The sequence below is a fragment of the Xanthomonas sp. DAR 34887 genome, assembly GCF_041245805.1.
Classification (GTDB): Bacteria; Pseudomonadota; Gammaproteobacteria; order Xanthomonadales; family Xanthomonadaceae; genus Xanthomonas_A; species Xanthomonas_A tesorieronis.
Window position 1 is genome coordinate 4710595 of record NZ_CP162490.1, and the last position, 113541, is coordinate 4824135.

A 113541-nucleotide genomic window follows, 5' to 3' on the forward strand; every position below is an offset into this window, starting at 1 on the left:
TCGGGCGGTGGGTTCGATGGGCTCATGCTGTTGCAGACGTGACAGCGCGGTCGATATTGTGCCGACGGCGGGATTTTTTGCGCTGCGCCGCTTCGCCGCCGCATGGCGGCTCCGTGAGGCCCGATCGGCATGGACCAGGCAAGCGCCTGCGACGGCGCTGTCTCCGCATCGCCGCGCCGATGGCGCTATCCTGGCCCGACTCCTGGGAGGGACGATGGACACCACCGCCTACGCGCGCCCGATCGACCGCTATTTCGCCAGCTATTCCGACGATCACCGCAATGCCGCCAACAAGCGCATCCATGTGCTGGCGGTACCGGCAATCCTGTGGTCGGTGGTGGCGCTGCTGTGGTGCATCCCGGTCGGCGGCAGCTGGTTCCAGAGTGGGCTGTGGGCGGCGCTGGGCATGTTCGCGGCGTGGATGTTCTACAACCGGCTGTCGCGCCCGCTGGGCTACGGCATGCTGGCCACGTTCTTCTTCTGCGGTTGCCTGTGCCGGCTGCTGGAAGCGCGGCTCGGCCTGCATGGCCTGCTGTGGCTGGCCATCGGCGTGTTCGTGGCGGCCTGGATCGCGCAGTTCGTCGGGCACAAGCTGGAAGGCCACAAGCCCAGCTTCCTCACCGATCTGGTGTACCTGCTGATCGGGCCGGCCTGGGTGATCGCCAAGCTCTACCGGCGCATGGGCTGGCGCTACTGAGCCCGGGCGCGGCGCCTCAGCGCGGCTCGCCCAGCATCGCCGCATCCGGCGCGAAGGCACGCGGCGCGTAGCCGAAATCGCGCTGCGCCGGCGCCAGGTCGAACACCAGGTCCTCGCCCATGCGCTGCAGCGCGGCGCGGTTCATGCCGCGCAGGCGGCCGCCGGCATGGGCGATGCGCAGGGCCAGCGCGAACACGGCGTGCGGTAACGACAGCAACCGCGCCGGCGGCTGCAATGCGGCCAGCACGCGCCGCACCATCTCGCGGTAGCTGAGCACCTCGCCGCCGCCCAGCGCATAGCTGCGGCCATGCGTGGCCGGATGCGCCAGCACCGCCAGCGCCGCGTCGGCCAGGTCCTGCACGTGCACCGGCTGGCGCAGGCCGCGCGCGCTGCGCGGCAGCACGAACCAGCCGCTGCGCCGCGCCAGTGTGGCGATCGCGCTCAACGTGCGGTCGCGGCCGGCGCCGTAAACGAGTGTCGGCCGCAGCACGGTGACCGCGGCGCCGCGGTCGGCCGCGGCGGCGAACAACGCGGCCTCGGCCTCGCGCAGGCGCCGCGCGACGTCGCGCTCGGCGGCGTCCAGCGAATCGCGCTTGACCTCCAGGCTGGTGGAACCGAACGCAACCACGCGCCGCGCCTGCAGCGGCGTGCGTCGGTACCAGTCGGCGAACGCATCCAGCGGGCCGCAGCTGAAGATCGCCTCGGCCTGCACCGGCGGCGCCTGCAGCTGGCTCAGTTCGCCCACATGCCAGTGCAGGCCGTCGCGCGCCGGCTGCGGCGTACGCGAGAACGCATGCACCTGCCAGCCAGCGGCCAGCAACCCATGCAGCAGGCGCTCGCCGATCTGGCCGCTGCCGCCGAACAGCAGTGCCACGCGCGCTTGCGCCGTGGGCGTCAACGTCGTGGAGGCAGCGGCGGTCGTAGCAGGCGCATCGGTCATCGCACAAGCATAGCGAGCGCACGCCGCCACGCCCAATCCCGCGGCCGCCGCGCGCTCGCAAGCGCATCACCTGGGCTGCGCTATCGTGCGCGAATGACCTCGCATGCGCCGACCACCATTGCAGGCCAGCGCCGCGGTGCGCCTGTTACACTCGGGCTCCTGCTCGCGAATCTCGTATTCCCTGCATGATCCCCGCTCTGGACATCCTGCTGGCCTTGCCGTTCCTGATGGCGGCGGCCGTCATCGCCCTGCGCCACCGTTCGCGTGCCACGCTGGCCTGGATGGCCGCCGCGGCGCCGTTGGCCGGGCTGATCCTGCTCGGCACGCTGACGCCGACCGTGCTCGACGGCGGCATCGTGCGCGCCGATCACGCCTGGCTGCCGCAGATCGGGCTGCAGTTCTCGCTGCGCCTGGATGGACTGGCCTGGATGTTCGCCGGCCTGGTGCTGGCGATCGGCGCGCTGGTGGTGATGTACGCGCATTACTACCTCAGCGCGCGCGAGAACGCGGCGCGCTTCTACGGCTATCTGCTGCTGTTCATGGGCGCGATGCTGGGCATGGTGATCGCCGGCAATCTGCTGCTGCTGATGGTGTTCTGGGAACTGACCAGCATCAGCTCGTTCCTGCTGATCGGGTTCTGGTCGCATCGCAAGGATGCGCGCGACGGCGCGCGCATGGCGCTGGTGATCACCGGCGGCGGCGGCCTGGCCCTGCTCGGCGGCGTGCTGCTGCTCGGGCGCATCGTCGGCAGCTACCAGCTCGATGCGGTGCTCGCCGCCGGCGACGCGATCCGCGCCAGCGCGCTGTATCCGTGGGCGCTGGGGCTGATCCTGCTCGGCATCTTCACCAAGAGCGCGCAGTTCCCGTTCCATTTCTGGCTGCCGCACGCGATGGCCGCGCCGACCCCGGTGTCGGCGTATCTGCACTCGGCGACGATGGTCAAGGCCGGCGTGTTCCTGCTGGCGCGGCTGCATCCGGCGCTGGCCGGCAGCGACCTGTTCTTCTATACGGTCAGCGGCGTCGGCGCGATCACGCTGCTGGTCGGCGCCTGGTTCGCGATCTTCCAGCACGACCTGAAGGGCCTGCTGGCGTATTCGACGATCTCGCACCTGGGCCTGATCACCATGCTGTTCGGGCTGTCCACGCCGATGGCGGTGGTGGCCGGCGTGTTCCACATCCTCAACCATGCGGTGTTCAAGGCCTCGCTGTTCATGGCCGCCGGCATCATCGACCACGAGACCCATACCCGCGACATGCGCCGGCTCGGCAACCTGCGCCGCTGGATGCCGTTCACCAGCGCGCTGGCGATCATCGCCTCGCTGTCGATGGCCGGCATTCCGCTGCTCAACGGCTTCTTGTCGAAGGAAATGTTCTTCGCGCAGGCATTGGAGGTGGGCGGGCCGGCAGCAATGCGCGTATTCACTGCCACTGCAGCGCTGCTGGCCGGCGTGTTCGGCGTCGCCTACAGCCTGCGCTTCGTCTACGAGACCTTCTTCGGCCGTGGCCCGCGGCACCTGGACGCGATGCCGCACGAGCCACCACGTTGGATGAAGATCCCAGTGGAAGTGCTGGTGCTGGTATGCGTCGCGGTGGGCGTCGCGCCTGCGCTGACCGTGGCGCCGGTGCTGCGCACCGCGGCCGGCGCGATCCTCGGCGACGCGCTGCCCGAGTACAGCCTGGCGGTCTGGCACGGCTGGAACGCGCCGCTGGCGATGAGCATCGCCGGCGTGGTCGGCGGCGTGGCGCTGTATTTCGGCCTGCGCCGGCTGACCGCGCTGTACACCGAAGTCCGCCGCTCGCTGGGCAAGCGGGTGTTCCACTGGCAAGTGGAAGCGCTGTTCGGCGCCGCCGCACGTTTCACCCGGGTACTGGCCAACGGCAGCCTGCAGCGCAGCCTGCGCTGGCTGCTGCTGAGCGCGGTGGTGGTCGCCGCGGCGCCGTTCGTGTCCGCCCCGCCGCTGTGGAATCAATGGCCGGCGCCGCAGCCGATGCCGCTGCTGGGCTGGGCGCTGTGGCTGCTGATCGTCAGCTGCGCGCTGGCCACCTTGTTCCTGTACCGGCAGCGGTTGCTGGCGGTGCTGGTGATCGGCGGCAGCGGCCTGGGCGTGAGCCTGGTGTTCGTGTTCCTGTCGGCGCCGGACCTGGCGCTGACCCAACTGCTGGTGGAGATGGTCACCCTGGTGCTGATGCTGCTGGCGATGAACTACCTGCCCAAGGCCTCGCCGCTGGAGCCGCAGCGCTGGCGCAAGCTGCGCGATGCGGCACTGGCGATCGCCGCCGGCATCGGCATGGCCTTGCTGGCGTATTCGGTGATGACCCGGCCGGCGGCGACGATGGCCGGCGAACTGCTGCAACGCGCGCTGCCGGAGGCCTACGGGCGCAACGTGGTCAACGTGATCCTGGTCGATTTCCGCGGCTTCGATACGTTCGGCGAGATCACCGTGTTCGGCATCGCCGCGCTGGTGGTGCATGCGCTGCTGCGGCGCGCGCGGATGGCGCCTGAGAAAGTGATGCCGGGGCCGCCGATCAAGCTGCCGGTCCCCGCCGACCTGGCGCAGCTGATGTTCCCGCTGACCCTCACCGTGTCGATCTTCCTGTTCCTGCGCGGCCACAACGCGCCCGGCGGCGGCTTCATCGCCGGCCTGGTGCTGGCGGTGCCGCTGCTGATCCAGTATGTGATCCAGGGCGCGGCCTCGGTGGAATCGCGCTTCGGCTTCGACTACATCCGCTGCATCGGCCTGGGCCTGTTGCTGGCCGCGCTCAGCGGCATGGCCTCGATGCTGTTCGGGGTGCCGTTCCTGACCAGCGGCCACTACGACCTGCAGCTCCCGCTGATCGGCGACATCCCGCTGGCCAGCGCGCTGGGCTTCGATACCGGGGTGTACCTGGTCGTGTTCGGCGGCACCATGCTGACCCTGTCGATGATGGGCACGATCAAGCCCTCGCGCACGCGCGAGTCCCAGCGCGGCCAGATCGACCCGGCGCAGCGCTCCGCACGCACCGGGGAGATGCGCTGATGGAACTGGCATTGGCGAGCGCGATCGGCGTGCTGACCGCGGTCGGCGTGTACCTGCTGCTGCGCGCGCGCAGCTTCGACGTGATCCTGGGCATGACCGTGCTGTCCTACGCCACCAATCTGCTGATCTTCGCTGGCGGGCGACTGGTGCAGGGCAAGGCGCCGGTGTTGCGCGACGGCGTTGCGCCGACCCTGGCCGACTACACCGACCCGCTGCCGCAGGCGCTGGTGCTGACCGCGATCGTGATCGCCTTCGCGATGACCGCGGTCAGCATCGTGCTGGCGATGCGCAGCCGCGGCGACAACCGCAGCGACCATGTCGATGCGCGCGTCGATCAAGACGGCGACAGCGCGCTATGAACCATCTGGTCATCCTGCCGATCCTGATTCCGCTGCTCGGCGCCGCGCTGTCGCTGTTCGTGGAGCACCGCCGCTACGGACGCCACGTGCGCCGCGCGGTGGCCTGGACCGCGATGGCGGCGCTGGCGGCGGCGGTGCTCGCGCTGTTCGTGCGCGCCGGCGACGGCCAGGTGCAGGTGTACCTGCTCGGCGACTGGCCGTCGCGGCTGGGCATCGCGTTGATGGCCGACCGCCTGTCGGCGTGGATGCTGCTGACCACCACCCTGCTCGCCGCGGCCTGCCTGCTGCACGCCTGCGCCGGCTGGGATCGGCGCGCGCCGCACTTCCATGCGCTGTTCCAGTTCCAGCTGGTCGGCCTCAACGGCGCGTTCCTGACCGGCGACGTGTTCAACCTGTTCGTGTTCTTCGAGGTGATGCTGATCGCGTCCTACGGCCTGCTGCTCAGCGGCGGACGCGGCCTGCGCCTGCGCGTGGGCTTCCACTACGTGGTGTTCAACGTCACCTCCTCCACGTTGTTCCTGATCGCGCTGGGCCTGCTGTACGCGCTGCTGGGCTCGTTGAACATGGCCGAGCTGTCGCAGCGCATCGCGCAGGCGCCGCCGGAGAACCTGCGCCTGATCAAGGCCACGTTCGGCCTGTTGCTGCTGGTGTTCTGCGCCAAGGCGGCGCTGCTGCCGCTGTACCTGTGGCTGCCGGAAACCTACGCGCGCGCGCCGGCGGCGGTGGCGGCGCTGTTCGTGGTGATGACCAAGGTCGGGCTGTATGCGGTGCTGCGGGTGAGCACGCTGATCCTGGGCAACCAGGCGCAGGCCCTGGACGGCTACGGCCGCGATTGGTTGCTGTGGCTGGGCATCGGCACGTTGCTGCTGGCCGCGCTCGGGGTGCTGGCCGCGGTGCGCCTGCGGGTGCTGGTCGGCTACCTGGTGATCGTGTCGGCGGCGACGCTGTTCATCGCCTTTGCGCTGGATGCGCCGGGCACGCTCGGCGCCGGCCTGTACTACCTGGCGCACAGCAGCTTCGTCGCCGCGGCGCTGTTCATGGTCGCCGACCTGATCCGGCGCCGCCGTGGCGACGCCAGCGACCGCAAGGAAGTGATCGCGCCACTGCCGGGCAAGACCGTGCCCGGCGTGCTGTTCCTGGTCGCGGCGGTGTCGGTGGCGGGCTTGCCGCCGCTGTCCGGGTTTCTGGCCAAGGTCGCGATCCTCGGCGCCACGCCGGCGGCCAACGTCGGCCCGGTGTGGGCCGCGATCCTGCTCAGCAGCCTGATGGTGATCATGGGCCTGACCCGCGCCGGCGTGCGCCTGTTCTGGCGCGTCCCCGGCGACCAGCGCATCGACGACGACAGCATCGAACAGCGGCCGCAACCGCAGCCGCGCAAGGCGCGCGCGCGGCCGCTGGAGACCGCGGCGACGCTGCTGCTGCTCGGCTACGGCGTGGCGATGACGGTCGCCGCCGGGCCGATGCTGCGCTATACCGAAGCCGCCGCCGCACAGCTGCTGCGCCCGGCCGACTACGCCACCGAGCTGCGCGCGACCGCGCCAGCGCTGCGGGAGCCCTGACATGCGCCGTCCCTGGTCGCGCCGCCTGTTTCCGTCCTGGCCGTTGAGCGTCACCGTCACCGTGTTCTGGCTGTTGATGAGCGACAGCTTCGGCTTGGGCCAGTTGCTGTTGGGCGCGCTGCTGGGCGTAGCGGTGCCGCTGTTCGCCGCGCGCCTGGACCGCGAGTTCGCGCGCATCGGCTCGCTGCGCTCGGTGCCGAAGATGCTGTGCGTGGTCGCCTGGGACATCGTGCGCTCCAACGTGGTGGTGGCGCTGCAGGTGCTGGGTCCGGAATCGCGGCTGCACCCCGGCTTCATCTGGGTGCCGCTGGACATCGCCAACATCCACGGCATCGCCGCGCTGACCAGCATGATCACGCTGACCCCGGGCACGGTGTCGGCGGCGCTGTCGGACGACCGCAAATACCTGTTGGTGCACGTGCTGCACCTGGACGACGCCGAGACCGTGATCCGGCAGATCAAGACGCGCTACGAAGCGCCCCTGATGGAGATCTTCCCATGACCGGCCACATGTTCATCGAGACCACGATCGTGGTGTGCATGCACGTGGTGGCGCTGGCGATGCTGCTGGCGCTGTGGCGGTTGCTGCGCGGCCCGACCGTGCCCGACCGCATCCTGGCGCTGGACACGCTGTCGGTGACCGCGATCGCCGAACTGATGCTGTTCGGCATGCACCTGGATTCGCCGGTGTACTTCGAGGCGGCATTGGTCATCGCCATGCTCGGCTTCGGCAGCACCGTGGTGCTGAGCAAGTACGTGCTGCGCCGGGACATCGTCGAATGATCGGGCTGCTGCAGGTCGTGCTGTCGCTGCTGCTGATCGTCGGCTGCAGCTTCATCCTGCTCGGCGCGCTGGGGCTGGTGAAGCTGTCGGACTTCTTCAAGCGCCTGCACGCGCCGACCAAGGCCAGCACGCTGGGCGTGGGCTGCGTGCTGCTGGCCTCGGTCGGCTACCACCTGTTCCTGGGCCAGGACCCGCAGCCGCGCGAACTGCTGATCACTGCATTCCTGTTCATCACCGCGCCGATCAGCGCGCACATGATGGCCAAGGCGGCGCTGTCGCTGATGATGGAACAGCGGCCGCAGGTGCCCGACAGCCGCGACCATGCCGACAAGGAAGGGCTGCCGCCGCCGGCGCAGCAGGACGACGCGCGCTAGCCGCGCGGGCGCAGTCCTGTAGGAGCGGCTTCAGCCGCGACATTCACCTTCCGGAGAGGATCTGTCGCGGCTGAAGCCGCTCCTACAGGGGGCATTGCCTGCATGCGCCTCACCCCACCAGCGCCACTTCCAACCCGACCCACGCCAGGAACGCGACCAGCAGCACCGCGCCTTCGCCGCGGCTGATGCGCATGTCGCCGCGCAGCATCGGATACAGCACCACGCTCAGCGCCAGTGCCGCCGGCAGCTCCAAGCGTACGAACGAGGCCGGCAACGGCAGCGGACGCAATGCCGCCATGCCGCCGATCACCACCAGCAGGTTGAACAGGCTGGAGCCGAGCACATGCCCGACCACCATGTCGCCCTGCCCGCGGCGCGCGGCGGCGATGGCCGCGGCGGCTTCCGGCAGCGCGGTGCCGATCGCCACCGGCAACAGGCCGACCAGCAGCGGCGACAGGCCCCAGGCGGCACCGAGCCGCGGCGCCGCATCGACCACGAGCTTGGCGCCGAAATACAGCAGCACGATCGCGATCAGCAGGCGCAGCAGGTTCAGGCCCAGCGCGGTGCGGGTCACCGCATAGCCGGACAGGCCGAGCTGACGCGCGGCATCCTCGCGGCGCGCGCGGCGCAGCAGGAACACCAGCACGCCGACGAAGGCCAGCAACAGCAGCCCGCCTTCCAGCCGCGAGATCGCCCCATCCAGGCCGAAGCCGATCAGCGCCAGCGTCGCCAACGCCAGCATCAACAGCAACGGCGCCAGCATCCGCGTGCGCACCAGCAGCGGCGCCGCCAGCGCGGCCAGCGCCAGGGTCAGGCCGAGGTTGGCGATGTTGCTGCCGACCGCGTTGCCCAGCGCCAGATCCTGTGCGCCGACAATGTAGGCGCGCATATTGACCGCCATTTCCGGCAGCGAGGTCCCGAACGCCACCAGCAGCAGGCCGGCGACGAACGGCGAAGCGCCGCAGCGCTGCGCCAGGCCCGAGGCCGCCTTGACGATCGAATCGCCGCCCAAGGCCAGCAACAGCAGTCCCACCAGCACCAAGCCGATCGCGCTCGCCATCGCCCATCCCCTCGCCATTACGATGCGCGATTCTATGCGCAGCGCGGATGATGCGGCTGTCATCGTGGCGGTGGCGGGCCAGAGGCATTGCCATGTGGCCTGAGGCATGGCCGAGTGGATTGTTCGAGCCGTGCAGCGACGACATCGCTCGCGGCCTTGGCGGAGGCTCGCCCGGAGTCGCTACTGAAAACTGCTGGCTGGTTGCGTGGTAGCACTCAGAGCGGTCTGGGCCATCGGCCCCGACGGCTATCCGGGTCCACCGATGTGTTTGTCGCGGCTGAAGCCGCTCCTACAGTGCACCCAGCCAACATACCGCAGCGCCTGTAGGAGCGGCTTCAGCCGCGACGCGCCAGGCCAACCGCGCCGGCTGGTTTATGGCATCGCCGTCGAAGACCATGGCGATTCCGTTAGCCGCAGCCTTCCACGTAATCCACCTGCGGCGGCAGGCCGACGCGCCACGCCGTCGCCTTGCCCGCGGCGTCGGTCTCGAACACCAGTACGCCGGGATGGTCTGCAGCGCTGCGGATGCGCAGCACCTTGCCGCCTTCGATGTACTTGTGCGGCTGCTCTTCCACGCGTCCGGCGTACAGCGTGCGCAATTGCGCCAGGTCCATGCCGACCTTGCCGCCGCCCGGCGCGGTTTCCTTGGCGGTGCGCACGTCGTAGCGCACCAGCTTGTCGGCTTCGAACATCAGGCCGAAGTCGTTGCCGCCCCTGGCCCAGCGCGGCCTGAGGACATGGCAGCCGCCCGCTTCGCCGGGCTGCCCATCGAGTTCGCCGCCCCAGGCCGCGCGTGCCTGCGCCGCGCTCATGCCCAGGCGCAGGTCGCCATAGCCGTCCTCGCGCGCCAGCTGGCGCTCGGCCGGGGCCATTTCCGGCGGCATCGCCGCCGCGGGGGCCTGCGCCGGCGGCACGTCGGCATCGGGCTGGTCCAGCGTCGGCGGCGGCAAGCCGCCATCGTCTGCCGTGCTGGCCGCGGGGGCCGAAGTCGGTTGCTGCGGCGGCGGTGCCTTGTCGCAAGCGCTCAGCGCGAGCAGCAGCACTGCAGCGGCAGGAAGGGTCGGCTTCATCGCAGTTCCTCGCAAGAGCAGCGCATAGGCTAGCGCGCGCGCCGTGCGCATGCACTGACTGGCGTTGCGGAACCGCGACGCGGACCGGTCATCCCATCGTGATCGCCATGGCTCGCGATGGCAGTGCGGCTGTGCCAGGGCCAGTTCTGAAGCGGGAAATGGACCTGAAACCAAAATCGGAGTTGGAGTTGGAGTTGAAACTGGCGCCGCAGCCGCAGCCGCAGCCGAAGCCGAAGCCGAAGCCGAAGCCGAAGCAAAAATAACGATCGGCGTCGGCAGACGATCCACATGCCCCATACGCGTCGCATGCGATCAATGCAGCGCATGCGGCTTCGCGGCAGTCAGCGCAGGAGGTCGGCAACGGCGCCGAGGTCTCGCGTCGGAACGCATCGCGTCGCACCACATCACGCGCTGCCGCCCGCACGCGCCTCCCACCAGCGCCGCCGTGCGGCGCCTGTCATCAGCGTTTCACCGCCGACCGCCAAGCTTTGCCCCTTCCGGCACCGCTGCCATGCATCCGCGCAAGACCGCCCTCGCCCTCGCGGCACTGCAATCCCACGCCGCGCCGCTGGACATGCGCCAGCGCCGAGTCCTGATCCTGGCCGATGGCCAGCGCAGCATCGACGAACTGGCCGCGCTGGGCGGCAGCAATGCCGCGGCGATCGTGCAAGCGCTGATGCAGCAGGGCTATCTGGACGACGGCCGCGCAACCGAGGCACCGCCCCCGGCCACACCGGCGCCGACGCCAGCGCCGGCCATTGCATCCACGGATCCGCGCCGTGCCTTGCTCAACGCGCGTTTGTATCTGCTGGACCTGCTGCAACTGCAGCGCCACCCGGCCTCGCGCCCGCTGCAGCAGCAGTTGCGCGACGCGCGCGAGGAGGCCGCCACGCTGCAGGCGATCGCCGACGCGCTGCGCGCGATGCCGCAAATGACCTCCGAGCGCTATGCGCAACGCATCCGCGAGCGCGTGCTGGAGGTGCTGCCGGCACCGCTGCACGCGTCGCTGAACGCCTCGCCGGAAGCGGCCTGAGGCAAGCGCGCTCAGGGCGCGCGGAAATTGCGCCGCAGGCCCTGCCAGCACTGCTGGTAGTCGCGCTGGCGATGCGCTGCCGCCAGCGCTTGCGCGGTCGGACGCAGCACCGCGCGGGTCTCGAACATGAAGGCCATGGTGTCGGCGATCACGTCCGGCCGCGACAGATCGGCCTGCGAGGCCTTGTCGAAGGTCGCCGCATCCGGGCCGTGCCCGCTCATGCAGTTGTGCAACGACGCCCCGCCGGGCGCGAAGCCTTCGGCCTTGGCGTCGTAGACGCCATGCACCAGTCCCATGAACTCGCTGGCCACGTTGCGGTGGAACCATGGCGGGCGGAACGTGTGCTGCGCCACCAGCCAGCGCGGCGGGAAGATCGCGAAGTCCAGGTTGGCGGTGCCCGGCGTGTCGCTGGGCGCGGTGAGCACGGTGAAGATGCTCGGATCGGGGTGATCGAAACTGATCGAGCCGATCGTGTTGAAGCGGCGCAGGTCGTACTTGTACGGCGCGTAGTTGCCGTGCCAGGCGACCACGTCCAGCGGCGAATGCGCGATCGGTGCCTGCCACAGATGGCCCTGGAACTTGGCGATCAGCGCGAAGTCGCCTTCGTCCTCTTCGTGGGCGGCCACCGGGGTCAGGAAATCGCGCGGATTGGCCAGCCCGTTGGCGCCGATCGGCCCCAGGTCCGGCAACCGCAGCAGCGCGCCGAAGTTCTCGCATACGTAGCCGCGCGCCTGGCCATCGGGCAGCGCGACGCGGAATCGCACGCCGCGCGGGATCACCGCGATTTCCTGCGGCTCCAGGTCGAGCGTGCCCAGTTCGGTGCACAGCTGCAGCCGGCCTAGCTGCGGCACGATCAGCAGTTCGGCGTCGGCGTTGTAGAAGAAACGTCCCTGCATCGAGGCATTCGCCGCATACAGATGCACCGCCACGCCGTGCTGCGCGGCGGCCGAGCCGTTGCCGGCCATCGTGTACAGGCCATCGACGAAATCCACCGGGGCCTGCGGCAGCGGCAACGGGCTCCAGCGCAGTTGGTCCGGCGACACCGGCCCGGCATCAAAGTCGTTGTGGAAGCCGCCGGCCTGCATGTACGCGGCGAACGTGCCATGCACCGCCGCCGGGCGGATCCGGTACAGCCAGCTGCGCCGGTTGACGCCGCGTGGGGCGGTGAACGCGGTGCCCGACAGCTGTTCGGCGTACAGGCCATGGGCCACGCGCTGCGGCGAGTTCTGCCCGACCGGCAGCGCGCCCGGCACCGCCTCCGTGGCGAATTCGTTGCCGAAGCCTGACATGTAGCGAGGATGGTCATGCATATGCTTGAGCCTTGGATATCAAGCCCCTCTCCCATCGGGAGAGGGGCTAACGCCACTGTCGGAAGTCTCCGCGATGCGCTGTCAGCGTCATCCGTCAGAGCACGCCGCGCTTCATCTGGTCGCGCTCGATGCTCTCGAACAGCGCCTGGAAGTTGCCTTCGCCGAAGCCTTCGTTGCCCTTGCGCTGGATGATCTCGAAGAAGATCGGGCCGATGCAGTTCTGGGTGAAGATCTGCAGCAGCTTGCGCTGCTTGGTCTCCGGATCGGCGTCGATCAGGATCTTGTTCCTGGCCAGCCGCGCCACGTCTTCGCCATGGTTGGGGATGCGCTGGTCGATCACCTCGAAGTAGGCGTCGGGGGTGTCCAGGAATTCCACGCCGGCCGCGCGCATCCGCTCCACGGTTTCGTAGATGTCGTCGGTGAAGCAGGCGATGTGCTGGATGCCTTCGCCATGGTAGGCGTCGAGGTATTCGTTGATCTGACTCTTCGGATCGGAGGACTCGTTGAGCGGGATGCGCACCACGCCGTCCGGTGCGGTCATCGCCTTGGAGATCAGGCCGGTCTTGGCGCCCTTGATGTCGAAGTAGCGGATCTCGCGGAAGTTGAACAGGCGCTCGTAGTAGTCCGACCAGCGCTGCATGTTGCCGAAATAGAGATTGTGGGTCAGGTGGTCGATGAAGGTCAGGCCGAAGCCGGCCGGCTGCTGGTCGGCACCGGGGACCGGTTCGAAATCCGCGTACACCGACCCCTTCTCGCCGTAGCGGTCCACCAGATACAACATGCAGTCGCCGATGCCCTTGACCACCGGCGCCGGCACCGCACGGGTATCGGCCTTGTCGGCGATGGCTTCGCCGCCGTTCTCCAAGACCTTGGCGAACACCTCGTCGGCCGGATGCCGGAAGCGGATCGCGAAGCCGCAGGCGCACGGACCGTGCGCGGCGGCGAAATCGGCGGCGAACGAATCCGGGTCCTCGTTGAGCAGGAAGTTGACCCCGCCCTGCCGGTACAGGGTGATCGCGCGGCTGCGGTGGCGCAGCACCGCGCTGAAGCCCATGCTGCGGAAATAGGCGTGCAGCTGTTCGCCCTGCCCGGCCGGCGCGGCGAACTCGACGAATTCGAAGCCGTCGATGCCCATCGGGTTCTCGAAGGTGGTGACCTGCATGCCCAGGTTGGCCGGCTGGGACGGATACTGCGGTTGTGCGCTCATGGCTCGTCTCCTGGAGGACGCGGGCAGCGACCGGCCGAAATTTCGGATGCGGACGGACGCCAGACTCGCGAGAATGGACAGTAGTCTCCTCCGTTATAGTTACAAATGAAACCACCAGCAAGGTGCAATGCAGCATGACGTCGATCCCCCCTCACACCCCGCCCGTTCCCGAACAGCCGTCGCTCGACCTCGAGCAGTTCCTGCCTTACCGCATCAGCGTGCTGTCCAACCGGATCAGCAGCAACATCGCCCGCGTCTACGGCGAGCGCTACGGCATGGCGGTGACCGAATGGCGGGTGATGGCGGTGCTGGCGCTGTATCCGGGGCTGTCGGCCGGCGAGGTGTCCGAGCGCACCGCGATGGACAAGGTGGCGGTGAGCCGCGCGGTGGCGCGCCTGCTGGAGCGCGGCTTCATCCAGCGCGAGACCCATGGCGACGACCGCCGCCGCTCGGTGCTGCACCTGTCGGACGCGGGGGTGGAGGTCTACCAGGTGGTCGCGCCGATGGTGCTGGAATGCGAGCGCCGCCTGCTGGCGCCGTTCAGCGAGGAGGAGCAGCGCGTGCTGAACCGGCTGATCGACCGGCTGGCGGCCGAGGGGTTGCCGAGCATGACCGGCAAGTGAGACGCGGCGCCTGGCTGACGCGGGCGTTGCCGCAAGTCCTGTGTAGGAGCGGCTTCAGCCGCGACAGGCGTTATCGGTAACGCCTGTCGCGGCTGAAGCCGCTCCTACAGGAAGCACGGCTTTTGAGCGATCCGGGAAAGCGCCCGGCCGCTGCCCTCAGGTCTTCGGCGGCGCCCACTGCTTGAGGAAGTCGAAGAACTTCTTGCGGTCGTAGCCCTTGCCCTTTTCCAGCTCGCCGGTGAACTGCGAATGCAGCAGCTTGCCGTCGGCATCGAGCACCAGCAGGTGCGGATAGGCCTCGATCTTCGGATACTGGGCCAGGAACGCTTCGTTCTTGTTCTCGTCGCTGTAGTTGACCTTGACCCACACGTAGTTGGCGTCGCGGAAGCTGCGCACCTCGGCGTCGCCCTCGATGAACTCGTCGAGGATGTGGCACCACGAGCACCACTCGCCGCCGATGTCGAGCAGGATGCGCTTGCCGCCGCGCTTGGCTTCCACTTCGGCCGTTTCCAGGTCGTTGGCCGGATCGCGGTTCGGATCGAACTGAGCGCCCAAGGCCGCCGCCGCGGCCACGTCGGCAGCGGCGGGCGTGTTGCCCGAGGCCACCGGCTGGTTGGGATCGGCCACCGGCGGCTTCTGCACCGAGGTGTCCAGCGGCTTGGCCGGCGCCTGTTCGGCCTCCGGCGCAGGCGCCTTGTCGCAGCCGCTCAGGGCCAGCATCAGCGCCGCCGCGCCGCCTATCGTCTTGATCGTCTTGTTCGACATTGCGATCTACCTCACGTCATTTGACACCGTGCATCAACTTGTTGATCAACGGTGCAATCAGGAACAACAACACACCCGAGCCGAGCAGGGCCCAGAAACCGAAAGTGTAGCCCTTCAGCGCCGAGTCCACGGTCATGCCGGTCTCGCCGCTGACGCCTGCGGCGAAGATGCCGGACAGGTTGTTGCCGATCGCGGTGGACAGGAACCAGCCGCCCATCGCGAAGCCCACGACCTTGGTCGGCGCCAGCTTGGTGGTCATCGACAGGCCGATCGGCGACAGGCACAGCTCGCCCACGGTCTGGATCACGTAGACCATGAACAGGGTCCAGAACGGGATCTTGCCGGAACCGTCGACCAGCGAGGACAAGGCGAACATCAGCAGCGCGAAGGCCAGGCCGTTGAAGATCAGGCCCAGGCCGAACTTGCGCGGGATCGACGGATTGGCCGAGCGCAGCGCCACCCACAGCCATACGAACACCGGGCCCAGCACCAGGATCGCCAGCGTGTTGACCGACTGGAACCAGCCGACCGGGAACATCCAGCCGCCCAGGTCGCGCTCGACGATGTTCTGCGCAAGGAAGTTGAACGAACTGCCGGCCTGCTCGAAGAACATGAAGAACATGACGTTGAACACGAACACGATCAGCATCGCGATCGAACGGTCGCGCGGCACGCGGCCTTCGCGGATGCCTTCGACCAGGATCATCGCGCACAGCGCCACGAACAGCGCGGTGAGGATCCAGCCGAGGATGCCGGCATCGATCAGCAGCAGGCCGTAGGCCACCGGGATCACCACCAGCGTCGCCAGCAGCACCCCGAACGTGCGCCCCATGCCCTCGCCGCCGGCCGGCGGCCGGCCGACCGGGCCGAGCTGGTGACGGCCGATCCAGAACCACACCAGGCTGATCAGCATGCCGATGCCGGAGGCGATGAACACGTACTTGTAGGCCGGCATCGCTTCGGTGCCGAACAGCTTGTCGGCCAGCAGGCCGGTCAGGATCGGCGCGACGAAGCCGCCGGCGTTGATGCCCATGTAGAAGATGGTGAAGCCCGAATCGCGGCGCGGATCGCTGAGCGGATACAGCTTGCCGACCATGGTCGACACGTTCGGCTTGAACAGGCCGTTGCCGGCGATGATCGTGGCCAGGCCGATCTTGAACACCTCTTCGTTCGGCACCGCGATCAGGAACAGGCCCACCGACATGACCACCGCGCCGATCAGCAGCGAGCGCTGGTAGCCGATCAGCCGGTCGGCGACGAAGCCGCCGAACAGCGCCGAGGCGTAGACCAGCGCCAGATAGGCGCCGTACAGCCGGTTGGCCGGGGCCTCGCCCGCGCCGGAGCCCTGGAAGAATTCGGCCACGATGTACAGGGTCAGCGCCCAGCGGATGCCGTAGAACGCGAAGCGCTCCCAGAATTCCGTCATGAACAGCAGCCACAATGGCCGTGGATGGCCCAGCAGGGTCTTGAATTCGGGCGGTTGCGCTGGCGGTTGCGGCGGTGAGGCTGGGTGGTTCGACGCGACGACGTCAACGCTCATGCGGTGTTCCCTTGCGTATTCAGTATGGGCTGGGGCGATTCCCGGCCAGGCCGGGCAACGCGCGAGCATCACCGACAGTTGGCGCTGGCGTCAAATGGCCGGGATTGGGGAGTGGGGATTTGGGAGTCTCGGCCTGCGGCCAGCCGTGGAGCCCGGGCACACCGGTGCACCTGCGCGGCGTGCGCGCTCAGGCCCCGGATTCCGCACCACCGGCGGCCGGCCCCGGCAGCGCGGCATCGCGCCCGTCCGGCAGCCCCACCGAGGTGCGCACCTCGAACAATTCCGGGAAGAAGGTCAGCGCCAGCGCCTGCTGCAGGAAGCCCACGCCGCTGGAGCCGCCGGTGCCGCGCTTGAAGCCGATCACCCGCATCACCGTGCGCATGTGGCGGAAGCGCCACAGCTGGAACTGGGTCTCCAGGTCCACCAGGTCCTCGCACAGCGCATATTCGCGCCAGTAGCGATCGGTGTTCTCGTAGATGCGCTCGAACACCGGCCGCAGCAGCGGATCGCTGACGTGCGGCTGGCGCCAGTCGCGCGCCCGGTACTGCTCGGGGATCGCATGCCCGAAGCGGGTCAGGTAGCGCAGGAATTCCTCGTACAGGCTGGGCGCTTCCAGCACCGCCTGCAGCGCCGCCTGGCCGTGCGGGTCGTGGCCGAACACGCGCAGCATCTGTTCGTTCTTGTTGCCGAGCAGGAACTCGATGGTGCGGTACTGCAGCGACTGGAAGCCCGACGCCGGGCCGAGCACGTCGCGGAACCCCATGTATTCGGACGGGGTCAGCGTCTCCAGCACCGACCACTGCTCGGTCAGCTGGCGCAGCACCTGCTTGCTGCGCGCCAGCACCTTGCGACACTGCCAGACCTCGTCGCGCTGCAGGTGGGTGATCGCCGCGCGCAGCTCGTGCGCCAGCAGCTTCAGCCACAGCTCGGAGGTCTGGTGCTGGATGATGAACAGCATCTCGTCGTGGTGCGGCGGGTCCGACAGCGGCTGCTGCGCGGACAGCAGCTGGTCCAGCCGCAGGTAGCCGCCGTAGGTGATGCGGCCTTCCAGGTCGGTGTGGATGCCGGCTTCGAGCGGGCGCTGGTTCTGTTCGACGGGCATGGGCGGGAACGGCGATCCGGGGCCGGCAAGGGTACCGCAGCGACGCCTGTCACATCCCGGTCAGCGGCGGACGGCAAACTCGGGCAGAATCGAGCCGGCGCTTTGGGGAGCGCCGTCCGTCATCGCCGTTACTTGCGTCTTCAAGGATTGGGGGAGAGTCTTCGTCATGCGAACCATGCTGCTTCGTGCTGCAGTGTTGTCGTGCGCGCTTGCCTGTGCCGGCACCGGCCAGGCCCAGGTCGTCATCAGCCAGGTCTATGGCGGTGGCGGCAACAGCGGCGCCACCTACAAGAGCGATTTCGTCGAACTGCACAACAACGGCGACCAGGCGGTGAGCCTGGCCGGCTGGTCGGTGCAGTACGCCTCGGCCGCCGGCAGCAGCTGGCAGGTCACCGCGCTGGCCGGCAGCATCCCGGCCGGTGGCTACTACCTGGTCAAGCAGGCCGACGGCAGCGGCGGCAGCACCGCGCTGCCGACCCCGGACGCCACCGGCACCACCGCGATGAGCGGCACCGCCGGCAAGATCGCGCTGAGCAACGCGGCGACCGCGCTGAGCGGCGCCTGCCCGGCCGGCAACGTCGATTTCGTCGGCTACGGCAGCAGCGCCAGCTGCGCCGAAGGCAGCGCCCCGACCGCCGCGCCGAGCAACACCCTGGCGGTGCTGCGCGGCAACGGCGGCTGCAGCGACAGCGACAACAACAACGCCGACTTCGCCACCGGCGCGCCGACCCCGCGCAACAGCGCCGCGGCCGCCAACCTGTGCGGCGGCGGCAACCAGCCGGTGGCCAGCGTGGCCAACGTCAGCCGCGGCGAAGGCGACAGCGGCAGCACCGCGTTCGTGTTCACCATCGCCCTGAGCCAACCGGCCGGCAGCGGCGGGGTCAGCTTCAGCGTCGCCACCCGCGACGGCAGCGCGACCGCCGGCAGCGACTACCAGGCCCTGGCCGCGACCAGCGTGACCATTCCCGCCGGCGAGAGCAGCGCGCAGGTCAGCGTGCTGGTCAACGGCGACACCGCCAACGAACCGGACGAGACCTTCTACCTCGACATCACCGGCATCAGCGGCGCCCTGCCGGCCACGCTGACCGCCAGCGGCGTGATCCTCAACGACGACTTCAACCTGGTGCCGATCCACAGCATCCAGGGCAGCGGCGCGCGTTCGCCGCTGGTCGGGCAGATCGTCGCCACCAGCGGCATCGTCACCGCGCGGCGCAGCGCCGGCTTCTTCCTGCAGGCGCCGGACGATCAGGCCGACGCCGATCCGCTGACCTCCGAAGGCATCTACGTCTACACCGGCAGCGCGCCGCCGGCCGAGGCCGCGGTGGGCAACGCGGTGCGGGTGCAGGCCACCGTACTCGAATACGTGCCCACCGCCGATCCGACCCAGCCGCCGCTGACCGAACTGGGCACGCCGACCATCCTGCTGCAGTCCACCGGCAATCCGCTGCCGGCCGCGGTGACGCTGACCACCAGCTTCCCCGACCCCAGCGGCGCCTACGACCAGCTCGAGCGCCTGGAAGGCATGCGCGTCACCGTGCCCAGCCTGACGGTCAACGCGCCCACCGGCGGCAGCGTCAACGAGACCAACGCCAGCGCCAGCAGCAACGGCGTGTTCCATGCCGTGGTCACCGGCCTGCCGCGTGCCTGGCGCAGCGCCGGCGTGCAGCAGCCCGACCCGCTGCCGGCCGGGTCCCCGGCCGACGTGCCGCGCTGGAACACCAGCCCGCAGGTGATCGCGGTGGGCAGCGCCGGCCTCGGCGGCGAGCGCATCGACGTGGCCAGCGGCTGCGTGGTGCTCGGCGTCAGCGGCCCGCTGGACTACAGCTTCCGCCGCTACACGATCTACCCGGAAACCGCGCCCGCGGTGCAGTGCAACGGTGCCGACCAGCCCAAGCCGGCCCCGGCGCCGCAGGCCGACGACGTCAACGTCGCCACCTACAACATGGAGCGCTTCTTCGACGACCAGAACGACCCGGCGATCGGCGAACCGGTGCTGACCGCGGCCGCCTACCAGGCCCGGCTCAACAAGGCCTCGCTGGCGATCCGCAACTACCTCAACACGCCCGACATCCTGGGCACGGTGGAAGTGGAAAGCCTGAGCGTGCTGCAGACCCTGGCCACCCGCATCAACAGCGATGCGGTCGCCGCCGGCCAGCCCGATCCGCAGTACGTGGCGTATCTGCAGGAAGGCAACGACGTCGGCGGCATCGACGTCGGCTTCCTGGTCAAGACGGCCGCGGTCGGTGCGGGTATCGCGCGTGTGGAAGTGCTCTCGGTCAGCCAGGAAGGCAAGGCCACCACCTGGACCGAGCCGGCCGGCGGCACCAGCCTGCTCAACGACCGCCCGCCGCTGCTGCTGAAGGCGATCGTGCATTTCGCCGACGGCCGCACGCTGCCGCTGACCGTGGTCGAGGTGCACCAGCGTTCGCTCAACGGCGCCGAGACCGACGACGCCAGCGGCCTGCGCATCCGCGCCAAGCGCCAGGCGCAGGCGGTGTTCCTGGCCAACCTGCTGCAGGCGCGGCAAGTGGCCGATCCGACCGAACAGCTGCTGGTGATGGGCGACTTCAACGCCTTCGAGTTCAACGACGGCTACGTCGATGCGATGGGCACGGTGACCGGCCTGCCGTCGGCCGACGCGCAGACGGTTGTCGACGGCGACGGCGCCGACCTGGTCACGCCGGACCTGTACAACCTGACCCTGCTGTCGACCCCGGACCAGAGCTATTCGTACGTCTACGACGGCAACGTGCAGTCGCTGGACCACATCCTGGCCAACCGCGCGCTGATGAACTCCGAACAGGTCGCGACGCTGAGCGAGGGCCATGCGCGGCTCAACGCCGACTTCCCGGCCACCGCGCGCAACGACGCCAACTCGCCGGCGCGGCTGTCCGACCACGACCCGGCGGTGGTGCTGCTCAAGCTCAAGCCGCTGCAGCGCGCCGACCTGAGCGTGACCGCGAACGCGGCCAATGCCGCGGTCTACGCCGGCGACACCATCCGCTACAGCGTCGAGGTCGGCAACGCCGGCCCGGATGCGGCCCGCTTCGCCGCGGTCGCCTTCGCCCTGGACGCGGCGGTGACGCCGACCGTGACCGCCGCGCCGGGCTGGGTCTGCGCCGCCCCGGACGTGGCCGCGCAGACCGTGGTGACCTGCACCACCACGCAGCTCGCCGCCGGTGTCGCGCCACGCTTCGAGGTGGCGGTGCCGGCCACGGCCGACCTGGTCGGCCGCGCGCTGACCCTGGCCGCCTCGGTCGCCTCGCAGACCGAGGACCCGAACGGCGGCAACAACGGCGCCAGCACCGCGGTGGCGGTGCAGGCCGCGCCTGCGGGCAACCTGGCGCTGCGCATCGACGGCCCGGCGACGCTGCCGTTGACCGCGTTCAGCGCCAACTACCGCATCGCCCTGAGCAACCATGGCAATGCGCCGGTCAAGCGCGCCAGCCTGACCGTCAGCGGCAACACGCTGTCGGTGCTCTCGCTGCTGGTGCCGCCGCGCGGTTGGCAGTGCGTGCGTCAGGCCCACGGCCTGCGCAGCGCGCAGTACCAGTGCGGCACCCGCGCCGACCTGGCCCCGGGCGCCAGCACCGCGTTCACCCTGACCACGGCGACGCGGCCGCTGCCGGCCGACCGCACCCTGGTGATCGAAGCCAGCGCCACCTCGGCTTCCACCGACGCCGACCCGTCCGACAACGCCGCACGCTTCAGCACCCGCATCGGCCGCTGAGCGCAGCCGCCTTCGGGCAGAACAAGGGCGCGGCCGCAAGCCGCGCCCTTTTCTTTTGCCGTCGCTCCAGAAGCAGCAGTAGCCCTCGAACCTCCGCTGTCGAAGCCCCTCTCCCCTCGGGAGAGGGGTTGGGGTGAGGGTACGGCGCGAAGCGTCTCGCGGAGTTTGGTGCACAAGGCTGCGCACGTACCCTCATCCGCCCCTGCGGGGCACCTTCCCCCGAAAAGGGGGCCATGGTCCCGATGGGAGAAGGAAAGCGCTAGCCCCTCTCCCGTCGGGAGAGGGGTTGGGGTGAGGGTACGGCGCGAAGCGTCTCGCGGAGTTTGGATGAACGAGGCTTCGCCGTACCCTCATCCGCCCCTGCGGGGCACCCTCCCCCCGAAAAGGGGCCATGGTCCCGATGGGAGAAGGAAACAGCCGCTAGCCCCGCTCAATGGGGAAGAGGGCTGGGGCTGTCGCTCTTGAGCCTTTGCTGTTGCTGTTGCTTTTAAAACGTCCCGCCTTAAAGCGAGCCGAGCACCGCAGTGGGGAGCGGCCGAAGAGGCGCCCCTGTTTGAGCGAAGCGAGTTTGGGCGCCGTCCCGGAAAGGGGATAAACGCCGCTCGCCGCGAGGAGCGCAGGGCACCGGTGCGGTTGTATCGCACCGGCTCGCGTCTGGCGGGAGCGGTTTTGGTTACTTTTGCCAAGACAAAAGCGACTCGCGCCGACCGGCGCGAAAGCTCTTGATCTTGATCTTGCTCTTGCTCAAGCCGTCGCCATTGCTTTTGCGCAGTTGCCCGAACACGACGGCAACCCGACACCACGCCAAACCCGAAACGTCCACCGATAGACATCCATTCCCACCGCGCACTCGCCCACCGCATCGCAGCAATCCCCCAAGTGAACGCCAGCAGTGCGTACAACCCACACAGCGCGCGTTTTTGCTGCAATCCAGCAACATACCGTGCTGCGGTGCAGGACGGCTTTTGTACGCGTCTTCCTTAACATGCCGAGTCATATCATTTGAAACTTGTTGTCGAGAGTGCCGCTGTCATGACCATCGCCGCCCAGTTCGAAATCGAATACCTGCAGTACCTCGACGCGGACGGCCAACCGGCCCGCGACGCTCTCCCGGCCGATTCGGCCAACCCGCAGACCCTGCTGGCGCTGTTCAAGCAGATGCTCTACGTGCGCACCTTCGACAGCAAGGCCGTGGCCCTGCAGCGCACCGGCAAGCTCGGCACCTACGCCTCGTGCCTGGGCCACGAGGCCACCCACGTCGGCATCGGCGCGGCGATGCGCAGCGGCGACGTGCTGGCGCCCAGCTACCGCGAATACGGCGCCATGTTCATGCGCGGCGTGCGCCCGCGCGAAGTGCTGCTGTACTGGGGCGGCGACGAACGCGGCAGCGATTTCCTGCGCGATTCCGACGCCGCCAAGGACTTCCCGATCTGCGTGCCGATCTCCACCCAGTGCCTGCATGCCGCCGGCGCGGCGCTGGCGTTCAAGCTGCGCGGCGAGAGCCATATCGCGGTCGCCACCTGCGGCGATGGCGGTTCGTCGAAGACCGATTTCTATGCCGCACTCAATTCCGCCGGCGCCTACCAGCTGCCGCTGATCCTGTGCGTGATCAACAACGGCTGGGCGATCTCGGTGCCGCGCGCGGCGCAGACCGGCGCGCAGACCCTGGCGCAGAAGGGGCTGGCCGGCGGCCTGCACTGCCTGCAGGTGGACGGCAACGACCTGATCGCGGTGCTGGAAGCGATGCGCCAGGCGCGCGAGCGCGCGCTGAGCGGCCAGGGCGGCACGGTCATCGAATTCATGACCTACCGCCTGTCCGACCACACCACTGCCGACGACGCGCGCCGCTACCGCGGCGAGGCCGAGGTCAAGCAGGCCTGGGAACGCGAACCGCTGACCCGGCTGCGCACCTGGCTGACCGCGCAGGGCCTGTGGAGCGAGGCCGAGGAAGCGGCGTGGAAGCAGGAATGCGCGCGTCTGGTCGACATCGAGGTCGATGCCTACCTGGCCACCCCGGTGCAGCCGGTGGAAGCGATGTTCGATTACCTGTATGCCGATCCGCCGCCGGAGCTGCTCGCGCAGCGCGCCGACGCCATCGCCCTGGAGCAGCGCCATGGATGAGCTCAGCCCTCGCCTTGCCGACACGGCCGCCGCGCATGCGGCCGGCACCGCCCACAGCGCGGCCACAGCGCGCGGAGACCAGTCCATGACCAGCAGCCCCATCACCCTGATCGAAGCCGTCACCCAGGCGCTGGCCTGGGAGCTGCAGCACGACCCGTCGGTGCTGGTGCTGGGCGAGGACGTGGGCGTCAACGGCGGCGTGTTCCGCGCCACCGCCGGCCTGCAGCAGCGCTTCGGCGCGCAGCGCGTGCTGGACACGCCGCTGGACGAAACCACCATCGCCGGCCTCAGCGTCGGCCTGGCCGCGCAGGGCATGAAGCCGGTGGCCGAGGCGCAGTTCGACGGCTTCGTCTATCCGATGGTCGATCACTTGATCTGCCACGCCGCGCGCCTGCGCAACCGCACCCGCGGCCGCCTGCACTGCCCGATGGTGCTGCGCGTGCCATGGGGCGGCGGCATCCGCGCGCCGGAGCACCACAGCGAAGCCAACGAGGCCATCTTCACCAACGTGCCGGGCCTGCGCGTGGTGCTGCCGTCCTCGCCGCAGCGCGCCTACGGCCTGCTGCTGGCGGCGATCCGCGAGCCGGATCCGGTGATCTACATGGAGCCCAAGCGCCTGTACCGCCAGTACAAGGAGGTGGTCGCCGACGACGGCGAGGCGCTGCCGCTGGACGTGTGCTTCGTGCTGCGCGAGGGCAGCGACGTGACCCTGGTCGCCTGGGGCGCGCAGGTCAAGGAAGCGCTGGAAGCGGCCGACAAGTTGGCTGCCGACGGCATCAGCGCCGAGGTCATCGACGTGGCCACGCTGCGCCCGCTGGATTTCGACACCATCGCCGAATCGGTGGCGCGCACCGGCCGCTGCGTGATCGTGCAGGAGGCCCCGCGCAGCGCCGGCTTCGGCGCCGAGATCGCCGCGCGCCTGGCGGAGCAGTCGATGTACGACCTGGTCGCGCCGGTGCAGCGGGTGACCGGCTACGACACGCACATTCCCTTGTTCCGGCTGGAGATGAAATACCTGCCGAGCGTGGACAAGATCGTCGCGGCGGCCAAGCGTGCCGTCGCTGCAGGCTGACATGCAGGCGCGCCTGCTCAGCGACTATCGCGCCGCCTACCCGCATCCGATCCGCTTCGCCAAGGGCGAGCGGGTGCTGCTGGGCGTGCGCGACGAGGAATGGCCCGCGTTCGTGTGGACCACGACCGCGGCCGGCAACGCCGGCTGGGCACCGCTGGCCTGGCTGCGCGCCACCGGCGACGGCCACGCCGAAGCGCTGCGCGACTACGACGCGCGCGAACTGGATGCCGCGCAGGGCGACACCGTGACCCTGCATCACGAATACGGCGACTGGTGGTGGGCCGAGCGCGCCGATGGCGCGCAGGGCTGGCTGCCGGCACGCGACCTGGAATTGCTGGAAGAGACCACATGAGCCAAACCAAGAACTTCAATCTGCCCGACCTGGGCGAAGGCCTGCCCGACGCCACCATCGTCGAATGGTTCGTCAAGGAAGGCGACACCATCCAGCTCGACGAGCCGCTGGTGTCGATGGAAACCGCCAAGGCGGTGGTCGAAGTGCCTTCGCCGGTGTCCGGCAAGGTGCTGAAACTGGCCGGCGCGCCGGGCGACATCGTCGTCACCGGCAGCATGCTGGCGCAGTTCGCACCCGATGCCAGCATGCCGCAGCGCGCCGAAGGCCAGGACACCGGCCACCATCATGGCGGCGCCGCGCCGGCCAGTCCCGGCAAGGGCGCCGGCGCCGACGCGCCGGGCGACAACGACCGCGTCATCGCCTCCGATACCGGCGGCGAACTGCGCGATGCCGATGCGGCGCCAGACGACGGCGGACGCGACGACGCCGGCACCGTGGTCGGCGCGATGCAAAGCTCCAACGCCGTGCACAGCGAGCGCACGGTCTCGGTAGGCGGGGTCCGTGCGATGCCGGCGGTGCGCGCGCTGGCCAAGAAGCTGGGCGTGGACCTGGCGCGGGTACGCGCCAGCGGCGGCGACGGCGCAGTGACCCTGGCCGACGTGAAGCAGGCCGCAGCCGACGGCTCGGCCGTTGTAGGAGCGGCTCAGGGTGGCCTCGGGCCATCAGCCGCGACCACGCGCCCACCGCAAGCCACGCCTGCAGCCGCCTCCACAACGGCGCCAGCGCCTGCAGCACCCTCGCGCACCCCGCTGTCCGCCACCGGCAAACCGATGCGCACGCAGCCGCCCGGCACCGCCGCGCACGGCCAGCCCGAGCCGCTCAAGGGCGTGCGCCGCAACATGGCGCGGGTGATGGCGCAGGCGCATCGCGAGGTGGTGCTGACCACGCTCAACGACGACGCCGACGTCCACGCCTGGGCACCCGGCAACGACATGACCGTGCGCCTGGTGCGCGCGATCGTCGCCGCCTGCCAGGCGGTGCCGGCGCTCAATGCCTGGTTCGACGGCGACGCGCTGACCCGTACCCTGCACGCGCACGTGGACATCGGCATCGCCGTGGACACCGACGACGGCCTGTTCGTGCCGGCGCTGCGCAATGCCGACATGCTCGACGCGCGCGGCATCCGCGAGGGCGTCAACCGCCTGCGCCAGCAGGTGGAGACGCGCAGCATCGCCGCCTCCGAACTGAGCGGCTACACCATCTCGCTGTCCAACTTCGGCATGTTCGCCGGCCGCTACGCCACGCCGATCGTGGTGCCGCCATGCGTGGCGATCGTCGCTGCCGGCCGCGCCCGCCACCAACTGGTGCCGGTGATGGGCGGCGTGGAAACGCACAAGCTGCTGCCGCTGTCGCTGAGCTTCGACCACCGCGCCTGCACCGGCGGCGAGGCGGCGCGCTTCCTGCGCGCGATGATCGACGATCTGGCCCTGCCGGGCTGAGCGGACTGCGCCGCCGCCTCACGACGGGGCGGCGGCGCGTGGCGCGTGGCGATCAGTTGCGCTCGTCGAAGGCCTGGATCACCTGCAGCGCCACCTCGGCCACGCCGCGCGCCTGCTGCAACTGCATCAGTGCCGCGTGCGCGGCCTCTACCGAGCCGTAGCCGATCACCGCGCTGCCGTCGATCGCCGAAGCGTAGACCAGGGTGCCACCGGTCCTGTGCGCCAGCGCTTCGACCACCGCCGGCGTGGTGCCGAACAACTTCAGTTTGGGCGCGACCAGTACGGTCTGCTCGGTCAGCTCGTTGATCGCCGCGGCCAGCCGTTCGTCCTGCCTGGACGGATCGCGCAGCACCGGCGCCGCGTTGCGCGCATCGCGCCCGAGCAGGATCGCGTACGGACCGATCTGCGCCACCACGCCGTCGGCGGCAGGCGCCGTGCGCCCATCGCGCAGGCCATCTTCGGTACGCAGTCGCACCACCGCGCCAGGGATCAGCCGATAGGTGGAATGGCCGAAATTGAAACGCGCGCCGGTCGCCGCCTGGCGCAACGCGCGGATGTCCGGCACTTGCGCCGACAGCGGCGGCGCCGCCAGCACGACAGCGGCGAACGCCAGCGCCAGCATGCTGCGTACGAGGCATTCGCGCAGGCGCTGGCGCGCGGCATCGACGCACGAACGCCGCTGCCGGGACGCGCGCACCGCCACGGCGCATGCAGCCGCACTCGGTCGCAGGAGCGAAGAAGTCATAGCGTTGCGATCCCGGGGGGAGGAAAGATCACGCGTCGGCAACCAGCAATGCACCGACGAAACGCGGCCGATATATAGCAATCCGCATTGCGCAGCAGCAATCGTCAATCGCCCCAAAAGTGACTTGCCACGCATTTTGGACCGCCCCTGTCTACCGTTAACTACAGTCCCGCCGCGAACGACGCAAGCCCACCTTTTACATTGCGCGAAAGTATGTAAATCAAGCTTTCGCACTGTGCGCAATTCACCGGTAAAAAGCTGATTTTTTGCAGTTCCGCGTCCCCGCAGCGCGCTTGAATCATGCTTCAGAGCTGCTTGCACACCTTCCGGTAATAGCTCTCCATCCTGCACGGACGGCGGCCCTGTATTTTAGATTTTGCACACCAACCTTTGGTTCGTTGCAAAACGCAGCCACACCGTCGACGCCACAGGTAGCGACACGCACACCGCCCGGTCGTACGGAGTCGCACATCAGGCTCGCCATCCCAGATCGAAAGTCTGAACAAACGCTGTCTACCACGGTGCGTAACCGCGTCGCTATGGTCGTTGCCAGGGGGACGGCACCGCGCCATTGACCGCAACGCCGCCGCGTTTTCGCACACAACCGCAACCACCCGTGGCCGCCCTGCGCAGCCGCGCCGGTACGACATTCCCTATCACTTGCGAGGAACACGAAGATGCCCCAGTCCATCCGCCACCGCCGCCCGCTCGCGTTGCTGTCGCCACTGCTGCTCGCCCTCGCCGCCGCCTCCGCCACGGCCGCCGAACGCGTGGACCTGCACGGCAAGGATCTCGGCACGCTCAACGCGCAGTACAAGGCCGCCACCACCAGCCTTGGCGGCGTTCCTGCCGCGGCCGCGGTGCGCCACGCCGAATTGATCGGCCTGGATGCCGAGTCCGCGCTGACCCTGCTGAGCAGCAGCACCGACGACGACGGCACCGTGCACAGCCGCTACCAGCAGACCTTCCGCGACGTGCCGATCTGGGGCGAGCACGTCGTGGTCAGCGAGCGCAGCGACGGCAGCGTGCGCAACCTGTTCGGGCGCTCGGTGGCGGGTTTGGCGAGCGAGCTGCCGGCCACGACCACGGCCGCCGCCAGCGCCTTGCTGCCCGCCAACGGCGCGCTGGAGGTGGCCAAGCGCGCCGCGCTCGGCGATGCGCTGACCGCGCGCCGCATCGAGCGCGCGCAGGCACCGCAGATGATCTACCTCGACGACGACGCGCGCGCGCACATGGCCTACGTGGTGTCGTTCTTCGCCGATGCGCCGCAGGGCGGCGCGCCGACCCGGCCGTTCGTGATCGTCGATGCGCGCAGCGGCGCGATCCTGCGGCAATGGGACGGCCTGACCACGCGCGACGCCACCGGCCCCGGCGGCAACGCCAAGACCGGGCAGTACGAATACGGCACCAGCGGCAGCATCCACGGCTTCCTCGAAGTGGACGACAGCTGCCGCATGCAGAACAGCACGGTCAAGTCGGTGAACCTCAACGGCGGCACCTCCGGCAGCACCGCCTACCAGTTCACCTGCCCGCGCAACACCTACAAGGCCATCAACGGCGCCTACTCGCCGATCAACGATGCGCACTATTTCGGCGGTGTCATCGAGAAGATGTACCGCGCCTATGCCGGCGTGGCGCCGCTGAGCTTCCAGCTGGTGATGCGCGTGCACTACAGCACCCGCTACGAGAACGCGTTCTGGAACGGTTCGACGATGACCTTCGGCGATGGCAACACCCGCTTCTATCCGCTGGTCAGCGTCGACGTCGCCGGCCACGAGGTCTCGCACGGCTTCACCGAGCAGAATTCCGGCCTCACCTACTCCGGCCAATCCGGCGGCATCAACGAGGCGTATTCGGACATCGCCGGCGAGGCGACCGAGTACTACCTCAAGGGCAGCAACGATTTCCTGGTCGGACCAGAGATCTTCAAGTCCACCGGTGCGCTGCGCTACATGGCCAACCCGCCGCAGGACGGCGCCTCGATCGACAACGCCGCCAACTACCGCAGCGGGCTGGACGTGCACTACTCCTCCGGCGTCTACAACAAGGCGTTCTACAAACTGGCCACCACCTCCGGCTGGAACACGCGCACCGCCTTCGAAGTGTTCGCCCGCGCCAACCGCCTGTACTGGACCCCGAGCACCAGCTTCAACAGCGGCGCCTGCGGCGTGCGCACCGCGGCCAGCGACCTGGGCCGCTCGGTGGCCGCGGTGACGGCCGCGTTCAGTGCGGTCGGGGTGACCTGCCAGTAAGCGCGGCGCCCGGCACTATCCGCCGCACGGCCATTCCCGCGTGGGTGGTCGTGCGGCGGCGTGGCGCCGTGGTGTTGTAAGCGAGTCCGCGCACCGCGCTATCGCCGGTGCGCATGCGAGGCGCCTGCGCATGGCGTTGCCGTGCACGACCGGCTCGGCAGCGATCCAGACACTACGCCAGGCCTCGCGCGGTTTTGCGCGCGCCGCCTCGCCTTGCCCGCGAGCGGCGGCGACCCCGCTCGTTTCCCGCAGGTCGGTGGGCATGCGGCCGCCGACCGGGCGTCTCTCGAATGGCGACGCTCGGGCAGCCGCAGGCGTGGGCAAGGTGCCTGTGCACGTCGTCGGCCGCACGACCGGCGCTGCAGCGATCGAAACACTGCAGGTTTCGCGCGGCTTTTGCGAGCGCCGCTCGCTACGTCGCATCGCCTGTAAGCGGCGGCGGACCCGACCGTTTCCCGCGGGTGGGTGGGCATGCGGCCACCGACCGAGTGCCTCTCGAATGGCGACGATCAGGCATCCGCAGGCACGTACGCCTCGCATAGGCGTGCGGCTGCGGGTAGGCTGCGCGGCTACGTCCGCCGCAGCGCATCGCGGCGGCCTCGGTTCGCCGCCCTTCATTCGGACCTCGCTGCATGCCATTCACCACGCTGGGTCTTGCCCCGGAGTTGCTGCCCGCGTTTTCCCGCGCGCTCGACGCCGCCGGCTACACCGCGCCCACCGCGATCCAGGCGCAGGCGATCGCGCCGATCCTGCGCGGCGACGATGTGCTGGCCTGCGCCGCGACCGGCTCGGGCAAGACCGCCGCATTCGCGCTGCCGTTGTTGCAGCGCGCGGCGCTGGCGCCGGCCAGCCGCCGCGTACGCGGCCTGGTGCTGGTGCCCACCCGCGAACTGGCCGCGCAGGTCGGCGACACCTTGCAGGCGCTGGGCCGCTACCTGCCGCGGCGGGTCAAGGTAGCCACGGTCGCCGGCGGCGCCTCGATCAATCCGCAGATGCTGAAGCTGCGCGGCGGCGCCGACATCGTCGTGGCCACCCCGGGGCGGCTGCTCGATCTGGTCGCGCACAACGCCGTAGCGCTGGACGCGGTGGGCACCCTGGTGCTGGACGAAGCCGATCGCCTGCTGGCGCTGGGCTTCGACGCGGAACTGGGCCGTATCCTGGCGTTGCTGCCGCGGCGCCGGCAGACCCTGCTGTTCTCGGCCACCTTCCCGGCCGAGGTGGAGGCGCTGGCGCAACGCTTGATGCGCGGACCGCGACGCATCGGCGAGGACGCGGCCGCCGCGGCCCCGGCGACGATCCGCCAGCGTGCGATCGAGGTCGACAGCGCGCAGCGCACCGCGCTGCTGCGGCACCTGTTGCACAGCGAAGCCTGGCCGCAGGCGCTGGTGTTCGTGGCCAGCCAGCGCGGCGCCGACAATCTGGCCGAGAAACTGGGCAAGGCCGGCGTGCTGGCGCAGCCGTTCCATGGCGAACTGAGCCAGGGCCGCCGCAACCAGGCGCTGGCCGGCTTCCGCAGCGGCCAGGTGCAGGTGCTGGTGGCCACCGACGTGGCCGCGCGCGGCTTGGACATCGCGCAGCTGCCGGTGGTGGTCAACTACGACCTGCCGCGCGCCACTGCCGACTACACCCACCGCATCGGCCGCACCGGGCGCGCCGGTGCCGACGGGCTGGCGGTGAGCTTCGTCGATGCGGCGAGCGAGGCGCACCTGCGCCTGATCGAAAAGCGCCAGCGCCTGCGCGTGCCGCGCGAACGCATCGCCGGGTTCGAACCGACGCAGACGGCCGCGCCCGCCGCCGCGACGGCGCCGCAGACCGGCGGCATCAAGGGCAAGCGCCCGAGCAAGAAGGACAAGCTGCGCGCGGCGAATGCGCAGGGTGGTGGCGCGCTGCCTGCGAAGGAGTGACCGCGTTCGCGGTGCCGATCGCGGCCGATGGCCCGAGATGCGCGCGCTGTTTCGCAGAGCGGCTGTCGCAAGCGATTTGATGCGTTGCGCGCGCCGATGCTGTCTGTCGCGGCTGAAGCCGCTCCTACAGGAGCTCCGGCCGGCCAACTGCACGCTTCTGTAGGAGCGGCTTCAGCCGCGACAGACACCTAAACGCCCTCGCCCCCATCGTTGCAGCCGGCGCGGCACGCGCTCAATCGTCGAACGGATCGGCCACGGCGGCATCGCCCTGCGGCCGCGGCGTGCGCTTGCCCGGCTTGCTGCGGATTTCCACATAGAACTGGGTGCCGCCGGTGGCGACCAGTGCGTCGATCGAACGCAGCAGCTCGGCTGGCGGCACCACCGCAGCGGTGGCTTCCTCGGTGCCGAACAGCGTGTCGAAATCCCAGTAGTCGGCGCCGGCCGGCAGGGCCTTGCGGCGTTCGCGGCGGATGTACTTGCGGATGTCGTGCTTGCTGGCGTCGAGCAGGCGGTCGGGGTGCTTGCCTTCGATGCGGAGCTGGTAGGTCTTCTTCACTGCGGGGAGGATCCTGAAAAGAGGGAACGCGACGGCCGGCATGCCCGGCGCTGGTCGCGGGGCGGCGGCAGGCAGGCGGGCCCTGCGGCCGGGCGCCTGCATGCGTGGCGGGCCGCCATGGTGCCAGAACCCGGCCCCGCACTGCGGATTGGCCGATAATCGGTGTCCGGCGCACGCCAGCGCCGCCGCAGGAGTTGCCGATGACCGACCCTTCCGCCTTCGCGGGCTACCGCGTCCTCGTCGCCGGTGCCAGCCGCGGCATCGGCCTGGCGATCGCCGACGCCTTCGCCCGCCACGGTGCCGCGCTGGCGATCTGCGCGCGCAATCCCGCCGGCCTGGCGGATGCGGCCGAGCAGTTGCTCCGCCATGGCCATCCGGTGTCGCGGCTGACCTGCGACCTGGCCGATCCAGTGCAGATCCAGCACTGGGTGACGCATGCGGCCGACGCCCTGGGCGGTATCGACGTGATGGTCAACAACGCCTCCGGCTACGGCCATGGCGACGACGACGCCAGCTGGCAGGCGGGATTCGACATCGACCTGATGGCCGCGGTGCGCTGCAACCGCGCCGCGCTGCCGCTGCTGCGCGCCAGCCAACGCGCCTGCATCCTCAACATCAGCTCGATCAACGCGCTGCGGCCGACGCCGCGGGTGCCGGCGTACTCGGCGGCCAAGGCCGCGCTGAACTACTACACGACCACCCTGGCCGCCGAACTGGCGCGCGAACGGATCCGGGTCAATGCGATCGCGCCCGGCTCGATCGAATTCCCCGGCGGGCTGTGGGACCAGCGCCGCACGCAGCAGCCGGAGCTGTATCGGCGCATCCGCGCGGCCATTCCGTTCGGCGACTTCGGTGCGCTCGAGGACGTCAGCAACGCCGCCTTGTTCCTGGCCTCGCCGCAGGCGCGCTGGATCACCGGCCAGGTGCTGGCGGTGGACGGCGGACAATCGCTGGGCGCCTGAGGTTTCGGCGCGGGCGTAGGCGTGCGGCGTTTCGCCGCAATCCCGCTCCGGATCAATGGTGGAGCCACTGCGGCAAGGGCTTCAATGTCCCGACCGCGACCGCAGCCGGATGCTGCATGTTTCGCCACTGTTGAAACCGCCCCTGCGGCAGCGCTTCGGATCGCCGGCTCACGTCATTGCAGGAGAGACGTCACGCAGCCGGCGATCATTCCGCCAGCTGCGCCGCATCCACCACCTGCACGCCGCCGCGCGGACGCAGGGCGTGGTCGACCAGCGCGGCGGCGATGCGCGCGGCGGGGTTGATCCGGTAGCGTCGCGGCAACAGCGGCCCGAGCAACCCGAGCACGGCCGCGGCGGCGCGCTCGGCCGTGCGCGGTTGCGCGCGCTCGCCGCCGATCAGGCCCGGGCGCACCAACGCGAGCGACGGATAGCCCAACGCCTGCAGGTCGCGCTCCAGTTCGCCCTTGACCCGGTTGTAGAACACACGCGACTGCGGATCGGCGCCCAGCGCGGAATTCAACGCGAACGCGTTGGCCCCGTGCTGCCGCGCCAGCCGCGCGATCGTCAGCGGATAGGCGTGATCGACGCGGCGGAACGCCTCGCGCGAGCCGGCCTGCTTCATCGTGGTGCCGAGTGCGCAGATCACCGCGTCGGCTTGCCACCACGGCGCCTGCGCCGGCAATTGCTCGAAATCGACCAACGGGTTGCCCAGCTTGGCGTGCACGACATCCAGCGTGCGCCGGGTCGGGGCGATCACCGCGCTGCACTCCGGCGCGGCGAGCAATTGCGCCAACACGTGCGAACCGACCAGACCAGTGGCCCCGGCGAGCAGGATCTTCATCGAAAGCGCCCTCGCGCGATGGAGGGACGACGCTACGCCGGGCGCAGGCACTTGGGCAAGCTGCGGTCGGTGTGCGGGTTCGACCGGCGTCTGGATCCATGAGGCGCTTCGCGCCGGACCCTCACCCCAACCCCTCTCCCGGTGGGAGAGGGGCTATGGCGCTTCCCTTCTCCCATCGGGAGAAAGTGCCCCGCAGGGGCGGATGAGGGTACGGGCGAAGCCGCGTGCACCCAAACTCCGCGAGACGCTTTCGCGCCGTACCCTCACCCCAACCCCTCTCCCGGTGGGAGAGGGGCTATGGCTGTTCCTTCTCCCACCGGGAGAAGGTGCCCCGAAGGGGCGGATGAGGGTACGGGCGAAGCCTGGCACCCTCCGACACGAAGCATGCCCGCACCAACCAGCCGCGATCCCGCAGCGCCGCGCATGGTCGCCGCGCTGCGGCTTGTACGCCACAATAGCCGCCCATCGCGCCAGCCCCGGCGCCGCTGCAGCCAACCGAGGAGCCGTTCGATGTTCGTGGTGTGTGGAGAGGCCCTGTACGACATCTTCATCGACGGCTACGCCGGTACCTCGGTCGGCATGACCGCGCGCCAGGGCGGCTCGCCGTTCAACGTCGCGATCGGCCTGGCCCGGCTCGGCACGCCGTCGGCGCTGTTCACCGGCCTGTCCACCGACCCGCTCGGCCGCCAGCTGCGCAGCACCCTGGAACGCGAGGGCGTGGCGCTGCAGCACTGCATCGACAAGCGCGAGGCGACCACCCTGGTAATGGTCGCGCTGGACGCGCAGGGCGTGCCCAACTATTCGTTCTACGGCACCGGCTGCGCCGACCGCGCGCTGACCGCCGCCGACCTGCCGACGCTCGACACCACGGTCGGCGGCCTGCATTTCGGCTCCTACACCCTGGTCGCCGAGACCACCGCCAGCACCTTCCAGGCCCTGGCCGAGCGCGAACGCGCGCAGCGGCTGATCTCGCTGGATCCGAACGTGCGGCCGACGGTGGAGCCGGACATGGCGGTGTGGCGGGCGCGGCTGGATCGCTGGATCGCGCTGGCGCACGTGGTCAAGGTCAGCCAGGAAGACATCGAGCTGCTGTACCCGCAGCAGGATCCGTTCGCGGTCGCGCGCGGCTGGCTGCAGCAAGGCCCGTCGCTGGTGGTGATGACCCTGGGCGGCGACGGCGCGGTGGCCTGGCGCGGCGACGCCGAGGCGCGCGTGGCCGGGCGCGCGGTGCAGGTGGCCGATACCGTCGGCGCCGGCGACAGCTTCCAGGCCGCGCTGCTGCACCAGTTGCCCGACCTGGCGGCGCTCGCCGCGCTGGACCCGTCGGCGCCGGCGCTGCAGCACCTGCTGGACTTCTGCGTGGCCGCCGCGGCGATCAACTGCACCCGCGCCGGCGCCAACCCGCCCAGCCTGGACGAGGTCCGCGCCGCGCTCTAAGGGCGCATCATCGAACGCCGGCAGGTCGCCTGCGTCTGCCGGAGTGCCAGCCGCTGCCGCGTGACGCGATGCCCGATTGGGGATCGAGCCGCGCAGCGCCGGCCGCAGCCGCCCCGTGCGCTTGCTGCGCGCATGCTTCGCCATGTGGTCTTCCGCGCGTAGGCATTTTGCCGCACGTCCCAGTTCTCTCTTGCGATGCACGCACATGCGAGAGCTAGGCGATCGAAGCGGCCGGCAGCGCTGGCCGCATGCGCGGCAAGAAGGCGTGGACAAGCGGACACCCGCCCATGCCGCAGCGATGGTTGGGCGCGCCGCCGGCTCAAGCGCACGCCGCCAGCGCCGATATCCTGTACCTGAGCATCGCCATGGGCGCCGCGTTTGCGGCAGGGCGGTGGTTCCATTGGGAGGAAGCGAGCGCATGCCGGATCAACGCGACGAGCCGCCTGCAGGCGGGCTGCGCAAGCTGCTGTCGCCACGCAAGCGCGAACCGGCGGCAGCGACCGCTTCGGCGGTGGCGCGGCGTGGCGCGCACGCTGCCGCGCCCGCGGCGCCGGGCGAGCACGCCGATCCGGCCGCGGCCACCGCGGCGCTGATCCGCCTGTTCAACCACGCCCACCAGCCGCTGGAGCTGCTCGGCGCCTTCGCCGACGGCATGGCCAGCCTGCACGGCGAACTCGGCGACATGGGCCGGCGTCTGCAGTCGGCGGCGGCCAGCGCCGACTGGCCCAGCTACGGGCGCGCGCTGCGCCAGCTGATCGACAAATACATCCGCACCATCGACGTCGGCGATCCGCTGGCCGGACCCAGCGATCCCGAACGCCTGCGCGACCTGCTGCGCCAGGCGATCGCCGGCGCGCTGGCTTCGCTGCTGCACAACCTGCCGGAACTGGCCAACGAATCGGAGGCCACCGGCGAGGCGCTGCGCCAATGGCGACCGGGCCTGCCGCTGGAGCCGGTGGCGCAGCGCGTGCGCGAGCTGTGCCACCAGATCGCGCTGCGCGCCAGCGACAGCCAGGAGCAGCAGACGCTGCTGCTGAGCCTGTTCGACCTGCTGCTGGAGAACGTCGGCGAGCTGCTCGACGACACCAGCTGGCTGCAGGGCCAGATCGCGGTGGTGCGCGACATGATCAGCGGCCCGCTGGACCGCTATTCGATCGAGGAAGCGCGCAGCAGCCTGCGCGAGGTGATCTACAAGCAGGGCCTGCTGAAGCAGGGCATCGCCGAGTCCAAGGAGGCGATGAAGGACATGATGGTGTCCTTCGTCGAAAACCTGGACGGCATGGCGATCAGTACCAGCGAGTTCCACGACCGCATCGCCGACTATTCGCAGACCATCCGCGACGCACGCAGCATCGCCGACCTCAACCGCCTGCTGCAGGAAGTGCTGCAGGACACCGGCCACGTGCAACAGCAGGCGCTGCGCGCGCGCGACCACCTGATCGCCGCGCGCCAGGAAGTGGACGCGGCCGAGCAGCGCATCCTGCGCCTGGAACAGGAGCTGCAGGACGTCAGCGGGCTGGTGCGGGTGGACCAGCTCACCGGTGCCCTCAACCGGCGCGGACTGGAAGAATTGTTCGCGCGCGAATTGGCGCGCACCGAGCGCAGCGCGCAGCCGCTGTGCGTGGCGATGCTGGACCTGGACGACTTCCGCAAGCTCAACGAGACCTACGGCCATCCCGGCGGCGATGCCGCGCTGCGCCATGTGGTCGAGGTGGCACGCACCACCTTGCGCGGCAGCGATGCGATCGCGCGCTTCGGCGGCGAGGAATTCCTGCTGCTGATGCCCGACTGCACCATCTTCGAGGCGTCCGCGGCGGTGACCCGGGTGCAGCGCGCGCTGGCCCAGCGCGCGATGGTGCACGAGGACCAGCGCGTGTTCGTCAGCTTCAGCGCCGGCGTGGCACTGCGCCGCGCCGGCGAGACCCCGGACGTGCTGGTCAAGCGCGCCGACCGGGCGCTGTACGAGGCCAAGAAGGCCGGCAAGAACCGGGTGGTGTCGGCGGATTAGCGCCGGCGCTGCCGGCGCAGGAATCGAGAATCGGGAATGGGGAATCGCAACAGCGCGATCCGCCGGACCGCTCTTACGATTCCCTATTCCCCTTTCCCGATTCCCGGCTTCCAAGCAGCTTCTGAAACAACAACACCGCCCCAAGCACCAGCGCGCCGGCGACGATGCCGACCAGCGCATTGCCCAGATTGAGCACGACGCCGCTCCAGGCGCCCTGCGGCGCGATGCCTTCGAGCGCGTGGTGCAGCGGGCCGATGCTGTGCACCAGGATGCCGCCGCCGACCAGGAACATCGCCGCGGTACCGGCGATCGACAGGACCCGCATCAGCCAGGGCGCCAGCCACAGGATGCCGCGGCCGATCGCCGCGGCAGCGGCGCCCTTGCGGGTCAGGTACAGGCCCAGGTCGTCGAGCTTGACGATGCCGGCGACCAGGCCGTAGACGCCGACCGTCATCGCCAGCGCGATCGCCACCAGCACCATGAGCTGCTGGGAGATCGGCACCCCGGCGACCACGCCCAGCGACAGCACGATGATCTCGGCGGAGAGGATGAAATCGGTGCGGATCGCGCCCTTCACCTTGTCCTTCTCCAGCGCGACCACGTCCACCTTCGCGTCGGCCAGCGCCTGCAGCTTTTGCGCATGGCGCTGCGCGTCCTCGTCCTTGGAATGCAGGAAGCGGTGCGCCAGCTTCTCCACGCCCTCGAAGCACAGGAACGCGCCGCCGACCATCATCAGCGGGGTGATCGCCCACGGCAGCCAGGCGCTGATCGCCAGCGCCGCCGGCACCAGGATCGCCTTGTTGAGCAGCGAGCCCTTGGCCACCGCCCACACCACCGGCAGTTCGCGGTCGGCGTTGACCCCGGTGACCTGCTGCGCGTTCAGCGCCAGGTCGTCGCCGAGCACGCCGGCGGTCTTCTTCGCCGCCACCTTGGTCAGGATCGACACGTCGTCGAGCAATGAGGCGATATCGTCGAGCAGGGTGAACAGGCTGGCGCCGGCCATGCGGGGATTCCATTCGGGGGTGAGCGGAGATTCTCGCCGATTCCGCACGCCCGGTGCGTGAGCGCTGCCGCCCGGGCCTCAGCCGCGCATAACGTCGGCTCGGCTACCGTGCGCGGCAGACATCCGCCGCTGCGAAGGATCCCCATGGACCAGTTCCTCACCGCTCCCCGCGCCATCGTCGACGACGTGCTCGACGCCGTTGCCGCGCTGCAACCGCTGCTGCGTTCGGACCCGGCCAGCGGCACCCGCATCGTGCTGCAGGCCGAGCGCGATCCCGCGCAGGTCGCGGTGTTGTCCGGCGGCGGCGCCGGCCATGAACCGGCGCACGCCGGCTTCGTCGGCCCCGGCATGCTCAGCGGCGCCATCGCCGGCGACCTGTTCGCCTCGCCGGGGGTGGAGGCGGTGCTGGCGGCGATCCGCGCCTGCGCCGACGCGCCCGGGGTGCTGCTGGTGATCAAGAACTACACCGGCGACCGGCTCAACTTCGGCCTGGCCGCCGAGCGCGCCCGCGCCGAAGGCATAGCCGTGGCCAGCGTGCTGGTCGCCGACGACATCGCCCTGCCCGACGCCGCACAGCCGCGCGGCATCGCCGGCACCGTGCTGGTGCACAAGTACGTCGGCCACCTGGCGCGCGAAGGCGTGGCGCTGGCCGAACTGGCGCAACGCGGCCAGGCCTTCGCCGACCGCCTGCTGTCGCTGGGCATGGCCCTGTCCAGTTGCACCGTGCCCGGCCAGCACGCCGGCCGCCGCGCGCCGGAGCTGGGCCTGGGCATCCACAACGAACCGGGCACGCGCAAGGTGCAGCCGGCCTCGGTCGAGGACGCGCTGGCGCTGGTGCTGGATCCGCTGCTGGCCCAGGCCGATGCGCGCTACGGCAGCGACGCGAAACTGGTGCTGATGCTCAACGACCTCGGCGGCTGCTCCACCCAGGAACTGGGCGTGCTGACCCGGCTGGCGTTGCAGCGCATCGGCAGCGGGCGGATCGCGCTGATGACGCTGCCGGCGGCGCTGATGACCTCGATGGACATGCACGGCTTCTCGATCACCCTGGCGCCGGCCGACGCCGACGTGCTCGCCGCACTGCAATCGCCGGTGCAGACACTGGGCTGGCCGGGCGTGCGCGTGCCGCATGCCCCCACCCACTTCGCCCCGGCGTTGTCGCGCAGCGACGCGCACCGGCATGGCGGCCGCGACGCGCAACGCGGCGCGGCCCTGGCGCGGGTCGCGCAGGCGCTGATCGCCGCACAGGCGGAGCTGGACGCGCTCGACGCGCAAACCGGCGACGGCGATGCCGGCAGCACCTTCGCCGCCGGCGCCCGTGCGCTGCAGCAGGCGCTGGACGAGGACGCGCTGGCGACCGGCGAGGCCGCGCCGCTGGCGCACGGCCTGGCGGCGGCGATCGAGCGCAGCATGGGCGGTTCCAGCGGCGTGCTGCTGTCGATCCTGTTCACCACGGCGGCCACCGAACTGGAGGCCGGGAGCGGCTGGGTGCCGGCCTTGCAGGCCGGCGTGGCGCGGATGCAGCACTACGGCGGCGCGCAGCGCGGCGATCGGACCATGCTCGACGCGCTGCTGCCGGCGCTGGAGGCCCTGGCGCACGGTGGCAGCGCCGACGACGCGGCGCGTGCGGCGCGCGCCGGCGCCGATGCCACCGCGCAGCTGACCCAGGCCCGCGCCGGCCGCTCGGCCGCAGTACCGGCGGACGCGCTGCGCGGCGTGGTCGATCCAGGCGCCGCCGCGGTGGCGCGCGCCTTCGCGGCATGGAGCCGGTGACCATCGGCAACGTCTCCCAACAAGACACGCGTGGATCTGTAAGGGCGCTTTCGACAGCGACGAGCGGAATTGGCCGATTACCTGGCTTCGGAAAACAGTCGGGACTGAAGTCCCTCCCACAATGCACCCAGCCGGCGCGCCGCAGGGTCATCTTGTGGAAGGCCCCCAGGGCGATCGGTCGCGACGAGCGGCGTAGGGAATCGCCATGGCTCCGGCAGTCTGTCGGGGCTGAAGCCCCTCCTATAGTGCACCCAGCCGGCGCTGCGCAGGGTCGCCCTGTGGGAGCGACTTCAGTCGCGACGAGCGGAGCCGAGAAGCGCGACGGTTTCGGCGACAACGCGGCCTGTGCCCTACGCGGCGTGATCGATTCAGGCGCCGCGGCGATAGCCCATCTTCGCGGCCCGAAGCCAATACCGCGCTTGTTGTAGGAGCGGCTTCAGCCGCGACAGGCGCTGTCAGCATATCTGTCGCGGCTGAAGCCGCTCCTACAGGGAACTGCGGTACGCGCGTGCCGCGGGCGCCGATGTTACTGCGCGGCCGCCAGCGCCCGCGCCACCGCCTGCAGCGATCCACGCACCGAGCCCGGCTGCAGCGGTAACGGCTGGGACTTGCCGCGCACGACCACCTCCATGCGCTGCGGCACGCCCTGGGCGTCGCCGACGATGCGATAGGTGGTGGCGGCGCGGACGAAACTGAGCGTGTGCCGCGCGGCATCGTAGGCCAAGGCTTCCGCGTCGCCTTCCGGGTACAGCAACTCCACCTGCTGCTGCGCGCCGATCGCCGCGTAGTACGGCGCGCCGGACGCGCCGTCGCTGTCATTGGCGAACACCACGATGCGCTTGCCGGAGGGCGCCAGGCGGAACTCGAGCAGGATCTTGCGCTCGCCCGCGCCGCTGCCGCCGTCCTCGTCCCACAGGTAGTGCTGCTCGGCCACGCGCTTGCCACCCTGGTCGCGGTAGCGCGTTTCCTGGCTCAATCCCGGCCCCTCGGCCCGGGCGTCGTCGACCATCTCGCGCTGCAGCAGCGGCTTGCCGTCGCGCACGGTGTAGACCGCGAACTGGTGCCAGCAGCAGCCGTCCTTGGTCATGGTGTGGATCTCGCGCGCCTTCGCGTCCACCTCGAACAGGCCGCAATTGTTCTGCGCCAGTTCGGTGAACTCAGGGCTCGGCGCGAACCCATCGGCGGTGCCGAGGTACACCTGGTACGACGGGCCGTGGTAGCAGCTGTTCTGCCCGTCCATCAGCGCCAGGTCCTTGATCCCGTCGAAATTGAAATCGTCGTAGATCAGCACGCTCTGCTCGCCGTACGGCAGTTCGTGCACGTTGGCCTTGGCCTTGCCGCCCTTGGCGTCGGTATCCAGCACCAGCTCGGGCGAGGCCACCTCGATCAGCGGGGTGGCGTTGCCGCGCGCGAACACGCGCACGATGCCAGGGCGGAACACCTCGTCGTTGTCCTCGATCTCCAGCGTCGCCCGGTAGCGCGTGGAAAAATCCTGCACCGCGTAGGTGCGGCGCGGGCTGTTGGCGAAGGCCTGCGCATCGAAGCCGCCGTCGGCATCCTGCGGCGCGGCCGGCGCCGCGGCCGCCAGCGACAGCACGCCCAGCAGGACGAGCGCGCAACGCCGCACGGCACGCACGGGGAGAGGCGCAGGGAACGATCGCATGGCAGGTCCTGAAATCGGCACGCCGTGCCGGAGCGGCGGATTCTAGAACAGCCCGCCCAGCGGCCGCATGCCCGATATGCCCCCTGCGCGTTCCGGCGGCGCGGCCGACCGGCGCCAGCGGCCGCGGATTCACCGCGCGACGACCCGGCCCCGGCCACACTGGCCGCCATACCCCTGCCACCCGCCACTCCCGGAGCCCCACCTTGAGCGCGACGCCCGACGCAGCGGAGACCACCCAGGTAGTCGGCGGCCTCAGCCGCCGCACCCAGATCCTGCGCCTGCTGCTGCGCTACCGCAGCTCCGGGGTGTTCTCCGGCATGGACATGGAAGCCGCCGACGGCGTGCACGAATTGCCGCCGGAAGGCACGCCCGAGCAGTTCGTCACCGACCTGGAAGCGCTGGGCCCGACCTTCGTCAAGCTCGGGCAGATGCTGTCCACGCGTCCGGACGTGGTGCCGCCGGAGTTCGCCACCGCGCTGGAGCGGATGCAGGAAAACACCGCGCCGATTCCGGTGGAACGCATCCGCGAGATCGTCGAGGCCGAACTCGGCGTGGCGGTCAACAAGGCCTTCTCCGCATTCGACGACACCCCCCTGGGCACCGCCTCGCTGGCGCAGGTGCATCGCGCCGCGCTGCGCGACGGCACGCCGGTGGCGATCAAGGTGCAGAAGCCGGAGGTGGCCGCGCAGGTGCGCTCGGACCTGGAGGTGCTGAAGAGTTTCGCCAGCGCCGCCGACAAACTGACCGGGCTGGGCCGGCGCATCCGCTTCGCCGACTGGCTGGCCGAGTTCGGCAAGGCGCTGCTGGCCGAGCTGAACTACGAAGCCGAGGCGGAGAACCTGGCGCGTTTCGGCGATCACCTCAAGCCGTTCCCGCAACTGTGGGTGCCGCAGCCGATCTGGGACCTGAGCAGCCGCAAGGTGCTGACCATGCAGCTGGCCGAAGGCGTGCGCGTGGACAAGATCTCCGGGCTGCGCCGCACCGAACAGCCGATGGACGACCTGGCCGCGGCGCTGGTGCGCGGCTATCTGGACCAGATGTTCGTGCACGGCGAGATCCATGCCGATCCGCATCCGGGCAACCTGCGCGTGCTCGGCGACGGGCGCCTGGCGATCTTCGACCTGGGCATGGTCGCGCACGTGCCGCCGAAGCTGCGCGAGCGCCTGCTCAAGCTGCTGTTCGCCGCGGTCGATGGCCGCGGCGAGGAGGTGGCCGAGGAAACCATCGCGCTGAGCACGCGCCTGGAGGATTTCGACGAAGACCGCTACCAGCGCGAGACCGGGCAGATGATCGCGCGCTACGCCGCGCACGACGCCACCTCCGAAGGCCGTGTGGTGCTGGACCTGGTGCGCATCGCCACCGCCTACGGGCTGCGCACGCCGCCGGAACTGAGCCTGCTCGGCAAGACCCTGCTGAACCTGGAAGCGGTGTGCCGCGCGCTGTCGCCGCACCTGGACACGCGCAGCGTGGTCGAGGACCAGCTGCAGCACGTGATGCGCGCGCGACTGAAGAAATCGCTGTCGGCGGCCAACCTGGCCAGCGAGGCGATGGAGATGCAGGCGCTGCTGCGCGAGGGTCCGCGCAAGCTGTCGGACATCCTGACCCTGGCTGCGGAAAACCGCCTGCAGGTGCGCGTGGCCGGGCTGGAAGAATCGCGGCTGATGGAAAGCCTGCAGAAGATCGCCAACCGGGTCGCCGCCGGCATCGTCACCGCCGCGCTGATCCTGGCCTCCACGCAGATGATGCGCATCGATACCGGCGCCAAGCTGTTCGGCTATCCGGCCATCGCAATGGTGCTGTTCCTGCTCGGCGTGGTGCTGGGGCTGGGCATCGTCGCCAGCGCGGTGCTGTTCGACCGGCGCGCGCACGCGCGCGAAGAGCGCGGGCGGCGCTAGGCCGCCTCGCCGATGCCCGGCCAGGTCGCGCCGGGTTTTCGGGTCGCCGCCGGTACGGCTTGTCGCCTGACATCGGCGATCACGGCGGATGGCAAGCACGACCCGCGGCGGCGCATTCGCGCGCGCGCCGCCGCATGACGCCTCGGGCATGGGCGAGCGGTTCGCTTCCTTTCTGCTTGCCGCCTCCGCGGGCAGCCCGGGCGCGATCTGCACGCGGCTGGCTGACACACGCCGCCGGAACGGTGCCGCTAGACTGATGCCTGGCGCCCACTGCCGGAGCGGTTTCGACCGCGACGAGCGTTGCGGCTTCGCGTGGATCAGTGAGTAGCTAGCAGAAACCATGTCCCTTCACCCGCAACGCGTTGTTCCCGAGCAGATCGAGATCCACCGGTTGTTTGCCACGCCCCTGGCGCAGATCGCGTATCCGGCGGCCGATCGTCTCAATGCAGTGCTGAAAGAAGAAATCGCTCGCAACATGGCCGAAAACCCGGCCGGCGTGCGCCACAGCAATGCGGGGGGATGGCAGTCCAGTGCGGATTTCAACGCATGGGGCGGCGACGGCGCCACGGCGCTGACCGCGTACGCCAAAGAAATGGCCTACGCCTTGACCGCGGTCTACCACCCCGAGCACGGCCTGGTCGTGCCCGAGTTCGAGTGGAAGATCAACGCCTGGGCGAACGTCAGCAACGCCGGCGATTCGAATGCGCAACACGCGCATCCCGGCGCGTTCTGGTCGGGTGTCTACTGGGTGGACGACGGTCGCGACGATGGCCAGGAAGCCGGCGGCGAACTGCAGTTCCTCGATCCGAGAGGGGTCATGCCCTCGCTCTACAATCCGGAACTCAAGATCCGCATCGCAGGCTGCCTGAGCGCGGGGTTGACCACCTCCATCGCGCCCGAGAGCGGCACGCTGGTCATGTTCCCGGCCTGGCTGCTGCACTCGGTCAGCGTGTTCACCGGTTCGCGGCCGCGCATCTCCGTCGCGTTCAACTTCAGCGCCTGAGCGAACGCGCCCGCTAAAACCGCCACGCCCCGCGCTTACGGCTCCTTGCGCAGCAGCCGCACTTCCTGCGGCGATTCCAGCGCGATGCCCTCTTCGGCCAGGCGCTGCAGCAGGCTGAAGAACAGATCGCTGCGGATGCCGTAGACCAGCCGCGGACTGCCGACGTAGGCGAAGCTGTTGAGGGTGACGTGGCCGCTGGCGATGGAATCGATGAACACCGACGGCGCCGGATCCTCCAGCACGCCCGGATGCGCGGCATACAGTTCCAGCAGCAGCGTCCGCAGCTTGGCCACGTCGGTGCCCAGCGACACCGCGAACTGGATCTGCACCCGGCCCAGCGGCCCGGCCAGGGTCATGTTGCGCAGGGTCTTGGTGATCAGTTCGGAGTTGGGCACGATCAGCGTGGAGCGGTCGCCGACCTGGATCTCGGTGGAACGCACGCTGATCTTGCGCACGTCGCCTTCCTGGTCGCCGAGCTTGACCCAGTCGCCGATCTTGACCGGACGCTCGGCCAACAGGATCAGCCCGGACACGAAGTTCTGGATGATCGACTGCAGGCCGAAGCCGATGCCCACCGACAGCGCGCTGACCACCAATGCGATCTGCGCCACCTCGATTCCCGACGCCGCCAGCGCGCACAGCGCGGCCAGCAGGATGCCGACATAGCGGGCCACGGTGCTGACCGAATTGCGCGAACCGTCGTCCAGTTCGGTCTTGGGCAGGTAGGTCTGGGTCAGCCAGCCATGCATGTACTGCATCGCCAGCATGCCCAGGCCCAGCACCAGCAGCGCGCGCAGCACCGCGCCCGGATACAGGTGGCCCTTGCCGATCGGAATGCCCTGCGACAGCAGCGAGAACCAGTCGGTGAACGTCGACACGTTGGTGCCGAACGGCATCAGCACCGCGCCCAGGCCGATCAGCAGCAGCGCCACCCGTACCAGCGCCGAGGTCAGCACCCCGGCCTGCTCCAGGCGGCTGGCGCGCACCCCGAACGCGCCGTTGGCGGCGCGACCGAGACGGCCTTCGCTGGCGAACAGCCACAGCGCGAAATCGTCGGCGAAGGTCATCAGCAGGCGGACCGCGCCGACGATCATGGTGATCCAGATGATCTGCCGGGTAATGAACAGGCCCAGGGACAAATAGCCCAGCAGCGAGGCCAGCAGCGCCACCACCACCGCCACCCGCACCAGCATCCCGACCAGCGCCAGCGCGCCACCGTGCTGCCCCGCCGGCGGCGGCTGGCCGTTTTCCAGCGCCTGCGCCGCGGCCTCGGCGTACTGGCGCCGGCGCAGCCGCGACAGGCTGGTCAGGATCGCCAGGATCAGCACCGCGTAGGCCAGCGCGATCACGCCATCGGCGGCCACCGTGGCCGATTCGCTGGTATGGCTGGCGCGGTTGATGACCAGCAGCATGCTGCTGACCCAGGCCAGCGTCGCGGTGGCCCAGGTGTACTTGCGCAGGCGCCGCGCGGTGGCGTCGTCGATCGGGAACAGCCGCCACGACGGCTGGCTCGGCAGCAGCACGCTGGCGCCCAGCGAGCCCATGAACGCGGCGGCGAAGCTGTACACGACGAAGCCGCGCAGCACGCTCTCCAGCGCGGTCGGCACCGCATCGATGCTGCGCAGGGTCTCGGCCAGCACCAACGCGGCAAAGCCGGGGGTCAGCGTGCCCAGCAGCAGGAACCAGATCGCCAGGCCGGAGCGGCGCAGGCGGCTGCCCGGCGCGCGCGACATCGCGTAGCGCTTGCCCAGCCAGCGCAGCAGGTAGCGCAGCGGGAACAGCAGCACGAACGCGATGCTCAGGCCGATGCCGAGCGCACCGCTGCCGTTTTCGGCGATGGCGTCGTTCAGCGCCTTTGCGGCCAGTTGGTACAGGGCCAGCAGGCGATCGCGGTCGGCGGGGAAATCGCTGGCGATCTGCCGCCACAGCGACGGCGACAACGGCGAGGCCGAACGCAGCGACAGCTCCTGGCTGAAGTGCTCGGCCTGCACGTTTTCGATCTGCTCGCCGAGCTGCTTGGCCTCCACCGCCAGCAGCTTGCCGCGCTTGATTCCCGAATCCAGCGGCGCGCGCTGTTTGGCCAGGTCCTTGCGCTGCGCGGCGATGTCCTTGGCCTCGCCGTCGGCGGCCGGGCCGAGCTGCTGCAGCCGCGCATCGACCTGGGCCAGCTGCGGGGTCAATGCCGCGACCGCGGCCTCGGCATCGCGCTGCGCATCGGCCACCTGGCCGACCAGCTTGCGCAGCGACTCCTGGTCGTCGGCGTTGTCCACGCTGCGCCGCGCGTCCTGCAAGGTCTGCTCGGCGCCACTCAGCAAGGCCTGCGGATCGGGCGCCTGCGGCTCGTCCTGCGGCTGCGCGCCTGCCGCCGCGCTCAGGCACAGCAACAGCAGCAACAGCGAACGGCGCAACAACGGCAACAGCACGGCGGAACGGGAAGGCAGGCGCACGCGGGGACCGGCAAGGGAAGCGCGGACCACCGCGCGTGCGGCGCAATATACGGCGTGGTGCTTGAACGGGGCCAGCGGCGTGCAACCGGTGGGTGCCTGTCGCGGCTGAAGCCGCTCCCACAGGTGCGCTCTTTGTAGGAGCGGCTTCAGCCGCGACAGGATCTCATCGCCCCGACCCAGCCTCGGTCAGCAGCACGATCTTGCCGATATGCGCGCTGGATTCCATCCGCGCATGCGCCTGCGCCGCCTCGGCCAGCGCGAAGCAACGATCCAGCTGCGGCTTGATCCGGCCCTGTTCGAGCAGCGGCCAGACCTGCTGCTCCAGCTCGCGCGCGATCGCCGCCTTCTCCATCACCGAGCGCGCGCGCAGGGTCGAGCCGGTATGGGTCAGGCGCTTGGCCAGCAGCGGCATCAGGTCCAGCTCGCGGACCTTGCCGTGCTGGACGCCGATCTGCACGATGCGCCCGTCCAGCGCCGCGGCCTGGTAGTTGCGCGGCAGGTAGTCGCCGCCGAGCAGGTCCACGATCACGTCGGCGCCGCGGCCACCGGTCAGGCGCTGGGTCTCGGCGACGAAGTCCTCGTCGCGGTACAGGATCGCCGCCTGCGCGCCCAGCGCCAGGCTGGCGGCGCGCTTGTCGGCCGAACCGACGGTGCTGATCACCCGCGCGCCGAACGCACTGCCCAGCAAGGTGGCGACGCTGCCGATGCCGGAGGTGCCGCCGTGCACCAGCAGGGTCTCGCCGGCCTGCAGGCGGCCGCGCTGGAATACGTTGGCCCACACGGTGAAGAAGGTCTCCGGCAGCGCCGCGGCCTCGGCCAGGCTCAGCGGCGCCGGCACCGGCAGTGCGTTGCGTTCGTGCACCACCGCGTATTCGGCGTAGCCGCCGCCGGCGACCAGCGCGCACACCGCGTCGCCGAGCCGATAGCGCTCCACGCCCTCGCCCAGCGCCACCACCTCGCCGGCGAACTCCAGCCCCGGCAGCGGCGACGCGCCGGGCGGCGGCGGATAGCTGCCTTGGCGCTGCAGCACGTCCGGGCGGTTGACCCCGGCTGCGGCCACCCGCACCAGCAGTTCGCCGCGGCCCGGATGCGGCAGCGGCAGGCGCACCGGCACCAGCACCTCGGGCTCGCCGGGGTGGCGGATCTCGATCGCGGTCATCGAATCGGGGAGCGCAGCGGCGGGCGTCGGGGACATGGCGGGGACCTGGGCAAGGACGGCGCCACGCCAAACGGGCGCGCAGCGCGGGAACCGCGATGATCGGCCTTCGCCGCGTTGCGGTCCGTGACGGCGCGCGCAGGGTTTCCTTCAGACCAGACATGGCCTACTCGGAAATTGCAGAGAGACCGCACGTCCCCTGTAGGAGCGGCTTCAGCCGCGACATGTCCCATCCGGAGAGTGCCTGTCGCGGCTGAAGCCGCTCCTACAGGGTGCGCGGCGCGGTGGGGCGCTCCGCGCTACTCGCCGGCCACCGCCGCCTGCACCGGCCAGGCGCTCAACGCCGGCACGTCGGGCTGCACCTGCTGCGCGTCCAGCCGCGCCTGCAGCGCCGGCAAGGCGACCGCCAACGGACAGCGCAATCGGCTGCCGCAGCCCGGCAGCGGCCAGCGCCGCTCGCGCAGCCGGCTGCCGTCGAAGCGGTTGTCGCGCAGCGCCTGCAAGGTCGGCACCACGCTGCGCAGTTGCAGATAGTCGCGGCCGCCCTGCCGCACCAGCTCCAGCAGCAGCGCGCCGCCCGGCGGATAGGCGTCGGGCTGGCCGCGCACCGGGCCGGGCACGGCGAGCAGGCCGGCCAGATGCGCCAGGTTGGTGTCGTGGCCGAGCAGCAGCAGCGCGCGGGTGTGCGCCGGGGCCAGCGACGCCACCGCCGGGGTCTGCCCGGCCGCAGCCTGCAGCGTCGCCAGCAGGTGCGCGAGCAGGTTGGAGCCGCCTGCGCGCGCCGCCGGCAGGGCGCGCTTGCTGTGGTCGAAGGAGGCGTTGTGCAGCCCGATCAGGCGTTGCAAGGCCTTCGCATCGGCGCGGCCCCACGCCACCTGCGCCGGCGGCAGGCCCTGCGCGTATTCCAGCATCAGGTTCTCGGCCAGGCTGCCGGCGGTCTTCAGCACCTTCGCGGCCTGCGCGGGATCGTCCAGCCGCTGCGGATCGTCCAGGCGCGGCGTGTCCTGGCCAGGCGCTTGCGCGGCGCAGGCCGCACCCCGGCAACCGGACAGGACCCGCTGCAGCGCACGCAAGCGCGACCGCACGGCCGCATCCGGATGCAGCGGCGCGGCCACTACGTCGTCGTCCTTGTCGTCGTTCTTGTCCTTGCCGGCCGCGTAATGGAACAGCGGATTGTTCTGTTCGGCCGGCAGCGCCAGGTACTGGGCGTGGCAGCCCGGTTGCAGGCCTTCGCCGAAGGCCGCGGCGCTGGCGTGGTTGCGCGGCGTGCTGTCGGCGATCACCACCAACTGCGCGCCAGCGCAGTCGGGCGCCAGCACGCCGTCGGCCAGCCAGCGCTGCCGGTAGCGCGCGCCCAGCGCCTGCATCCCCGCCGCACCGTGCGCAGTGAGCATGCCCGGCGCCACCGGCCATTGCGGCCACGGCTGCGCCGCGTACTTGGCCAGCGCTTGCGGATCCTGGGTCGGCGCGCGCACGCCGTGGCGCATCACCACGATGCTCAGGCGCACTTGCGCTGGAGCGGTCGCGCTGGAGCCTGCCACGGCCGCGGCCGGCAATGCCGCCGCGGCCAGCAGCATCAGCGCCGCCACGCGATGCAGGTAGCGGCGCACACGCATCGCGGCGATGGGCGCTTCGATGGAGAGGGGCATGAGACCGGCCTCAGAACTTCAGCGACAGGTCGAGGAACACGCCGCGCCCGGCCAGGCCGAAATACAGCGGCTGGTTGTCGGAGGAGCGCGCGCCGGCGTAGCCGATCAAGGCGTGCCGATCGAGCAGGTTGTTGACGTCCATGCTGATCGAATAGCCCTTCAGGCCGTAGGGACCATGCGTGCTGCGGTAGCCCAGCGCCGCATCCAGGCTGGCATAGCCGCCCAGGCGCTGGTCGTTGCCGAACACGGTGGCGCCGCTGGCGTCGGTGGTGTTGTCCACGCCGTACTGCGCGCCGACCACCTTTTCCATCAGCGAGCCGAAGTAGCCGGTGCCGCTGTTGTACAGCAGGCCCAGGCTCCCGGTCACGTGCGGGGTGCCGGCGACCTGGGTGCTGCTGTGCTTGTAGGTCGCTTCGTTGTAGCTGGCGTTGGCGTACAGGCTCAGCGTCGGGGTCAGCGCATAGGTGGCTTCGGCCTCGGCGCCGCGGTACACCGCACCGCCGCCGTTGACGTAGGCGCTCTCGGTGCCGCTGTCGGTGGCGACCAGAGTTTCGCTGATGTAGTTGCTGAAATCGATGTAGTAGACGTCGGCGCCGAAGGTCAGGCCGCGCGCGGCGTAGCTGGTGCCGAGCTGATAGTTGCTGGTCAGCTCCGGTTGCAGGCCGCGGCTGCCGTTGAGTTCGATCACGTCGATCGGCGGCGCCAGGAAGCCGCGCGCGGCCTGCACGTAGCCGCTCCAGTGCTCGCTGAAGGCGTCGTGCAGGCTCAGCGACGGCAGCGTCGCGTCGTAGCTGGCGCTGGCATGGGACGGCGCCGGCGGCGTGCTCTTGTTGAGCTGCGCGTCGAGCTGGCGCTCCACCCGCGAGTAGCGCACGCCCGGACTGAGGGTCAGCGTGTCGCTCAGTTTCCAGTCGTACTGCACGTACGGCTGCAGCGTGTCGGTGCGGTCGTGCAGCTGGTAGTTGTACAGATAGCCGTACTTGGTGCCGCTGGCCGCGCCGGTGCTCATGTCCACCGGCAGCTGACTGCGTTCGTCCAGATTGCGCTCCACCCACACGCCGGTCTGCAACTGGCCCGGGCCCAGATCGCGCGCCAGCCGCAGCACGTCGCCGAAGGCGTGGTAATCGTTGTCCGACAGCTTGCCCGGCACGTCGGTGGCCGACTTGGACAGCTTCTTGCCGGTGCTGGAGTAGAAGGTCACGCCGTTGTCGGCGGCGCTCTCGCTGGTGGGGATGCTGCTTTTGGCGGCGGTGTGGTCGAAGCTGTTGTAGTAGAGCTTGTTGTCCATGTCCCACTCGCCCAGGCGCGTGCTCAGGCCCAGGTAGCTGAAGCTGGAGTAGTACGCGGCGCTGTTGTAGCCGGTGTAGTTCTGCAGGGTCGGATCGTTGCCCAGGCCGTAGCGCCAGCCGTGCTGTTCGATCTGCGCGCGGGTGGCGCCCTGCACGGTGTTCTGGTGTTCCTGGTTGTAGCTGCTGACGAAGGTCAGCGTGGTCGCCTCGCCCAGCTCGGTGGCGGTCTTGACGAAGGCGTGCTCGCGGCGGTCGTCGGTGCCTTTGAGGTAGGTGCCGCTGGCTTCCTTGGACAGGTCGGCGAACACGCGGGTGTTGCCGATGTGCTCGTCGGCGCTGCCCCCGGTGGACCACGTGTTCCAGCTGCCGCCGGTGGCGTAGGCGGTGACGCCGTCCACCGCGCTGGGGTTGCGCGTGCGCAGCGCCAGCGTACCGCCGAAGGTGGCGTTGCCGATGGTGGCGCCGCCGCCGGGACCGCGGTCGATCTCGGCCTGGCCGAGCACGTGGTTGTTGAAGTACGCCGACGTGGTGTGGTGCAGGTCGCTGGCGTCGCCGAACGGGATGCCGTCGAAGGTGATGTTGAACTGGCCGTCCTGGAAGCCGCGGATGCTGATGCCTTCGTTCTTGCCCAGGCCGGGGCCTTCCGGCGAGGTGGTGACCACGCTCGGCGCGTACTTGATGATGTCGTCGTAGTTCGCGTTCAGGCGCAGTCCGTCGCGGATGAAGCGTTCGTCGATCACCGAAGTCGGCTGGCTCGCCTCCAGCGGCGCGGCACTGGGCGCCAGCGTATCGACGCTGTTGGCGGTGACGTTGATCGGCGCCAGTTCGCGCGGGCCGTCGTCGCGGTCTCCCGGGTCGGCGGCCGGCGTGGCCGCGGCGTGCGGCGCGCGCGCGGCGGCATTGCGCGGCGCGGCCGCGGCACTGCGCACGATGCTGACCGTGCTCGGCGTCGGCATGCGGTACTCCAGGCCGGTGCCGGCCAGCAGTTTCTGCAGTTGCTGCGTCGGCGCCAGGCCGGCCGGCGCGCCGTTGCTGCGCTGCCCGGCCGCCAATGCCGGGTCGTACATCAGTTGCAGGCCGCTGTTGCGGGCGAAGAGCTCCAGCGCCTGGTCCAGCGGCATCGGCGCGATCGCCGGCGCGGCGACGGCGGCGGGCGCCGACCAGGCCGGCAGCGAGGAGGTGCTGCCGAGCAGCAGAGCGATGGAAACGACGAGCGTGTTGCGCATGGGACGTGCTACCGGAGGGGAGAGGAAGGCGGCCGCGCGCATCCAGCGCGATGGCCATGCCTACCTAGGAGTGCCGCACAGCGCCGTGCGGCTACCGGTCGTTGCATGAATTTTTTCTTACATCGGCGCCGGCGCGCTGCGGATCGTCACCGCCTGCGCGTCGCGGTGCACCTGCACGTTCGGCAGGCTGCCCAGATAGGCGATGAAGGCCTCCGGATCGCGCAGGTGGAACACGCCGCTGATGCGGCGCGCGGCCAATGCCGGGTCGGCGATGCGCAACGGCTGCGTGGTGTAGGCGTTGAACAGCCGCGCCACCTCGCCCACGCTGCGGTCGCGCACGCCGACCTGCGCCGGCAGCCAGGCGGTTGCGCCGGCGATGTCGGCGTGCGCGTCCATGCCCAGCAAGCGGCCGCGCGCGTCCAGCCGCGCCTGCTGGCCGCCGCCCAGGTCCGCCAGCTGCGCGCCTTCGCTGGGCAGCGCGCTGCGCCGCCACCACGGATGCGCGCCGCGCAGTACGTGCACGCGTCCCTGCAGCACGGTAACGCGGGTGGCGCCGTCGTGCTGGTCGACGCCGAACACGGTGCCGATATCGCGCAGCACCAGCGCGCCGACGCTGACCCGCAGCGGCCGCGCCGGATCGTGGCCGAGGTCGAACAGCGCCTTGCCGCGCAGCAGCGCGATGTCGCGTCGCTGCGCGCCGTAGCGCACAGCGATGGCGCTGCCGCGGTCCAGGCGCACCACGCTGCCGTCGGCCAGCGCCACCTCGCGCCCGGCATCGGTAGCGGCGGCGTAGACCGTCGCCGCGACCGTGTCCGGCACCGCCAGGTGCGTGGTCACGCCGATCGCCGACAGCGCCAGCACGGCAGCCAGGCCGTACGCCCAGCGCCGGTTGCGCTTGCGTGGCTGTGGCGCCGCTTGCGATTGCACTGGCGCCGCGCGTCCGAACTCCGGCCGCAGCGGCACCACCACCGCGCCGCTGTGGCGCGCATGCGCGCACAGCTGTTCGCTGCTGGCCTGCTGCGAGTGCGCCGCGGCCTGCAGATCCTGATGCAGGTGCGCGATGCCCAGGTATTCGGCCACGTGCGTGGGCGACTGCCGCAGCCAGGCCAGGAACTCCGCCTGCTGCATCGGCGCCAGCGGCGCTTCGCGCTGCGCCAGGTACCAGGCCGCGGCCGCCGCGGCGATCGGCGATTCACGCATAGCGCGCCATGCCCTGCCGGCACACCGCCAGACCCTTGATGATGTATTTCTTGACCATGTGGCTTGAGATCTGCAACTGCGCGGCGATGTCCTGGTAGCCGAGTTCGTCGCGGTAGCGCAGCACCATCGCCGCGCGGCATTTCGGCGGCAGCCGCGCCATCAGCTCGGCCAGGCGCCGCCGGCGTTGCTCGCGGTGCACCTGCGCATCCACGTCGCACGGCACCGCCAGCCGCTCCAGCACCTCGTCCAGGCAGGTGTCGCGCTGCGTGCTGCGCTGGTTGAGCAGCGCGTGCTCGCGCATCAGGTTGGCGGCGATGGTGAACAGGTAGGCTTCGGGATTGGCGATCTCCGGCGCATGCGCCTCGCTGCGCTGCAGGCGCAGCCACACTTCCTGCACCAGGTCCTCGGCGTCCCACGCCGCGGCGCGGCGGCGCAGGAAGTAACGGCTCAGCGACGGCCGCCATTGCAGGAACAGCCGCGACAGGGCCGGCAAGGGTTCGGGACGCACCGGGCGCTCGCAGGGTCGGAAAAGCCTGCGATGCTGGTCGCGGCAGATGACAGTCCCATGACGCACGGGCAGCGCGGGCGCGGATGACCGGCTGCGCCCCAGCCGGCATTCAGTTGCGCGCCGCTGCTGGCCGGGTTCGATCGGCGCATGGAGTGCTGCCGGTGTCTGCGCCTGCGCCATGGCCCTGGATTCCGCGGCGGCGCCTCAGCGTTTCCCGTGCGGGACAGGATGTCCTCCGGACCGGCCTTCCGTTCCATCGGCGTCGCCCCATATCGAAAGGGTTGCCGCCTCTGACCTCGGGCGGCGTTCGCACGAAGGATCTCTCCATGACCGACCCCATCGTCCAGATCAAGCCGCTCGGCTTCCCCTGGGAAACGATCGACCCGTTCCTGTTCTGCGTCTACCACGACGACGCCTACCCCGCCGGCAACGGCGCGATGGGACCGGCGGCGTCGCTGCAGGGCCGCGCCATCGGCCAGGACTTCAGCCGCAAGGACGGCTGGAGCATGTATCACGGTGAGGAGGTCCCCGGCTTTCCCGGTCATCCGCACCGCGGCTTCGAGACCGTGACCATCGTGCGCAAGGGTTTGATCGACCATGCCGACTCGCTCGGCGCGGCGGCGCGCTTCGGTGCCGGCGACGTGCAATGGGTGACGGCCGGCGCGGGCATCGTCCATTCGGAGATGTTCCCGCTGCTCGACACGGCCGCGCCCAATCCGCTGGAACTGTTCCAGATCTGGCTCAACCTGCCCGCGCGCAGCAAGATGGCGGCGCCGCACTTCACCATGTTCTGGGCCGAAGACCTGCCGCGCTTCACCGCCACCGACGATGCCGGCCGCAGCACCGAGGTGGCCTGCGTGGCCGGCCGCATCGGCCCGGTCGACGCCGCGCCCGGCAGCGCCGGCGGCCCGCTCGCGCCGCCACCGGATTCGTGGGCCGCGCAGGACGATGCCGACGTGGCCATCTGGACGATCCGCATGGCGCCCGGCGCACGCTGGACCCTGCCCGCCGCGCAAGGCCGCGGCACGCGCCGCAGCCTGTACTTCTTCAAGGGCGCAGCGGTGACCGTGGGCGGACGCGAAGTGACCCGCCACGCCGCGATCGAGTTGCGTGCCGACCAGGCGGTCGAGTTGGTCAACGGCGACGGGGAAGCGAGCGAGTTCCTGGTACTGCAGGGCCGACCGATCGCCGAACCGGTGGCTCAGCACGGCCCGTTCGTGATGAACACCCAAGCGGAGATCGCCCAGGCCATGGCCGACTACCGCCGCACCCAGTTCGGCGGCTGGCCGTGGCCGCACGAGGCGCCGGTACACGGCAGCGACCCGACCCGCTTCGCGCGACATCCGGATGGACGCGAGGAGCGGCCGACGGCGCAGGCGGCCGCTGTGGACATCGCGAACGGCTAGCGTTTGTTTCCCCGCACGGGGGGGATGAGGGTACGGGTGCAGCCTCGTGCACCAAACGCCGCGAGTCGCTTTCGCGCCGTACCCTCACCCCAACCCCTCTCCCGATGGGAGAGGGGCTTGGCTGTTTCCTTCTCCCGTCGGGAGAAGGTGCCCCGCAGGGGCGGATGAGGGTACGGGCGAAGCATCGTGCGCCCAAACTCCGCGAGTCGCTTTCGCGCCGGACCCTCACCCCAACCCCTCTCCCGATCCTGATTAGCGTCGAATCTCAGCCGGAGCGCGCAGAGCGCGCTCCGGGATGGCATGAGTGGCCATGGAAGCCAAGCCGAGTTGGTCAAGGATCGCGGCCAAGTTGAAGCGCCGGTTGACCTGATATTGGTGCGCGCGCAGGTAGCGCAGACCGTATTTGCCGAAGGCGATGGCATGGTGGGTGCCGCCAAGGGCGGTCTTGAGATTCCCCAGGATCGTGTTGACCCATTTCAGAGCGGGCTGTTGTACCGATTTGCGCCCGGTGCCGGTCACGATCGGCTCATGGCTCATACCGGCCCAGGTGACGGCGGTGAAGGCGGTCAGCCCATCGCTGAGAACGTGGGTTCCCGGCGCCAGGGCTTGCTGGGCCCAGCGATGGACAGCATCGCGGCAGAAGCTGCCGACCCAGTCAAACCGGACGCATCCCGGCCGACCTTGTCGCGTCTCCACGGCGGCAATGAACGGGATCTTGTTGGTCCACTGTTCGGCACCGCTGCCGCGCGCGCGCTCCCCACCTAGATAGGCATCGTCGATCTGCACCCAGCCGGCCAACTGACGTTGGCCTTCCCGCTCAGCCATAGCCGCCATCAGCTTGTGCTTGATGCGCCAAGCCGTGCGGTAGCACACGTCCAGGTGGCGCATCAGCTCCAGGGCCGAAATCCCGTTCTTGGCCTGGCTCAGCAGATACATCGCCATCCACCACAGACGCAGCGGCAATTTGGTGTCGGCCAGCACGGTGCCCGCCGTCAGGCTGGTCTGGGCGCGGCACTGCCGGCATTGCCACAGCCGCTGGTGCCCGCGCTGGAACTGACTGGCCGCCCGCTGGCCACAGCGCGGACAGACGAAACCGTCAGGCCAGCGGTTGCGCAGCAGCGCGGACACGCACTGCTCCTCAGTGCCGTAATGCTGCAGGAACTGCGGTAAGGACATCCCCCGCTGGAACTGCACACGATTCATCGCCATGACTGCCTCTCCAAGAGAACCGGCAGCAAGGGTGCACCTGTCACGCATCAGCAGCTGAGATTCGACGCTAATCAGGTCTCCCGATGGGAGAGGGGCTAGTCGGCTGTTCCTTCTCCCATCGGGAGAAGGTGCCCCGAAGGGGCGGATGAGGGTACGGGCGAAGCATCGTGCGCCCAAACTCCGCGAGTCGCTTTCGCGCCGTACTCTCACCCCAACCCCTCTCCCGATGGGAGAGGGGCTTCAAACCACTCAGTAGCGCGCCGACGCCAGCGCCTGTGCTCGCTCCAACTGCTCAGCGATGCGCTTGCGCGCCTGCTGCAATTCCTGCTTGGTCGCCTCCTGCTGCGCCGCCGGCACCAGTTCGGCGTCGATCACCGCCAGCGCATCGGAATAGCTGCGCACCATCGTCGCCATGTAGGCGTTCATGTACGCCGACTCGTCCTTCTCCTGGTCCAGCGCCTGCAGTTGCGCCTTGCCCTTCGCCGCCTGCGCGGTGATCTTCTCCGCATCGCCGGGACCGCCCTTGCCTGCGTCCGCCGCCGTGGCGCCATGGTGGGCAGCGACGACCTCGCGAGCGAAATCGGCGACGCTGCCGCTGACATTGCGCGACAGCGCCTGTTGCGACAGCGCCACCGCATTGCCTTCCAGCACCTGCAGCATCGCCTTGGCCGAGGCGTCGCCGCCGATCGGCGCGCGTCCGCTTTCGCCGCCGACCGGAGCCGCGGTCGGTGCCGGCGAGGTCGCCGGTGCGGTCCGCGAGGTCTGATCGCCCGGCTTGCCGCAGCCGCTCAGCGCCACGGCGGCCAACGCCGCAAGAATCGAAAGCCGGGTCGTGTTGAGCCTCGGGGTCATGGGGTGCTCCTGGTTTGTCAGCGGCTACCTTGCCCAGACAGCGCGCAAACCCGCGTGAATCGACGCGCTGTTCCGTGACGCGGCATTGACGCCAGTGGGCGCACGCAACGGGCTGCCGCAACCGCGACAGCGTGGAGACCGCAGATGGCGAACAACCAGAAAACCGGCGAAAAGGCCGGCAAGGCCGCCTCCAAGGTGCTCAAGGACGGACGCACCGGAAAGGCCAGCAAGACCGCCGCCGCATCGGCCCTGTCGCAGCGACCGGACAAGAAAAAAGGCAAGTAACGCGCGCCGGCGGGACGCGCCGCGGCGACGCTTCCCGCCGGCCGCTAGAATGGCCGCATCGCCAGCACCGGCTTCAGAGCGTTTCGACCCGCCGATGACCCTCGCACCCGACACCCGCGCGCCGCGCAAGCGCGTGGCGCTGTACGAAGACGTGGCCGAGCGGCTGCGGCAGAAAATCTACGACTACGTGCTGCCGCCGGGCGAGTGGATCGACGAGCCGGCGCTGGTCGCCGAACTGGGCATCAGCCGCACCCCGCTGCGCGAGAGCCTGAAGCTGCTCGCGGCCGAAGGCCTGGTGCAGATCGAACCCGGCCGCGGCGCGCGCGTGACCCGGCTGACCCTGGAAGACCTCAACGAGCTGTTTCCGGTGATGGCGCTGCTGGAAGGCCGCTGCGCGTACGAGGCGGTGCGCAAGGTCGACGCCGCCGGCCTGGCGCGGCTGGAAACGCTGCACGCGCGCATGGAGCAGGCCGCCGACGAAGGCGACCTGGCCGAGTACTACCGGCAGAACTACCTGATCCACGAATCGGTGCAGGAATTCGCCGGCAATCCGTGGCTGATCCGCGTCACCCACGACCTGCACCGCATCCTCAAGATGCACCGCGGTCGCCAGCTGCTCGCGCCCGGCCGCATGCAGCAATCGCTGTCCGAACACCGCGAACTGATGGACTGCTTCCGCCGCGGCGACGCCGAAGGCGCCGAGCGCACCATGAACCGGCACCTGCAAAGCCAGGGCAACGCCCTGGCGATGTACGTGGCCGCCGGCGGCAAGTTGAATGTGCCGGCGCCGTTGCCGAGGGGCCGGGAATGGGGAATGGGGAATGGGGAATCGTGAAGCGGGCCTGCGCGATCGATCTGCGCCACTTAACTTCCTGCAAAAGACATCGGCCCCGAAGGGCCGATGCTGGATCAGGAAACCGGTAAAGCATCCGTGTGCAGGAACCGCTTCACCCCATTCCCGATTCCCGTTTCCCCATTCCCAGCCTCACAACCACCCCGGCACCACCAGCAGCAGCCACGCCAGCAGCGGGCCGAACAGCACCACCAGGCCGCTGTAGATCAGGAAGCGCTTGTACAGCGCGTCGCGTTCGTCCGGAGCGGCCGAGGCCACCACCAGTGCGCCGTTGGTCGAGAACGGGCTGACGTCCACCACGGTGGAAGAGATCGCCAGGGCGCAGATCACCCCGGCCGCGCCGAGGTGGCCCTGCAGCAGGAACGGCACCGCCAGCGGGATGGTTGCGCCCAGCACCGCCGCCGAGGAGGCGAACGCGGAGACGATGCCGCCGACGTAGCACACCAGCAGCGCGCCGAGCAGCGGAATGCCGATGTCGGACACGCCGTTGCCGATGTAGTCCACCGCCCCGCTCTCCTGCAACACCGCCACATACGTGACCACGCCGCTGATCAGCAGCACCGTGGACCAGCTGATGCCATCCACCGCGCCCTTCTGCGCCTTCGGCGACAACAGCGCCAGCACCACCGCCACGGTCATCGAGACCAGGCCGACGTTGAGGTTGTAGATCAACGAGGCGATGCCCAGACCGAGCAGGCCGAACAGGGTCAGCACGCGATCGCGGTTCAGGCTCACCGTCTCCAGCGCCGCCGGATCGGTGGACAAGGTGCCGCCGCCGGCCGACAGCAAGGCGCCATGGCCTTCGATCGCGAACTGGCGGTGCGAGGCCTGATCGCCCACCGGCACGTACTCGGCGTTGGCCAGCGACGGCGCCTGTCCGCGCCGCAGCAAGGCCAGACCACCGAAGGCGAAGAAGCAGATCACCGCCATCAGCAGATTGAAGCCGAGGCTGGTCAGGAACACCGCCATCTCGGTCACGTCCAGCCCGGCCTTCTCCACCACCTTGTTGGTGATGCCGCCGTACACGCTGATCGGCGAGAAGCCGCCGGCCTGCGCGCCGTGGATCACCAGCAGGCCCATCAGCAACGGATTGATCCGGTACTGCTTGGCGAAGCGCAGCGCGACCGGGCCGATGATCGCCACCGCCGCCGGACCCAGCGCGCCGAACGCGGTCAGTACCGCGGTGACCACGAACATCACCCACGGGATCGCCACGATCTTGCCGCGGACCGCGCGCACCGCCCAATGCACCAGCAGATCGATGGTGCCGTTGTTGCGTGCGATCGCGAACAGATAGGTGATGCCGACCAGGGTCAGGAACAGGTCGCCGGGAAACCCGGCCAGGACCTCCTTCCCGTCCATGCCGACCCAGACGCCACCGATGATGAAGGCCAACGCGAACGCGACTGCGCCCATGTTGACCGGCAACGCCGTGGCCACGATGAACATGACGATCAAACCGATGATCGTCGCGATTTGTGGACTCATGCGCCCTCCCGAGCTTGCTGGATCCGTACCACTACCACTGCCGCGAATGGCCACCCGCCATCCTGGGTCGATCGCCAACTGCCAACCGCCGTTGCGGCGCGACGGCTCCCAGCGCCGCCCCCCATCGCCGCAGCGGCTGCATCACTGCATCCGTTGCTCCGCCTGCCGCACCCAGGCCGCCGCTGCGGCCAGGCTGCCGAACTCCTCCACCGAGCGCGCCTGGCACTGCGGCAGCACCTCGCGCGCGATGCGCGCCAGCGCACCGCCCGGTCCCAGTTCCAGGAACACGCGCGCGCCGCGTTCGGCGGCCTGGCGCAGCGTTCCGGCCCAATCCAGCGTCATCGCCAGCTGCGCCGCCAAGGCACCGATGGCGTCGTCGCGGTCGCCGATACGGTGTCCGTCGATGCCGGCCAGCACCGCAGTGCGCGGCGCCGCCAGCGGCGCCGCGCGCAGATCGGCGGCGAACGCCTGCGCCGCGCTCGCCAGCAGCGGCGTGTGCGCGGCCACCGCCACCGGCAACCGCGTGACCCGCGCGCGCTGCGCACGCGCCTGCCGCTCGCCATGCGCCAACGCATCGGCATGGCCGCCAAGAATCAGATGGTCGTCGCCGTTGACGATGGCCAGGTGCAGGCCGGTCTGCGCGCACAGCGTCTCGGCCTGGTCGCGCAGCAAACCCTGCACCGCGATCAGGCCGTCGCCATTGCGGCTGGCCGCATCCATGCGCTGTGCGCGCCGCACCGCCAGCGCCAGACAGGTGGCTGCGTCCATGCCGCCGGCCACTGCATGCGCGGCCAGTTCGCCGATGCTGTAGCCGAGCAGCAACGCCGGCACCGGCAGTTGCGGCAGCAGCGCCGCCGCATTGGCCAGCACCGCAGTGCAGACCAGCGGCTGCGCGACTGCGTTGTCGTAGCGCGCGTCGTCGCCGGCCAGCGCGCGCGGGTCGGCGCCGAGCACCTGCGCCGCCGCCGCCAATACCGCCTCGGCCGCAGGCGCGCCGACGCTGTAGTCGAACATCGCCGGATGTTGCGCGCCCTGCCCCGGGCACAGCAGCGCCAGGCTCATACGCCCTCCTGGCGCTGCAGAAAGCAGGCGCAGGCGAGCAGATCGGCGCTGCCGCCCGGGCTGAGCCGGCGCGCGACGAAGGCCTCGCCGATGCGCGACAGTTGCTGGCGCCAATCCGGTTGCGCGGCGCCGCCGGCCTCAAGGAACGCCCGCGCGCTGCGTTGCGCGAAGCGCAGCCCGTCGCGGCCGCCGCGGTGCAACAGATTCAGATCGTCGGTGTGCGCGATCAGCTGCAGCAGGGTCTGCGCCAGCGCCGCCTCCTGCGCCAGGCCTGCGCGCGACGCCGCGCGCAGACTCGGCAACGCCACGTCGCGCAGCAGCGGGAAACCGGCCGCCGCCTGTTCGCGCACGCCGGCCACGCCGTGCAGGCGACGCATGCGCTGGCCGTGGCTGTGCGGGTCCAGCGGGGCGTCCAGCAGCGCATCGCGCCAGTAGATGCCGACGGCTTGGCAGACCGCCACGCCATCCGGCGCCGCATGCGTCTGGCTGCGCAGCCGAGCCGCCGCCGCGACCAGCAGACCCAGGCTGAAGATCGCGCCGCGATGGGTGTTGACGCCGCCGGTGGCGCGCAGCATGGCGCGCTCGGCGCCGACGCCGAGTTCGCGCAGCGCGGGGAACGCCGCATCGCTCGCGCCTGCGGCGGCGATCGCGACGAAGTAGCCGCGCAACGCGAACAGGCTGCGCAGGAACGTGGACGCGTCCATGTCGTCGTGGCTGCCGCGATCGAATGGCGTGACCAGGCCGGGTTTCGGCGCGCAGGCCAGTTCGGCATGCAGACTGGCGACGGCGAGGCGGCCGAGGCGGTACGGGGTGGCGCCGGCATTGGGAAGGATCGCCGTGGCCTTCGCCGCTGCGCGTGCCGATCGCAGCTTGCTTGCGCGTTGCGCTGCAAGAGGCGCATCGGTCTGGACCGATTCCGATGCCGGAAAGCACCTCGCTGCGTTCGTCGCGACTGAAGTCGCTCCCACAGGACCTGGCGAGTGGCTGGCCGCTTCCGCCTGGGATCGAGCTTCGGTGCCGACAGCTTCCAGGATCGGGGAGATTGGCGCTGCGTTCGTCGCGGCTGAAGCCGCTCCTACAGGAACTCTCGGACCGCTGGCGACCTGCACTGTGGGAGGGACTTCAGTCCCGACAAATTCCGAAGCAGGAAGGTCTGATGTCTCGCTCGTCGCAGCCGAAACCGCTCCCGCAGAAACTCGCAGACCGCTGGCGACCCCCACTGTGGGAGGGACTTCAGTCCCGACGGCTTCCGAAGCCGAAAGGTCTGACGCCGCGTTCGTCGCGACCGAAGCCGCTCCCGCAGGAACTTGCAGACCGCTGGCGGCCCCCACTGTGGGAGGGACTTCAGTCCCGACGGCTTCCGAAGCCGGAAGGTCTGATGCCGCGTTCGTCACGACCGAAGCCGCTCCCGCAGGAATGCGCCGATTGCTGGCTACCTGCACGGGGGGAGGGCACTCGGTCCCGATCGCTTCCGGTGCCGTGGAGATCGCGGCTGCGTTCGTTGCGGCTGAAGCCGCTCCTACAGGAGTCGACGAATGAGCCGCTGCGACCACTGCAAGAGGGGCTTCAGTCCCGACCGCTTCTGGCGCCGAGCCATCCACGGCGGCGAGCGCTGGCGATGCCGAGAAGCAGCCCTCTTCGATGGCACGCAGCACCTGCAGTTCCATCACGCCCCCCATGCCCGCAGCAGCTCGGCACGCGGCTGCAGCCGGCAGTCGCGCAGCGCCTTGACCAGCAGTTGTGCGCTGTCGCCGGCCAGTTCACGCCAACTCACCGCGTCGCCGTCGGGCAGCAGCACTTCGCCATCGGCACGCTGGCCGTGGCGTTGTTCCCAGCGCGCCAGGTCGGCGAGCAGCGCCGGTGCCTGCATCGGCGACGGCAGCGGCCACAGCAGATCGATGTCCGAGCCGGCCTGCACATAGGGCAAGCCGGTCAGCGCCTGCCAGGCGAAGGCGCCGAAGACGCGCGGAACCAGGCCATGCGTGGCGGCCAGCGCCTGCAGTTCGCGCAGCGGTGCTTGCCACTGCGGCGGTGCCTGCACCTGCGCGCAGAGCTCGTCCAGCGTCAGCGGCGCGCGCTGCCGCAGTACCGCATCGCGCTCGGCCGACAGCGACAGGCGTTGCTTGCCTTCGGCCGGCGGCAGCGGCACGCCGAGACGTAACAGCTGCGCGTCATCGCTGCGATCGCCGCGCGCGACGATCGCCGGATGACCGGCCGCGAACCAGTCGCGCAGGCGCGCCTGCGCCCCCGGCGTGCGTGCCTGCCACGGCGCATCGGCCGCCAGCCAGACCAGGTCGTGCCGGGCGAGCGGCTCATGCATGGCCGGCGGCGACCTCCGCGGCGATCGGCGCAGCAAGCAGGCGGCCGTTGCGCTCGACGCCGCGTTGCGCGCGTGTGTCGCCGTGCAGCGGCGCCTGCAACGCGGCGATCAGCGCCTGCGCCAGATCGCCCTGCCACAGCGCGTCCACCGCGCCCATCGCCACATAGTTCTCCACGCCCGGCGCGAACACCGGCGAGCTCTTGCTCAGCGCCTGCAGCTTCTCCAGCGGTTGCTTGGTGACCCGCGCCATCGCGCGCAGGTCCATCACCCGCACCTGCGCCTCGGGCAGCGCGTAGATCGCGTCGGCCATCAGCCCGAAGGCGAGAAAGCCGCCGCTGACGGATTCGCCATAGACCAGCGTCAGCAGCCGCGCGCCGCGCCGCCGCGCCAGGTCCAGGCATTGCGCCAGATGGCCGAAATAGCCGTTGATGCCGAGCAGCTCGTCCTTGCGCGACGGCCGCTGTCCGGCGGTATCGACCAGCATCACGATCGGCCGCTGCGGATGCGCGCGCGTGCTGTCCAGCACCGCGGCGGCCAGCGCCAGCGCGTGCTCCACGCCCACTTCCAGCTTGTCGGCGCTGCCGATCACGGTGACCTCGCCCAGCGCGGTACTGGCGCTGCCGCCGATCACCCCATCGCGCACCTCGACCCGGTGGCCGAGCGGGAACAGCGCTTCCAGCAAAGGCATCAGGTCCATCACGGGCTCCGGTCGGCAACGGCGGCAAGGAAGGCGGCGGTGTCCAGCAGCGGCAGCGCGTCGGGATCGGCGATGCCCTGGCGGCGCCAGATGTCCACGCCGTCGCGGCAGTCGCCATAGGCGTCCAGGCGTTGGCGCAGCGCGGCGTGTTCGGCGGCGATGCGGGCCAGGCCGTCGTCGTCCGCGGACGCTGGTAGCGCAGCCAGCGCGGCGGTCGCCGCGGCGCGAAACTCCTCGATGGCATCGGCGACCAAGGCCTGCGCCTCGCCGAGCAGATAGCGGTGCTTGCCGCCGGTCACGCGCCACACCAGGGCGCGATCGCGCGAATCGAATTCCTCCACGCCGCGCACGGTCTCGATCACTTCCGGACCAGAAAGGCCCAGTCGCCCTTCCTCGGACATGACGACGTGCGTGCAGCAGCGGCTGACGATGCCCATGCCGCCGAAGCAGCCGTTGCCGCTGCCGATCAGCGCCAGCACCGGCACGCCGGCAGCGCGCGTGTCCAGGGTGGCGCGCATGATTTCGGAAATCGCGATCAGCCCGGCGTTGGCCTCGTGCAGGCGTACGCCGCCGGTGTCGGGCAGCAGCAGCACCGCCGCCGGCCTCGTCGCCGTGGCGCGCTGCAGCAAGCCGGTGAGCTTGGCGCCGTGCACCTCGCCGACTGCACCTCCCATGAATTCGCCTTGTTGCGCGGCGATCAGCACCGTACGCCCGTCGAGCCGGCCCTCGCCGACGACGATGCCGTCGTCGAACGCACCGGGCTGGTCCAGCTGCGCCAGGTGCGGACTCATCGCGCGCTGGCGCGGGCCGACGAACTCGCGGAACGAGCCGGGATCAAGCAGGCCGGCGATGCGCGCGCGCGCGTCGGCTTCGTAGAAGCTGCGCGGGCGGCGGTTGTTGGGGATCGCGCTCATGCGCAGCTCCGGTGTGGGCGGCTTGCTCGCCTGATAGGTAGTGCCGGACGCTCGTTCGTTGCAGCAGGCGTCCGGATCGCGGCCGGCGCCATCCAGGCGCTGCCGGAGGATCGCGTCGGGGCTGAAGCCCCTCCCACAAGGCGCATCGCAGACGCGACATCCCTGGTGGGAGCGACTTCAGTCGCGACGAGCGAAGCCCGAACAGCGACCGTCGCGGATGCCTTCGCAACCGAAGCGCCTCCCGCCAGGACAGCGCTCCCTGCAGGAGCGGCTTCAGCCGCGACGGTGTCAGCAACCGGCGGCATTTCGGCTCCGTTCGTCGCGGCTGAAGCCGCTCCTACAGAAAACACGCCGATTGCGGATTTCCGGATCGAGCGCATCACGCATTCTCCTGCAACGCTTCCACCGCCTGGTCCAGGCGCAAGCCGACCACCGCCGGGGTCGCGCCGACATCGTTGATCGAAATGCGCACATCGCGCAGCGGATGGCGCGCGGCGAAGTCGTCCAGCACCGCCTGCCAGATGGTGCCGAAGCCGTCGGCGGCGGTGACGATCTCGATCTGCATCGCGCCGCCCAGATCCTGCGGCTCGATCAGCACTTCCAGGTTGCCGGACGACACCACGCCGACCAGCACGTGGTCGAGCCGGCCGTTCGGCGCCAGGCGCCCGTCGTAGCGATAGCGAAGGGTTTCCATCGACATCCCTTACCAGTTGCGGAAACGTTGCGGCGGCGCGTAGAGGCCGCCGGACCAGCGCACCAGATCCTTGACGCTGCGCGCGGCCAACAGGTCGCGGCTGGCGTCGCGCAGGCGAATGCCGAGGTCTTCGGGGCGGCGGATCACGCCGCGGTCGCGCAGGTTCTCGACCATGCGCTTGTCGCGACCCAGGCCCACCGCGGTGTAGCCGGCCACGCCGCGGATCGCCTGTTCGCGCTCCTCCGGCGTGCGGCACAGCAGCAGGTTGGCGATGCCTTCTTCGGTCAGCACATGGCTGACGTCGTCGCCGTAGATCATCACCGGCGGCAGCGGCATGTTGGCGCGCTCGGCCAGTTCCCAGGCATCGAGCCGATCGACGAAGGCCGGCGCCATGTGTTCGCGGAAGGTCTCCACCATCTGTACCACCAGCTTGCGCCCGCGCGGCATCTCGCCAGGGCGCGCGGCCTCGCGCCCGGCCTTGAGCCAGGCGGCGCTGCCATGGCGGCGACCGCGCGCATCCGAGCCCATGTTCGGCGCGCCGCCGAAACCGGCGATGCGGTCGCGGGTGGCGGTGGAGCTGTTGCCCTGCAGGTCGATCTGCAACGTGGAGCCGATGAACATGTCGCAGGCGTACAGGCCGGCGGTCTGCGAGAACGCGCGATTGGAGCGCATCGAACCGTCCGGGCCGGCGAAGAACACGTCGGCGCGCGCGGCGATGTACTGCTCCATGCCCAGTTCCGAGCCGAACGAATGCACCGATTTGACGAAGCCCGACTCGATCGCCGGGATCAGCGCCGGATGCGGGTTCAGCGCCCAATGCCGGCAGATCTTGCCGCGCAGGCCAAGCGACTCGGCATAGGTCGGCAGCAGCAGTTCGATCGCCGCGGTGTCGAACCCGATGCCGTGATTGAGCCGGTCCACGCCGTACTCGGCGTAGATGCCCTTGATCGCCATCATCGCCATCAGCACCTGGATTTCGGAGATCTGCGCCGGATCGCGGGTGAACAGCGGTTCGATGTAGTGCGGGCGCGGCGCCTGCACCACATAGCCGATCCAGTCGGCGGGGATGTCCACGCGCGGCAGCGTGTCCACGATCTCGTTGACCTGGGCGATGACGATGCCGCCCTTGAACGCGGTGGCCTCGGCGATCACCGGCGTGTCCTCGGTGTTCGGCCCGGTGTAGAGATTGCCGTGGCGGTCGGCGGCCTGCGCGGCGACCAGCGCCACGCGCGGGGTCAGATCGACGAAGTAGCGGCCGAACAGTTCCAGGTAGGTGTGGATCGCGCCGATCTCGATGCGCTTGTCGGCGACCAGCCGCGCCAGGCGCAATGCCTGCGGCCCGGAAAAGGAGAAATCCAGGCGCTGCGCGATGCCGCGTTCGAACACGTCCAGATGCGAAGGCAGCGCCAGCACCGACTGCAGCAGGTGCAGCCCGTGCACCCGCGCCGGATCGACTTCGGTCAGGCACTGCGAGAGGAAATCGGCCTGCTTCTGGTTGTTGCCCTCCACGCACACGCGATCGCCCGGCTCGATCACCGCCTCCAGCAGCGCCACCGCGTCCTTGGCCTCCACCAGGCGCCCGCGCGCCAACCCTTCGGCGCGCTGCAGGCGTTGCCGGCGATTGTCGGCGAGCGTGTTCCAGTCCTGAGGCATAAGGCTTTCCGTCGGCGAATGGAGGGCGGCAGCGCCTGGCGGCGGGCCGGCCGAAATTGTAATTACGATATAATTATGAAACCGTGACCAATGCACGCTGCGCTGCAGCAGGCGCTTTCGGCGTGCTGCAACAGCTTTCGGGATCGGCGGCGATTCAGCTGGCCGACGCCTGCTCGGCGAGGCCGTTGCCAGCGCGTTTCGTTAGACCTCGTCGGGCTCGGCGCCGAACGCGCGCCGGTAGGCCTCGCGATCGAAACGCAGCACGGCGCGCGCACGCTGCTCGGTCAGCGGGCGCACTACCAACTGCACGTCCACCCGTCCTTGATACGCGCGGACCGACGGGATCGCCAGGAACCAACGCGCGCCAGGGCCGCTGCAGTACCAGAACGCATCTGAATCGGTGGTCATCGCGCCATCGGGCATCAGCAGTGAGTCGTAGCTTGAGTAGGAGAAATGCCCCGCCTTCTTCACCACGACCAGATCCGCGCCGGTGAGAGGAAGGCCCTCGCTGATAAGAGACATATCCTGAAAGGACTGCTGCAGGGCGCATTCGATCCTGCGTGTGTTGCGCCGGTGCAGAAACGCGAATGCCACCACGTAGGCAGCGATTGCGGCGTAAAAGACCGCGTCCAGTATGTTCAAGCGCGCTCGTCCCCGATGTGGAGCCACATGGCCGCGCCGCTTCGGCGGTCTTGCATGGACGATGCCAACCGTGTGCTGCCGCCAGCCTACCCGCCCAACGCCGCACTGATCTCCGCCGCCGCCGCGCACACCGCCTGCATCGCCGCCTGCGCATCGATTTGCTGCGGGCGGCGTTCGATGAAGGGCACGGTGAGCGTGTAGATGGCGCTGCCGTGCTGCAGGATCGGCGCGGTCAGGTCGATCACGCCGACCACCGCTTCGCTGGGGTGGATGCTGTAGCCCAGCGCGCGCACCTGCGCGGCGGCGGCCAGGAACGCGTCGCGGTCGTAGGCCACGTCGCCGGCGTCCAGGCGCTGCAGCAACCGCGCCTGCGCGTCTTCGTGCTGGAACGCGAACAGCACCAGGCCGGAGGTGGAATGCGCGAATGGGCGGCGGTGGCCGGGACGCACCACCATGCCAAGATCGCTGGGCACGTCCATCTGCGCAATGACCACGATCTGCTCGTCCGACGGCGCCACCAGGTGGCAGGGCTGGCGGATCGCATCGGCCAGCCGGCGCATCACCGGCAGCGCCGCCTCGGTGACGTTCTGCACCTGCGGCTGCTGCATGCCGAGCATGAACAGGCGGTTGGTCAGCACATAGCCGCCCTCGCCCGGCCCGCCCTTGGTCAGGTAGCCGCGCTCCTCCAGCACCTGCAGCATGCGGAAGATCTCCCCGCGCGAACGGCCGATGCCCTGCGAGATCTCGCTCATGGTCATCGGCCGCGCGTCGCGCGCCAGCAGTTCCAGGATATCCAGGCCCTTGTCCAGGGCGGGAGCACGGTACTTGGGTGGGGGCGTGGTCATTCCGTCGAGGCCAGGCGGGGTGGAAGGGCGCTAGGGTACAGGGAATGCCCGTGGACAGAAGCGCGGCGACGCGGCCTGCGCCTGGCGTGCGGATGTCCGCATGGGCTGCCGACTCCGACGCGAGCGAGCCGCTGCACGCCGCTTGCGAGGGACGGCCTGCGCCAAGGTTCGGGCACGGCCCATGCCACGGCGTGCCATGCAAATATAAACACGTATTTTATATTTGCATGACGCCAGCGGGCGCAGTACGCTCCGGCCACAACTCAACGCGACGCGGCACATCCTGGGAGGGGTAGGCGGCATGCACTACAGCAGCGACACCGCAACAGCGGCGCCCGGCAGCCTGGCGCGTACCGCCATCGTGCCTCTGGTCCTGATCGTCAGCCTGTTCTTTCTGTGGGGCATGGCGAACAACCTCAACGACATCCTGATCAAGCAGTTCAAGAAGGCCTTCGAGCTGTCCGACCTGCAGGCCGGGCTGGTGCAGAGCGCGTTCTACCTGGGCTACTTCGTGTTCGCGATCCCGGCGGCGATGTTCATGCGCCGCTTCAGCTACAAGGCGGCGGTGGTGCTCGGCCTGCTGCTGTACGCGGCCGGCGCGTTCCTGTTCTACCCGGCCGCGCAGGAGCACACCTACGGGTTGTTCCTGCTGGCGCTGTTCGTGATCGCCAGCGGCCTGGCGTTCCTGGAAACCACCGCCAATCCGCTGGTCACCGTGCTCGGCCCGGCCGACGGCGCGGCGCGGCGGCTGAACCTGGCGCAGGCGTTCAATCCGCTCGGCTCGATCACCGGAGTGATGATCGGCCAGCACTTCATCCTGTCCGGCGTGGAGCACACGCCGCAGGAACTGGCGGCGATGGCGCCGGCCGCGCGCGCCAGCTTCTTCGCCGCCGAATCGGCCGCGGTGCAGACGCCCTACCTGATCATCGGCGCGGTGGTGGTGCTATGGGCGCTGTTGATCGGACTGACCCGCTTCCCGGTCACCCGCGAAGACGGCGCCGTGACCGGCGGCGGCAAGGCCTATTTCGGTCCGCTGCTGCGCAACCGCCGCTTCGTGTTCGCGGTGGTCGCGCAGTTCTTCTATGTCGGCGCCCAGGTGGGCATCTGGAGCTACCTGATCCGCTATCTGCAGGACGCGGTGCCGGGCACTCCGGAAAAGACCGCGGCCAGCTTCCTGACTGTCTCGCTGGTACTGTTCATGGCCGGCCGCTTCATCGGCACCGCGTTGCTGCGCTTCGTGTCGCCGGCGGTGTTGCTGGGCGCGTTCGCGCTGCTCAACCTGCTGCTGTGCGGTGTGGCGATCGCCTTGCCGGGCTGGACCGGGCTGTATGCACTGGTGGCCAGCAGCGCGTTCATGTCGGTAATGTTCCCGACCATCTTCGCGTTGGGCCTGGACGGATTGAACGACGATGCGCGCAAGCTGGGTTCGTCGCTGATCGTGATGGCGATCATCGGCGGCGCGGCGTTGACCGCGCTGATGGGCGCGTTGTCCGACCATGCCGGCATCCATTGGGCGATGGCGGTGCCGGCGCTGTGCTTCGCGGTGATCCTGGCGTTCGCCGCCTACGCACGCGACCTCGCGGCCGCTTCGCGCACTGCCGCCACTGGAGCCTGAGATGCCGCGCCACTGCTATCTGCTCGACCTGCACGACGATCCGGCGCTGATCGCCGAATACGAGCGCTGGCATCGCCCCGATACGGTGTGGCCGGAGATCGTCGCCTCGTTGCGCAATGCGGGCATCCGTGAGCTGGACATCCATCGTTGCGGCGACCGGCTGGTGATGCTGATGGAGGTGGACGAAACCTATTCGCCCGCGGCCAAGGCCGCCGCCGATGCGGCCGACCCGCGCGTGCAGGCCTGGGAGGAGTTGATGTGGCGCTTCCAGAAGCCGCTGCCGGGTTCGGCGCCCGGCGAGAAATGGCGCGAGGCGCTGCAGATCTTTTCGCTGCAGGCGGCGGTCGCGGAGCAGGCGCGGAGGCAGGAGCGCGAGTGAGGCGAGCGAGCTCGCGCCGCTGCTTCCTGTAGGAGCGGCTTCAGCCGCGACGAACGAAGCCATTGCGCCATCCGGCGTCGGTGGCAGTCGGGACTGAAGTCCCTCCCATAGTGCACCCAACCGGCTCGCCGCGAACCCCTTGTGGGAGCGACTTCAGTCGCGACGAGCGGGACTGCCCAGCTGCTGGGCTTCGGAAGCGATCGTGACAGCAGCATCGAGAAAAGGGCCGGATATCGCAGCAACTTGGCACTCTGTCGCGGCTGAAGCCGCTCCTACAGAAAAGCGCGCGGCCTTCCGCGCGCTTGCTGCGTTATGCCTGATGCGCTGCCAGATCCGCTGAGGCATGCCCCGCGCTGCTACTTCCTGTAGGAGCGGCTTCAGCCGCGACGAGCGAAGACATTACGCTATCGGCTTCGGTGGCAGTCGGGACTGAAGTCCCTCCTACAGTGCACCCAACCAGCCCGCCGCGAACCCCTTGTGGGAGCGACTTCAGTCGCGACGAGCGGGACTGTCCAGCTGCTGGGCTTCGGAAGCGATCGTGACAGCAGGATCGAGAAAGGGCGGGATATCGCAGCGACTTGGCACTCTGTCGCGGCTGAAGCCGCTCCTACAGAAAGCGTGCGCGGCCTTGGCCGCGCGCTTGCTGCGTTACGCCTGCTGCGCGGCCAGATCCGCTGAGGCAGGCCCTGCGCTGCTGATTCCTGTAGATACCGTCTTCCGGCCTAACAGGCAATGGCCTTTTGAGGATCGAAGGGTGTGCGTGATTTGAGCACGCCATAGGCGATGTGCAGCAGCTTGCGCATGGCGGCGCAGATGATCTGCTTGTTGGCCTTGCCGCGTTGTCGCATGCGCTGCTTCAGCGCACGGACGACCGGATTGTGGGTCATGGCGACCAAGGCCGGCAGGAACAGGCCAGCACGCAGGCGCGGGGAGCCAGTGCGGGAGATGCAAACCTGCCCCTGGCGCTTGCCGGACTCTTGCAGGCGTGGGTTGAGCCCGGCAAAGGCGGTCACCGCCGAAGCGCGGGCGAAGCGGTCCACGTTGCCAAGTTCGGCCAGTATCAAGGCCGCGCTGGTGTCGGCGATGCCGTCGATGCTGACCAGCAGCTCGCGCTGCCCGCGCAAGGTGGGATCCTGGTCGATATGATCGTCGATGGCCCGTTCGATCTGCGCGATGCGCGCCTGCAACTGGCCGATGTTCTCCAGGATCGAGTCGCGCACCACCAGTGTAGCCACGTCCAGGCGGTTGCGCTCCATCTGCAGCATCTGCAGCAGGTCGTCCCGACGCCGCACCAGCGCCTTGAGCTGCTTGAGCGCCGGCGGATCGGGCTGCCAGCGCCGCAGCGACTCCCGGTGACGCAGGCCATAGCTGGCGATCAGCTTGGCATCGCTGCGGTCGGTCTTGACCCGGGTCAGCTGGCTGCGTGCATACAGCGCCATCTGCGCCGGGTTGAGCACGCACACGCGATAGCCCTCCCCATGGACAAACTCGGCCAGCGCCTCGTGATAGGTGCCGGTGGCTTCCATGACGATCCAGCTGTCCGGCTGCGCATGGGTCCGCAACCACGCATGCAGGGCGTGGAAGCCCTTCGGATCGTTGGGTAGCTTGGCCTTGGTGCGGTACTTGCCGTTGGCCAGGTCGATGGCCAGGTCGAAACTGCGTTTGGCGACGTCGATGCCGACGACTGGGGACATGAGAATTCCTCCGTCGGATGGGGATCACGATCATCGCTGCGCCCGGTCCTGCCTTGTGGATGCGAGTTCACGCCGAGGGCGGACTCTGGATACCGTTCGGACACCGTGGGCCAGCATGTGGAGGGCGGGAGCCGATCTACAGCACAAGCTCGAAGCTTCAGGAGCGACTGGACTTCCCGCACCTCCTCCGATGATCAGTCGGAAGACATAACGTCCTAACGGCGTCATGTCCAGATACAAGGAGCGGCTTCAGCCGCGACAAACGAAGCCATTATGCCATCCGGCTTCGGTGGCAGTCGGCACTAAAGTCCCTCCCACAGTGCACCCAACCAGCCCGCCGCGAACCCCTTGTGGGAGCGACTTCAGTCGCGACGAGCGGGACTGTCCAGCTGCGGGGCTTCGGAAGCGATCGTGGCAGCAGCATCGAGAAGAGGGCCGGATATCGCAGCGACTTGGCACTCTGTCGCGGCTGAAGCCGCTCCTACAGAAAAGCGTGCGCGGCCTTGGCCGCGCGCTTGCTGCGTTATGCCTGCTGCGCGGCCAGGTCCGCGCTCCAGAACGGGCCGTCCGGATACAGGTACTGGGTGACCGATTGCGCGTGCATCTCGGCCGAGAAGCCCGGCAGCGTCGGCGCCAGGTAGCGGCCGTGTTCGATCCGCACCGGATCGACGAAGTGCTGGTGCAGGTGGTCGACGAACTCGATCGCGCGGTCTTCCATCTTGCCGGTGATGGCGACGAAGTCGGCCATCGCCAGGTGCTGCACCAGCTCGCACAGGCCCACGCCGCCGGCATGCGGGAACACGCGCACGCCGAACTTCGCCGCCAGCAGCAGGATCGCCAGGTTCTCGTTGACCCCGCCCACGCGCGCCGCGTCGATCTGGATCAGGTCCACCGCGCCGGCCTGCAGCAGTTGCTTGAACACCACGCGGTTCTGCGTGTGCTCGCCGGTGGACACCGGCACCGGCGCGATGCCCTGGCGGATCGCGGCGTGGCCGAGCACATCGTCCGGGCTGGTCGGCTCCTCGATCCAGGCGATGTCGAATTCGGCCAGCTGGCGCATCCAGGCGATCGCCGGGCCCACGTCCCAGCGCTGGTTGGCGTCCACCGCCATCGCGATGTCCGGACCGATCGCCTCGCGCGCCAGGCGGCAGCGGCGGATGTCGTCCTGCACGTTGGCGCCGACCTTGAGCTTGATCGTGCGGAATCCATCGGCCACCGCTTCCTTGGCCAGGCGCACCAGCTTCTCGTCGGAGTAGCCGAGCCAGCCGGGCGAGGTGGTGTAGGCCGGATAGCCCTGTTCGAGCAAGGTCTGCGTGCGCGCGGCGCGCTGCGGCTCGGCCGCGCGCAGCAGCGCCAGCGCGTCGTCGGGGGTCAGCGCGTCGCTGAGATAACGGAAGTCGATGGTGGCCACCAGCTGTTCCGGCGACAGCTCGGCGATGTAGCGCCACAGCGGCTTGCCGGCGCGGCGCGCGGCCATGTCCCAGGCGGCATTGATGACGCCGCCGATGGCCATGTGCATCACGCCCTTCTCCGGGCCCAGCCAGCGCAGCTGCGAATCGTCGGTGAGGCTGCGCGCGAAGCCGCCCAGATCGCCGATCACCGCCTCCACGTCGCGCCCGACCACATGGTGCGACAGCGCCGCGATCGCCGCGCTCTGCACGTCGTTGCCGCGGCCGATGGTGAACACCAGGCCGTAGCCGGCCAGGCCGTCGTCGGCATCGGTGCGCAGGCGCAGGTAGGCGGCCGAGTAGTCCGGATCCGGATTCATCGCATCGGAACCATCCAGTTCGCGCGAAGTGGGGAAACGCACGTCGAAGGTCTCGAGGGCAACGATTTTGCTCATGGGGATCCTGGTCGGTGAGGCGGTAAGAAAAAGAAATGCAGTGAACAAAGCCCCTCTCCCCTCGGGAGAGGGGTTGGGGTGAGGGTGCGGGAGTGCATGACTGCTGGCGCTCCCGCGAGACACGAACGAAGTAAGCGCAAGCGCTTATGCCTGCACATGCATTTGCGAGGTGGCTTCGCCCCTACCCTCACCCCAACCCCTCTCCCGGAGGGAGAGGGGCTTTAGGCGCTACTGCGCGTCGCGGGGGTGGGCGACCACAGCCTGGCGTTGCTCGCCCAAACCTTCGATGCCCAGCGCCATCACGTCGCCCGGTTTCAGGTAGATCGGCGGCTTCTGCCCCAGGCCCACGCCCGGCGGCGTGCCGGTGCTGATCACGTCGCCCGGCATCAGCGTCATGTAACGGCTGATGTGGCTGACCAGCTCGGCAACGCCGAACACCATCGTGCGCGTGTTGCCGTTCTGGTAGCGGTGGCCATTGACCTCCAGCCACATCGACAGGTTCTGCGGGTCCGCCACTTCGTCGCGGGTGACCAGCCACGGACCGAGCGGGCCGAAGCCGTCGCAGCTCTTGCCCTTGACCCACTGGCCGCCGTGCTCGAGCTGGAACTCGCGCTCGGACAGGTCGTTGATCACCGCATAGCCGGCGACATGCTGGAGCGCGTCTTCCAGCGTCACGTCGCGCGCGACATCGCCGATCACCACGCCCAGTTCCACTTCCCAGTCGCTCTTCTTCGAGCCGCGCGGAATCGTCACGGTGTCGTTGGGGCCGCTGATCGCGGTGGTGGCCTTCATGAACAGCACCGGCATCTCCGGCACCGCCATGCCCGACTCGGCGGCGTGGTCGGCGTAGTTCAGGCCCACGCAGATGAACTTGCCGACGCGGCCCACGGCCGGCCCGTAGCGCACCTCGCCTTGCACCTTCGGCAGCGTGGCCGGGTCCAGCGCGCGCAGCTTGTCCAGGCCGGCGGCGGTGAGGTGGTCGCCAGCCACATCGTCGATGATCGCGGACAGGTCGCGCAGGTGGCCGTCGGCATCCAGCAGGGCGGGACGTTCGTGGCCGGGTTCGCCGTAGCGCAGCAGTTTCATGGGGTGTCCTCTTGGAAGTGGAAGGCCGGCGCGGTCAGTTCGACCAGCCGCCGTCGATGATGTGGGTCTGCCCGGTGGTGAACGAGGATGCGTCCGAAGCCAGGTACACCACCAGCTGCGCGATCTCGCGCGGGTCGCCGAGGCGGCCCATCGGCTGGCGGTCGGTGAAGCTCTTCCACACCGCCTGCTCGTCGCCGCCCAGCGCCTTGACCCGCTGCCCCAGCGACGGCGTCTTGATCGTGCCCGGGCAGATCGCGTTGCAACGGATGCCCTTGGCCACGTAGTCGGCAGCGATGGCCTTGCTCAGCCCGATCACCGCGGCCTTGGTCACGCCGTAGGCGAAGCGGTTCGGCACGCCCTTGATGCTGGAGGCCACCGAGGACATGTTGACGATGCTGCCGCGGCCCTGTTCCAGCATGCCGGGCAACACCGCCTGGCACAGGTAGTACATCGCATCGACGTTGATCGCGAACGAGCGCCGCCACGCCGCTTCGTCGCAGTCGAGGATGCTGCCCTGGTGCACGTAGCCGGCGCAGTTGAACAGCACGTCGAACGGCGCGTTCGCCGCGACCAGCGCCCGGATCGCGGCGGCATCGGTGACGTCCAGGGTCTGGGTGACGATCGCAGGAGATTCGGTGGCCAGCGCCTGCAGGGCGGTGGCATCGATATCGGTGGCCAGCACCTGTGCGCCTTCGCGCGCGCAGGCCAGCGCGCTCTCGCGGCCGATGCCGGCGCCGGCGGCGGTGATCAGGCAGCGCTTGCCTTGCAGTCGGCCGCTCATGCGCGGCTCCGGAGGGGGAATGCGGGCGTGGTCACGGTGCGGGGTCCGGTCGGTGGAGAGGGAGAGAATCGGGCAAGCGGTAGAAGCGGCGGGCGGTGCCGGCGAACACGTCGTCGGCGTGGCCGGCGGCATGGCGCGCGACCAGCGCCTGCGCCTGCGCCAGCCAGGCGCTGTAGCCGGCGCGCTGGGTCAGCACCGGCCAATCGCTGCCCCACAGCACCCGCTGCGCGCCGAAGCAGGCGAACACCTGCGTCACGTAGGGCTCGATCGCCGCCGCGTCGGCGTCGGCCGGCAGTTCGGTGAGCAGGCCGGACAGCTTGCACAGCACGTTCGGGTGCTGCGCCAGCTGCGCCAGGCCGTCGGCCCAGGCGGCGAACCCGTCGCCGCCGATCGCCGGCTTGGCGGCATGGTCGAGCACCACGCGCAACGATGGATGGCGCTGCAGCCGCGCCTGCAACGCGGGCAGGTGCAATGGCTTGACCAGCGCATCGAACGCCAGATCGTGCCGCAGCATCGCGTCGAATGCGGCGTCCAGCTGCGGCCGCGCCAGCCATTGCGGATCGGCCAGGTCCTGCACCATCGGCCGCAGGCCCTTGAGCAAGCCCTCGCCCTCGGCGCACAACGCGGCGATGCGCGCAGCGGCGTCGCCCGCTTCGAAATCGACCCAACCGACCACGCCGGCGATGCGCGGCTGCGCGCGCGCCAACTGCAGCAGGTAGCGGGTCTCCGCTTCGGTCTGCGCCGCCTGCACCGCGACGATCGCTCCCACGCCGTGCGCATCGAGCGCGGCGAGCAGGTCCTCGGGCACGAAGTCGCGGTACAGCGCAGCGAGGTCGGGCGTCAGCCAGGCGTAGTCGCCGCGCGCCAGCTGCCAGAAGTGCACATGCGCATCGACCACGTTCACGGCGTCGGCACCTGCGCCTGCAACAGGCCCTGCTCGCGCAGCTGTTGCCACAGCAGCGGCGGGATCGGCGCCTGCAGGCGCGCGGCGGCGCTGGCCACCTCGGCCGGCGTGCGCATGCCGGCGACCACCGTGGCCACCGCCGGATGCGCGAGCGGGAACTGCAGCGCGGCCGCGCCCACGTCCACGCCCTGCGCCGCGCAGGCGGCGAACAGGCGCTGCGCATGCGCCAGCGTGGCCGGATCCACCGGCGCGTAGTTGTAGGTGTCGCCAGGGCCGCGCGCGTCGCTTAGCAGGCCCGAGCTGTAGGGACCGGCCACGAGGATGCCGACCTCATGCTGCAGCGCCTGCGCCATGATGCGCTGCGCCGCGTGCTGTTCGAGCAGGGTGTAACGGCCGGCCAGCATCACGCAGTCCAGCGGAAACAGCGGCATCAGTTCCAGCGCGATGTCTTCCTCGTTGACGCCGATGCCGATCGCGCGGCAGGCGCCGCTGGCCTTGAGCTCGGCCATCGCCGGCAAGGCTTCGTCCAGCGCCTGGCGCAGCATCGCCGGATGGCGCTCGCCGTGGGTGAGCCGGCCGATGTCGTGCAGCAGCAGAATGTCCACGTGGTCGGTGCCGAGCCGTTGCAGGCTGGCCTCGAACTCGCGCAGCACGCCGTCGCGGCTGTAGTCGAACGCGGCGCCGCGCCCGGCCACGGCGAAGCCGTCGCGCCCCGGCGCAGCACCGGGTTCGTCGAAGACGCGGCGCCCGACCTTGGTCGACAGCGTGTAGCTGGCGCGCGGCAGCCCGCGCAGGCCCTGCCCGAGCCGGCGCTCGCTCAGCCCGTAGCCGTAGTACGGCGCGGTGTCGAAATGGCGGATGCCGGCGGCATGGGCGTCTGCAACCGCGGCCAGCGCTACCGCCTCGTCCACTTCCGCGTACAGATTGCCGATCGGCGCAGCGCCGAAACCGAGCGTGGCGATGCGTACCCCGCTGCGGCCCAGCGGGCGCTGCGCGATGGGGCCGGGTGCGGCGGCGGCCGCTGCGTTCATCGGCAGCGGCCTCGGTCGTTCGCCAGCGCTAGGCGCCCACTCGGCCTGCAGGATCGGGGAACGCTGGAATTGCACATGCCACGCCTCCGCCCACCTGGGGCCAGATCGGTTGGTGGCCGGACCGCGTCGCCTTGACCGCTGGCGCCGTGTGCCGGCTGTTCGTATATGAATATAGCAATCATAAGTGAACAATCAACGCCGCGGTGCAGCATGGGGCTGGGAATCGGGAATCGGGAATCGGGAATCGGGAATGGGGAATCGGGAGTGGGTAGAAGCAGGTTCCTGACGCGGCGAGATTGCGAGCACCCAAGGAGCGCAGGGCGAATCGGGATCTGACATGTGCCTGGCAGGCGTCAGGCGGCGATCAGGCCGGGACGGGCAGGCCCAGCCTGTTCCACACATCCGCCGGGCGCTGCAGCAGCGGCAGCGGCGTGTGCGGCTGCAGCGCGGCCGGCAAGGTGTAGCCCCAGCCGACGCCGGCGAAGGCGATGCCGGCCTGGCGCGCGGCGTCGGCGTCGCGGATCTCGTCGCCTACGCACAGCGCACGCGTGGCCGGCACCCGGCACGCCTTGAGCGCGGCGCGCAGCTTGCGGCGTTTGCCCAGCACCGCGGCGCCGCAGCCGATGTGGCGGAAGCGCGCGGTCAGTTCGGCGCCGAGCACGCGCTCGACGTTGTCGCGGCTGTTCGAGGTCACCAGGGCCAGCTGCACGCCGCTCCGGGCGAGCGCGTCCAGCAATTCGCTGACGCCGTCGAACAAGGCGATGCGTTCGATCTGCGCGGCCATCAGCGCGCGCATGCGCCGCGCTACCGCCGGCACCCGCCACCAGCGGATGCCGCTGCGCGCCATCAGTTCGCGCGCGCTCAGGCTGCGGATGTCCTGCAGCCGCTCCGGCTCGAAACGGCGGAAGCCGAATTCGTCGGCGACATCGTTGATGGTGTCCAGGAACCAGGCGAAGGAATCGGCCAGAGTGCCGTCGAAGTCGAAGATGATCAGGTCGTAGCGGCGCATGCGGCGGCAGCATGCCGCAGCATTAGCCGCGTCGCCAGCAACGCCGCGATCCGCGCCCGCATGCGGTCAAGCCGGAGCCGGCCGCGGCCGGCCCCGGCGCCAGGTCAACCGCAGCAGTAGCAGACCAGTGGCTTGCCCGGACCGCCCGGCCCCAGCTCGCCACCGAATGGCGCGCATTCCTGCTGACACGCCCAGGCGCTACAGGACGCATCCTTCTCGATCCCGTCGCCCGCGGTCGCCTGCATCGCGCCGAAGCCCATGCTGGCCAGGAATACGGCCGCGACCATGCCGTTACGCAACGCTGTCCAACGCTGTTTCATGTCGTCACTCCTCGAGAGTTGCCAAGGCCGCCGGCGCCTCCGTGCGTCGCACTGCGGCCACCAGGTCCTGCACCCGCTCCGTGGTATCGAAGACGCCGACGCGCGCATAGCGCACGCGTCCATCGCGATCCAGCGCCAGCATCGCCGGCACGTTGCGCGCGCGGAACAGCATCAGCGCGCGGCGCTCGGTGAGCGTGGTCACCGGAAACGGAAAGCGGTGCTCGATGGCGTAGCGGCGCGCCTGGTCGGGGCTGCACTGGCACACCCCCAGCACCTGCACACGGCCGCCGCCCTGCTCGGCCAGGCGCTGCGCCGCCTGCACCACGCTGGGCGCCGAGCGCTTGCAGTACGGGCAGGTGGTGGTGAAGAAGAACAGCACCTGGAAGTCCGCCGCCGGCACGCCCAACGTCACCGGCGCGCCGTTCAGCGCGGTCGCCGCGATCTTCGGCACATACATGCCCAGATACGGTTCGGTGGTACGGGTCACGAACCAGCGCCGCTCTTCGCGCAGCGTGCGGTTCTGCCAGGCCAGCACCACCAGCAGCGCACAGGCCGCGAGCAGGGCCAGCCAACTCCAGGGAAAACGACGTGCCATGCGCTGTGCATCCCGTGCGGTGTCGCCAGCAGGCTGCGCACCGCGCCGGGTTCGGTCAACGCCTGGCGTGCGGTTTTTGCGGCCGCGTGGCGATGCTGGGGAAGCAATCACGCTTCGCCGCAGGTGCGCATTCCAGTGGCGCGCAGCGCGCTGCGCGCGCGCACCGTACGCATGCCGCACTTTTGTCCGATTGGTGCAGCGCTGCCTGCAACGCGAAGGGCGCGCACGCCTTCATCCGCCCTTGCCTTCGACTTCACGCGCTGCGTTCGCTGCAGCGCGCACGGTGCAGGCTGGTTCGAATCGCGAGGCGCAGATGCAGATGCAAAATCCCAATCCCGGCCAGGATCCGCAGCAGCCACCGAACGAAGTGCCCGGACAGGTACCGAACCCGGGCGTGGATCCGACTCCGGATCGGCCAGTGGACCCGATCCCGGATCAGCCGACCGACCCGACCATCCCGCCGATCAGCGATCCGGTCGGCGGCGTCGATGCACCGGTGCCAGGGCCGCGCGGGCCAACGCAGTACGTGTAGCGCTCGGTCGCGCACACCCCCTGTAGGAGCGGCTTCAGCCGCGACCGGACGTCTCGGTAATGCCCGGTCGCGGCTGAAGCCGCTCCTACAGTGGCATCGCGATGACGCTAGCGGATCCGGAAGCCCATCGTCGCTTCCACCGCCTGTTGCCAACCGGCATACAGTTCCTCGCGGCGCTCGGCCGGCATGCTCGGTTCGAAGCGGCGGTCCACCGCCCATTGCTGCGCGATCTCCGCGCGATCCTTCCAGAACCCCGTCGCCAGGCCAGCCAGGTAGGCGGCGCCCAGCGCGGTGGTCTCGGCCACCTCCGGGCGCAGCACCGGCACGTCGAGGATGTCGCTCTGGAACTGGGCCATGAAGTCGTTGCTGATCGCGCCGCCGTCGGCGCGGAGCTCCTTCAGTTCGATGCCCGAATCGACCTGCATCGCGGTCAGTACGTCGCGGGTCTGATACGCCATCGATTCCACCGCGGCGCGGATGAAATGCTCCTTGGTGGTGCCGCGGGTCAGACCGAACACCGCGCCGCGGATGTCGCTGCGCCAGTACGGCGCGCCCAGGCCGACGAAGGCCGGCACGAAATACACGCCGTCGTTGTCGCCGGCGCGCTCGGCGTAGGACTGCGAGTCGCTGGCCTTGCCGAGCATGCGCAGGCCGTCGCGCAACCACTGCACCACCGAGCCGGCGACGAAGATCGCGCCTTCCAGCGCGTATTCGACCTTGCCGTCCACGCCCCAGGCGATGGTGGTGAGCAGGCCGTTCTTGGATTCCACCGCCTTCTCGCCGGTGTTCATCAGCATGAAACAGCCGGTGCCGTAGGTGTTCTTGGCCATGCCCGGCTCGAAACAGGCCTGGCCGAACAGCGCCGCCTGCTGGTCGCCGGCGATGCCGGCGATCGGCACTTCGTGGCCGTAGAAATACTGGCCCTGGGTGGTGCCGTAGACCTCGCTGGAGGAGCGCACTTCCGGGAGCATCGAGGCGGGGATGTCGAGCATCTGCAGCAGTTCTTCGTCCCAGCGCAGTTCGTGGATGTTGTACAGCAGCGTGCGCGAGGCGTTGGTGTAATCGGTAACGTGGACCTTGCCGGCGGTGAGGTTCCAGATCAGCCAGCTGTCGATGGTGCCGAACGCCAGCTCGCCGCGCTGCGCACGCTCGCGCGCGCCTTCGACGTGGTCGAGGATCCACTTGACCTTGGTGCCGGAGAAATACGCATCGATCAGCAGGCCGGTCTTGGCCCGCACCATGTCCTCGTGGCCGGCGGCCTTGAGCTGTTCGCAGATGTCCTTGGTCTGCCGCGATTGCCAGACGATGGCGTTGTAGATCGGCTGCCCGGTGGCGCGGTCCCATACCACCGCGGTCTCGCGCTGGTTGGTGATGCCGATGCCGGCGATCGCGCTGGCGTCCACCTGCTGGTTGTTCAACAGCTCGGTGATCGTGGTGTAGACGCTGGTCATGATCTCGCGCGGGTTGTGCTCCACCCAGCCCGGCTGCGGAAAGATCTGCCCGAACTCGCGCTGCGCCATGCCGGCGATGTGGCCCTTGCGGTCGAACAGGATCGCGCGCGAACTGGTGGTGCCCTGGTCGATGGCCAGGATGAATTTCTTTTCCATCGGTGACTCCTGCGGGGTCGAAAGGCGCGCTCCACGGCGGCGCCTGGAATGATTTGGGGCGTGCCGGCTCAGGTCCGGCGCGACGCCGCTGCGTCCTCGAGCGCCTTCACCCGCGCCGGCAGGAACGGGTAGATCAGCCATTGGTAGGCGGCGCCGCCGATCACCCCGCCGATCAGCGGGCCGACGATCGGGATCCACCAGTAGTTGTCGGCGGACGGCAGCGCCGAGGACCCCCAACCGGCGAAGTAGGCGAACAGGCGCGGCCCGAAATCGCGCGCCGGATTGATCGCCCACGCTTCCAGGTAGCCCATCGAGGCGCCGATGGTCGCCACCAGCAGGCCGATGATCAGCGCGCCGGCGTTGGCGCCGGGCGCGGCTTCGTTGTAGCGCTCGGTGATGGCGAAGATGCCGAAGATCAGGAACGCGGTCATGATCACCTGGTCGCGCAACGCATGCATCGGCGTGATCGCCAGGCCCGGCGCGGTGAAGAACACCCCGGCCGCGCCGCCCGCGGCGCGGGTCAGGTGCTGGGTCTGGTTGTAGTGGTCGATGACCGGCGCGAACAGCAGATAGACGATGGCCGCGCCGAGGAACGCGCCGACCACCTGCGCCACCCAGTACGGCAGCACCTTGTTCCACGCGAAGCCGCGAAACAGCGCCAGCGCCAGCGTCACCGCCGGGTTGGCGTGGGTGCCGGAGACCGACGCGGTGACGTAGATGGCGATCGTCACCGCCAGGCCCCAGGCCATGCACACGCCCCAGTAGGCGTGCTGGTAGGGACTGGGGTCGTACAGCACATACATGCACGCCACCGAGCAGCCGAAGGCGATGATGATCACCATCGCCACCGCTTCGGAAATCAATTCGCCGAGCAGTTGCCGATTCATGGCCGCGGCTCCCGTGCCGCTGTCGTCGCAGTGCCGGCGATACCGGTCGTCGGTTTGCACATGCCTGTCACCCTCCACGGTCGTTTCCAGGTTCGCGCGCAACGGCGATGGCCGAGGCGCACGGCGATTGTGCACGCACGGCCGGCACCCGATGGCGGGCGCGCCGGCCGCGGTGCGCGGCTCAAGCGGGCGCGGCGGCCACCGCGGCCGGCGCCTGCTGCAGATAGTCGATCAGGCGCTGGCGGCCGGCGGCGTCGATACGCAGGCCGAGCTTGCTGCGGCGCCACAGCAGATCGTCGGCCTGGGTCACCCACTCGTGTTCGCGCAGGTAGTCCACTTCGGCCTGGTACAGATCGGCGCCGAAGTGGTCGCCCAGTTGCTGCAGCGATGCCGCGTCGCCCAGCAGTTGCGCAGCGCGGGTGCCGTAATTGCGCGCCAGCCGCCACGCGGTCGCCTCGCTCAGCCACGGCCGCGTCGCGCGCAATTCCTGCGCCAATGCGCGGATGTCGCGGCGCTCGCCGCCGGGCAGCGGCGCGCCGCGTGCGGTCCACGCCGGCGCCTTGCGCCCGGCCTGCGCGACCAGGCGGTCCACCGCTTCTTCGGCCAGCTTGCGATACGTGGTGAGCTTGCCGCCGAACACGTTGAGCAACGCCGCGCCGCCGTCCGTGTCCAGCTCCAGCAGATAGTCGCGGGTGACTTCGGCGGCGTTGTCCTCCTCGTCGTCGAGCAGCGGGCGCACGCCGCTGTAGCTCCACACCACGTCGCTGGGCGCGATCTGCTTGAGGAAATAGCGGTTGGCCGCCTCGCACAGGTAGCTCGTCTCGTCGGCGTCGATCTTCGGTGCGGACGGATCGGCGCGGTAATCCACGTCGGTGGTGCCGATCAGGGTGAAGTCGTGCTCGTAGGGAATCGCGAACACGATGCGCCGGTCGGGCTGCTGGAAGATGTAGGCGTGATCGTGCTCGAACAGCCGCGGCACCACGATGTGGCTGCCCTTGACCAGGCGCAGCGCATGGTCGTGGCCGACCTTGGCCACGTCGTCCAGGAACTGCACCGCCCACGGCCCGGCGGCATTGACCAGCGCGCGCGCCTGCACCTCCTGGCGGCGCCCGTCGGCATGCTCCAGCTGCACCTGCCAGACGCCGCCGGCGCGGCGCGCGGCAACGCAGCGGGTGCGGGTCAGGATCCGCGCCCCGCGTTGCGCCGCGTCCATCGCGTTGAGTACCACCAGCCGCGCGTCCTGCACCCAGGCGTCGGAATAGACGAAGCCGGTGCGGAACTCCTCGCGCAGCGGCGCGCCGACCGGGTCCGAGCGCAACGCCATGCGCTTGGAACCGGGCAGGGTGCGGCGGCCGCGGCCAAGATGGTCGTACAGGAACAGACCGGTGCGGATCATCCACGCCGGGCGCAGGTGCGGCTGGTGCGGCAGCAGGAAGCGCAGCGGCCAGATGATGTGCGGGGCCAGGCGCAGCAGCACTTCGCGCTCGGCCAACGCCTTGCCGACCAAGGCGAACTCGTATTGCTCCAGGTAGCGCAGCCCGCCATGGATCAGCTTGGTGCTGGCGCTGGAGGTATGCGAGGCCAGGTCGTCGCGCTCGCACAGGCACACCGACAGGCCGCGGCCCACCGCGTCGCGGGCGATGCCCACCCCGTTGATGCCGCCACCGACCACCAGCACATCGTAGATCTCGCGCATTGCCTGACTCCGGAAGCGTCGCGTCCGGCGGTGAGCGCCTGGATCGACGACGGATGACGAAAAGATCGTAAACGAACATTTTCGAACATATCACGCTGCAGTGCAGCGTAGAGTCGACGCTATGTCCTGCTGCTGTACGCATAGACGCGTCACGTCGCACGTAGTTCCGGCACCCGGTCTCTCGCAGATCGCGATGTCCAGCAGGATTTAACGCCACAATAACGAAATAATACGAACATAAACGCGCATGAAATGGGGTGTCCGTTTCCAGGCCGTGCTGGCCGCCCGCCCATGCCAGCTTGCCTTGACCACCTGCGCTACGTACGGCGCGGTTCATTCAGTCCGGATCGACCTGGCCGCCGGCCATCGCTTCCGCCTCCGCCTCGTCTTCGGTGCCGCCTTCGGCGACGAACACGCGGGTGCCGGCCTCGGCCAGCACCGCGGCCAGTTCCGGCGGCGGCGCGCGATCTGTGAACCAGGCCTGGACCCGCGTGATCGGCCCCAGCCGGACCATGGCGTTGCGGCCGAGCTTGCTGTGGTCGGCGGCCAGGAACACCTGCCGCGAGTGCTCGATGATGGCCTGCGCCACCCGCACCTCGTGGAAATCGAAATCCAGCAAGGTGCCGTCCGGATCGATGCCGGAAATGCCGATCACGCCGAAATCCACCTTGAACTGGCGGATCAGTTCGATCGTGGCCTCGCCGGTGACGCCCTGGTCGCGGCCGCGCACGCGCCCGCCGGCCACCATCACCTCGAAACTCGGATTGGCGCTCATCATCACCGCCACGTTGAGGTTGTTGGTGATCACCCGCAGCCCGCTGTGCCCCATCAGCGCGCGCGCCACGTCCTCGTTGGTGGTGCCGATGTTGATGAACAGCGACGCGTCGTCGGGGATGTGCTGCGCCAGCAGCGTGGCGATGCGCCGCTTTTCCTGCGCCTGCAGCGACTTGCGCGCCGTGTAGGCCAGGTTCTCCACGCTCGACGGCAGGCTGACCCCGCCGTGGTAGCGGCGCAGCAGGCCGGCCTCGCACAGCAGCGCCACGTCACGGCGGATGGTCTGCGGGGTCACCTCGAAACGCGTGGCCAACCCTTCCACATCGGCATAGCCCTGCTGCCGCACCAGCGTCACCAGCTGTTCCTGGCGCGGATTGAGTGCAGGCACCGCACTCGGCTTGGGGATCGTGTTGTCCATGCGCCGATGATGGGGCGCAGGCGCGCGCGGATGCAAACGCCGTCGGTCGCGATCGCGCGGCAGCGCGGCGCAAGCGGTGATCGGCGCGCCTGCAAGCCACGCGCCTACCCGGCCACGCGGGACACGGCCTAGACTACGCACCCCGCCGGACGCCTGCCGGCAGCACCGGACCGGCCATGATCAACAACGACGTATTGCGCTCCATCCGCTACATGCTCGACCTGAGCGACCAGATGATCGTGGACACGGCCCACCTCGCCGATCCCGCCTTCCCGATCGACAGGAGCGAAGTGCCGGCCTACCTGAAGAAGGAAGACGAGGACGGCTTCGTCGAGTGCAGCGACCTGGTGCTGGCGCACTTCCTCGACGGGCTGGTGTTCCACTACCGCGGCCGTGACGACAGCCTGCCGGCGCGCCCGGTGGAAACCCGGGTCACCAACAACGTGGTGCTGAAGAAGCTGCGCGTGGCGTTCCAGCTGAAGGACGTGGACATGCACCAGATCTTCGCCGACGCCGGCTTCCCGGTGTCCAAGCCGGAACTGTCGGCGCTGTTCCGCCAGCCCGAGCACAAGAACTTCCGCCTGTGCGGCGACCAGCTGCTGCGCAACTTCCTCAAGGGGCTGACCCTGCGGATGCGCGCGGCGGGGTGACGCAGTGTGCGGGGCTGGCTGGTGTCCTGTAGGCGCGGCGCTGCGTGGTCGCGGGCCATCCGCCCCGACGGGGCAGCCGAAGCCGCCATCTGGCCGCAGTCAAGGGTCGCGGTTGAAATCGCGTCTACAGCCGCTGCGGTCACTGGCGATGCATCGCGATGCCGACACGGGCGATGCCGCCAGGCTCACCGCTTCGTTTGTCGCGGCTGAAGCCGCTCCTACAAGGGCTCGCGGTCCGCTTCGCCGGGTGCACTGTGGGAGGGACTTCAGTCCCGACGCTATCCGGTTGCTGCGCATCCACCGCTTCGTTTGTCGCGGCTGAAGTCGCTCCTACAAGGGCTCGCGGTTCGCTTCGCCGGGTGCACTGTGGGAGGGACTTCAGTCCCGACGCTATCCGGTTGCTGCGCATCCACCGCTTCGTTCGTCGCGGCTGAAGTCGCTCCCACAGGGGCGAGCCCACCGTACGCAGCGCAGAAGCGGCGCTGGGTGGCCCCGGGCATCGGGTTCCGCGGCGGCGGACGCCCGACACGCGTGCCGCGGCCTGCGCGGCCTTAAACCGCTTTACACGATGCGCGATAGACGCGGGCCGCTCAGCGGATCCGGTAGACCCGCGCCTTCGGCAGGTCTTCGTCGACCTGCAGGAACCAGCGTCCGGCGATGCCGGGCACGACCTTGATCGCCGGCGACGCCAGCGCGCTGCGCAGGGTCATGCTGCCCTTGAGCACCTTCCACTGCTGGCCGTTGTCCAGCACGAACACGGTGCCCGGCGCCCAGCCGGCGACGTCGCCCTGCACGCGGGCGCTGATCGGGCCATCGTCCAGGCCGATCAGCATGCCCTGCTCGGCCTGGGGGTCGCCGGCGGCGGCCGTCGCGGGCGCCGACGCGGGTCGCGCCGGGGTCTGGGCCGCCTCGCGCGTCTCGGCGTCGCGCAGCAGGCGATTGAGCGTGGCCAGCTGGGGCGGGGTCAGTCCGACCTCGCGCAACTGCTCGGCGCTCAGCTTGCGCTCGATCTCCACATACCCCGATTGCGCCAGCGCCGCCGGTGCCGCCAGGGCGCACGCCAGCGCCAGCACTATGTATTTCATCGTTCGATCCTGCCGCGTTCGCGGATGAGAAAGGCCGCACGGTCGATGGGACCGGCTCCCCAGTTCGGCGAGTTTGGGTCAGTTCGGTGACAGCTGGATGACGCGCCGCACCACCTACCGCTATCGCGGGCAGCTTGCCCGGCGGCGAACGCGGCGGCCGGCCGCCGCCGCTCGGCGAATCGCCGTGACCAGCGACCACGGCCACGGCCACGGCGATCGACTCGCCTCGCCTCGTCTCGCCGCGCTGCCGGTGTTCGTGTTGGCGCCAGCCGATCCGTGGGCACTCCGGCACATCCTGTGCGTGGCGACGGGTGAAACGCCCAACCGAGTGGGAGCGCCGCACGCGCGACGCTCGCGGTCCGGTGCGGGCGTACGCGTGCGTTCGATCGCCACGCGACGGGGCTCTTTCGGTCCGGGCATCGACGGTCGGCACCCGGTCGCCGCGGCTTGCCGAGGCCACCCGGCGCCGCTCCCGCAGCCCGTTGTACACACCGCTTGCGGCATGTCCAGCCGGCGTCATCGGGACGGACCATACCCCCAGCTGTGCACGCCGCCTGGCCCGATTCGGTCTACGATGCGCGGGATTCGCCCCTATGGCGAGCGCCGCCGCCCCTGCGCCGACGGCGCCCCCTCCTGTTCCGTCTTGAGGTCCCACATGAAACTAGAGGTGCTGTTCGACCAGCTGCACACCCTGCCGACCATCCCCAAGGTGGCGCAGGAGCTGATCCTGCAATTCGACAATCCCACCACCAGCCTGGACAGCGTGGCGCGCAGCATCGAGCGCGACCCGGTGATCGCGGCCAAAGTGCTGCGCCTGGCCAACTCGGCGCGGTTCCGCGGCGCGCGCGATTCGACCAGCGTCGAGGACGCGGCGCTGCGCCTGGGCTTCAACACGCTGCGCACGCTGGTGCTGGCCTCGTCGATGACCGACGCGTTCCGTGCGCCCCCCCATTTCGACCTGCGCGCGTTCTGGCTGCACAGCTTCGAGGTCGCCGGCGTGTGCCGGCTGCTGGCCAAGCAGAAGGGCCTGGATGCGGAGACCGCATTCACCTGCGGCATGATGCACAACATCGGCGAGCTGCTGATCCAGACCGGCGCGCCCGACTATGCGGCGCAGCTGCATCCGGACGCCTCCTCCAGCGGCCGCGCCGCCGAGGAGACCGTGCAGCTGGGCTTCGGCTATCCGGAAGTGGGCGCCGAACTGGCGCGGCGCTGGCACCTGCCGGAGGTGATCCAGACCGCGATCGCCTTCCAGGCACGGCCGCTGCAGGCGCCGGAAGGCCAGCCGATGCCGCGCGTGGTGGCGCAGGCGGCGCTGGTTGCCGATGCGCTGGAGCGCTGCGGCGGCGCCACGCCGGAAGCGCGGCAGGCGGTCACTGGCCCGCTGCTGGACGACGTGGACCTGGACGCGCTGTTCGCCGCGCTGCCGGACGTGATCGAGGCCGACCGCGCGTTCACCGAAATGCTGCGCTGAGCCCGGCGCCGCGGCCGGCGCGACGCACGCGCCGCCCGCCCGTCCCATGTGTTTTTCGCCAGGAGGTGTGCAATGGGATACACGATCGAAAATGTCGAGAGCTGGATCGGGGCGGCGACGCTGACCGAATGGAAGCAGATGGCGCCGACCAACATCCCGAAACCGCATGGTGGCTACACCTACACGGACAAGGATGCCCAAGCCACGAACACCAGCGGTTCGGCCGCCGCGTGGATCGAGGGGAGGCTGAAAAAACTCGATGCGAGTACCAAGGAGTTTGGGGGAGCGCAGAAGATCGGGGGTTTCTGGATCAAGCTGGGCGCCATCACCAAGAAGACAAAGGTCGGGCGTTGCCTGCACATGTCCGGTCTGGCGGCCGTGGACCTGCTGAGCAATCCCAACTTCGAGAACGTCAAGATCACGATCATCGGCAGCACTGCCTACGATCATCACTTCGTGATGCTGGATATCTTCAATGCCACCGACAAGGCGTGGCAACGCTTCATCGTCGACGTGTGGCAGGGCCGCGTCGACCAGAGCAATACCTTCGTCTATACCGATGCCGCGCATCCGTATTATCGGCGCGGGGAGCTCGCGACCTTCTTCGAGTTCAATCCCGGTGCCGGCCAGCGCAAAATCGACACTGCGCTGATCGCGGAAGCCTCGGCGGTGAATTGAGCGCCGTGTTGCGCCTGGGATCGGGCAAGGCGTCCAGACGGAGCTGAAACGCGATCACGATGCGGTCCGGTACCGGAGCAGGCATGCCATCTGGGATGGCCGACCTGCAAACGACCCGCGACCGCGGCGCGCAGGATGGACGCAGCGAAGAAAGGTCGCCGCCGACCGCAGGCCCGGCACGGCGCAATGGCGGCGATCGAAAGGACGGCTCAGGCTCGCGGCGTCACGCTGCAGCCCCATCCACCGTCTCGGCCCGCAGCGCGCCGACCACGCTCGGCCACAGCTCCGACACGGTCGGGTGGATCGGCACCGCCCATTGCAGGGTCTCGAACGGCTGCCCGGCATTGATCAGGTCGAGCACGCCGTGGATGGCTTCGTCGCCGTTGATGCCGAGGATCGCCGCGCCGAGGATGCGGTGGGTCTGCGCGTCGGCCACCAGTTTCATGAAGCCGGCGGTCTCGCCGTTCTCGCGCGCGCGCCCGACCTGGGTCATGGGCCGCTTGGCGAACAGCAGCGGGCGGCCGCTGGCGCGTGCCTGCGCCTCGGTCATGCCGACCCGGCCCAGCGGCGGGTCGGTATACAGCGCGTAGCCGGGCACGCGCTGCGACACCTCGCGCTGGCCGCCATCGAGCAGGTTGGCGGCGACGATCTCGTAGTCGTTGTAGGCGGTGTGGGTGAACGCGCCGCGGCCGTTGCAGTCGCCCAGCGCCCACACGCCGGCGGCGCTGGTCGCCAGTTGCTCGTCGACGACGATGTAGCCGCGCGCGTCGGTGGCGATGCCGGCGTATTCCAGGCCCAGGTCGTCGGTATTGGGCTGCCGCCCCATCGCCAGCAGCACATGGCTGGCGAGCACGTCCGGCGCGCCTTCATGGCAATCCACCCGCACCGCCACGCCCTGCGCGTGCGGCGCGAAGGCGATGCACTGCGCGCCGGTCCGCACCGTCACGCCCTCGCCTTCCAGCACGCTGCGGATGCAGTCGGACACGTCCTCGTCCTCGCGCGCGATCAACCGCGGCTGCTGCTCGACCACGGTGACCTGCGCGCCCAGGCGACGGAAGATCTGCGCGAATTCCAGGCCGATGTAGCTGCCGCCGATCACCACCAGATGCCGCGGCACGTCCTGCAGCTGCAGGATCGAGGTATTGGTCAGGTAGTCGACCCGCTCCACGCCCGGCAGCGCCGGCACGTGCGCGCGTCCGCCGACGTTGAGGAAGATCTTCGGCGCACTGATGCATTCCTCGCCCACGCGCAGCCGCTGCGGCGCCTCGAAGCGGGCATGGCCGCGCAACAGGGTGAGCCCGCGCATGCCGCCCAGCCATTGCTCCAGGTTGTCGCGCGCGCTGTGCGTCACCGCATGCGCGCGCGCCATCACCCGCGCGATGTCGATGCCCACCTCGCCCTGCAACTGCACGCCGTAGTCGGCGGCGCGCCGCGCCAGGTGCGCCACGCGCGCGCTGGCGACCAGGGTCTTGGTCGGCATGCAGCCGGTGTTGACGCAGGTGCCGCCGACCAGTTGCCGTTCGACCAGCGCCACCTGCATGCCGGCGGCGACCAGCCTCCCTGCCAGCGATGGTCCGGCCTGACCGGCGCCGACCACGATCGCGTCGAAGTGGCGGCTCATCGCAGCAGCGCCATTGCCAGGACGCCCAGGCCGATCGCCGCGGCGTCCTCGAGCAGCGCGGCCGGCAGATCGCGGCCGAAACGTCGCGCCATCGCCGCACGCGCCGCGGCACCGCCGTAGGTCCCCAGCACCGCGCCGAGCGCACCGGCGACCATCGCCGCCACCCACAGCCCGCCGCCCATGCCGACCGCCGCGCCGCACAGGCCGCCCATCACGAGGCGCGTGCCGAACTGCAGCGGCACCTTGCGGCTGGGCGTGCCCGGCAACTGATCGGTGACCAGTTCGCCGATGGCCAGCAGCGAGACGATCCATGGCATGAAGCGCCACCCCAGGAACGCCAGCGGGGTGCCGATCAGCGGCAACACCCCCAGGCTGGCGGCCCAGCTGACCACGGCCGGCGCGGTCATCGCGCGCAGGCCCGCGACGATCCCGATCAACAGCGCGACGACGAGCAGGCTCATGACGGCGACTCCGGCAGGTGGCGAAAGGAAACCCGGGACAGCCTGGCAAGCGCCGCGTACCGCACGGCAGGCGGCAGCGGCCCTTGAGTATAGGCAGCCCTGCACCCGCGCCCGCGCGGCAAGGCCGATTTGCGCACGCGCGTGCAATGCGGGTCAGGGGATCCGCGCGGGCTTTGTGCGTTTGGTTGGCTTGGTGGGCTTCGCCGGCTTGGCCGCCTCGGATGGCTTGCCTGCTTTGCCTGCCTTGGTTGCCTTGGTTGCTTTGGCCGGTTTCCCAGGTCTGGCCTGCTCAGCGGGCTTGAGTACTTTGGTGGCTTCGGGGGACTGCCCGGATCTGGCTGCCCCAGTCGCTTTCGCTTTGGTCGCTTTGGTCGGCTTGACGATTTTCCCGTCACTCTTCGCTTGCGCTGGCTTGGCCGGCTTGGCGGCCTTTTTGCCATGCGCGGACCCGACGGCTTTCGCCGAGCCGGTGGCGCTCTCGCGCGACGCAGCGACGCCGCCGCGCGTCGCGCTGGCCTTCAGCGCGACCCAGGTCGGTGCATGATCGCTGGCATGCGCCAGATCGCGCACCCAACGGTCCACGCCGGCGTCGTGCAGGCGTGCGGCCAGCGGCGGGTTCAACAGCAGGTGATCGATGCGCAGGCCGGCATCGCGCTGCCAGTGCTGGCGGAAGTAGTCCCAGAACGTGTAGATCCGGCGCTCGCCATGCACCTTGCGCAGGCTGTCGGTCCAGCCTTGCGCGAGCAGGTCCGCGTAGGCCTGGCGGCTTTCCGGCTGCAACAGCGCGTCGCGGCGCCACGACGCCGGGTTGTAGATGTCCTCGTCCGTCGGCACCACGTTGAAGTCGCCGATCAGCGCCACCGGATGCGGCAGTGCGACCAACTGCCGCGCATGCCGCTGCAGCCGCGCGAACCAGTCGAGCTTGTAATCGAACTTCGGCCCCGGGCGCGGATTGCCGTTGGGCAGGTACAGGCAGCCGACCAGCACGCCATGCGCCATCGCCTCGAGGTAGCGACTCTGCGTATCGCGCGGATCGCCCGGCAAACCGCGCCGGCTCTCCACCGGATCGCTGCCCTTGGCGAGCAACGCCACCCCGTTCCAGGCCGACTGGCCCATCCACAACGCGCCATAGCCGGCAGCGTGGATCTCGGCGATCGGAAAGCCCGCATCCACGCTCTTGAGTTCCTGCAACCCGACGATGTCCGGCGCCTCGCGCTGCAGCCATTGCAACAGCTGCGGCAGGCGGCTGCGGATGCCGTTGACGTTGTAGGTGGCGATCTTGAGCGTCTTCATCGCATGTCTCATTGCAGAACCGCCCATCACCTTGGACCAGCTACGCTCGGCGCATCGTGAAAACCGGAGGCGCCGCATGACCCCCCTCGACAAACCGGTACGCCGCGAACTGGAGATCGACGGCAGGCTGTATACGCTGACCGTGGACCCGGAGGGCCTGAAACTCGCCGAGAAGGGCCGCCGCAAGGGCCTGGCGTTGCGCTGGAGCGACCTGGTCAACGGCGACGCCGCGCTGGCCACCGCGCTGCAGGCTTCGCTCGCGCCACGCTGACACGCAACACGCTTTCCGGCCGCGTTTGGCGTAGACACTCGACGTCTCGGACTCCCCGGCGCGCAGCCGACCCACGCCGATGGTATTTTTGTCCGATCGGCCATCGACAGGGAGCGGACCCATGCAGTCGAACCAGCGCAGCACTCACGCGGCAGGCATCGCCCAGCGGCCGCAACGGCTGGCACGCCTCGCCGTGCTGGCCCTGGCCGCACTGGCCGGCAGCGCAAGCGCGCAGCAGGAGGCGCTGCGGATCGTGAAGAGGAGCGTCTATGCGCAGGACACGCCGGAGTGGCGCCAGATCCGCGAATGGCTCGTGCAACACCCCTCGGCGATCGACGGCAAGCGCCTGGGCGATCCCGACCAACTCAGCGCGGTGAGCCTGGACTACAACGTGAGCCTGCCTGCCGCCACCCGCGCGGTGCCGAGTCCGCTGCCCTTGCCTGCAACCGGTACGCCCGGCGACAGCATCGCCATCGAATCGTGCGCCCAGGGTTACCTGCAGTCGTGGCACTACGTGCCGGACGATAGCCCGCAGCACCGCTGGAACCTGCAGTCCTACACGCTGAAGCTGACCGCCGCGTGCCCGGGTGGCGCAGACCTGGGCTGACGCACCGCCCGCACAGAGACAGCCAGCGGAAATGCCCTTGTGGGAGCGACTTCAGTCGCGACGGGCGTTACCGGGAACGCCAGCCGCGACTGAAAGGCAACTCTAATCACTTCAGTTCGGAAGCTGCATGTTGCGCGTGTCGATGGCGTGGCGCTTTCCTGTCGCGGCTGAAGCCGCTCCTACAAGAGCACGGCGCGCATGATGTAGGAGCGGCTTCAGCCGCGACAGGAAAACCAAGTGGCCATGATGCCAAGGCATCCGGGGAAACCCGCCCGCAACGCCAGCCAAGCGCGCTTCCTGCATACCGGCGCTCCGCATCCATCGCCGCATCCTGCGTGGCCGGTCCACCCGGCTTCGCGCGTTCGATAAAAGGACGCCACTGCGCCAGGCGCGCCGCCGGCGCGCTCCCGCATTCATGCCACCGCCCGCGCGGCGTCCGCGAGCGCGCACGCAGTATTCATGGAGAAGCACATGCTAAGGATCGAAGTTTCATTGTTTTCCGGCCGTCCCAATCCGGTCTGGTACGTCACCGACAGCGCCGAGGTCGAACGCCTGCTCGGCGAGGTGAGCGGTCACCCGGAGCTGATCGCCCGCCCCGGCGCCGGTTTCGACGGATTGGGTTTCCGCGAGGTCCGCGTCGAATTCCTCGAAGACACGCCGGCCAGGAGAAAAGGCGTCCCGCGCCAGTTCGCCCTGGCCTCCACCGCCAGCCGCGATTTCAAGGCCTCCGGTGCGCTGGCGCAACGGCTGATCGAAGCCATGCCGTTGCGCTCCAGGGTGCAGCTGCTGGAACACGCGCTGACCCCGCTGGACGCCAAACTGCGCGAGAGCGTGCTCGAACGCCTGCAGCGCTATCTCGCCGACCCGCCGCGGCCCTCGCCTCCGCCACCGTCGCCGCCACCCAGCGCGCTGCGCACCACCATCCAGGACGAGAAGTGCGGCAAGTGCGAATACGAGGTGAGCCAGTACAACCCCGGTTTCTGGAACGGCGCCAGCGTGGTCGGCCACAACAACTGCTACAACTATGCGCGCAACTGGCGCACCAACACCTTCGCCCAGCCCGGCCGCGCGCACGGCGCCCAGACCTGGACCATGGCCTGCAACACGGTCAGCGCCGCAGCCATGGCCGACGGGCTGCGCAAGCGTTGCGACTGCCTGGGCGAGACCGAATACCCGCGCCGGCTGATGGCACTGGTCATCGATCCCGGCTACGACTACCACTGGTACCGACACCAGCGCGGCGGCTTCTGGGGCCACAAGCCCGGCCACACCCCGGCACGCAATTACGACAACAGCAGCCTGCTGATCCTGAATCCGGAAACCTGCAACCGCGGCGGCTACACCCAATTCTGCGGCTACTTCTACGCCGGGCGCTCGGTGGTCATCAACTGACGGAAGGGCGGTGCGCGTCGAGCTCGACATCTACAGCGGCCAGCCGAATCCGTGCTGGGACCTCGACGCCATCGCCGCACGCGGATTGCGCCGGCACTGCGAACGCCTGCCGCGCGTGCCAGGGCCGGCCACCGCGCCGCCGGCGCTGGGCTATCGCGGCTTCCGCTGGCAGGACGGCACGGCGAGCTGGCGCGCACATGCCGGCGAAGTCAGCGTCGGCGCTGCCGTCTACCGCGATGCCGAGCGCAGCGTGGAGCGCTATCTGCTGGCGACGCTGCCGCCGCCCTTCGCGCCGCTGCGCGAGCGGGTGCAGGCGGCGATCGAACGCGAGGAGCGGTCCGGGCCGGCATGACCGCGCGACGCATGCGCGCGCATCGCCGGGGCGCTCGTCCCATGCTGCTGCATGCCATCGTGAACCGGCAGCAGCCCTTTCATGCCTACTGCCTCGTTCACGTAACGCACAAGCCGCAGGCAGGCACGTGCATCGGCTCGTGCGGCGCAGCGCTTCACATGGCCGCAGCCCACTGGCGGACAAGCTCTCCCTCCCGGCAATCGCCTGTCGATTTCCCGTCCGCTCGCACGTCGTAAGCAGAAAGGCGCCCATCCCGGCGCGCCGCACCCGGAGGTTCCCATGTCCTATGTCGATGGTTTCGTGCTGGCCGTGCCCACGGCCAACAAGCAAAAGTTCCTCGAACACGCCCGCATCGATTCGGTCTTCATCGAATTCGGTGCGCTGCGCGTGCTCGAATGCTGGGGCGACGACGTGTCGCGCGGCCAGCAGACCGACTTCTTCCGCGCGGTGGAGGCCAAGGACGACGAGACGGTGGTGTTCTCGTGGATCGAATGGCCCGACAAGGCCACCCGCGACGCCGGCATGAAAAGGATGATGGAAGACCCGCGCATGGATCCGGAGGTCAATCCGATGCCATTCGACGGCAAGCGCATGATCTTCGGCGGTTTCGTGCCGATATTGGAATTGAAGAAATAGGGGGCGAGCACGCTGCCTGGCGCTGCTGCAGGCAGTCGCTCAGGGAATCATGCAGAAGGTGCCGTAGTGATCGGCCGAGTAGTAGCGCTGGTTGACGACCGACTTTTTGGCCCCGTCGGTCACCAGGAACACCAGCCGATAGGTGCCGGCCGGGCCGCCCGCATCGCGCCGTGCCTTGCCCTCGTAATAGGTCTGGCCGCGGCCGGCCCGGGGCAGGCGTCCTTCGTCGTTATTGAAGATCTGCACGTCGACGGCATTATGGCCGCAGGCGGCGATCGGGTTGGGCATGGTGATGCAATAGTTCAGGTCGCGAACCGCCTCGCGCACATAGGTCGGCAGGGTGCCGCAATTGGTGATCTTCTGCGCCTGCACCTGCGCAGCCGACATGGCGAGCGCGGCTAGCAGCGTGAATCTGATCGAGGAATGCATGGATGACTCCTTGGCAACGGATGGAGGGATGGCCGCCGATGCGATCAGCACGCAGGCCGCGCACCGGACACTGAGAAGAAACGCCTGCGCCGCCCGTCCGTGAATTCCCAATCTCCCGGCAAGGCGGCCACCGATGCGCTCCCTTCGCGCACGCAGGCTGCCAGGTGTGCTCGAGCTCGAGCTCAAGCGCCAGCGCCAGCGCCACGGCCACAGCTGCCGGCAGGTGCTGGACGCCACAGCGTCGGCTACCATCGGCGGCGCCGACAGCGCCCCCTGACGCCGGCGCTCGTCTTCTGCACACTCGCCTGCCTCTCCCGCCCATCCGCCGCCCATGAACCACGCTGCCCCGCCCCGCCCTGTCGCGGGCACTGCCTTCTCTGCGTTGCGCGTGGCCGCCAAACTCGCCGCCTTCGTCCTGAGCGGCGTGGCGCTGGTGCCGCTGCAATGGTTGCTGATGCGCTTCACCCGCGGCCGCGGCGCCTTCGTGCTGCCGCGGTTATGGTTCGCCTGCCTGCGCAAGGCGATGGGCATCCGCGTCGAGGTGGTGGGTACGCCGCGCAGCGGCGGCGGCACGCTGTTCGTCGGCAACCACATCTCGCACTTCGACATCGTGGTGCTGGGCAGCCTGCTGCACGCGCGCTTCATCGCCAAGAACGACATGGAACGCTGGCCGGGCATGCGCCGGCTCGGCGCGCTGGCGCAGACCTTGTTCATCAGCCGCCGGCGGATCGACGCAGCCAACGTGGCCGCGGCCGTCGCCGCGCAGATCCGCCCCGACCACGACGTGGTGCTGTTCGCCGAAGGCACCACCTCGTCCGGCGAGCGCGTCGCCCCGTTCAAGTCCAGCCTGTTCTCGCTGTTCCTCGGCGGCGACGCCAACGCCCGGCCATGGACGCTGCAACCGTTCACCCTGGACATCCTGTCCGTCGATGGCCGCAGCCTGGCGCATGGTGGCGCGCGCGACGCCTACGCGTTCTACGGCAGCATGCAAGCCGGCGCCCACGTGCTGGGCTTCCTGCGCGCGTCCGGAGCCGTGGTCAGGGTGACCTTCCACGCACCCCTCGCGATCGCGCCGGGCACCGACCGCAAGGCGCTGGCGCAGCAGGTGCATGCGATCGTGGCATCGGCGCTGCCTGCACCGCGCAGCGACACCCGCGCGGCATAGGCCGCACGCGCCGAGGCAGCGCGACGGCGTTCGCGCCGCGTCGCAGCGTCAGTGCTTCGGCAGCGGCTGCATCCGATAGTTGTCCGGCGGCGTACTGCCAAGCAGGTATTGCACGAAGTAATCCCAGCGGCGGCGGGTCACGTAGGGCGTCGCCTCGTCGCCGTAGGCATGCTTCGCATTGGGCAGCACCAGCATGTCGAAGGTCTTGTTGGCCTTGATCAGCGCGTCGGCCATCAACAGGGTTTCGTAGGGCGGGACGTTGTCGTCCAGGCTGCCGTGCACCAGCATCAGCCGGCCCTTGAGATTGGCGGCGAGCAGCGGATTGGCCTGGTTGTCGTAGCTGCCCTTGCCCTCCTTGTCCACGCTGAGCTCGCCCTGGTACTTCTCGCCCCAGTCGTCCTCGTAGTTGCGGTTGTCGTGGTTGCCGCTCTCCGACCAGGCCACCTTGAAGAAGTCCGGGTAGCGCAGCATCGCGTCGGTGGACGCGTTGCCGCCGCCGGAGTGGCCCCAGATGCCCACGCGCTGCAGGTCGATCCACGGGTAGCGCTGCCCCAGCTCCTTCACCCCGGCCACCTGGTCGGGCAAGGTGTTGTCGCCCATGTCCGCATACCAGGTGTCGTGGAAGGCCTTGGAGCGCCACGGCGTGCCCATGCCGTCGATGGCCACGACGATGAAGCCCAGTTCGGCCAACGCCTGATTGTCGCCATGGCTGGGCAGGAAACTGCGGCTGCGCACCGAGCCGGTCTGCGGGCCCGGGTAGATGTAGTCGATGATCGGGTACTGCCTGCCCGGATCGAACTGCGAGGGCTTGAACATCAGCCCGTACAGCACGGTCTTGCCGTCGCGCGCCTTCACCGTGATCGGCACCGGCACGACCCAGCCGGCCGCCTGCAGGCGGCCGATGTCGGCCTTGGCCACGGTGGCAAGCGTGCGGCCGTCAGCGGCCTGCCGCAGCAAGGTCACCGGCGGCTGCGTCGTCGTGGAGTAGGCGTCCACGAAGCGCTGGCCGTCCGGCGACAGGGCGATCGCGTGGTCGGCCGGCTCAGGCGTCAGCAGCCGCGGCGCGCCGCCGTCCAGGCTGACCTTCCACAGTTGCTGATCGTACGGATCCAGCCCACGGTTGCGGCCAACGGCGCGGAACCAGGCGGTCCGGGTCTTCGCATCGACCCTCAGCAATTCGGTGACATTGCCCTCGCCGGTGGTGATGGCGCGCTTGGGCTTGCCGCTGGCCAGGTCGTACAGGTACAGCTGGCCCCAGTTGCTGCGTTCGGAAAACCACACCGCCTCGTTGCGCTCCGGCACGTAGGCCCAGTTGGCTGCGACCTGCCCGCTTTCGTAATAGGTCTTGGCGGTTTCCTGGAACGCGGTGCGGACCGCGCCGGTGGACGCGTCGGCGATGCGGAACCAGGCGTCCTTGTGATAGCGCGAGGTGGAAACGAACGCCAGGGTCTTGCTGTCCGGCGCCCACTTCACGTCGTCCCAGCCGCCGTCCGGGCCGCAACTCACGTCGTCGCACAAGGTCGAGCGGTGCTGATCCGGCGGCATCTGCAGCCGTACCACCTTGCGCGCAGCCACGTCCACGATCACGCGTTCGATCATGGTCACGTCCTTGTCGCCGGGCATCGGGTACTTCCACTGCAGCAGCTCCGGATGCCCGAGCTTGCTTCTGACCAGGAACATGTCGCCGCTCTTGCGCTGGTCCTGCTGGAACGTGGCGATCTTGCGCGAGTCCGGCGACCACTCCAGGATCGCCTTGTCGCTGTGCTTCCAGCCGGCGTTGTCGGTGGCGTAGCCGAAGTCGCGCACGCCATCGGTGGTGAGCTGGGTTTCCTTGCCCGAGGCCAGGTCGCGCAGCCACAGGTTCCAGTCGCGGATGAACGCCTCGGTCGTCTTGTCCGGCGACAACACGCCCGGCTCGGGCTTGTCCTTGGCGTAGACCTTACTGCAATGCGCGTCGGCATCGCAGAACACCTGGGTGTCGCGCACGCTGAAACGGTAGCGGCCATCGGCGGCCAGGCTCAGCGACTTGATCAGCAGGTCGGTCGCGGCCAGCGGCCGCTCTTTGAGCGCCAGCAAAGTGTTGAGCGCCGCGGCCAGCGCGGCCTGATCGAACAGCGGTGCGCGCTGGCCAGTGACCGCGTCCATCCGCATGAAGTGGTCGCCGCCGGCGTCGTGGTCGACATAGGCGAAATGGGTGGCGTCCAGCCAATCCACGCGCTCGACCGCATGGTCCAGCAACGGTTGCGTCAGATGGCCGAGCGCGCGCTCGGCCCGCGCATAGTCGGCGGCGGTGACGGCCGGCGCCGGCGCGGCCGCCGCCGCGGCTGGCAGCAGCATGGCCATGAGGAAGGCGCCGAGCGGGCGTGGGGCAAGGAATCGGGAGGGCATGACGTGGTGGTTCCGGGGCGGGCAGTTGCGGACGACGGGAAGCGATCCTTGCGCGTAGTCCGCCGATACTACGCCCTGCCCGGCCGGCGCCACCTGCCGAAAGTCGTAGTGGCGCCCGTGGCGGCGGCGCTTGCATCCCGTCGGCAGCAGTACCCGCCGCGGTGAGTGGGCCGGAGCGCAGGCATCGCGCAACTGCCACACCGGCCGAGCGACCAGGGCGCGCTACCCGCGTGTGGGTATCCCTGGCGCAGCGCCGCGACCATGCCTGATGACTGGCGGCACCGCATGCACGGCGTCCATCACGCCATGGACGCTGCACCGCACTGCCTGCGTCGTGGCGCTACGGCTTCGCCGCCTCGCACAGCTTGCGGTTGAACCAGGTGGACTTGGCGATCGGCAGATAGCTGTCCCAATCGCTGGGCGGCAGCATGCTGCCGTTCTTGTCCAGTTCCTCCTGCAGCGAGTCCTCGTCGTGGCTACGGCCGGCGATGGTCGTGTCCAGCGCGGCCAGGCACTCCTTCGGCCGGCCCAGGCGCAACAGGGCGATCGCGCGATCGTTGGCGAAGCGGTCGCGCTCCAGCCAGTTGAAGAACGTGCCGCACTCCTTGTCGAACGCATCCATCCCCGCGAGCGCGGCCGCATAGCGCTTGCCGCGGTAATCGGCCAGGTACGCCGCGCGCCGCCGCGTGCTCGCCGCGGCGGTGCAGCCCACCGGCAACGCCAGATACTCGCCCTCGAAATCGGCGCGCGCGCCGCAATACTCGCGGCAGCTTTCCTCGGTCAACGCCTTCACCTCGAACCCGCCGGGCGTGCGCTTGAACGACACGCGGCACGGCGTGGCGCTGCCATCGGTGGCCTCGGCGATCTCGCCGCGCAACGTGCCGGACAGCCCGCAGCTGTGGCCGTTGGCGCCCATTGCGTCGATCGAGAACTGACGCACCTCGCCCTGCCCGCTGATCTGCAGGCCGCCCCAGCCGTCCTTGGTGGCGTACTCGCTGGGCGCCGGCGCAGCCGCCGCCGCGGCCCCCGCAACGCCACACAACACCAGCGCTATCCAACTCCATCGTCCTGACATGGCGGTTCTGAATTCGGCAAGGGAGTGGAATTTTCCTCCATCTCGTGGGTGGACGACCAGTGCGATAAACGCCCTCCGCTGCCCCCAAGGTGCTGTATGGACGGTGGCCTCCCCTGGCTCCCCACGCGCCCATGCGCAGCGCCGGCAGGCCTGCGCCGGTGCCCAAACCGCACTACGCTACCCGCCAGCGCAGCATCCACGGCAGAATCCCCCCATGCATCCACTCGCCTTCCCGCTCGCCGCCATGCTGGCAGGCATCGCCGCAACCGCCCCGGCGCAGGAGCGCATGCTGATCTTCAGCAAGACCGCCGGCTTCCGTCACGCGTCCATCCCTACCGCAGTCGCGACGTTGCGGCAGCTTGCAGCCCAGGAAGGCCTGGCCGCGGACCACAGCGAGGACGCGAACGACTTCACCGCCGACAACCTGGCCCGCTACCGCGTGGTGGTGTTCGCCAGCACTACCGGCGAGATCCTCGATCCTGCCCAGCAGCAGGCATTCGAAGGCTTCGTGCGCAATGGCGGCGGCTTCGTCGGCGTGCATTCGGCGGCCGACACCGGCTACGCCTGGCCGTGGTACGGACGCCTGGTCGGCGCCTGGTTCCAGGGCCATCCACCCGGGCTGCAATCCACCCAGGTGCAACCCGAACGCGACGGGCGGCCTAGCGGTGCGCCCTGGCCGATTCACGACGAAATCTACAACTACCGCAGCAACCCGCGCGCGCAGGTGCAGGTCGTCGCCACCGTGGACGAACGCCTCTACACCGGTGGCACCATGGGCGCGGACCACCCGATCGCCTGGTGCCACGCCTTCGACGGCGGCCGCGCCTGGTACACCGGCCTGGGCCACGACGCGGCGGTGTACGCCGACCCGCATTTCCTGGCGCAGCTGCGGCTGGGCGTGCGGTATGCGGCCGGCCGCCCTACTCCGTGTTGATCCACCCCCGACTGCAGCGTCGACGATTTACTTGCAGGCTTGGGTAACGGCTTTCTCGACCGCCTGCATGAAGTCGCGATCGTCCTTCATGGTGGGATCGGCGCGTGCGCTGTCGCGCACATGCCTGGCGCGCACGCACGCTTCCGGTCCCGGCGCGCGCACCGAACTGATCACGTTGGCGCCAAGGCTGGGTTCCTGACGGTTGCCGGCAGCTGCCGGTGTACCGCCCTGGCCGGCGGACGGTTCCGGCAACGGCTCTTGGCGTTGGCCGCCAGCCGCTGAAGCGGGTGCCGCGGTGTCCCACCGCTTCTGCTCGGTTCCCTTCGCGCACGGCATCGACTGGTACACCGTGCCGAGCTTGGGGTCCTTGCACTTGTAGGCCGACTGGGCCGACGCCGGCAACGCCAGCACGCACAACATTGCCGCAAACATTCTGACCATGGTGCCCTCCCCCTGGGTTGAGCGCTAGCTTATACGACCGGCGTCGCTTAGTCGGCGCGTGGTGTGGCGCTCGCAAAACGCGCGCGTGCGTCGCCCCGATCTACTTACCCTGGCTGCAGGGAGCCAATCCAATTTCCATATTTGCCGCGCCTCCTTTTCGATGCTGCGTTCACCGGGGCGCCGATGAATTTTCAGGCCGAACGAAGCTGCGTCACGATTGAAAGGACTACTCCAACCCCGCTACTCTGGCCTGGGGAGAAAACAGTTCGCCGGCCAGTCGAACTCCCCAACGCCGGGGTCGAGATCCAAAGCGGGTGACACGTCAATGGCAGGTTTTGTGCTGCTGGCGCTCGCTCGCCCAATCCGGAACCCGATGCGCCCTGCTCTCCATATCGCTGACCCACCCTAACCAATGCATTTCTCAAGGAAGATGCTCATGCTCATTAGCCGCCCCCATCGCCTCGCGCTGCTTCTACTCGGTGCGGCATTGGCTGTCACCTCCGCCCATGCGCAGACGTCTACCGCGATCGATGCGATGCGCCAATACCCGGCCTACCGCCATGCCGTGGAATCGGTGATGCAGCAGTACGAATCCTCGCTGCGTGGCAAATGCCCCAGCATCCAGGCAGATTGGAACAAGGCCACCGCGCACGTGGCCTTGGAGCCGACGCTGGACGACCAGGGCCGGATCGTCAAAGCCGTCTGGGTGGATACCGTCCCGGGTACGGCCTGCGGTCAGAAGCGGCGCTACAACGCCATCACCATCTTCAATAACGGCGAGCCGTCCGTGTTGCCGCTGTTCCCCGGCGAATCGGAGTCCAATCCGGTGCTGCAAAGAGACACCATTCCTTATGTGCGCAACGCATTGGCCATGAAGAAAGTCTTGCCAAAGGACTGCGAGATAGACGTGCTGGAAACCCAGTTGCCGGGCGGTCATCCTGCAGCGAAGCAGCCATGGGACGAACAATGGCGCGTCGACGCCTGCGGCACGCAGTATTTGGCGAAAGTGCGCTATATCCCGGATGCGACCGGCACCACCATCAGTATCGGCCCAAGGGACGTCGCCCCCGCAAAGTAGCTGCAATGCGCTCTGCGCCCGGAGTGACCGGAACGGTCCTTCGGTGCGGGCGGCTACGGGCGGAAACGCCTCGTAGAAGATACTTCCCGAGGGGAAGACGCCGCGCGGCGATCCATGGAATCCCGTGCGCACGGCCACGCCGTCCTCTCCGATCGGATGGCGTCGCTAGCCACGCCATGCGCTTGGGACGTTCGGTCAGCGCCAGCTACGCAGTCACCCGAAGATGGCACCGGTGCATCCGAGTGATCGGGCTGCCAAGCCCAGCTGCGTGATTTAAGGGCAGCTCCAATAACTTCAGTCCAGAAGCTGCAAGTTGCGCATGTCCACGGCGTGTCGTTTCCATGTCGCGGCTGAAGCCGCTCCTACAAGAGCACGACGCACATGGTGTAGGAGCGGCTTCAGCCGCGACAGGAGAACGAAGTGGCCGTGATGCCAAGGCATCCAGGCTGGGCGCATCGGCGGCGGCTCGCAAGCGTCCACAGCGCGGGGACGAGGCGACGCGACCATACCGGCTCAGCCTGCCGGCAGCGGATACAGGCTCGCCTCGCGAACGTAGCCGGCACGCGGCGTGCCGTCTGCCTCGTACCAGGCGATGTAGACGTAGCCGCGAGTCAGTTCCGCAGACCGATAAGACTTGTTGACCCACACGCCCACATCGGCCTTCGGCGGGCGCACGGACGTGTCCCGCACCATCTCCAGCCCGTGCGAGCGCTGCTTGACCTGATACAGCGGCGCACGCGATTGCTTGAGTACGCGTACCCCCACATACGAACTGCTGACGTTGTCGCGGCGGTCGAGCGACATCCGATCCGGACATGCACCCGGCACTCCGTCGCGCGAGGGTTCCAAGGTGATCTGCTGGGCGAAGCCGCCCTTCGCGATCGAATAGACCTCGGTCTGGAAACGGCGCGCAGGCTGGTCCGGCACCCAGGTGTCCACCGCATAGGCTTCGCCGGCATCCGAGCGCTGGTACAGCTCGACCGGCGACAAGCGTCCTGAAAACGCCAGACGGCAAGTGCCATCGTGCAGATAGCCGCTGATCGTGCCGGCATCGCGATCGACCGCGAGCAGCAAGCCTCGGTCGAACGTACCGCCGGCCACTGTCGCTTCGCTGCAAAGCGCGGACAGCGGGCATGCGGCGAGCAGGCAAAGCGCGATCATGGAAAGCGGAGCGGAATGCTTCATGGACAGATGATCGTGAACAGGCGATTGACGCAGATGATAGCGACAGGAGCGCCGCACCCGCGCCCGACCACATCATGCGCTACGTTGCGCACGCGCCTGCCGTCAGACGCGCTATGCATAGGCCACCAGCGCCAATAGGTCCATCAAGCCGTGGGCAATGATGGCAGGCCACAGTCGGCCGGTCCGCGCGAACCACCAGCCGAGGATCAGCCCCACGATGACCAATGAAATCGCGCCGATGGGGCCCTGGTACAGATGATACGAGGCGCGGATCGCCACGCTGACGTTCACCGCGAATGCCGGGCTGTGGCGGCGCTGCAGCACGCGGATCACGTAGGCGCAGACGAACACCTCTTCGAAGATCGGATTGATCAGCGAGACCACTACCACCGCGGCCAGCGACAGCTTGCCGGCCACCATCGCATCCATGGAAGGATTCACCCCCTCGGCCATGTCCGCGCCCAGCCACTTCAACGGATAGCACGCCGCGATGCACGCAAGCAGCAGGCCGATCGCCGGGCGGATGTCGCGTCCCTGCCAGCGCAGCCCCAAAGCCTGCGGCGTCCAGCTTCGGAACCACAGGACCGGGACCAGCAATGCCAGCACCAGCAGTTCGTAGAACGCCAGGCCCCACAGGCCCGCCTCGGAGAACGACGGCTCGAAGGCGGGCGCCAGCACGGCCGAAAGGCTCCAGTAGATGGGCAGTCCCAATGCGGTCGCGACCACGAACAGCAGCTCGCTCCATCCCGCAGATGGCGTGTCGCGTCCTTGCATCGATCCCCTTTGTCGTCCGGTTGTCCGCCGCGCAGGCCGCTGATGCGACTGGCGCGCTAGTACAGCATGTCCTGCGTGCGTTTTGGCAACTCCAGGTCGTAAGCCGCGGCATCGAAATCGCCATCGGCCAGATGGGCATGCATGGTCCCGGCACTGGGCAGCTGCCCGCGCGGCAGATGCCGCGCCGGATCCCACAGGGCCGAGCGCACGATGGCCTTGGAACAGTGGAAATAGGTGGCGTCGACATGCACCACGATCACGCTGCGCGGCAGCTTGCCGCGGACCTCGAAGCGGGCCAGCAAGGCCGGATCGACGCTGATCTCGGCATGTCCGTTCACCCGCAGGCTCTCGCCGATGCCGGGCACCAGGAACAGCAGCGACACCCGCGGGTCGTGCAGCAGATTGCGCAAGTTATCGACGCGGTTGTTGCCCGGCCGGTCCGGCACCGCCAGCGTGCGCGCGTCCAGGATCTGCACGAAGCCGGCATGGTCGCCCTTGGGCGAGCAATCCAGTCCGTCGCTTCCCGCCGACGCCAGCACCACGAACGGCGAGGCACGAACGAGGGCTTGGTAGTCGGCGTTCAGATGATCGATCTCCTTGCGCACCGAGCGCTCGGCGGGCTGGCCGTACAGCGCTTCGAGCGCTTCGAGGGTGGCGATGCGGTGCGACATGCTGGTGTCCTGTATTTGTCGATGGCGTGTGGTAGGGCGGTGGCGAATCCTCGAACCGCTCGCACATCGGCTTTGCGGTCCGCTTCATTCGAGCGGCGGTGCTATCCGGGCGCCATGCGCTTGCGGCATTCGCTCAATACCAGCGTGCGCAGCCAGCGATGCGCCGGATCGCGGTCCGAGCGCGGATGCCACATCAGCGATACGGTGATGGCATCGGTGGCGACCGGGAGCTCGAACACGTGATCGAGCTGGCGCACCGCCTCCGGCTGCGCCGCCACGAACGACGCCGGCACCAACGCCACCAGGTCCGATCCGCGCGCCACCGCCAGGGCAGTGGAGAAGCTGGGTACCACGGTCGCCACCACTCGCTCCAGGCCTTGCAAGTGCAACGCATCGTCCACCGGACCTTGCGCCCTGCCCTGGCGCGAGGCGACAACATGGCCGAACGCGACGTAACGCTGTGCGGTCACCTCATGCTCCAGCGCGAGCGGATGCGCCTGCCTGACCACACCGACGAAACGATCGCGATACAGCGCCTGCACCCGCACCTCGGGTCCCATCGCGTTCAGCACGCCGATTTCCAGGTCGGCCAGGCCCTCGCGCAGCGGCGTGGCGGTCTTCCGCGCCTTCGACGCGAAGTGCAGGCGTACATTTGGCGCAGACGCAGATACCGCATTGACCAGCATGGCAGCGAACGCCTCCACGAACGCCTCGTTGGCGCGTACGGTGAACGTGCGCTGCAGCGTCGACAGATCCAGCTCGGCCGGCGACGGGCGCAACACGGCGCGTGCGGCGTCCACCGCGGCGCGGGTCTGCCCGCGGATCTGCTCGGCGTAGGGCGTCAACACCATGTTGCCGCCTGCCCGGACCAGCAGCGCATCGCCGGTGGATGCGCGCAGCCGGGTCAGCGTGCGGCTCATCGCCGATGCGCTCAACCCCAGCCGCCGCGCGGCCCCGGCAACGCTGGCCTCCGCCAGCAACGCGTCCAGCGCAATCAACAGATTCAAATCCGGTTCCGACATGTCCCATCCAGAGCGTGCTCGGCGACATACAGGCGTTCGGCGCAAGGACTAATTGCAGCCCACGCGCGTTCCGCTCGCCCGCATGCGCCCTTACATTTCGCACACCGACCGGTTGGCCGGCATCCACGATGCCGCGCGGCCCGGCCCCTACGAGGCTCGATCAATGACACGCATTCCTCCGCAGAAAACCGTCCTGCTCATCGGCGCATCGCGCGGCCTGGGCCTCGCGATGGCCGAAGGCTACCTGAAACGCCAATGGCGCGTCATCGCCACCGAGCGCGCCGGCATCCCAAGCAAGCTGCACACGCTCGTGCAGGCGTATCCGGACACGCTGCGCATCGAATCGGTCGATATCGCCGTTCCTGAGCAGGTGGCGGCGCTACGCCAGCGCCTACACGGCGAACAGCTGGACCTGCTGTTCGTCAACGCCGGAGTCAAGAACGACGACCGCGAGACCATCGCCGATGTCTCCACCGAGGAATTCGTCCGTGTCATGGTCACCAACGCCCTGAGCCCGATGCGCGTCATCGAGACCTTCGTGGATCTGGTGCGCCCCACCGGCAGCATCGGCGCGATGTCGTCGGGACAAGGCAGCATCGGCAACAACAGCAACGGCCAGTACGAGGTGTACCGCGCCAGCAAGGCGGCGCTCAACATGTGCATGCGCAGCTTCGCCGCCCGGCACAGGGACGACCCGCGCACCTTGCTGCTGATGGCCCCCGGATGGGTGCAGACCGACATGGGCGGCCCCGAGGCGCGCCTGACCATCGGGGAAAGCATTCCAAAGCTGCTGGACACCATTGAGGCGTCTGCGGGACGGGGCGGGTTGCACTACCTGGACTATCTGGGGCGGGTGGTGCCTTGGTAGGGGAGGCGGTGAACGCCTGAGCCTTCCTGACTCGCCAGAATGTTGGGTCGGATACCCATTGCAAGGCTAAGAAGGCCCGCAGGCAGCAGCAGGTCTAACTGCGAATCAGCCTTTTTTCTTTACAGCCAAAAAGAGAAGAACGAAGGTAATAGCCATAAGAGCCACCAGCATATAGCTAGAAAAATCAAAAATTTGGACGAACTGCGCTACGCAATGTTTGGATGAGCACAAGCCAGGAACGTTCCGGGCAGCCAACCTCACCAGAACAACACCGAGAGTCATATCCACGGCAAGAACTATGGAGGGCACGATTGTGCGTCCTCTCCGCCTTTCCATAAGAAACCATCCGCAAGAAATAGCTAGAGATAGAAAATAGGCAATCAAGAAATTGTTGTTCATCTTCTTGTCCTCATTCGCCCACAGATGACCGTCAAGCCAGATGACTTTTTGGACCGCACAGCTATCCGCGTCGTGATTGCCGAGCCGATGCGGCTACGGTCAGCGCTTGCATCATAGTCCCGAAAGCAGCCGGGCCGAGCTTCGCCTCGCTGCCATAACACTGCTCCGGAGGCGCTGCTGAACGAATACCGCGCCAGCGCGATCCGCAGCCTATCCCGGCTGGCATGTTGTCTAACGCGCCGGCTTCACTCTTGACGCCCCACTTTCAGATCGCCGCGTCGCGCCAACCCAATCTATTTAGATCATTTCCTTAAGTATTCTTCTGGCAGTAAAAATCCATCAGGCTTAATCGAGGGATGCTCTCTGTAAAGAGGGTTCAGCAAATTAAGAAGCAATTCACCAGAAATTCGACCGATCAATTGGCGAATTATTTTTGCCTCTTCTTCTGGGGCAGTATCCATTGCCAAAGCAATTGCCTCATCCAAGTAGGCATTTGCATCCAAGATTTTATTGCAGATCTTCTCTGCGACGTCCTGATTGGAGATCATTAAGCCCTCGTAGCCGTAGCCAGTTGTACACTACACTACACCAAGGTCGACTCTCTCACTAATATTTTGGGCAGAAGAAAACGATGGGACTTGCGCTCGAACTGTCCCATAGTGCGGATTACAGACATATCAACATGAGAACGACCAATCAGCTACGCTGTTGTGCGGTCAAGAGTGCGCTGTGCAATGCGTCGAGGTCGAACATGTCGTACTCCAGCTCTTCCAATTGCAGGCAAACAACGGGCGTCCCGGGTTCAGCTGCCTCAAGAGCAGATCCCTGTTTATGGTAGTTCACTAGATCTTGAAAATACCAAGTGTCATTAACATCTTCCTCAGACAAGTTAAATCCGATATGGACATATGACTGAACGAGGGGGTATTTCATCTTAACATCAAGATACTCAACCCTGTAGTAAACCCTTCCGATTACATGTTTCATATACCACACTTATTTACACACCAGGTTTTTATCATCGACACAATCACAATTCACAGCTCGTTCTTCCAAACGAATTGGCCCGGTATCCGCAAGGATTACTCACATCCCTAGGACCATCGATCCCCTAGGGCCATGGTATCACCCTTATACCTGGACGGCGCCGCTATCGGGCCTTTAGGCATATACCGAATAAACCTTTTCGGATTATCGACCTCGGTAAATTAGGTCCACCGCAGAGCGGCTTCCCACTGCGCACCACTTGCGGTGGCGACACCTACTTCTGTTCGGAAGAGCCTATCAGCGCTGCAATTCTGCTAGAACCGAAGCATCAACATGTTTGCTTCTTGCAATATAGCGCCGCACATCGGCTGCCATTACCTGGTCCGGGTCTACATACGAAAGTTTTACGAGCTTAAGAAGCACCTCACTTTCTGGCTGCTTTTTTAACCACCAGTGGAATATGCCATTTCTGTCATGCTCAGAGGCATCTTCATGCCCCGGCTCATATCTATCTTTTATCTCCTCAAACAATTCATCCGGAAACATATCCCACTCAATCCATTCACCCGGAAAATTCATCAATATCATGTAGTCACTCTTGTTCATACTTAGTTCTCCATGTAGGGCGGCGGTCCCACACTTTCAATTAATTCTGCGCATTTCACGGGATCAGAGCGGCAAGCTGTGGTGAACGAATCGGCACCAACCGTCGGCATTGCCATGGCCTTAATAATATACTTTCCATATCTAAAAACAGCCGCCTGCCTAGCTCTTATTAAAACCTTCTCAGCCTTGGTAAGCCGAGCGCACATTTTGATCTGCTCTTTTGTCATTTTTCGAGCATCTGCGGCAGTTAAAGGCTTGAAGTTTTCGACATCGACTCGCGGGCCATCATTGCTTCCAAGATGAACGTGAGCGGGCTCATGCTCCGGCCTAAAATCAGTGACGTCCGGCCCCGGATTTGCGTGGATACTCACAGCTGCACCTGGAATCTTTAAGTCAATTAAACCTAGAGGATCAAAAAACTCAAGTGGCTTTGCCATGACATATAGAAAGGTATTTGCCCCTCCGGCCAAACCGATCGGATCGCTCTGTTCATAGCGACCAGTGCTCGTATCGTAGTCCCGGAAATAGTTCTGGTTAAGCCCCGTCGCACCGTCATAGCGCTGCCCCGGGAAGCGCATCCCGAACCCGAACGTTGTGCCATCGCGATCTGGATCCTGATCCGGGGGCGTGTTGCCAAAGGCCTCGCCCTTGATGTCCCAGGTCCAGATCGCCACGTCGCGCGCCGGGTCGATGACTGTCCGCGGTGCGCCCAGGTGATCCGGCTGCACGTAGTTCAAGGCGGTGCCGGCCAGGACGCCCACCGGCAGGTCGTCGAGCCAGATGGCTTGCTGCAGCGCCTTGCCGTTGCCGTCGTAGTCGCCCAGCCAGTGGCCGGCTTCGTCGTAGAGCGTGTAGGTGTTGGTCGTGCCCAGGAAACGGCGCACCTGCTCGCCACGGTCGTTGTAGCGATATTCCATTGCCAGCGTGCCGCTGCGCTTGGCCTGGCTCATGCGGCCCGTCGCGTCGTAGGCGAACTCGCGTGCGGTGCCATCGATGGCCGTGGTGTTGCCCGCGGCGTCGTAGCTGCGCGCGGCGCCAGCCACGCTCGCTAGGCGGTGGCTGTCGGCCGGGTAGCTGTAGGTCTGGGCGCTGCCGTTGACCTGGGCGCTGAGACGGTTGCCGGTGGCGTCGTAGCTGTAGCCGTCGATCACGGTGCCGGTCGGGCCGTCCTTGAATGCGGTCAATCTATCTAGATTGTCGTAGCCCAAGCTCACGACCGGAGCGGTGTTGCCCGGCGCAGTCAGCGCCGTGAGGTTGCCGACCGGGTCGAAGCCGAAGCCGACGTTGAGGCCGTCGCTGCGGCTGTCCTGGATCGCCAGCGGGCGATAGTCCTGGTCGAACACGCGCTGCAGTGGGCGGCCGTTACCGTAAAACCAGCCGGCGCTGGGGCCGAACGGGTAGTAGGTGGCGCCGCTCAGCAGCTTTTGCCGCGTGCCGCCCGCAGGCGTGACACCCACTTCCGTGGCCTGGCCCAGCGCGTTGCGCACGTAGTCCACCACCGCGCCATCCGGATACGTGACCCGGCTCAGGCGGCCGCCCTTGGTGTAGGCGTAGCGCACGGTCAGTGCCTTGCCATTGGTGGTCTGCACCTTGCGCACCATGCGCCCGAAGCGGTCGTAGCAATACTGGGTCAGTCCGCTGCCGTCCTGCAGCTTGCTCAGGCGACCCAGCGCGAAGGTCTCGCCAGTCGCGCAGACGGTCTGGCTCGCGTCGTAGGTATAGGTGGCGATCAGCGCTTTGTCCGCGTAGGTCGCCTTGGTCAAGCGGCCGAGCGCGTCGTAGATGTAGCTGGTCTTGGTGGCGCGCGCGTCGGTCTGGGTCGCGAGGTTGCCGGCGCTGTTGTAGGTGTAGCTGGTCACGCCGGTGTCGGGACTGGTCAGTTTGAGCAGATCACCCAGGCCGTTGTATTGGTAGCTCGTGGCCAGGCCCTTGGGATCGGTGACCTTGGTGGTGCGGTCCAGCGCGTCGTAGTCGAACTGGGTCTTCGCGGCGATGCCGCCCACGTCCTGCAGGGTCTGTTTGACCCGGTCCAGCGGGTCGTAGTCGGTCTGGGTCTTGCGCTTGAGCGCGTCGGTGGCCAAGGACATATTGCCGTTGTCGTCGTAGCCGAAGTCGGTAGGGTCGGCTTCGGCCGTGGCCTGCGTGGCCAGCTGGCCGAGCTTGTTGTAGATCCGCGACAGCGTGTGCTTGAGCGTGCCGGACGCGTCCTTGGTGTCTTCCTTGGCTCGATTGCCGGACGCATCCAGCGTGTAGTGGATGTTGTTACCGACGCCATCGGTCACGTCGGTCAGGCGGTGCGCGGCGTCGTAGCCGTACGTGACGAAGGTGCCGTCAGGATCGGTGACCTTGCTGACGTTGCCCACCTCATCGTAGGCGACGATCGTGGGTTGATCCTGGTCCGACGGCGTGCCGTCGGCATTCGCCCGCAGCGTGCTCGAGGCCATCCAGCCGCGGGGCGTATAGGTGAGGTCGCGGATCAGCGCGTTGGCATCCTGGGTGCGCGTCGGGCGGCCATTGCGGTCGTAGGCCACATAGGTGGTGGCGCGGCCCAGCGCATCGACCACCTGATACAAGTCCCCGGCGCGATGGCAGGCGCCGCCGAGGTTGCTGCAACCGGATTCGTCGGCGGTGAGGTAGTAGCGATAGCTAATAGTGTCAGCCACGTCGGTGCGCGGGCCATCCTTGCTCAGCACCAGGCCGATCTGTGGGCATTGCGCGCCATCGACGGTATCGCAGTAGCTGGTCAGCCACTGGCGCACACCGGTCGGCGCATTGGCCGCGCTGCCACAGCTGTAACTCATGGCGGCGGAGATGGACGGATCGACCTCGCAGCGTGCGGTTTGCTGGCCGTGTGCGTTGTAGGCCCAGGCCGTCTTGGCGGCGGTGGCGCCGGCCGCATCGAGCACGGTGCGGGTCAGCGGCACGCGCAGACTGGCGTTCCAGGTGGTGTTGGTCGTGCGTTGCTGCGCGGTGCCCGAGGCATCGATCTGCTGGGTCAGCAGTCCATCCGCCGAATAGGTCGTCTTGGTGACCGTCCCCTTGAAGTCTGTCACCGAGGCCGGATAGCCGTTGGCATCGTAGGTCAGCGACTTCCACGGCTGGTTGCATTGGTCGCCGCAGGGAACGCTGGCGCCAAAGGAGCGCAGTGTGCCGAAGCCGGTATTCGTGAAAGAGAGCCTGACGCTCTTTCCCATTGGGCCGGTGATCGTCGCATCGTACCCACCATTTCTAATGATGC

Annotated in this window: 102 protein-coding genes (2 of these 102 cut by a window edge); 40 read left to right on the top strand and 62 right to left on the bottom strand. The window is 68.8% G+C overall.

Features of this window, described 5'->3' with window-relative positions:
• A protein-coding gene (locus AB3X08_RS20135) for an RNA polymerase sigma factor (protein ID WP_369934661.1) crosses the window boundary here: on the bottom strand, positions 1-26 show its start. It extends 556 nt beyond the left edge of the window; 26 of the gene's 582 nt are visible here — the first part of the coding sequence; the start codon lies at positions 24-26; the stop codon falls past the left edge of the window.
• 188 nt (positions 27-214) lie between these two features.
• On the opposite strand from AB3X08_RS20135, the gene AB3X08_RS20140 reads away from it, so the two are divergent.
• Positions 215-697 carry a DUF962 domain-containing protein gene (locus AB3X08_RS20140; protein WP_369934663.1) on the top strand — a complete coding sequence of 161 codons (483 nt, stop codon included), beginning with the start codon at positions 215-217 and terminating at the stop codon, positions 695-697.
• A gap of 16 nt (positions 698-713) precedes the next feature.
• Here the strand turns inward: AB3X08_RS20140 and AB3X08_RS20145 are convergent, their stop codons facing one another.
• The gene (locus tag AB3X08_RS20145; RefSeq protein ID WP_369934665.1) at positions 714-1637 is read right to left on the bottom strand and encodes an SDR family oxidoreductase; all 924 of its coding nucleotides are present in this window, start codon (positions 1635-1637) and stop codon (positions 714-716) included.
• Between the two features lie 185 nt (positions 1638-1822).
• On the opposite strand from AB3X08_RS20145, the gene AB3X08_RS20150 reads away from it, so the two are divergent.
• The 6 genes from AB3X08_RS20150 to AB3X08_RS20175 are packed head-to-tail and all read left to right on the top strand — an operon-like array spanning position 1823 to position 7729.
• Entirely contained in the window at positions 1823-4654 is a 2832-nt protein-coding gene (locus AB3X08_RS20150) for a monovalent cation/H+ antiporter subunit A (protein ID WP_369934667.1), read from the top strand.
• Positions 4654-5013 carry a Na+/H+ antiporter subunit C gene (locus AB3X08_RS20155; protein ID WP_369934669.1) on the top strand — a complete coding sequence of 120 codons (360 nt, stop codon included), beginning with the start codon at positions 4654-4656 and terminating at the stop codon, positions 5011-5013. Before AB3X08_RS20150 ends, AB3X08_RS20155 begins: the two co-directional genes overlap by 1 nt.
• Entirely contained in the window at positions 5010-6572 is a 1563-nt protein-coding gene (locus AB3X08_RS20160; RefSeq protein ID WP_369934671.1) for a monovalent cation/H+ antiporter subunit D, read from the top strand. The genes AB3X08_RS20155 and AB3X08_RS20160 overlap by 4 nt, the downstream gene beginning before the upstream one ends.
• Position 6573: 1 nt before the next feature.
• On the top strand, positions 6574-7074 hold the full coding sequence (locus AB3X08_RS20165; protein ID WP_184412848.1) for a Na+/H+ antiporter subunit E: 501 nt from the start codon (positions 6574-6576) through the stop codon (positions 7072-7074).
• Positions 7071-7355 (top strand): K+/H+ antiporter subunit F, encoded by a 285-nt coding sequence (locus tag AB3X08_RS20170; protein WP_184412845.1) that lies wholly within the window; start codon positions 7071-7073, stop codon positions 7353-7355. The genes AB3X08_RS20165 and AB3X08_RS20170 overlap by 4 nt, the downstream gene beginning before the upstream one ends.
• Complete coding sequence (locus AB3X08_RS20175) at positions 7352-7729, top strand: Na+/H+ antiporter subunit G (RefSeq protein ID WP_369934675.1); 378 nt, start codon at positions 7352-7354, stop codon at positions 7727-7729. Before AB3X08_RS20170 ends, AB3X08_RS20175 begins: the two co-directional genes overlap by 4 nt.
• Positions 7730-7838: 109 nt before the next feature.
• On the opposite strand, the gene AB3X08_RS20180 is transcribed toward AB3X08_RS20175, so the two are convergent.
• Together AB3X08_RS20180 and AB3X08_RS20185 are read right to left on the bottom strand one after the other, a co-directional pair.
• Entirely contained in the window at positions 7839-8789 is a 951-nt protein-coding gene (locus AB3X08_RS20180) for a calcium/sodium antiporter (RefSeq protein WP_369934677.1), read from the bottom strand.
• Positions 8790-9196: 407 nt separating this feature from the next.
• The gene (locus tag AB3X08_RS20185) at positions 9197-9859 is read right to left on the bottom strand and encodes a lectin (RefSeq protein WP_369934679.1); all 663 of its coding nucleotides are present in this window, start codon (positions 9857-9859) and stop codon (positions 9197-9199) included.
• Positions 9860-10370: 511 nt separating this feature from the next.
• On the opposite strand from AB3X08_RS20185, the gene AB3X08_RS20190 reads away from it, so the two are divergent.
• Positions 10371-10892 (top strand): hypothetical protein, encoded by a 522-nt coding sequence (locus tag AB3X08_RS20190; RefSeq protein ID WP_369934681.1) that lies wholly within the window; start codon positions 10371-10373, stop codon positions 10890-10892.
• A gap of 11 nt (positions 10893-10903) precedes the next feature.
• Here the strand turns inward: AB3X08_RS20190 and hmgA are convergent, their stop codons facing one another.
• Positions 10904-12202, bottom strand: coding sequence for a homogentisate 1,2-dioxygenase (hmgA, locus tag AB3X08_RS20195; RefSeq protein WP_369934683.1), 1299 nt, complete (start codon positions 12200-12202; stop codon positions 10904-10906).
• Positions 12203-12296: 94 nt separating this feature from the next.
• Positions 12297-13409: a 4-hydroxyphenylpyruvate dioxygenase gene (hppD, locus tag AB3X08_RS20200; protein ID WP_369934685.1), complete on the bottom strand. Its 1113-nt coding sequence runs from the start codon at positions 13407-13409 to the stop codon at positions 12297-12299.
• A gap of 134 nt (positions 13410-13543) precedes the next feature.
• On the opposite strand from hppD, the gene AB3X08_RS20205 reads away from it, so the two are divergent.
• Positions 13544-14032, top strand: coding sequence for a MarR family winged helix-turn-helix transcriptional regulator (locus AB3X08_RS20205; RefSeq protein WP_369934687.1), 489 nt, complete (start codon positions 13544-13546; stop codon positions 14030-14032).
• A gap of 156 nt (positions 14033-14188) precedes the next feature.
• Here the strand turns inward: AB3X08_RS20205 and AB3X08_RS20210 are convergent, their stop codons facing one another.
• The 3 genes from AB3X08_RS20210 to AB3X08_RS20220 all read right to left on the bottom strand — a co-directional run bounded on the left by AB3X08_RS20210 (position 14189) and on the right by AB3X08_RS20220 (position 17439).
• The gene (locus AB3X08_RS20210; RefSeq protein ID WP_369934689.1) at positions 14189-14797 is read right to left on the bottom strand and encodes a thioredoxin family protein; all 609 of its coding nucleotides are present in this window, start codon (positions 14795-14797) and stop codon (positions 14189-14191) included.
• A 16-nt stretch (positions 14798-14813) separates the two neighbouring features.
• Positions 14814-16337, bottom strand: coding sequence for a peptide MFS transporter (locus AB3X08_RS20215; RefSeq protein WP_369934691.1), 1524 nt, complete (start codon positions 16335-16337; stop codon positions 14814-14816).
• Between the two features lie 187 nt (positions 16338-16524).
• Positions 16525-17439: a tryptophan 2,3-dioxygenase gene (locus AB3X08_RS20220; protein ID WP_369934693.1), complete on the bottom strand. Its 915-nt coding sequence runs from the start codon at positions 17437-17439 to the stop codon at positions 16525-16527.
• Positions 17440-17605: 166 nt separating this feature from the next.
• On the opposite strand from AB3X08_RS20220, the gene AB3X08_RS20225 reads away from it, so the two are divergent.
• The 5 genes from AB3X08_RS20225 to AB3X08_RS20245 all read left to right on the top strand — a co-directional run bounded on the left by AB3X08_RS20225 (position 17606) and on the right by AB3X08_RS20245 (position 26153).
• Positions 17606-21169 (top strand): lamin tail domain-containing protein, encoded by a 3564-nt coding sequence (locus AB3X08_RS20225; protein WP_369934695.1) that lies wholly within the window; start codon positions 17606-17608, stop codon positions 21167-21169.
• Between the two features lie 1032 nt (positions 21170-22201).
• Positions 22202-23290, top strand: a complete 1089-nt coding sequence (pdhA, locus tag AB3X08_RS20230; protein ID WP_369934697.1) for a pyruvate dehydrogenase (acetyl-transferring) E1 component subunit alpha — start codon at positions 22202-22204, stop codon at positions 23288-23290.
• On the top strand, positions 23283-24362 hold the full coding sequence (locus AB3X08_RS20235) for an alpha-ketoacid dehydrogenase subunit beta (protein WP_369934700.1): 1080 nt from the start codon (positions 23283-23285) through the stop codon (positions 24360-24362). The genes pdhA and AB3X08_RS20235 overlap by 8 nt, the downstream gene beginning before the upstream one ends.
• A 1-nt stretch (position 24363) precedes the next feature.
• The gene (locus AB3X08_RS20240; protein WP_184412808.1) at positions 24364-24714 is read left to right on the top strand and encodes an SH3 domain-containing protein; all 351 of its coding nucleotides are present in this window, start codon (positions 24364-24366) and stop codon (positions 24712-24714) included.
• Positions 24711-26153: a dihydrolipoamide acetyltransferase family protein gene (locus tag AB3X08_RS20245; RefSeq protein WP_369934703.1), complete on the top strand. Its 1443-nt coding sequence runs from the start codon at positions 24711-24713 to the stop codon at positions 26151-26153. Before AB3X08_RS20240 ends, AB3X08_RS20245 begins: the two co-directional genes overlap by 4 nt.
• 52 nt (positions 26154-26205) lie before the next feature.
• Here the strand turns inward: AB3X08_RS20245 and AB3X08_RS20250 are convergent, their stop codons facing one another.
• Positions 26206-26898 carry a hypothetical protein gene (locus AB3X08_RS20250; protein ID WP_369934705.1) on the bottom strand — a complete coding sequence of 231 codons (693 nt, stop codon included), beginning with the start codon at positions 26896-26898 and terminating at the stop codon, positions 26206-26208.
• A 677-nt stretch (positions 26899-27575) separates the two neighbouring features.
• Between AB3X08_RS20250 and AB3X08_RS20255 the strand changes: the two genes are divergently transcribed.
• Both AB3X08_RS20255 and AB3X08_RS20260 read left to right on the top strand, forming a co-directional pair.
• A complete protein-coding gene (locus tag AB3X08_RS20255) occupies positions 27576-29150 on the top strand; it encodes a M4 family metallopeptidase (protein WP_369934707.1) in 1575 nt (524 codons plus the stop codon).
• Between the two features lie 632 nt (positions 29151-29782).
• On the top strand, positions 29783-31054 hold the full coding sequence (locus tag AB3X08_RS20260; RefSeq protein WP_369934709.1) for a DEAD/DEAH box helicase: 1272 nt from the start codon (positions 29783-29785) through the stop codon (positions 31052-31054).
• Between the two features lie 232 nt (positions 31055-31286).
• Here the strand turns inward: AB3X08_RS20260 and AB3X08_RS20265 are convergent, their stop codons facing one another.
• Positions 31287-31610: a DUF6172 family protein gene (locus tag AB3X08_RS20265; protein ID WP_184412796.1), complete on the bottom strand. Its 324-nt coding sequence runs from the start codon at positions 31608-31610 to the stop codon at positions 31287-31289.
• 200 nt (positions 31611-31810) lie between these two features.
• Here AB3X08_RS20265 and AB3X08_RS20270 point away from each other — a divergent pair, with 200 nt between their 5' ends.
• A complete protein-coding gene (locus AB3X08_RS20270; RefSeq protein WP_369934711.1) occupies positions 31811-32572 on the top strand; it encodes an SDR family NAD(P)-dependent oxidoreductase in 762 nt (253 codons plus the stop codon).
• 205 nt (positions 32573-32777) lie between these two features.
• Here AB3X08_RS20270 and AB3X08_RS20275 read toward each other — a convergent pair whose 3' ends face one another.
• Entirely contained in the window at positions 32778-33413 is a 636-nt protein-coding gene (locus AB3X08_RS20275; RefSeq protein WP_369934713.1) for an NAD-dependent epimerase/dehydratase family protein, read from the bottom strand.
• A gap of 510 nt (positions 33414-33923) precedes the next feature.
• On the opposite strand from AB3X08_RS20275, the gene AB3X08_RS20280 reads away from it, so the two are divergent.
• Entirely contained in the window at positions 33924-34850 is a 927-nt protein-coding gene (locus AB3X08_RS20280; protein ID WP_369934714.1) for a carbohydrate kinase family protein, read from the top strand.
• A gap of 418 nt (positions 34851-35268) precedes the next feature.
• Complete coding sequence (locus tag AB3X08_RS20285; RefSeq protein WP_369934715.1) at positions 35269-36858, top strand: GGDEF domain-containing protein; 1590 nt, start codon at positions 35269-35271, stop codon at positions 36856-36858.
• Positions 36859-36931: 73 nt separating this feature from the next.
• Here the strand turns inward: AB3X08_RS20285 and AB3X08_RS20290 are convergent, their stop codons facing one another.
• The gene (locus AB3X08_RS20290) at positions 36932-37861 is read right to left on the bottom strand and encodes a DUF808 domain-containing protein (RefSeq protein ID WP_369934717.1); all 930 of its coding nucleotides are present in this window, start codon (positions 37859-37861) and stop codon (positions 36932-36934) included.
• Between the two features lie 144 nt (positions 37862-38005).
• On the opposite strand from AB3X08_RS20290, the gene AB3X08_RS20295 reads away from it, so the two are divergent.
• Positions 38006-39634 (top strand): dihydroxyacetone kinase subunit DhaK, encoded by a 1629-nt coding sequence (locus tag AB3X08_RS20295; RefSeq protein ID WP_369934719.1) that lies wholly within the window; start codon positions 38006-38008, stop codon positions 39632-39634.
• A 526-nt stretch (positions 39635-40160) separates the two neighbouring features.
• Here the strand turns inward: AB3X08_RS20295 and AB3X08_RS20300 are convergent.
• Entirely contained in the window at positions 40161-41297 is a 1137-nt protein-coding gene (locus tag AB3X08_RS20300) for an XAC2610-related protein (RefSeq protein WP_369934720.1), read from the bottom strand.
• Positions 41298-41500: 203 nt separating this feature from the next.
• On the opposite strand from AB3X08_RS20300, the gene AB3X08_RS20305 reads away from it, so the two are divergent.
• Both AB3X08_RS20305 and AB3X08_RS20310 read left to right on the top strand, forming a co-directional pair.
• Entirely contained in the window at positions 41501-43192 is a 1692-nt protein-coding gene (locus AB3X08_RS20305) for an ABC1 kinase family protein (RefSeq protein WP_369934721.1), read from the top strand.
• A gap of 340 nt (positions 43193-43532) precedes the next feature.
• On the top strand, positions 43533-44195 hold the full coding sequence (locus AB3X08_RS20310; protein WP_369934722.1) for a TIGR02466 family protein: 663 nt from the start codon (positions 43533-43535) through the stop codon (positions 44193-44195).
• 35 nt (positions 44196-44230) lie between these two features.
• On the opposite strand, the gene AB3X08_RS20315 is transcribed toward AB3X08_RS20310, so the two are convergent.
• From AB3X08_RS20315 to AB3X08_RS20340, 6 genes are all read right to left on the bottom strand, one after another.
• Positions 44231-46618, bottom strand: coding sequence for a DUF3772 domain-containing protein (locus tag AB3X08_RS20315; RefSeq protein WP_369938591.1), 2388 nt, complete (start codon positions 46616-46618; stop codon positions 44231-44233).
• Between the two features lie 187 nt (positions 46619-46805).
• Entirely contained in the window at positions 46806-47837 is a 1032-nt protein-coding gene (locus tag AB3X08_RS20320) for an NAD(P)H-quinone oxidoreductase (RefSeq protein WP_369934724.1), read from the bottom strand.
• Between the two features lie 260 nt (positions 47838-48097).
• Positions 48098-49414, bottom strand: coding sequence for a histidine-type phosphatase (locus AB3X08_RS20325; RefSeq protein WP_369938592.1), 1317 nt, complete (start codon positions 49412-49414; stop codon positions 48098-48100).
• Between the two features lie 43 nt (positions 49415-49457).
• Positions 49458-51962: a TonB-dependent receptor domain-containing protein gene (locus AB3X08_RS20330; protein ID WP_369934726.1), complete on the bottom strand. Its 2505-nt coding sequence runs from the start codon at positions 51960-51962 to the stop codon at positions 49458-49460.
• A 117-nt stretch (positions 51963-52079) separates the two neighbouring features.
• Positions 52080-53162 (bottom strand): FecR family protein, encoded by a 1083-nt coding sequence (locus AB3X08_RS20335; protein ID WP_369934728.1) that lies wholly within the window; start codon positions 53160-53162, stop codon positions 52080-52082.
• The gene (locus AB3X08_RS20340) at positions 53155-53670 is read right to left on the bottom strand and encodes an RNA polymerase sigma factor (protein ID WP_369934729.1); all 516 of its coding nucleotides are present in this window, start codon (positions 53668-53670) and stop codon (positions 53155-53157) included. Before AB3X08_RS20340 ends, AB3X08_RS20335 begins: the two co-directional genes overlap by 8 nt.
• A 326-nt stretch (positions 53671-53996) precedes the next feature.
• Here AB3X08_RS20340 and AB3X08_RS20345 point away from each other — a divergent pair, with 326 nt between their 5' ends.
• Positions 53997-55076 carry a pirin family protein gene (locus AB3X08_RS20345; RefSeq protein ID WP_369934731.1) on the top strand — a complete coding sequence of 360 codons (1080 nt, stop codon included), beginning with the start codon at positions 53997-53999 and terminating at the stop codon, positions 55074-55076.
• 252 nt (positions 55077-55328) lie between these two features.
• Here the strand turns inward: AB3X08_RS20345 and AB3X08_RS20350 are convergent, their stop codons facing one another.
• Together AB3X08_RS20350 and AB3X08_RS20355 are read right to left on the bottom strand one after the other, a co-directional pair.
• Complete coding sequence (locus AB3X08_RS20350; RefSeq protein ID WP_369933329.1) at positions 55329-56285, bottom strand: IS1595 family transposase; 957 nt, start codon at positions 56283-56285, stop codon at positions 55329-55331.
• Positions 56286-56534: 249 nt separating this feature from the next.
• Positions 56535-57137: a DUF4142 domain-containing protein gene (locus AB3X08_RS20355; RefSeq protein WP_369934733.1), complete on the bottom strand. Its 603-nt coding sequence runs from the start codon at positions 57135-57137 to the stop codon at positions 56535-56537.
• Positions 57138-57281: 144 nt separating this feature from the next.
• Here AB3X08_RS20355 and AB3X08_RS20360 point away from each other — a divergent pair, with 144 nt between their 5' ends.
• Complete coding sequence (locus AB3X08_RS20360) at positions 57282-57422, top strand: hypothetical protein (protein ID WP_369934734.1); 141 nt, start codon at positions 57282-57284, stop codon at positions 57420-57422.
• 94 nt (positions 57423-57516) lie between these two features.
• On the top strand, positions 57517-58257 hold the full coding sequence (locus AB3X08_RS20365; RefSeq protein ID WP_369934735.1) for a GntR family transcriptional regulator: 741 nt from the start codon (positions 57517-57519) through the stop codon (positions 58255-58257).
• Positions 58258-58407: 150 nt separating this feature from the next.
• Here the strand turns inward: AB3X08_RS20365 and AB3X08_RS20370 are convergent, their stop codons facing one another.
• The 10 genes from AB3X08_RS20370 to AB3X08_RS20415 all read right to left on the bottom strand — a co-directional run bounded on the left by AB3X08_RS20370 (position 58408) and on the right by AB3X08_RS20415 (position 68590).
• The gene (locus AB3X08_RS20370) at positions 58408-59763 is read right to left on the bottom strand and encodes an SLC13 family permease (RefSeq protein WP_369934737.1); all 1356 of its coding nucleotides are present in this window, start codon (positions 59761-59763) and stop codon (positions 58408-58410) included.
• Positions 59764-59904: 141 nt separating this feature from the next.
• Positions 59905-60825, bottom strand: coding sequence for an acyltransferase domain-containing protein (locus AB3X08_RS20375; RefSeq protein WP_369934738.1), 921 nt, complete (start codon positions 60823-60825; stop codon positions 59905-59907).
• Complete coding sequence (gene mdcB / locus AB3X08_RS20380; protein WP_369938594.1) at positions 60822-61658, bottom strand: triphosphoribosyl-dephospho-CoA synthase MdcB; 837 nt, start codon at positions 61656-61658, stop codon at positions 60822-60824. The genes AB3X08_RS20375 and mdcB overlap by 4 nt, the downstream gene beginning before the upstream one ends.
• A gap of 833 nt (positions 61659-62491) precedes the next feature.
• Positions 62492-63145, bottom strand: a complete 654-nt coding sequence (mdcG, locus tag AB3X08_RS20385) for a malonate decarboxylase holo-[acyl-carrier-protein] synthase (RefSeq protein ID WP_369934740.1) — start codon at positions 63143-63145, stop codon at positions 62492-62494.
• The gene (mdcE, locus tag AB3X08_RS20390) at positions 63138-63842 is read right to left on the bottom strand and encodes a biotin-independent malonate decarboxylase subunit gamma (protein ID WP_369934742.1); all 705 of its coding nucleotides are present in this window, start codon (positions 63840-63842) and stop codon (positions 63138-63140) included. The genes mdcG and mdcE overlap by 8 nt, the downstream gene beginning before the upstream one ends.
• Entirely contained in the window at positions 63842-64756 is a 915-nt protein-coding gene (locus AB3X08_RS20395) for a biotin-independent malonate decarboxylase subunit beta (RefSeq protein ID WP_369934743.1), read from the bottom strand. The genes mdcE and AB3X08_RS20395 overlap by 1 nt, the downstream gene beginning before the upstream one ends.
• A 379-nt stretch (positions 64757-65135) precedes the next feature.
• Positions 65136-65450, bottom strand: a complete 315-nt coding sequence (mdcC, locus tag AB3X08_RS20400; RefSeq protein ID WP_369934744.1) for a malonate decarboxylase acyl carrier protein — start codon at positions 65448-65450, stop codon at positions 65136-65138.
• Positions 65451-65459: 9 nt separating this feature from the next.
• Positions 65460-67103, bottom strand: a complete 1644-nt coding sequence (mdcA, locus tag AB3X08_RS20405; protein ID WP_369934746.1) for a malonate decarboxylase subunit alpha — start codon at positions 67101-67103, stop codon at positions 65460-65462.
• Positions 67104-67304: 201 nt separating this feature from the next.
• On the bottom strand, positions 67305-67745 hold the full coding sequence (locus tag AB3X08_RS20410; protein WP_369934748.1) for a hypothetical protein: 441 nt from the start codon (positions 67743-67745) through the stop codon (positions 67305-67307).
• Between the two features lie 86 nt (positions 67746-67831).
• Positions 67832-68590 carry an IclR family transcriptional regulator gene (locus AB3X08_RS20415; RefSeq protein WP_369934749.1) on the bottom strand — a complete coding sequence of 253 codons (759 nt, stop codon included), beginning with the start codon at positions 68588-68590 and terminating at the stop codon, positions 67832-67834.
• A 301-nt stretch (positions 68591-68891) separates the two neighbouring features.
• Here AB3X08_RS20415 and fucP point away from each other — a divergent pair, with 301 nt between their 5' ends.
• Both fucP and AB3X08_RS20425 read left to right on the top strand, forming a co-directional pair.
• Complete coding sequence (gene fucP, locus AB3X08_RS20420; protein ID WP_369934750.1) at positions 68892-70205, top strand: L-fucose:H+ symporter permease; 1314 nt, start codon at positions 68892-68894, stop codon at positions 70203-70205.
• Between the two features lies 1 nt (position 70206).
• Positions 70207-70584 (top strand): L-rhamnose mutarotase, encoded by a 378-nt coding sequence (locus AB3X08_RS20425; protein WP_369934752.1) that lies wholly within the window; start codon positions 70207-70209, stop codon positions 70582-70584.
• 722 nt (positions 70585-71306) lie between these two features.
• On the opposite strand, the gene AB3X08_RS20430 is transcribed toward AB3X08_RS20425, so the two are convergent.
• The 9 genes from AB3X08_RS20430 to AB3X08_RS20470 form a co-directional block, all read right to left on the bottom strand.
• Positions 71307-72278 (bottom strand): IS110 family transposase, encoded by a 972-nt coding sequence (locus AB3X08_RS20430; RefSeq protein WP_369934533.1) that lies wholly within the window; start codon positions 72276-72278, stop codon positions 71307-71309.
• Positions 72279-72801: 523 nt separating this feature from the next.
• Complete coding sequence (locus AB3X08_RS20435) at positions 72802-74121, bottom strand: L-fuconate dehydratase (protein ID WP_369934754.1); 1320 nt, start codon at positions 74119-74121, stop codon at positions 72802-72804.
• A 228-nt stretch (positions 74122-74349) separates the two neighbouring features.
• On the bottom strand, positions 74350-75207 hold the full coding sequence (locus tag AB3X08_RS20440) for a fumarylacetoacetate hydrolase family protein (protein ID WP_369934755.1): 858 nt from the start codon (positions 75205-75207) through the stop codon (positions 74350-74352).
• 34 nt (positions 75208-75241) lie between these two features.
• Complete coding sequence (locus tag AB3X08_RS20445) at positions 75242-75988, bottom strand: SDR family oxidoreductase (protein WP_369934756.1); 747 nt, start codon at positions 75986-75988, stop codon at positions 75242-75244.
• A 31-nt stretch (positions 75989-76019) separates the two neighbouring features.
• Complete coding sequence (locus tag AB3X08_RS20450) at positions 76020-76892, bottom strand: amidohydrolase family protein (protein ID WP_369934758.1); 873 nt, start codon at positions 76890-76892, stop codon at positions 76020-76022.
• The gene (locus AB3X08_RS20455; RefSeq protein ID WP_369934759.1) at positions 76889-77923 is read right to left on the bottom strand and encodes an aldo/keto reductase; all 1035 of its coding nucleotides are present in this window, start codon (positions 77921-77923) and stop codon (positions 76889-76891) included. The genes AB3X08_RS20450 and AB3X08_RS20455 overlap by 4 nt, the downstream gene beginning before the upstream one ends.
• Before the next feature lie 364 nt (positions 77924-78287).
• The gene (locus AB3X08_RS20460; protein WP_369934761.1) at positions 78288-78932 is read right to left on the bottom strand and encodes an HAD-IA family hydrolase; all 645 of its coding nucleotides are present in this window, start codon (positions 78930-78932) and stop codon (positions 78288-78290) included.
• 104 nt (positions 78933-79036) lie between these two features.
• Entirely contained in the window at positions 79037-79252 is a 216-nt protein-coding gene (locus tag AB3X08_RS20465; protein ID WP_179569325.1) for a hypothetical protein, read from the bottom strand.
• 4 nt (positions 79253-79256) lie between these two features.
• Positions 79257-79820 carry a peroxiredoxin family protein gene (locus tag AB3X08_RS20470; protein ID WP_369938595.1) on the bottom strand — a complete coding sequence of 188 codons (564 nt, stop codon included), beginning with the start codon at positions 79818-79820 and terminating at the stop codon, positions 79257-79259.
• 340 nt (positions 79821-80160) lie between these two features.
• Between AB3X08_RS20470 and AB3X08_RS20475 the strand changes: the two genes are divergently transcribed.
• Entirely contained in the window at positions 80161-80379 is a 219-nt protein-coding gene (locus tag AB3X08_RS20475) for a hypothetical protein (protein WP_369934762.1), read from the top strand.
• Positions 80380-80486: 107 nt separating this feature from the next.
• On the opposite strand, the gene glpK is transcribed toward AB3X08_RS20475, so the two are convergent.
• From glpK to AB3X08_RS20495, 4 genes are all read right to left on the bottom strand, one after another.
• The gene (glpK, locus tag AB3X08_RS20480; protein WP_369934764.1) at positions 80487-81986 is read right to left on the bottom strand and encodes a glycerol kinase GlpK; all 1500 of its coding nucleotides are present in this window, start codon (positions 81984-81986) and stop codon (positions 80487-80489) included.
• A 68-nt stretch (positions 81987-82054) separates the two neighbouring features.
• Entirely contained in the window at positions 82055-82873 is an 819-nt protein-coding gene (locus tag AB3X08_RS20485) for an MIP/aquaporin family protein (RefSeq protein ID WP_369934766.1), read from the bottom strand.
• 181 nt (positions 82874-83054) lie between these two features.
• Positions 83055-84569, bottom strand: coding sequence for a glycerol-3-phosphate dehydrogenase (gene glpD / locus AB3X08_RS20490; RefSeq protein WP_369934767.1), 1515 nt, complete (start codon positions 84567-84569; stop codon positions 83055-83057).
• A 337-nt stretch (positions 84570-84906) separates the two neighbouring features.
• Positions 84907-85761, bottom strand: a complete 855-nt coding sequence (locus AB3X08_RS20495) for a DeoR/GlpR family DNA-binding transcription regulator (protein WP_369934768.1) — start codon at positions 85759-85761, stop codon at positions 84907-84909.
• 176 nt (positions 85762-85937) lie between these two features.
• Here AB3X08_RS20495 and AB3X08_RS20500 point away from each other — a divergent pair, with 176 nt between their 5' ends.
• Complete coding sequence (locus AB3X08_RS20500) at positions 85938-86411, top strand: DUF1456 family protein (protein WP_369934769.1); 474 nt, start codon at positions 85938-85940, stop codon at positions 86409-86411.
• Positions 86412-87001: 590 nt separating this feature from the next.
• On the opposite strand, the gene AB3X08_RS20505 is transcribed toward AB3X08_RS20500, so the two are convergent.
• Positions 87002-87496, bottom strand: a complete 495-nt coding sequence (locus AB3X08_RS20505; protein ID WP_369934770.1) for a hypothetical protein — start codon at positions 87494-87496, stop codon at positions 87002-87004.
• 655 nt (positions 87497-88151) lie between these two features.
• Between AB3X08_RS20505 and AB3X08_RS20510 the strand changes: the two genes are divergently transcribed.
• Positions 88152-88970 (top strand): HDOD domain-containing protein, encoded by an 819-nt coding sequence (locus AB3X08_RS20510; RefSeq protein WP_369934771.1) that lies wholly within the window; start codon positions 88152-88154, stop codon positions 88968-88970.
• Positions 88971-89042: 72 nt separating this feature from the next.
• Positions 89043-89648 (top strand): hypothetical protein, encoded by a 606-nt coding sequence (locus tag AB3X08_RS20515; RefSeq protein ID WP_369934772.1) that lies wholly within the window; start codon positions 89043-89045, stop codon positions 89646-89648.
• A gap of 223 nt (positions 89649-89871) precedes the next feature.
• Here the strand turns inward: AB3X08_RS20515 and AB3X08_RS20520 are convergent, their stop codons facing one another.
• The 3 genes from AB3X08_RS20520 to AB3X08_RS20530 form a co-directional block, all read right to left on the bottom strand.
• The gene (locus tag AB3X08_RS20520) at positions 89872-91269 is read right to left on the bottom strand and encodes an FAD-containing oxidoreductase (RefSeq protein ID WP_369934774.1); all 1398 of its coding nucleotides are present in this window, start codon (positions 91267-91269) and stop codon (positions 89872-89874) included.
• Positions 91266-91730: a DUF4126 domain-containing protein gene (locus AB3X08_RS20525; RefSeq protein WP_369934775.1), complete on the bottom strand. Its 465-nt coding sequence runs from the start codon at positions 91728-91730 to the stop codon at positions 91266-91268. Before AB3X08_RS20525 ends, AB3X08_RS20520 begins: the two co-directional genes overlap by 4 nt.
• A gap of 153 nt (positions 91731-91883) precedes the next feature.
• Complete coding sequence (locus AB3X08_RS20530) at positions 91884-93023, bottom strand: exodeoxyribonuclease III (protein WP_369938596.1); 1140 nt, start codon at positions 93021-93023, stop codon at positions 91884-91886.
• Positions 93024-93099: 76 nt separating this feature from the next.
• On the opposite strand from AB3X08_RS20530, the gene AB3X08_RS20535 reads away from it, so the two are divergent.
• From AB3X08_RS20535 to AB3X08_RS20555, 5 genes are all read left to right on the top strand, one after another.
• Entirely contained in the window at positions 93100-93294 is a 195-nt protein-coding gene (locus AB3X08_RS20535; RefSeq protein ID WP_184412561.1) for a hypothetical protein, read from the top strand.
• 121 nt (positions 93295-93415) lie between these two features.
• Positions 93416-93901: a hypothetical protein gene (locus AB3X08_RS20540; protein WP_369934776.1), complete on the top strand. Its 486-nt coding sequence runs from the start codon at positions 93416-93418 to the stop codon at positions 93899-93901.
• Positions 93902-94372: 471 nt separating this feature from the next.
• A complete protein-coding gene (locus AB3X08_RS20545) occupies positions 94373-95293 on the top strand; it encodes a hypothetical protein (RefSeq protein WP_369934777.1) in 921 nt (306 codons plus the stop codon).
• Positions 95294-95303: 10 nt separating this feature from the next.
• Positions 95304-95645: a hypothetical protein gene (locus AB3X08_RS20550; RefSeq protein WP_369934779.1), complete on the top strand. Its 342-nt coding sequence runs from the start codon at positions 95304-95306 to the stop codon at positions 95643-95645.
• 279 nt (positions 95646-95924) lie between these two features.
• Positions 95925-96281: a DUF1428 domain-containing protein gene (locus AB3X08_RS20555; RefSeq protein ID WP_369934780.1), complete on the top strand. Its 357-nt coding sequence runs from the start codon at positions 95925-95927 to the stop codon at positions 96279-96281.
• 39 nt (positions 96282-96320) lie between these two features.
• On the opposite strand, the gene AB3X08_RS20560 is transcribed toward AB3X08_RS20555, so the two are convergent.
• Positions 96321-96710, bottom strand: a complete 390-nt coding sequence (locus AB3X08_RS20560; protein WP_369934781.1) for a ribonuclease domain-containing protein — start codon at positions 96708-96710, stop codon at positions 96321-96323.
• A gap of 331 nt (positions 96711-97041) precedes the next feature.
• On the opposite strand from AB3X08_RS20560, the gene AB3X08_RS20565 reads away from it, so the two are divergent.
• Entirely contained in the window at positions 97042-97875 is an 834-nt protein-coding gene (locus tag AB3X08_RS20565) for a lysophospholipid acyltransferase family protein (RefSeq protein ID WP_369934783.1), read from the top strand.
• 48 nt (positions 97876-97923) lie between these two features.
• Here the strand turns inward: AB3X08_RS20565 and AB3X08_RS20570 are convergent, their stop codons facing one another.
• Positions 97924-100263 (bottom strand): S9 family peptidase, encoded by a 2340-nt coding sequence (locus AB3X08_RS20570; RefSeq protein ID WP_369934785.1) that lies wholly within the window; start codon positions 100261-100263, stop codon positions 97924-97926.
• Between the two features lie 340 nt (positions 100264-100603).
• Positions 100604-101338, bottom strand: a complete 735-nt coding sequence (locus tag AB3X08_RS20575; protein WP_369934787.1) for a hypothetical protein — start codon at positions 101336-101338, stop codon at positions 100604-100606.
• A gap of 214 nt (positions 101339-101552) precedes the next feature.
• On the opposite strand from AB3X08_RS20575, the gene AB3X08_RS20580 reads away from it, so the two are divergent.
• A complete protein-coding gene (locus tag AB3X08_RS20580) occupies positions 101553-102272 on the top strand; it encodes a ThuA domain-containing protein (protein WP_369934788.1) in 720 nt (239 codons plus the stop codon).
• Between the two features lie 27 nt (positions 102273-102299).
• Here the strand turns inward: AB3X08_RS20580 and AB3X08_RS20585 are convergent, their stop codons facing one another.
• Positions 102300-102692 (bottom strand): DUF4124 domain-containing protein, encoded by a 393-nt coding sequence (locus AB3X08_RS20585; protein ID WP_369934790.1) that lies wholly within the window; start codon positions 102690-102692, stop codon positions 102300-102302.
• A 457-nt stretch (positions 102693-103149) separates the two neighbouring features.
• On the opposite strand from AB3X08_RS20585, the gene AB3X08_RS20590 reads away from it, so the two are divergent.
• Positions 103150-103791, top strand: a complete 642-nt coding sequence (locus AB3X08_RS20590; protein ID WP_369934792.1) for a hypothetical protein — start codon at positions 103150-103152, stop codon at positions 103789-103791.
• Between the two features lie 513 nt (positions 103792-104304).
• Here the strand turns inward: AB3X08_RS20590 and AB3X08_RS20595 are convergent.
• The 4 genes from AB3X08_RS20595 to AB3X08_RS20610 all read right to left on the bottom strand — a co-directional run bounded on the left by AB3X08_RS20595 (position 104305) and on the right by AB3X08_RS20610 (position 107443).
• Positions 104305-104976: a hypothetical protein gene (locus tag AB3X08_RS20595; RefSeq protein WP_369934794.1), complete on the bottom strand. Its 672-nt coding sequence runs from the start codon at positions 104974-104976 to the stop codon at positions 104305-104307.
• 111 nt (positions 104977-105087) lie between these two features.
• Positions 105088-105702 (bottom strand): CPBP family intramembrane glutamic endopeptidase, encoded by a 615-nt coding sequence (locus tag AB3X08_RS20600; RefSeq protein ID WP_369934796.1) that lies wholly within the window; start codon positions 105700-105702, stop codon positions 105088-105090.
• Between the two features lie 104 nt (positions 105703-105806).
• A complete protein-coding gene (locus tag AB3X08_RS20605; RefSeq protein WP_369934798.1) occupies positions 105807-106421 on the bottom strand; it encodes a pyridoxamine 5'-phosphate oxidase family protein in 615 nt (204 codons plus the stop codon).
• Between the two features lie 101 nt (positions 106422-106522).
• On the bottom strand, positions 106523-107443 hold the full coding sequence (locus AB3X08_RS20610; RefSeq protein WP_369934800.1) for a LysR family transcriptional regulator: 921 nt from the start codon (positions 107441-107443) through the stop codon (positions 106523-106525).
• 163 nt (positions 107444-107606) lie between these two features.
• Here AB3X08_RS20610 and AB3X08_RS20615 point away from each other — a divergent pair, with 163 nt between their 5' ends.
• A complete protein-coding gene (locus tag AB3X08_RS20615) occupies positions 107607-108311 on the top strand; it encodes an SDR family NAD(P)-dependent oxidoreductase (protein WP_369938597.1) in 705 nt (234 codons plus the stop codon).
• Between the two features lie 105 nt (positions 108312-108416).
• On the opposite strand, the gene AB3X08_RS20620 is transcribed toward AB3X08_RS20615, so the two are convergent.
• The 5 genes from AB3X08_RS20620 to AB3X08_RS20640 all read right to left on the bottom strand — a co-directional run.
• Entirely contained in the window at positions 108417-108710 is a 294-nt protein-coding gene (locus tag AB3X08_RS20620) for a hypothetical protein (RefSeq protein ID WP_369934801.1), read from the bottom strand.
• 302 nt (positions 108711-109012) lie between these two features.
• The gene (locus tag AB3X08_RS20625) at positions 109013-109258 is read right to left on the bottom strand and encodes a hypothetical protein (protein ID WP_369934803.1); all 246 of its coding nucleotides are present in this window, start codon (positions 109256-109258) and stop codon (positions 109013-109015) included.
• Between the two features lie 148 nt (positions 109259-109406).
• Entirely contained in the window at positions 109407-109643 is a 237-nt protein-coding gene (locus AB3X08_RS20630; RefSeq protein ID WP_369934804.1) for a hypothetical protein, read from the bottom strand.
• 351 nt (positions 109644-109994) lie between these two features.
• On the bottom strand, positions 109995-110303 hold the full coding sequence (locus AB3X08_RS20635) for a hypothetical protein (RefSeq protein WP_369934806.1): 309 nt from the start codon (positions 110301-110303) through the stop codon (positions 109995-109997).
• A 2-nt stretch (positions 110304-110305) separates the two neighbouring features.
• Positions 110306-113541 carry the 3' portion of an RHS repeat-associated core domain-containing protein gene (locus AB3X08_RS20640; protein WP_369934808.1) on the bottom strand. It continues 1255 nt past the right edge of the window, so the window shows 3236 of its 4491 coding nt (coding positions 1256-4491); its start codon lies beyond the right edge, outside the window — the gene reads right to left on this strand; its stop codon occupies positions 110306-110308.

Excerpts from the sequence above, each read along its gene's own strand:
- pdhA (WP_369934697.1), top strand. The coding sequence starts at position 22,202 with ATGACCATCGCCGCCCAGTTCGAAATCGAATACCTGCAGTACCTCGAC.
- AB3X08_RS20255 (WP_369934707.1), top strand. The coding sequence starts at position 27,576 with ATGCCCCAGTCCATCCGCCACCGCCGCCCGCTCGCGTTGCTGTCGCCA.
- mdcE (WP_369934742.1), bottom strand. The coding sequence starts at position 63,842 with ATGGACCTGATGCCTTTGCTGGAAGCGCTGTTCCCGCTCGGCCACCGG.
- AB3X08_RS20240 (WP_184412808.1), top strand. The coding sequence starts at position 24,364 with ATGCAGGCGCGCCTGCTCAGCGACTATCGCGCCGCCTACCCGCATCCG.
- AB3X08_RS20140 (WP_369934663.1), top strand. The coding sequence starts at position 215 with ATGGACACCACCGCCTACGCGCGCCCGATCGACCGCTATTTCGCCAGC.
- hmgA (WP_369934683.1), bottom strand. The coding sequence starts at position 12,202 with ATGCATGACCATCCTCGCTACATGTCAGGCTTCGGCAACGAATTCGCC.
- AB3X08_RS20610 (WP_369934800.1), bottom strand. The coding sequence starts at position 107,443 with ATGTCGGAACCGGATTTGAATCTGTTGATTGCGCTGGACGCGTTGCTG.
- AB3X08_RS20635 (WP_369934806.1), bottom strand. The coding sequence starts at position 110,303 with ATGAACAAGAGTGACTACATGATATTGATGAATTTTCCGGGTGAATGG.
- AB3X08_RS20580 (WP_369934788.1), top strand. The coding sequence starts at position 101,553 with ATGCATCCACTCGCCTTCCCGCTCGCCGCCATGCTGGCAGGCATCGCC.
- AB3X08_RS20225 (WP_369934695.1), top strand. The coding sequence starts at position 17,606 with ATGCGAACCATGCTGCTTCGTGCTGCAGTGTTGTCGTGCGCGCTTGCC.
- AB3X08_RS20280 (WP_369934714.1), top strand. The coding sequence starts at position 33,924 with ATGTTCGTGGTGTGTGGAGAGGCCCTGTACGACATCTTCATCGACGGC.
- glpD (WP_369934767.1), bottom strand. The coding sequence starts at position 84,569 with ATGCGCGAGATCTACGATGTGCTGGTGGTCGGTGGCGGCATCAACGGG.
- AB3X08_RS20555 (WP_369934780.1), top strand. The coding sequence starts at position 95,925 with ATGTCCTATGTCGATGGTTTCGTGCTGGCCGTGCCCACGGCCAACAAG.
- AB3X08_RS20445 (WP_369934756.1), bottom strand. The coding sequence starts at position 75,988 with ATGAGCGGCCGACTGCAAGGCAAGCGCTGCCTGATCACCGCCGCCGGC.
- AB3X08_RS20235 (WP_369934700.1), top strand. The coding sequence starts at position 23,283 with ATGGATGAGCTCAGCCCTCGCCTTGCCGACACGGCCGCCGCGCATGCG.
- AB3X08_RS20505 (WP_369934770.1), bottom strand. The coding sequence starts at position 87,496 with ATGAAATACATAGTGCTGGCGCTGGCGTGCGCCCTGGCGGCACCGGCG.
- AB3X08_RS20205 (WP_369934687.1), top strand. The coding sequence starts at position 13,544 with ATGACGTCGATCCCCCCTCACACCCCGCCCGTTCCCGAACAGCCGTCG.
- AB3X08_RS20290 (WP_369934717.1), bottom strand. The coding sequence starts at position 37,861 with ATGGCCGGCGCCAGCCTGTTCACCCTGCTCGACGATATCGCCTCATTG.
- AB3X08_RS20285 (WP_369934715.1), top strand. The coding sequence starts at position 35,269 with ATGCCGGATCAACGCGACGAGCCGCCTGCAGGCGGGCTGCGCAAGCTG.
- AB3X08_RS20625 (WP_369934803.1), bottom strand. The coding sequence starts at position 109,258 with ATGATCTCCAATCAGGACGTCGCAGAGAAGATCTGCAATAAAATCTTG.
- AB3X08_RS20585 (WP_369934790.1), bottom strand. The coding sequence starts at position 102,692 with ATGTTGTGCGTGCTGGCGTTGCCGGCGTCGGCCCAGTCGGCCTACAAG.
- fucP (WP_369934750.1), top strand. The coding sequence starts at position 68,892 with ATGCACTACAGCAGCGACACCGCAACAGCGGCGCCCGGCAGCCTGGCG.
- AB3X08_RS20145 (WP_369934665.1), bottom strand. The coding sequence starts at position 1,637 with ATGACCGATGCGCCTGCTACGACCGCCGCTGCCTCCACGACGTTGACG.
- AB3X08_RS20320 (WP_369934724.1), bottom strand. The coding sequence starts at position 47,837 with ATGTCCCCGACGCCCGCCGCTGCGCTCCCCGATTCGATGACCGCGATC.
- AB3X08_RS20455 (WP_369934759.1), bottom strand. The coding sequence starts at position 77,923 with ATGAACGCAGCGGCCGCCGCCGCACCCGGCCCCATCGCGCAGCGCCCG.
- mdcA (WP_369934746.1), bottom strand. The coding sequence starts at position 67,103 with ATGCCTCAGGACTGGAACACGCTCGCCGACAATCGCCGGCAACGCCTG.
- AB3X08_RS20630 (WP_369934804.1), bottom strand. The coding sequence starts at position 109,643 with ATGAAATACCCCCTCGTTCAGTCATATGTCCATATCGGATTTAACTTG.
- AB3X08_RS20150 (WP_369934667.1), top strand. The coding sequence starts at position 1,823 with ATGATCCCCGCTCTGGACATCCTGCTGGCCTTGCCGTTCCTGATGGCG.
- AB3X08_RS20520 (WP_369934774.1), bottom strand. The coding sequence starts at position 91,269 with ATGAGCCGCCACTTCGACGCGATCGTGGTCGGCGCCGGTCAGGCCGGA.
- AB3X08_RS20185 (WP_369934679.1), bottom strand. The coding sequence starts at position 9,859 with ATGAAGCCGACCCTTCCTGCCGCTGCAGTGCTGCTGCTCGCGCTGAGC.
- AB3X08_RS20175 (WP_369934675.1), top strand. The coding sequence starts at position 7,352 with ATGATCGGGCTGCTGCAGGTCGTGCTGTCGCTGCTGCTGATCGTCGGC.
- glpK (WP_369934764.1), bottom strand. The coding sequence starts at position 81,986 with ATGGAAAAGAAATTCATCCTGGCCATCGACCAGGGCACCACCAGTTCG.
- AB3X08_RS20485 (WP_369934766.1), bottom strand. The coding sequence starts at position 82,873 with ATGAATCGGCAACTGCTCGGCGAATTGATTTCCGAAGCGGTGGCGATG.
- AB3X08_RS20500 (WP_369934769.1), top strand. The coding sequence starts at position 85,938 with ATGATCAACAACGACGTATTGCGCTCCATCCGCTACATGCTCGACCTG.
- AB3X08_RS20530 (WP_369938596.1), bottom strand. The coding sequence starts at position 93,023 with ATGAAGACGCTCAAGATCGCCACCTACAACGTCAACGGCATCCGCAGC.
- AB3X08_RS20180 (WP_369934677.1), bottom strand. The coding sequence starts at position 8,789 with ATGGCGAGCGCGATCGGCTTGGTGCTGGTGGGACTGCTGTTGCTGGCC.
- AB3X08_RS20215 (WP_369934691.1), bottom strand. The coding sequence starts at position 16,337 with ATGAGCGTTGACGTCGTCGCGTCGAACCACCCAGCCTCACCGCCGCAA.
- AB3X08_RS20430 (WP_369934533.1), bottom strand. The coding sequence starts at position 72,278 with ATGTCCCCAGTCGTCGGCATCGACGTCGCCAAACGCAGTTTCGACCTG.
- AB3X08_RS20590 (WP_369934792.1), top strand. The coding sequence starts at position 103,150 with ATGCTCATTAGCCGCCCCCATCGCCTCGCGCTGCTTCTACTCGGTGCG.
- AB3X08_RS20170 (WP_184412845.1), top strand. The coding sequence starts at position 7,071 with ATGACCGGCCACATGTTCATCGAGACCACGATCGTGGTGTGCATGCAC.
- AB3X08_RS20335 (WP_369934728.1), bottom strand. The coding sequence starts at position 53,162 with ATGCGTGAATCGCCGATCGCCGCGGCGGCCGCGGCCTGGTACCTGGCG.
- AB3X08_RS20545 (WP_369934777.1), top strand. The coding sequence starts at position 94,373 with ATGCTAAGGATCGAAGTTTCATTGTTTTCCGGCCGTCCCAATCCGGTC.
- AB3X08_RS20250 (WP_369934705.1), bottom strand. The coding sequence starts at position 26,898 with ATGACTTCTTCGCTCCTGCGACCGAGTGCGGCTGCATGCGCCGTGGCG.
- hppD (WP_369934685.1), bottom strand. The coding sequence starts at position 13,409 with ATGAGCGCACAACCGCAGTATCCGTCCCAGCCGGCCAACCTGGGCATG.
- AB3X08_RS20345 (WP_369934731.1), top strand. The coding sequence starts at position 53,997 with ATGACCGACCCCATCGTCCAGATCAAGCCGCTCGGCTTCCCCTGGGAA.
- AB3X08_RS20560 (WP_369934781.1), bottom strand. The coding sequence starts at position 96,710 with ATGCATTCCTCGATCAGATTCACGCTGCTAGCCGCGCTCGCCATGTCG.
- AB3X08_RS20540 (WP_369934776.1), top strand. The coding sequence starts at position 93,416 with ATGCAGTCGAACCAGCGCAGCACTCACGCGGCAGGCATCGCCCAGCGG.
- AB3X08_RS20475 (WP_369934762.1), top strand. The coding sequence starts at position 80,161 with ATGCAGATGCAAAATCCCAATCCCGGCCAGGATCCGCAGCAGCCACCG.
- AB3X08_RS20570 (WP_369934785.1), bottom strand. The coding sequence starts at position 100,263 with ATGCCCTCCCGATTCCTTGCCCCACGCCCGCTCGGCGCCTTCCTCATG.
- AB3X08_RS20160 (WP_369934671.1), top strand. The coding sequence starts at position 5,010 with ATGAACCATCTGGTCATCCTGCCGATCCTGATTCCGCTGCTCGGCGCC.
- AB3X08_RS20495 (WP_369934768.1), bottom strand. The coding sequence starts at position 85,761 with ATGGACAACACGATCCCCAAGCCGAGTGCGGTGCCTGCACTCAATCCG.
- AB3X08_RS20425 (WP_369934752.1), top strand. The coding sequence starts at position 70,207 with ATGCCGCGCCACTGCTATCTGCTCGACCTGCACGACGATCCGGCGCTG.
- AB3X08_RS20165 (WP_184412848.1), top strand. The coding sequence starts at position 6,574 with ATGCGCCGTCCCTGGTCGCGCCGCCTGTTTCCGTCCTGGCCGTTGAGC.
- AB3X08_RS20355 (WP_369934733.1), bottom strand. The coding sequence starts at position 57,137 with ATGACCCCGAGGCTCAACACGACCCGGCTTTCGATTCTTGCGGCGTTG.
- AB3X08_RS20220 (WP_369934693.1), bottom strand. The coding sequence starts at position 17,439 with ATGCCCGTCGAACAGAACCAGCGCCCGCTCGAAGCCGGCATCCACACC.
- AB3X08_RS20565 (WP_369934783.1), top strand. The coding sequence starts at position 97,042 with ATGAACCACGCTGCCCCGCCCCGCCCTGTCGCGGGCACTGCCTTCTCT.
- AB3X08_RS20275 (WP_369934713.1), bottom strand. The coding sequence starts at position 33,413 with ATGAAGATCCTGCTCGCCGGGGCCACTGGTCTGGTCGGTTCGCACGTG.
- AB3X08_RS20605 (WP_369934798.1), bottom strand. The coding sequence starts at position 106,421 with ATGTCGCACCGCATCGCCACCCTCGAAGCGCTCGAAGCGCTGTACGGC.
- AB3X08_RS20525 (WP_369934775.1), bottom strand. The coding sequence starts at position 91,730 with ATGAGCCTGCTCGTCGTCGCGCTGTTGATCGGGATCGTCGCGGGCCTG.
- AB3X08_RS20415 (WP_369934749.1), bottom strand. The coding sequence starts at position 68,590 with ATGACCACGCCCCCACCCAAGTACCGTGCTCCCGCCCTGGACAAGGGC.
- AB3X08_RS20375 (WP_369934738.1), bottom strand. The coding sequence starts at position 60,825 with ATGAGCCTGGCGCTGCTGTGCCCGGGGCAGGGCGCGCAACATCCGGCG.
- AB3X08_RS20515 (WP_369934772.1), top strand. The coding sequence starts at position 89,043 with ATGGGATACACGATCGAAAATGTCGAGAGCTGGATCGGGGCGGCGACG.
- AB3X08_RS20440 (WP_369934755.1), bottom strand. The coding sequence starts at position 75,207 with ATGAAACTGCTGCGCTACGGCGAACCCGGCCACGAACGTCCCGCCCTG.
- AB3X08_RS20460 (WP_369934761.1), bottom strand. The coding sequence starts at position 78,932 with ATGCGCCGCTACGACCTGATCATCTTCGACTTCGACGGCACTCTGGCC.
- AB3X08_RS20155 (WP_369934669.1), top strand. The coding sequence starts at position 4,654 with ATGGAACTGGCATTGGCGAGCGCGATCGGCGTGCTGACCGCGGTCGGC.
- AB3X08_RS20510 (WP_369934771.1), top strand. The coding sequence starts at position 88,152 with ATGAAACTAGAGGTGCTGTTCGACCAGCTGCACACCCTGCCGACCATC.
- AB3X08_RS20535 (WP_184412561.1), top strand. The coding sequence starts at position 93,100 with ATGACCCCCCTCGACAAACCGGTACGCCGCGAACTGGAGATCGACGGC.
- AB3X08_RS20325 (WP_369938592.1), bottom strand. The coding sequence starts at position 49,414 with ATGCGTGTGCGCCGCTACCTGCATCGCGTGGCGGCGCTGATGCTGCTG.
- AB3X08_RS20575 (WP_369934787.1), bottom strand. The coding sequence starts at position 101,338 with ATGTCAGGACGATGGAGTTGGATAGCGCTGGTGTTGTGTGGCGTTGCG.
- AB3X08_RS20435 (WP_369934754.1), bottom strand. The coding sequence starts at position 74,121 with ATGAGCAAAATCGTTGCCCTCGAGACCTTCGACGTGCGTTTCCCCACT.
- AB3X08_RS20370 (WP_369934737.1), bottom strand. The coding sequence starts at position 59,763 with ATGAGTCCACAAATCGCGACGATCATCGGTTTGATCGTCATGTTCATC.
- AB3X08_RS20465 (WP_179569325.1), bottom strand. The coding sequence starts at position 79,252 with ATGAAACAGCGTTGGACAGCGTTGCGTAACGGCATGGTCGCGGCCGTA.
- mdcG (WP_369934740.1), bottom strand. The coding sequence starts at position 63,145 with ATGCATGAGCCGCTCGCCCGGCACGACCTGGTCTGGCTGGCGGCCGAT.
- AB3X08_RS20615 (WP_369938597.1), top strand. The coding sequence starts at position 107,607 with ATGACACGCATTCCTCCGCAGAAAACCGTCCTGCTCATCGGCGCATCG.
- AB3X08_RS20310 (WP_369934722.1), top strand. The coding sequence starts at position 43,533 with ATGTCCCTTCACCCGCAACGCGTTGTTCCCGAGCAGATCGAGATCCAC.
- mdcC (WP_369934744.1), bottom strand. The coding sequence starts at position 65,450 with ATGGAAACCCTTCGCTATCGCTACGACGGGCGCCTGGCGCCGAACGGC.
- AB3X08_RS20620 (WP_369934801.1), bottom strand. The coding sequence starts at position 108,710 with ATGAACAACAATTTCTTGATTGCCTATTTTCTATCTCTAGCTATTTCT.
- AB3X08_RS20190 (WP_369934681.1), top strand. The coding sequence starts at position 10,371 with ATGCATCCGCGCAAGACCGCCCTCGCCCTCGCGGCACTGCAATCCCAC.
- AB3X08_RS20330 (WP_369934726.1), bottom strand. The coding sequence starts at position 51,962 with ATGCGCAACACGCTCGTCGTTTCCATCGCTCTGCTGCTCGGCAGCACC.
- AB3X08_RS20360 (WP_369934734.1), top strand. The coding sequence starts at position 57,282 with ATGGCGAACAACCAGAAAACCGGCGAAAAGGCCGGCAAGGCCGCCTCC.
- AB3X08_RS20395 (WP_369934743.1), bottom strand. The coding sequence starts at position 64,756 with ATGAGCGCGATCCCCAACAACCGCCGCCCGCGCAGCTTCTACGAAGCC.
- AB3X08_RS20270 (WP_369934711.1), top strand. The coding sequence starts at position 31,811 with ATGACCGACCCTTCCGCCTTCGCGGGCTACCGCGTCCTCGTCGCCGGT.
- AB3X08_RS20300 (WP_369934720.1), bottom strand. The coding sequence starts at position 41,297 with ATGCGATCGTTCCCTGCGCCTCTCCCCGTGCGTGCCGTGCGGCGTTGC.
- AB3X08_RS20260 (WP_369934709.1), top strand. The coding sequence starts at position 29,783 with ATGCCATTCACCACGCTGGGTCTTGCCCCGGAGTTGCTGCCCGCGTTT.
- AB3X08_RS20365 (WP_369934735.1), top strand. The coding sequence starts at position 57,517 with ATGACCCTCGCACCCGACACCCGCGCGCCGCGCAAGCGCGTGGCGCTG.
- AB3X08_RS20595 (WP_369934794.1), bottom strand. The coding sequence starts at position 104,976 with ATGAAGCATTCCGCTCCGCTTTCCATGATCGCGCTTTGCCTGCTCGCC.
- AB3X08_RS20210 (WP_369934689.1), bottom strand. The coding sequence starts at position 14,797 with ATGTCGAACAAGACGATCAAGACGATAGGCGGCGCGGCGGCGCTGATG.
- AB3X08_RS20245 (WP_369934703.1), top strand. The coding sequence starts at position 24,711 with ATGAGCCAAACCAAGAACTTCAATCTGCCCGACCTGGGCGAAGGCCTG.
- AB3X08_RS20295 (WP_369934719.1), top strand. The coding sequence starts at position 38,006 with ATGGACCAGTTCCTCACCGCTCCCCGCGCCATCGTCGACGACGTGCTC.
- AB3X08_RS20350 (WP_369933329.1), bottom strand. The coding sequence starts at position 56,285 with ATGGCGATGAATCGTGTGCAGTTCCAGCGGGGGATGTCCTTACCGCAG.